The sequence below is a fragment of the Acinetobacter sp. 70_2 genome (genome assembly GCF_056736115.1).
Genome location: NZ_JBWZIP010000012.1, coordinates 114,133 through 229,475 on the forward strand (window position 1 = coordinate 114,133; position 115,343 = coordinate 229,475).

A 115,343-nucleotide genomic window follows, 5' to 3' on the forward strand; every position below is an offset into this window, starting at 1 on the left:
GACCTGAACTTGCCAATACAGATAAAGCTTCATGTCCTGTAAAAGGCAAATGAACCGTATATAAACTTGGCAATATTTCTTTTATTTTTAAGTAATGTTCACGATCGACGGCAAAGTAAGGGTCATAAACAATAATATATTCACGACTTGCATCTATATCTTGCAGCTGAATTTGCATGTCTTTATTTGCGACAGCATCAAAGAATTCAGCATAACGTCGGTCTTCAACTTGTTCAGGGTCAATTGAATATTGAGGTACAAATGCAACGATTCGATTCATATTTAAAAGATTCGAATATTTGATTGCTGCATAGCCACCCATTGAGCCGCCATAACCTACAATATTTTTAAAACGCTGAATAATAGGCAAAATGGCTTTAGCCATTTCAACCATACTGGCTTTTGGGAACCATGATTTTTGTTTTGGCATAATCCCAATAACATTGTATTGGTACTTTATTAGAGACTTTTCAGCATTGATAGATAAGCCACTCGCTCGGGTAATCAAATCGCCAAAAGAGAGAACTAATGTATTAGAATCGCCTTGTAAAAAAATGGCTCTAATGTGTTCGTCTTCAAAAATAATTTGCTTATCCATGCTCACACCGAAAGAAAATTTACTCCCACATACATAGTCAAAAATGAAACAAAATAGGTGTTTTGCCAATTTATGATTGCGGAGTATCTTATTTTATAGATGCCAGTCAGATTAAAAAGCGCAAAATATGACACAATCCTTACATCCTGCCGCTCAAAAAGGCTTCAGCTCAGCTGCTGAGCTTTATCAGCAAGTTAGGCCGAATTATCCCGTAGAAATAGTCAGTTGGCTACAAGAACGTCTCCAAATACATGAAAATTCTACTGTTATTGATCTTGGCTCAGGTACTGGCAAATTCTTACCCTACTTAAAACAAACCCATGCCAATATTCTTGCAGTAGAGCCAATTGGCGAGATGTTACAACAGCTTCAGCAGGCCTATACTGACATTAAAACTTTACAGGCGTTTAGCCACGCTATTCCGGTAAACGATCAACAAATTGATGCGGTCATTTGCGCTCAATCTTTCCATTGGTTTGACAACATGGAAACACTGACTGAAATCCATAGAGTATTAAAACCACAAGGACATTTGGGACTCGTTTGGAACCAACGTGATGAACGTACAGACTGGGTAAAGGCCTTAGCAGATTTTTTATTACCACTTGAAGGTGATACACCACGTTACCATAGTGAAAAATGGAAAAAGGTTTTTGAAAACCAAAATCTATTTACTTTTGATAGCGTAGAAACTTTTTCGCAATCACAGCATGGTACTGTCGAACAAGTGGTGAGTAAAAGATTACTCTCTACAAGTTTTATTGCAGCAATGACCGAAAAAGATCAATTACAGCTCAAAGCTCAGTTTGAAAAAATTGTTTATGATTTTACAGGGCTAGGCCCACAAGATCAGATTGATTTTCCATATGTCACATATGCATATCACTTTCAGAAAAGTACGTCGTCAAATCATAGAGAATAGGTTCAGTTGAAAGCTATGTTTAAAAAAACGCCTCATATCATCTTAATGTCTTTGCTCAGCTCTAGCCTATTATTGACTGCTTGTAAAAAAGCAGATGAGCCAACAAAGACCGAACAACATCAGACAAATTCATCTACCGATCAGGTGATGGAAAAGCTCAATGAAAGGCCTGTTAAAAAGTTCGCGGCCACTGCTGACGATGCGCATGACATTGCTTTATTGGAAGACTATGACCGTCGCTTTACTGAAATGAGTGATGAAATGGAAACTGAGCTAGAAAAAATGCATGAGGCAGGTACGCTCACCACAGAATTTGAACAAAAACGTACGCTTGATAATGTGCGCTCAGCATTGACCATGTTAAAAGACCTCGACTTAAAAACTGAACAAGGTCATTATATTCAAGGCTTGCTTTATCAATATTGGGAAAACCAAGAAAAGCACATCAATGATAAACAAGCCAATAAAGATGAACAGGTCAATCAACTTGCTGACTACTTACAAGCACAAAACCAGTTGAAATACTGGAAAGCCTCACAGCAGCATTAATTTTATAGCGTGCAATAAAAAGCCTTCTGATTGAGAAGGCTTTTTAATTTATATATTTTGTTTTTCAACCCAATGAATCGATTGAACACGGAATAACTCACAAGCACCATCACCTGTATCATTTGAAGTTAAAGATGATCGCCAAACTAAATTTTTGTCTTTAATTTCGACCAATTCACCTTTGAGATAAACCAAGTCACCGCGTTTAACTTGTTTGATTTGCTGAGCAATCTGAGGACTAGCTGGAATGATGTGCATATTAGATACCATCTGCATTGCTTGGTCAGCAGGTACTGGAAGTTTATTCATTTTCCAGTTCAAATAGCGGTCATACTGTTTAACTGAAATGGTACGAGCAATATCTGGTTGAGCAAACAGCCCCCAGCTTACCGCATAATCAATCGGTGAAAACTTAGCTTGTTCATCATTTTTATAAATTTTTGAACCTAAAATTCTAAAATTGCCTTGGAATGGCTGTAATACAGAAATGGATTGATCTTTTTCAATCGGTAACAAACCATTTGCAATATTATATTCACCAGAAGTAGATGCTGTCGAAGCAAAAGCTGAGCTGATACATAAAGAGGCCAATAAGCCTATCATTACATGTTGTTTTTTCATCGCTTTATACCTCAAATATTGCTAGATCAAATGCAGTAGATCTCTAATTTATGGTAGCTCTAAGCGATGAAAAAAATATCGGAATTTAGTAACAATACAGATCAATTTCGTCTATTTTTGTGCCTAATTAAATAGATTGTTAATCTTCAAAATCAATTCGTAAGGTTTCAAAACGAACTTTTCCTTCTTTTATTGCTTGAGCAATTGCCTGCTGCCCTTTGGTCAAACGCGCTCCCCCGCTTTTGACATCCAGCAAAATAATTTGAATATCCTCGGCAGTCCCATCCCCATCTCTAAAATCGGTATAGCCATCAAAAATAACGTAATCAACCGGATCACCCAAGAACTTGGCATCACTCGGCAAGTATTGAAACTCAGGTAAAATCGGCGCGAATTGTTCTGCCATTTTACCTTTTAATACGGCACGGCTTGTATTCACACTCCGTTTTTGTGCCTGCGCTAATGCCTGTTGATGCTCAAGCTCTAACTCCGCAATATATTGCTCGTATTCAGCCTTAATTCGACCATTACGGGTATTTGATAAAATGAGTGTAGTGATAATAATACCAATACCAGCACCTATAAGCATGGCCAGCCATACGGACATAAATTTTCCTTAACAAATACATATCATCGCGATAGATGAGCAATCATATCTAAAATTACTGAGTAGCTTAAACTTTTGTCAAAGGTGGTCATCTACTTCTTATAAAAAGATGCTAAGGTATAAAACATAAACACATGTGCTGCTGAAAATAATTGGATTTATGAAAACGATACTTATTGCAAATCAAAAGGGCGGATGCGGAAAAACCATGACAGCCATTACGTTGGCAACAGCTTTGGCACAAAAAGGATATAAAGTAGCATTAGCAGACTCTGATAACCAAAAATCTTCTTTACAATGGTTAAAACAACGTCCAGAAAGTGTAGCTGCGATTCAAAGCTTGGATTGGCGTCACGAAAAATCGATTGGTGATGCGCCGAAAAATTTAGATTATCTAATTATTGATGCACCAGGTGCTCTTTCGGGCGACCATGCTGAACAATTAGTCAGCGAAGCTCATGCCATTATTACACCACTTCAGCCTTCATTTTTTGATATCGATAGTACACGTCGTTTTCTCAAGCATTTGCAAGACATTAAGCGTATTCGCAAAGGTAAAGTACAAATTTTACTGCTTGCAAATCGGGTTAAACCAAACAGCGCTAGTTCAAAAGATATTCAGCAATTTTTTGAAAAAATCGAACATGAACCGATTGCATGGATTGCAGAGCGTAGTGCTTATGGCAGCCTAGCAATGCAAGGTTTGAGTGTATTTGATAAACCACAAAAAAACTTTATTGCAATTCAAAGCCAGTGGCAGCCGCTTTTAAATAAACTGATTGAAGATAAATCTGAGTGGTTCTAAAAATAACTTTTTATTTTTGTTGAGCAGGAATGTGTGCATTAGCATTTCTGCCTAAAATTTGCCTCAGGTCATTTTTCAGTTAATATGGCCTTACCCTATTTAAAAAATTAGAGAATTTTTGTTCGTGCATCAATACGCTCCTACTTTACAGCGCGTTTTATTGTTTGGGCTGTTTTTTATCCTGATGTTTTTAGGATTTAACATCCTGAAGTACTTTATTGTACCTGTAGTTTGGGCTGCTATTATTGCCTACATGACTTGGCCTATTTATTTAAGAATCCAGCGCTTTTTTGGAGAAAATCGTAATAATTTAAATGCTACAGTCATGATTAGCATAGTCATTTTAGTTGTTGGTGTTCCCCTTATATGCGCTATTTTTATTTTGCAACATGAAGGCCGCAACCTCTATCTTGATTTACAGCGCCAAGTTTTTTCTGGTCATTTAAGTGTTCCTGATTTCATTAGAAATCTTCCTTTTATTGGTAAAGAAATAACTAGAACACTAAACGATATAAACACTGACCCTAACAGCACGATTCAAAGTATTGCAGCTTGGGTACAAAGCCATTTAAGTTATGGGCGAGTGTTACTCAATGAAATTAGTAAAAATATCGTCAAACTGGGTTTTGCAATTTTAACGCTTTTCTTCTTTTATCGTGATGGTCACAACATCTTAACTCAAGTAAGTAAAGCCTTAGAAATGGTGATTGGCCTACGTATTCACCATTATCTAGATACAATTTCAGAAACAACGCGTGCTGTTGTCTATGGTGTGGGTTTAACTGCAATTGCTCAAGCAGTCCTTGCTGGATTAAGTTATTTCGTAGCAGGTGTACCCAATCCGATGGTACTCACGATTGCGACGTTCTTATTAGCACTCATTCCTTTCGGCACCCCTGTCTCCTATTTGGGCGTTGGTCTATGGTTGTTCTCTCAAGGACAAACCATGGAAGCCATTGGCGTAGTTTTATGGGGTGTTCTGATTGTAAGTAGTTCGGACAATGTGATTCGCCCTCTTGTGATCTCTGGTGCAACCCAAATTCCGTTTTTACTCATTATGTTTGGTGTATTGGGCGGTATTGCGAGTTTTGGTTTAGTTGGTTTATTTATTGGCCCTGTTATTTTAGCTGTTTTATTAGCGATTTGGCGTGAATGGCTTCATGAAACAATTGATCCTGAACCAATGCCAAAAACAACCATGATTTATGATTCGGATGATGATTTACCACCATCTAAAAATTAAGCCAATGATTTAAAAATGTTTCAGGATACAAAGTGACTATTTAAATTAACTTGTAGGGTTTACACGCCTTTGCTTGAATAAAAAAATCAGATTTATATCTATAAGGACATCTAATAATGCCAATATTAAATAAAATGAGTGCAGTATGTGCACTCACAGCTTTATTAACAGTCGGTTGTAGCACGGTCAGCAAAACAGTATCGGAAACGACTCATGCATTAACAACGATGCATACCAAAAAAGTAGTCGATGTGAATGAAGTAACAGCCAATGGGATTGGTAAAAAAATCGGGACAATTAGCTTTCAAGACAGTGATAAAGGCCTGATTATTACCCCTGCTTTAGCAGATTTACCAAGCGGTACTCGCGGTTTCCATATTCATGAAAATGCATCGTGCGACCCTGCTGTTAAAGATGGAAAACCAGGTGCTGCTTTAGCTGCAGGTAGTCACTATAACCCTAACCAAGCGCCACATCATGGTACGCCTACTACAGGACACCTAGGCGACTTACCAGCATTGGTTGTTGATAATAATGGTGTAGCTACCACCGCTGTTATTGCGCCACGTTTAAAACTTGCGGACATTCAAGGCCGTGCCATTATGATCCATGCTGGTGGGGACAACTATTCAGATTCTCCTCTACCTTTAGGCGGTGGTGGAGCACGAATTGCCTGTGGCGTAATTCAATAATTTGTCATTTTTTTAAATTGTGGGTATCTAAAAAAATATCCACAATTTTGCTATTTTATTAAGCAGTTTAGATCACTTAATTATTATAAAATCTTAAAAAATTAACTGACTTTTTTAGACAAAACGCATAATATTTTTCAAGTAATAAAAAATTAAATACCCCTTATCACGTATCCTCTCATTTAGAAAAAAAGCCGTGAATTATCTGACTCAACTATTCAATCGTTTTAAAGCGAATTCAATTTTAATTTACTGTCTGCAAATTTTAATTGTACTCACAGGCACAACTTTAGGCTTACTAGAGTTAGGTCATAACGAGCTCATCGTTCCTGTGACATTAGGTGCGATCGCCGCTGCACTTACCGATTTTGATGATCGCTTAAGCCTTCGATTACGTAACCTGCTCTATGTCTGCCTACTCTTTTTTACTGTCAGCACTATTCTTGGTTTTTTAGCACCGTATAAACTTTTATTTATTTTATATCTTTCAATTTCAAGTGCTTGTTTCATTTTATTGGGAGCCTTAGGCCAGCGCTACGCCACCATTTCTTTTGGTACGATTTTACTCTCGATTTACAGCATGTTTGGTTTAGGAGAATATGCTCACTGGTACCAACAGCCTACTTATTTTGTCTATGGCGCACTGTGGTACGGCTTAACATCTATTTTATTTTTTCTTTTAAAACCAACACTTCCTTTACAAGATAAACTTTCGCAAATTTTTGAAGAAATCTCTGCCTTACTTCAAGCTAAAGCACGTTTGTTCGACCCAGACAATAAAGAAAATGTTGAACAGCTTTTATTTGAATTATCACTCCAAAATACGCAAGTCGCGCAAAGCCTTAACCAAATACGCAGCTCTCTGCTGACTCGCCTTAAGGCATCACGAGTGAGTAATAAAAGTATTTACTGGTTAAACCTATACTTTTTTGCCCGCGATATACATGAGCAGGCTACCTCTAACTATCTACACTATGAACATATTCAACAAAACTTTAGCCGTAGTGATCTCATTTTTCGTTTTCAGAAAAATCTGCGTTTACAAGCCCAAGCATGCCATGATTTAGCGCAATGTATTTTACATAACCAGCAATATCAACCTTCTCAAGAAGGGCAAATCGTTTTAAACCATCTGGAAAGTTCTTTAAAAGACTGGATACAACAACATCCACAAAATTTTGAAGTTAAAAATTTAAAGCTGATTTTTAATAATCTAAAAGGCATGCATGAACAGTTTGAACAACTTCAATATGCTCAGCCGTTTAATGAAACACTGAGTCAAAACAAGCAGGATCACCTCAATTTACTTGATGATGATATTCAAGATTTTTCAGATCTTGTTTTAAAAATTCGCCAGCAACTGACACCACAATCGGCCCTGTTTAGACATGCAATACGAATTGCAGTCGTGTTTGCCGCGGGTTACATCATTTCATTATTACCTTTTGCCCAACACGGTTACTGGATTTTGCTCACCAGTTTATTTGTTTGCCAAATTACTTACTTTGCAACGAAAAGCCGTTTAAAACTCAGAACAATTGGAACCTTACTTGGCGTTTTATTTGGTATTCCCATTTTGTATTTTGTTCCAAGCATTGAAGGTCAGCTCATTCTCACCATTATTTGTGGAGTTAGCTTTTTCTACTTACGCCAGAAGAAATATGCACTTGCAACACTGATGGCAACCTTAATGGTATTGCTTATTTTCAACTTAAAAGGTGCAGGTTTCAGTATTATTTTACCTCGCCTAATCGACACCTTATTAGGCTGCTTTATTGCATGGCTTGCTGTTAACTTTATATGGCCAGACTGGAACTTCCGTAATATTCCAAACAATATTAAAAAAAGTAGCCAAGCCACACTGGATTATTTCAATGTAATTGTTGAGCAATACCAGCATGGTAAAAATCAGGACATTGAATATCGTAGAATTCGCCGTGCTGCACATAACGCACAAATTGAACTGTCGAATATGATTTCGAGTTTAAGTGCTGAGCCCAATCCCAAACCAGAGCTGATTCATTACGCCTTTCGTTATTTGGTTTATAGCCACAGCCAGTTGAGTTATGTCGCAGCATTAGGTAGCCAAAGACAAAAAATTGAGGATCAACAAGTATTACAGCTCTTACTGGATTGTCAGCAAATCCTTAACCAAAGTTTATTTGAACAAGCTTCTGTTGATTTTAATTTTCTTGAACAAACTTTGAAGCAAATACAAAGTCTAACAACTCATGAGCACTTTTCAGAAAGCTACACTCTTGTTTTAAAACAAATGAGTTTATTATTAGAAACCTTGCCTGAGTTATTAACCTTAAAAGGTAAACTTTTAGAACAAGAGATTAAGTAATATAAAAAAATACCGGAATATAAATTCCGGTATTTTTTTAATGTAAGTCTTGTGCAGCTCTTTTCTGCATTTCTCGTTTTAAAGCTAAACGTGGTTGAGTAAACCACAGTGCAATAAATGCAAAAGCAGATAACACGAAAGCCCATAAATGAAATTGAGTATAGAGATAACGCACCAACTCAATCATTGCAAAAAAGCTTGTCATCAATAACATTGAAACAGCGGCAGCCACAGTTCCTTTCGACACTTCAGATGACATCAGTGCAAAACGGTACAAGACTGAGAAACTAATGCCTTCACCAAAGCAAATGAGTGTCATACCCGTAAGCAAACAAGGAATTAAATAGGTTTGCCAGACAACACCTAATATTAAAATGAGAGTACCAGTGAGCATAATCGGTAAACCAATTAGGACTGTTTTACCTAAAGCCAAACGGTCAATAATTTTAATTAAAACAATATTACCTACAATCAAACCTAAAAATACTGGGAATTGAGCTAAGCCATATTGCACACTGGTTAGCTTGAGTTCATCGACCAAAATAATGGGCGATAACGCAATCCAAAGCATGAGGGGCATACCTACAAGCGGTAAGGCTAGCGTTAAACCAAGGAATTGCCGATTACTAAATACTTTTTTAAAGTCATCAAAAAGATAGCTAAAAGGCTGTTTGGTTACACTCACCTTCTGACTCGGCATTTGTTTCTTTAAGCCAATCCAACTCAGCAGTGCAAGTAAGGCAATTGCCACAAAGCCCCAGTGCCAAGACACATAATCAATTAAGAAGGCTCCAAGTACAGGTCCGAGCAAGGGTGCAAGCAATGAGATATTTGCCATCAGTGCCATGACTTTAATAGCATCACGCTCGGCAAAATTTTCCTGAATTGCCGCATATCCCACTGCTGAAATTACACTTAACCCAATACCTTGTAAAAAACGTAATGTCAGAAAGTATTCAATTTGCCTCGTTAATAAAATTAAAAAGCAACACAAGGCAAAAAATAAAACACCAGTTAAAAGAACTTTCTTACGACCTAATCGATCTGATAAAGGCCCAAGTAACCATGCAACAGATGCACCACCTAATAAATAAAATGACATTGAAGATGGTGCCCAAGTTGCACTCACACCAAAATCTTCAGTAATTGCCAACATGGCTGGCTGAATCAGGTCATTACCAATATAAACCGCAAATTCAAATAGCACTAAAGCTAAAGGAAACATCAACGTTGTACGGTTCAACGCTGTCGTTTGAATATTATTCATGAGTTGTACACTTCAAAATAGCGGCCAAAATGTCTCAACAACTACATATTGAAATAAATAATGTAGTCATGACGATGACAGTATGGTCAATCAATCTTTAGTTAAGTTGTTATATGCCGTGAGAGTGCATGTTTAGAATGTGAAACACCGTATTCACAAGGTGTCTAAGACAAGAAAAATGTATGACGTGAGATTCGGTAATTTTTACCATTTGGCTTAATTTCCGGATGACACAATATCACTTTTTATATTGATCAGCAATCGGACAGTTTCATCCATTTAAAATTCTATATTTTGCTTAGCATCAACTCATTTTTATATTGTGAATAACCTTGAAGTTATCCACATATTCAATAATGATTCAGGCTTTAAGGGCAAGGATTAATTTGAAAGTCTGTTGTTTCCTGCCCTTTTGTACATTGATAGCTTTGCTTTTTATTTACGATTTTCCAAATGGTCTGATCACGTTTTAATAAATATTCGGTACGTGTTTTTGATATAGCATCTTCACTAGGCACAGTCTGCAAAATCGTTACTTGTGCATTAGAGGCGTCATCCAAAGCATTCATTTGCTGTGAAATACTTAAATTACTCGCATTATTTAAAAGGTTGGGTTGATCGAGCAAAACAGCTTGTATCGGGCTATTGGCTTGGGGTGTAGGTGGCTTTGTATTCGGTGCACATGCACTCAGAATCAATAAATTACACATCATGAGTAAACCAGTTTTTTTCATACTCAACTCCACCACAACTTCACTTTGATGCTAAAGGCTAGAAACTATTTTTTCCGTTCAACTTTGTAAAGTGTTTATGTTTATAGTGAAAAATTTAATAATTGTTTAATGCATAATTCATGATTTTTAATCAATAATCTTTTTCCGATTACTACATTTTTCTCTAAGAGTAAGTTCACTAAAGTATGCATCAATTTAGGAATTTAATTAGAGTAACTCTCATGAGCAATATTTTAGTGATTAATGGCGCCAAACAATTTGCCCATTCAAATGGTGAATTAAATGACACTCTCACGGCATTGGCAACTGACCATCTCACTGAACTAGGCCATGAAGTTCAAGTGACTCGTGCAGATAGTGACTACAATGCAGAAGCCGAAGTAGAAAAATTCTTATGGGCCGATGTCGTGATTTATCAAATGCCAGGTTGGTGGATGGGTGCACCTTGGACTGTGAAAAAATATATTGATGATGTATTCACGACAGGTCACGGTTCACTTTATGCAAACGATGGCCGTAGCCGCTCTGATGCTTCAAAAAAATATGGTTCAGGTGGTTTAATTCATGACAAAAAATATATGCTGTCACTTACATGGAATGCACCGATGGAAGCATTTGATGATGCAGATCAATTCTTCCACGGCGTGGGCGTAGATGGCGTTTATTTACCATTTCACAAAGCTAACCAGTTCTTAGGCATGAGTACGCTTCCAACTTTTATTGTAAACGACGTGATTAAAATGCCTAATGTTGATAGTTATGTTGAAGAATATAAAGCACACTTAAATACTGTATTTGCAGCAGCTTAATCAGGAGAAAAACCATGCTTACCATTATTGCGGAAATTCGTACTCAATCGGGTGGACAGCATCGCCAGAACGTATTGGATGCATTTCAAAAAATCATTCCAACTGTTTTAGCAGAAGATGGTTGCCATGGTTATGAACCTTTAGTTGACCACAAATCAAATGCGAGCTTCCAGTCTCAAGAGCCTGACACGATTGTCATGCTAGAAAAATGGGAAAGTGTGGCTCATCTTGAAGCTCATTTAGCTACACCGCATATGCAAGCGCATCATGCAGCCGTTAAAGATGATGTCGTTGATGTCAAAATTAAAATTTTAGAAAGCGGTGTATAATTTAACGCATTAAAAAAGACGATATATTTATCGTCTTTTTTATTTTTAAGAGCAAAGTTGGGTTTGAAAACCTCTAGAGCCTTTTCCTCTCGCGCATTGATAGCTCTTTTGCTTATTTTGCAATTGCCACTTTTCATCAACCAGCTTAAATGAATATTCTGTTCGGATTGCAGAAACAGAATCATCCATTAAACCTGTTTGGATAACGGTAATACGGGAAACTGTTGGAGATTCTACTCGGTTAAATACTTGCTGAACTGAGGTATTATTGTGCTCTTTTACGATCTCAGGTTGAGCTTTAAGAACTTGTTGCATCGGGGTTTCGGAGCCCACAAAAGGAATTAATTTACTGGTCGTCGCACACCCAGTGAAAAGTCCAGCACAGAGCGCTGAAATTAAAAATAAACGTTGCATTTTTATCACCAAAAACAAAAGGCATAGCTTTATGATGCTATGCCTTTGTTGGTTACTCTGTAGAAACTATGTAGTTCTAAGGATAGCTACTCTTTTACAGATCAAATAATTGTTCTTACTCACTCAACTTTAACGACAATCGTTTGATAAAATTAATTTCTATTACACATAACAAATAGGATCATTATGCAACTGACGTATGCGGGGCAAGTTTTCTTAGTGGTCGTTGCAGTTTTGATGATTTGGTCATTTGTACTCACCAAGTTTTGGGTCAAGCGTTTAGCTAAAAATCGTAAAAGTAGTAAGTTTGAATTTGCTTATTTATTTGCCGTGGTTTTTAGTATTAGTGCTTTATTTTTCCCATTTACTTATTGGGTTTCTCAAGCAGTCTACGGCTTAGTAACCAAACCAACTTACGATGCAACTGTAGTGAGTTATACTTCTGAATGGGTAGATACTGAACGTACCGACTCAAATGGGCGTAAATATAAAACTAAAACACTCATGCATACTGCTCAGGTTCAATTTAAAGATAATCAAAACAGAACTCTAACTTTAGATAATTCAGTTCGCTCTGGTGATGTACCTATAGTTGGTGAACATATTACTGTTGTTTATGAATCAGGTGATCACACCGCACAAGAAAAGAGCTGGCGAACAATTCTATTGTTTGCAGCCGCTTTATTTATGCTGTTTATTTTAGGTTATGTGTTGCTCATGATTATTGCCTATAGTCTAAAGCGCGACATGGAACCCTACAAAACATTTGCTAGCACGTTAATTTTTAAAGTCACGCTTCCACTTGGAACAATGGCGATGTTTTCGATGTTGTCTTATTCTATTTTTGCCTATTTCTTTTTAGGTAATCCAAGGGATTTACCTGTGTGGGCCATTGGACTTTGTTTCTTTTTTGCTCTTAGTCTTTTACCGTTGATTTATCATATTCTGACGGGTTGGAAAGCGTACAAGAAATAGAGCTTTTAATAAAAAAGCGCATCTTTCGATACGCTTTTAACAGAGATTCTTTTATTCAATCAAGCATTAAAGATCAAATAATTTACCCGGATTCATAATGCCATTTGGGTCAAATACTTTTTTCAAAGCTTTCATATATTCAATTTCTTCAGGTGAACGTGAATATTCCAAATATGGCTTTTTAGTCATACCTACGCCATGCTCGGCAGAAATTGAACCATCGTATTTTTTCACGGTATCAAACACATATTTATTCACCACCTGACACTTCGCAAAAAACTCATCTTTGGTTAAGTTTTCAGGTTTTAAAATATTTAAGTGTAAGTTACCGTCACCGATATGACCGAACCAGCAAATTTCAAAGTCAGGATAGTTCTCTTGAACAATCGCATCAATCTCACGAATAAATGCAGGTACATGAGTAATTAATACTGAAATATCATTTTTATATGGAGTGAACGGCGCGATTGATTCAGAGATATCTTCACGTAAACGCCATAAACTTTCTACTTGGTCAAGGCTCTGGCTCATCACGCCATCAAGTACCCAACCTTGTTCCATACAATGCTCGAAGATTTCCATTGCTTTGTCGATAATCGGCTCGTATGGCGCTTCAAACTCAAGCAATACATAGAATGGACATTCAGTTTCAAATGGACGTTGTACATGACCATTGTTTAAGACTTTTTGCATTGCAAGCTCACCAAAGAACTCAAATGCTGTTAAGTCGATATCTTTTTGGAACGCATGTAATACAGGCATTACTGCATCAAAATCAGGAACACCTAAAACTAAAACTTGTAAGTTTTGTGGTTGACGCTCAAGTTTAATTTCTGCTTCAGTTACTAAACCTAAAGTACCTTCACCACCAATAAATAAATGCTGTAGCGCATAACCAGTAGCATTTTTAACCATGCCTTTGTTTAAACGTAAAATATCACCCTTACCAGTAACAACGGTTAAACCAAGTACCCAGTTACGTGTCATGCCGTATTTAATTACTTTAATACCGCCAGCATTGGTACCGATATTCCCGCCAATCTGGCTAGAACCTGCTGACGCAAAGTCCACTGGGTAATACATACCTTGTTCTTCTGCATAATTCTGCAATTGTTCAGTCACAACACCAGCTTGAACACGTACCATACGGTCTGCTGGGAAGAACTCAAGAATCTGGTTCATTTTGTCCATGCTAATGACAATTTCACCATTGGTTGCTACCGCACCTGCAGAGAGACCAGTACGACCGCCAGATGGTGTAATCGCAACATTAAACTGATTCGCAAGCTTCACAACAGCTTGAACTTGTTCAGTGGTCGATGGGAAAACGATGACCGATGGGTTCGGATTAAAATGCTTGGTATGATCTTTACCCCAGTTTTCGAGACTATCAGCATCAGTTTTAATACGGTTTTCACCGACGATTGCTGTTAATTGGGTGAGTAACTCAGGTGTTAAAGCGACTGGAGCATTCATCGTTTGCAGACCTAGCAAGAAGTAAACTATGGTGGGACTATGACTTCATATTTTCAAGGTTTTCACCTGAGCAAAGCCATAATGTTCAAGGAACTCCTATATTCTACATGTATCCGCACAAGCGATAAAGTTCAGAATAGAGATACTGTCAATACAAAACATGTTTAACGCGAATAAATGCGTTTTTATAAGGCTTCCAGATAAAAACATGCTTCTTTAATCTGCCAAGCATATTTTAAAACACTCGACAAGCCATAAACAGAAGTGATTAGACATAGATAAAATTGCCATAAGGCAATGGTATAAACGAAATATCTATAGCACCGCCCAATATGTTATTATACCGCCACCAAATTTGGCCTTTGTAGCGGAGCCGTAATGAGCCAACATCTTTCACTACCTAAAGATAAAATCCGTTTCCTTTTGTTAGAAGGCGTTCACCAAAACGCAGTCGATACTTTAAACGCTGCGGGTTACACCAATATTGACTATCGTAAAACTGCTCTTGAAGGCGAAGCGCTTAAAGAAGCAATTAAAGATGCTCACTTTATTGGTATTCGTTCGCGTACCCAATTGACTGAAGAAGTTTTCGAAGCTGCAAACAAATTGATCGCAGTAGGTTGTTTCTGTATCGGAACAAACCAAGTTGATCTTAAAGCAGCGATGGCACGTGGTATTCCTGTATTCAACGCACCGTATTCAAATACGCGTTCGGTTGCAGAGCTTGTACTTGCTGAAACAATTCTTCTTCTTCGCCGTGTTCCTGAAAAATCGGCGGCTTGTCATCGTGGTGGTTGGGACAAATCTGCTGTGGGTTCTTTCGAAACTCGTGGCAAAACTTTAGGTATTGTGGGTTACGGTTCCATCGGTTCTCAACTTTCAGTTCTTGCTGAAAGCATGGGTATGCATGTTATTTATTATGATGCAGTCACTAAGTTACCAATGGGTAATGCTCGCCAAGTTGGTTCTTTAGATGAACTTTTAGCAACTGCAGATGTTGTAACGTTGCATGTGCCAGATGTTCCGTCTACACGTAACTTCTTCACTAAAGAACAATTTGCGAAAATGAAAGAAGGCGCGATCTTCTTAAATGCTGCACGTGGTACATGTGTAGTGATTGAAGATTTAGCTGATGCAATCAAGTCTGGTCATATTGCTGGTGCAGCGGTTGACGTATTCCCTAAAGAACCAAAAGCAAATGGTGAAGAATTCCAATCTCCACTTCGCGGTTTAGACAACGTGATTTTAACTCCTCACGTTGGTGGTTCAACTATGGAAGCGCAAGCAAACATCGGTTTAGAAGTTGCAGAGAAATTCGTTGCTTACTCTGACAAGGGCATGACGCTTTCTGCGGTAAACTTCCCAGAAATCGCGTTACCATTAACTGCTGGTCAACACCGTTTATTACACATCCACAAAAACGTACCGGGTGTATTGTCTAAAATCAACAACTTGTTTGCTGAACAAGGCATCAACATTTCTGGTCAGTCACTCATGACTAAAGGTGACATCGGTTACCTTGTAATGGACGTTGACGCTTCTGCTTCTCACGAAGCTTTAGATATGTTGCATGAAGTTGAAGGTACAATTCGCGTGCGCGTATTGTTCTAATACGAACTGTAAATTTAAAAGCCACAGCAATGTCTGTGGCTTTTTTATGGGCATTTACATTATCATGTGAAAAGTATACCAATTGATCTAATAATAAAATGTCCACTTTAAGCCAGAAATCTCAACTACATGCTTTGGGTTTTCTTATTCTTGCCATGTTAAGCGTTCAAAGTAGCGCATCTTTAGCTAAAGTTTTGTTTGAGAGCTTTCCCGTTTTGACAGTGTCTGCAATGCGTTTATGTATTGGAGCATGTATTCTGGCTTTAATTTTTAAAATTTGGCGAATTAATTTTAATCAGGTTCGATGGAAAGCGATTTTGGCTTATGGCTTTGCTCTTGCAGGCATGAATGCCCTTTTCTATTTATCTCTTGAACGTTTGCCTATTGGTATTGCAGTCGCCTTTGAATTTATTGGTCCCTTAAGTGTGGCACTGTACCACGCACGCCAAAAATATGATTTTGTCTGGGTCACTTTTGCGATTCTTGGACTCATTTTATTATTTCCTTTTAATCAGGCTCATGGTCTGGACTGGGTTGGGGTTCTATTTGCAATGAGTGCGGGTGCATGTTGGGCGCTTTATATTATTGCCGGACAAAAACCCTCTGGTATTTCAGGCAATCATACTGTCTGTTTAGGTATGACAGTAGGTGCATGCATCTTATTACCTATTACCTTTTTTTCAAGCTCGATTGGTCAAGTGATAGAACTGCCTTATCTATTTTATTTTATTGGCTTAGCCATTTTGGCCAGTGCACTTCCCTTTTCTTTAGAAATGTTAGCACTACGCAGTTTAACCCCTCTAAGTTTTGGAACATTGATGAGCCTAGAACCCGCAGTTGCGGCACTTTCTGGTTTTATTTTCCTAGGGGAATATCTGTTATGGAACCAATGGTTGGCACTTGCAACCATTATTACTGCTTCTATCGGTTGTACCATAACCACCCAAAAAGCCCGCCAACAACGTGAAAAAACAGCTGGTTAACGCTATAAAATCTGCTGGTTGAAACGTAGTATTGGCTATAATTCACTACTATTATTTTTTTAAATATCAAATGAAGCGCTAAGGTATTTCCATGCAAAATCTTCCAATTATTGCTGTGCTGTATATGATTTTGTCGATGGTTTCATATCAAATCAGTGCTTCATTTGCCAAACAGCTTATCGCAGCTTTAGACCCACTTACCGTTACTATTTTAAGATTAAGTTTTGCGACTGTTATTGTTGCGGTCATGTTTCGTTCGTGGAAAATTTGGTCTCGATTACCCTATTTAAAATGGCGCGATTTATTAATGTATTGTGCATCTTTAGGGATAATGAATATTTTGTTTTATACGTCTCTTGGAAAATTACCTCAAGGGATTGCCGTAGGCTTAGAGTTCATTGGTCCATTAGGCCTAGCTCTACTGTCTATCAAACAAAAGAGTGACTATATTTGGGTAGCACTTGCTATGTTAGGTATTGCCCTGATGGTACCTTGGCAAGATTCAGCACAGCACCACTTTTCCTATGTTGGGGCAGCCTGTGCACTAGGTGCAGGACTGTGTTGGGCCTTCTATATTTATTTTGGGCAAAAAGTTGTAACTCAAAATATAGGGATGCACGCCTTAACAATTGGGATCGGTGTATCTGCACTTGCCTTATTGCCAATTGGGATTTGGCATAATGCTCCTGCATTACTTGAAACACAGTATTGGGGTAAAGCCCTACTTATTGCTGTTTTAGCCACAGCTATACCATATGCCCTCGACTTAATGGCACTCAAACAACTCAATAAATTAACTTACGGTACTCTAACGAGTTTGGCACCAGCATTAGCAGCATTAACGGGTTTCTTATTACTTCACGAAGAAATCAGCTTGCTGCAATGGGTGGCTTTGGCTTGCGTAATGCTAGCCTCTATTGGGGTTACTTTAAGAAGTACTAAAAAAGCTGCATAGGTTTACTTTACTGCGGCTTTTTATACTTTTTATATTCCTTTAAATATTTATTGCCGAGTGTCTCTTTTTCGCTGTCTTTAAGAATTTTTCCAGCTTGCTGGAAAAATTTATGTTCTTCTTCTTTTAAATGATGATGGACTTTTTCACTTAACTGTTTAGCAGTTGCTAACCAGCTCGGGCTGCTCATATCTGTTTTTTCAAGTTGTTCAACCAACTCATCCATTTCATGATGTTCAGCTAAGGCATGGCGAGTGATATCCAAACCGACATCATCAAACATCAAAGGAATATATAAATAACGATCTTCGGCAACTGAATGGGCATAAAGTTCATTTTTTAATGCATCAAATAATTCTTTTCGTTCTTCGGTTAAACCATGTGTCTGGATTAGTTGTTTAGAAAGGTTTCGTTGATTTTCATGGCTTTCTCTTAATGCTTCGAAAATATTCATTCTCTTCCTCATTTTTTAGCTAAAAAATCTTTTTTATTTCAAGGTTTATGATACGTTGAAATTTATATTGTTTACGTAGCTTAAAATGAGACTATTTTTTACACAGTTTTCTTTCTAGTAAATTTCTGTAATGATTTTTATATTTCTAATATTAAATGATACATAAAAAGTATGAACTGTCCGCGAGAGTCAGCTCATACTTTTAAACTGAATTTAGCCCGTCACAAAAATTTGATAACCTAAACGGCAAATCAAAATACTTACTAAAATTAAAAAGATAATACGAACAAAACCACTACCGTATTTGAGCGCAGTACGCACGCCAACAATAGAACCTATGACGTTTGCAGCCGCCATCATTAAACCAATATGCAAAATAGCGTGACCAGTCGGAATAAGAAAACTCAACGCTGCAAGGTTGGTCATGAAGTTACCGATTTTTGACAACGCTGAAGCATGTAAAAAGTCGACTTGTAAAAAACGAATAAAGAAAAAGATAAAGAAGCTACCCGTACCCGGTCCAAAAATACCGTCATAGAAACCAATCGCCAAACTACCAATACCTGCTAACACTAGCATTTTCGTAGTAATTTTTTGCTCAGTATGAACTTGTCCAAAGTTCTTTTTCACCAAGGTATAGATGGCTATTACGATCAGCATTACAAACACAAAAGGACGTAATACAGATTGAGGAATAAGCGATAAACATGCTGCACCAGCAAATGAGCTAATCAAAGCACAAATGGCAATGACTGCCAGAAGCTTCCATTGCAACTTCACTCTTTTTGCAAAAGTGTAAGCAGCCGATGCAGTACCAAAAATGGATGAGACCTTATTTGTACCAATCACCGTAGCAGTCTGCATGGTTGGAAAAGTGCTCATGATACCGGGAATCTGGATGAGTCCACCGCCACCAACAGCAGCATCAATTGCTCCCGCAGTAAACGCAAAAAAGATCAAACTAAGGATAACATCCCATTCCATGCCCATGCTCTATACTCTACATCTACTACAAATTTAAGATACGCTTAGGTACCAACCGTTTTTTATCAGTAATCTCAGCCAAACCTAAACAGCGCTCACCCGAAAAAACCAACACTTCTGCTTCTGCAGAATGATCAATATTGCTTTCTAAACCATTGCAAAAATATTTTTCCCGTCCTTCGGGAACCTGTATTTTTAAGAAATGATCAATTGGCGCATACACTGGTAGTAACAAAGCTTCTCTTTGCTCTTCCGTTAAGCTTTCTAAATATTCAATGGTGTAACTTGGGATTAATTCAAAATGCCCAGTTTGAATACGGTGAAGCATTGTCAAATGACCACCACAGCCAAGTGCTTCACCAATATCTTCACCTAACACACGAATATATGTTCCTTTAGAACAGGTTACATCCAGAGTGATACTATTTTCGGTAAACTCAATAAGCTCTAAAGCATAAATCGTAACTGGACGCGCTTCACGTTCAATCTCTATCCCTTTTCTGGCAAGCTCATATAATGGCTTACCCTCTTTTTTTAATGCCGAATACATCGGTGGAACTTGTTGAATATCACCTCTAAATTTTTCTAGAGTTTGCTCAATAAGCTCTTGGCTAAGAACAGGAACAGAACGTTCTTGTAAAATCTCGCCTTCTACATCGCCAGTTGTTGTAGTTTGTCCCAATCGAACAGTCGTTTGATAACGCTTTGTTGAGTCCAGCAAATAATGTGAAAACTTGGTCGCCTCTCCCAAACAGATAGGAAGTAAACCGGTCGCTAATGGATCTAATGCGCCAGTATGACCCGCCTTTTGGGCACGATACAGCCAACGCACTTTTTGCAAAGCGGCGTTTGAACTAAGCCCTAATGGTTTATTTAATAGAAATACACCACTGATATGGCGACGAGAAATTTTTTGATTTTTTGTCGTCATTTTTACTGGAACACAAAGCTAGAGAAAAGTGCCGACATGTTAGCAAATTCGACAAGATATTTTCACAATATTTAGGTGCCTTTTCACTTATTTTATGGCACATTAATGATCGAGTAAAAAAACAACAAATTAAAACTTAAGGAAGATATCTTTATGCAAAGGATGCAGAAAAAGATATGGTGGTGTGTGCTCGGATTTTTTATTTTGAGCCTCATTGCATGTGTATATTGGCTAAGCCCAGACTCAAAAAATACTTCACCTCGGCTCAATCAGGATGAGGCAAAAAGCTTAGCATCTACTCCTCAAACCACTTCAAACTCATCGTTAAGTGGAAATGCTTATTTAAGCCAAAGTCAACAAGATACCCAAGTTAACTGCCAGTTAAAAATTGATAGCTCTCAACATTTAGTTGTAAATAGTCAAACTCGGGACTGCTTTGAATATTTTATTACGCAGTATGGGGAATCCAATTTACAACAGGTTAAAACTCATTTTGATAAATTTATACAAGATCAGTATTTAGAACCAGCCCGTTCACAGATTATTGACTTGTGGACCCGTTATTTAAAATACCGCGAACAACTTGCACAAATTCAACCGCCTCAATCTAAACAGCAAGATCAAAGTTATTTTCAAAAGATCTTCAGTTCAATTCAAGATATCAGAAAACGTTACTTCTCTATCTCTGAAATCGAAGGACTCTTTTCAACAGAAGATATCTATCAGAACTACACGTTAGATCGTATGAAAATTTTAGAAGATTCATCTTTAAGCGAAATTGAAAAAGCTAAAAAATTGAAAGAACGCTTTGAGCAACTACCACAAGACTGGCAACAAAATCTGCAAGAACTATCAAAACTTGATGACTTGCATACGCTGACTAAACAAATTAAAGCGCGTAATGGCTCAGCAGAGGAACTTCGGCAAATGCGTACAGCACTTGTTGGAGCCGAGGCAACGCAAAGATTAGAAACTTTAGATACACAGCGTAATGCTTGGCAACAGCGGGTTACAGGCTACTTAAATCAACGTGATGAAGTGCTGCATAGCAACATGAGCGATAGCGCTAAAAATCAAGCGATTCAACAACTCCGCCAACAACAATTTAACTCATCACAGGAACAACTTCGTCTTCAAACTTTTGAAAAAGTCCATGATCAAGGAGGTGAACTACCATTTAACTACTAGGCTTTTCTATTTTGAAGTTAGCCGAACCTTATCCAGCAGTAAAAGCTGCTGCTCATACAAAATAAAAATAGTGAGTAAAAAATGAAAAGGAACTTAATATTTTTCTGTGCTGCAATGCTCTCAGGACTGAGTGTTTCAGCAACCCATGCCACAAATGCCGAGCAAGTAAAAAGCTCATTTGTCTATTCGAATTATGCCCAAACCAAATATCCATTAGTTTTTAACCATGGTATGGCAGGTTTTAGCAGAGTTGGAACAGATACGCTTGGTCTCGATTATTGGTATCAGATTCTTCCTGACCTTGCTCGTAACGGAGGAAATGTCTGGGCAACAAGGGTTTCACCGTTTAACTCAACCGAAGTTCGCGGAGAACAACTTGCCCAACAAGTAGAAGAAATTATTGCTATTACTGGAAAGCCTAAAGTCAACTTGATCGGACATAGTCACGGGGGACCAACAGTTCGCTATGTCGCTGGTATCATGCCAGAGAAAGTTGCTTCACTTACTACTATCGGAGCACCTCACAAAGGATCTCCAATGGCAGATGTCATCCTGAACGTTGAGGGTACTCCTCTGTCCGGACTGGCAACATTAGTAAACTGGTTTTCAGCAGCGATTACTTGGGCAGAGGGCCTAGATCCAACCAGTTATCCGCATGACTCTTTAGCGGGCGCTCATAGTCTATCAACTCAAGGCTCAGCACAGTTTAATGCACAATTTCCTATGGGTGTTCCGACCACTTCTTGTGGTGAGGGTGCTTATCAAGAGAAAGGTATTTATATGTATTCCTTCTCTGGCAATAAGGCACTGACCAACCCATTAGATCCATTTGATATTGCATTAACAGGCAGCAGTCTGGTTGTCGACCCATTTGGGGATAATGATGGTCTAGTTTCTAGATGTAGCGCTAAATTTGGTAAAACTATTCGCGATGATTACAACTGGAATCATTTAGATGAAGTTAATCAAATCATGGGGATACGTTCTATTTTTGCAGCAGATCCTGTTTCGGTTTACCGTCAACATGCGAATCGTTTAAAACTTCAAGGACTATAATTTTTAAACAAAAAAATGCGCCAAAAGGCGCATTTTTTACTCGGTATAAGCTTACGCTTTACGAGCTGGTAATTTTTCACGAATACGTGCAGCTTTACCAGACAAGTCACGGAGGTAGTAAAGTTTAGCACGACGAACGTCACCACGACGTTTCACTTCGATTTTAGCAACAACTGGTGAGTGAGTTTGGAATACACGCTCAACACCAACACCGCTAGAAATTTTACGTACTGTGAACGCAGAGTTCAAACCACGGTTTTTCTTAGCGATTACAACACCTTCAAATGCCTGAAGACGTTCACGGTCACCTTCTTTTACTTTAACTTGAACAACTACTGTATCACCAGGAGCAAATTCAGGAAGGTCAGTTTTTAACTGTGCATTTTCAACAGCTTGAACTAAAGGATGTTTACCACTCATTGTGGGAATCTCCATATGTGCGGAGTCAGAAGAGGTCTGATTTTCCGCTGGGGATAGAGGCTAAAGCGCATATCAACCCGTTTAACTTTCCCTTTACGACAACCGTAAAGAGCCTTAAGTACACATAAATCTATAAAGTAAAATAGACTTATGCTTCTAACTCGAAGCATTGCTTCTCGTCTTGTTGTAGAACTTTCGTTCCTGAGAATAACGGTTAAGAATTACCATCATTCTCTTATGTATCTTTGAGCCATTTCTTCTGCTGCTTAGTCAACTCTACTTTTTCTACCAACTCTGGTCGGCGTTCTAAAGTCCGTTGATATCGCTGCAAAAAGCGCCATTTTTCAATATTGGCATGGTGCCCTGATTTTAAAATTTCAGGAACATCCAACCCTTCAAACTGGTCTGGCTTAGTATATTGCGGACAATCCAGAAGACCATCTACAAAAGAATCCTGTATCGCTGATTGCTCATCTGACATTACATTCGGCAAACGGCGAATAATACTATCAAGCAACACCATGGCAGGTAGTTCACCGCCAGATAAAACATAATCCCCAATTGACCATTCCTGATCAACATAATGCTGGATTAAACGTTCATCGACACCTTCATAACGCCCACACAATACAATTAAGCCGTCATAATCAACAAACTGCTGTACTGCCTGTTCATTTAAAGTTTTGCCTTGTGGAGACATATACACCACAGGTACATGAACACACCCTGCTTGCGAAGCAAGTTGTTTGGCATGGTTAATTGCTTTTGCCAGCGGCTCAGCCATCATTACCATACCAGGACCACCACCAAATGGACGTTCATCCACTCTTCGGTAACTCCCTTCAGCAAAATCACGTGGATTAATACAAGTCACTTGCACAATGTCACGTTTTGCTGCGCGCCCGCTAATCCCGTAGGCTGTAATCGCTTCAAACATTTCAGGAAAAAGCGTAATGACTGCAAAAAACACCGCAGACTCCTCTATTTTCCTGCTGCGTTAATCCTCTAAAAAGGACTAATAATCTACGCCCCAATTGACGTAAATGCGACCAGCTTCAAGATCAACGCGTTGTACCACATCTTTATGCCAAGGAATCATGCGTTCTTCTGAATCAATGCTGTCTGGTGTAGCGCGTACAACCATCACATCATTAGCTCCAGTTTCAAACAACTCATGAATTTGCCCTAAATTAACTTCCTGTTCATCATCATCAAGTCCTAACACTGTTAAGCCTTTTAAATCTGACCAGTAGTACTCATCTACATCTGCTTTTGGCAGTTGAGATTTAGCAATCCAGATATTAGCGCCAACCAAGCTTTCCGCACCAGTGCGATCACTCACACCTTTTAAAGCGACAACTAGGCCTTTGCCATGTGGTTTCCAACGTTTTACATCTATTGTTTGCCAACCGGCCTTGGTCTCAATGTACCAAGGCAAGTAGTCAAACATGTTGCTCATAGGTTCTGTATTGGAATACACCCAGAGCCACCCATTCAATCCATAAGCTGAACGTAACTGTCCAATCTGAATACGATCTTCGGGAACATTCTGTGTTGGTGTCATGGGCTACCTACTACAAGAAATTATGCAGTAGCTTTTTTAGCTTGAGCAGCTAAAGAAGCAACACGTTCTGAAGGTTGAGCACCTTGAGAAACCCAGTGAGCAAAACGGTCTGCATCTAAACGAAGTTTTTCTGCTTGACCTTGTGCAGTTGGGTTAAAGAAACCGATACGCTCGATGAAACGACCATCACGTGCATTGCGGCTATCAGTCACAACGATTTGATAGAATGGACGTTTTTTTGCGCCGCCACGTGCTAAACGAATAACAACCATGATAAAAGCCTTATAATTCTTACGGATTATCCCTGCGCCGACCATCGGCAACACTTCAAACCCCTTTCATAGAGGGCGACATTCTACGTGATTTTCACCCTGAAAGAAAGATTAAATTTTGAGTTATCCGCAGTTTTGAATTTAAATTTATTTGCCATCCCAATTCGAAGTTGCAGAAGGTACGCAAGCTGTACCACTGTTAATATCGGTTCCCTTTGTCCAACAACGCTCACCCCGATAATTTAAGACGATATGCCCATCTCCAGATTGTGGAGTATTTGCAATCGGTGTTGCAGTCAATATCCATGTTTCTGCATTTAAAGCCCCTGCCGTCACTGGAGTCAAATTTACTGAATAAAGAGCTGTGCCTTGTATAGGATAAGATGATCCGACACCTAAGGCTGAAGCTGTTGCTCCACTAACTCTTAAATTAGCTATTTTATAACGCTGAATCTGCATGGAAAGCTGTTGCAGCGTAGCTTGCATTTCCACACGCTTGGTACGGCGGATATATTCTTGGTAAGAGGGGTAAGCTATAGCTGCTAAAATCGCAATAATTGCTACAGCAATCATTAACTCAATTAAGGTAAAACCCTTTATTTTATTTACCACGTCTCAGCTCCAGTGCCACAAGTTATATAAGTAACATTGCTAGTGGCTTTATTTTTACAACGTAATCCGTTACTACCAAACAAATAAGTAAAATTATTAGGATCGGAAGCCTCTGCTCGAATCACCCAGTTTTGCCCTAAAGCTGTAGGATCTGTTAAGGGTTTCGTTGTATCGTCACCATCGCGTACCGTTATTTTATATTTAATAGCACTACCAGTCGCTCCCATAGGCAAATTTACAGGTGATGTAGCACCCATAGAAAAGCCTTTGTAATTAAAATTTCTAGCTTTTTGACGAGCAAGTTGTACTGCGATCTGTTGCATTTGCTGCTGTGCACGCGAAGCATCAGCACGCAAAACATAGGCCTGATATGAAGGGATTGCTACTGCCGCAAAAATAGCAACAATCACGACCACAACCATTAGCTCAATAAGAGTGAAGCCCAAAGAATACGTGAATTTACGTTTCATCACCTATCCTTTCCTAACGGACATACCAGCGCTGTGGTATTAAACACATTTTGCTACTACTAGAGGCAATAATACCGCCGATAGTGGTGACACCACGGTTACCCATATTTACACAATAGTTCTTATTATTAGTACTTCCATTACCGTCACCGCCGCCACCGCCACCGCCACCGCCGCCGCCGCCGCTACCACCATCATCTACAACAGTAGTATCTTGAATACCCGCCCCTTGTGAACAACTTGTACCAGGCGCACACTGAACACTAACATTTTCAGCTGCTAGAGTAGATTGGCTACATTGTCCAAAAGGCATACAGAACTGATTTAAAAAGCTTTCGCCTTTTACTCCTGCTCCACAATCTCCAGACATACCTGCTTTTCCACCATCAAAAGTAGAAACAAACATACGATGATTTAATACGATTGGTGTTGAAAACACTTTAGCATCTTGAATATTGGTCGACTTAAATTGATAGAACCATCCACGGGTAGCAGAAAGTAAAGCGATTGCACCATTATCATATGTATTCCAATTTGAATTAGTAATTTCCCCCAATTGATTAGTATTTGTGATTGGAGTTTGATATACAAAATCAGCTTTATATAAATTTCTATCTGCTACATCTTTATCGTAAATATTATATACCGCATCATAATTATAACCTTGGCCCGAGGCATACTGAGCTAAGGGTTTACTACGATTACCACTACCAATAGAAACAACGGCAAACGTTGTGCCATTATAGTCATACACTGAAAATGCAGGCATTTCATAAAAACGTGGACTAGCAGCACCATTATTTAAATTCAATAATAATTGTGGAGGCTTAGCAAAGTTTGCATTTGTTGCCGCAGTGTTATCTAAATCTATACGGAATAGTTGACCACCTAAATCACCAAAATAAAGATGATCAATCAAACCATCACCATTTCGATCTTCGGTACGAATTTCACTTACTACGCTATATTTTAAATTATTGGATTGAGTATAAGCTTCGGCACCTTGAGCTGTAGTCGCTTTAGCACTAGCCCACCAAAGGAGCTTACCGTTATCAGCGTCAAACATATATACACCTGCACCTTGGCTAATGCTCGGGTTATAGGTATCACTTTCATAGCCTTCATCATAACCACCGCCAACAAACATTACTCGTTTACGTTCAGTAGTTTTACCATCGCTTTTCTTCCAATTTACCCAGCCAATACTCGGCTTAGACCAACTTTGGCCCATATTACTTAATGCAGCATAAGTAGTAGTTGTACCGTTATAATAGGTTTTCTGTTCATCAGGAGATATTTGGAACAGTAACTTTGGATTACTCATATCTTGCAAATTGAGTGCATAATAACTACGCCCTCCCATTCGCAAACCGCCATACACGATCTGCTTCCCTTCTTGAGAACCATAGCCTTTACCGACAGTGAGTCCTTTTCGACTACCATCTAATACATACTGAGTATAACTAGCCCAAGGTCCATCAATACCATAATATAATTGATCGACCCCTCCATTCATGGCATCGTTTTTCAAAAATGCTTCGGGTTGTTTCTCGATCATTTCATTTGGTACAAAGGTGAATACTTCTTTTCCGCCATTACTATCCACAGAAGTACTATCATTTTTACCAGCCTTAACTATATGTAAAAGCCCCTGTGTTGTGCCAAATAAGACATAGTCTTCACGATTTTGAGTATCAATTACGCCATTTGTATACGTAATTTGACCACTATTGGTAATTAATAGTGGTGAGGAATGCATTAACGCACCAATCTGTCTTAAAGAAGTGGACGGAGTAGCATTAAGAACTAAATGATCAGGATCCTTTGCTTGAGTCACAGTCATTGGATACCCAAGCAACGCCATTAAATAACCGCGTTTCCCATCAGTTTGGTACGTCGCATCTGTTAAATCGGATTTTTTAATTTGTCTTAGAGTTGTTGTGGTTGAACCGTCTGCACTTCGATTCGTCAAAAGATTACGATTCTCTTGTGTTGTTTGATTCATTGTTAGGAGTAACTGTGACCACGCTCCTCCTTTTAGAGTGTAGCTATTACTCCCAGGCGTATTGGAATCAGAATTATCATTTGTACTGTCATTATCGGTATAAGCCCAAAAGTCACGATTTGGCAGTATTTGTCCCTTTGTAGCAGTTGCTGTACTAATTAAAGTACTATTATCACGATCTTTTAAAATACCATTAACTACTGCATATTTTTTGAGATTACCCGCCCAAAGTTGATAGTTTTTATCTGGAGTCGGTTGGAACTGAGGAAAATAAGCCTGTTTTTGTAATACAGCAGGGTTAAGACTATCTTTAGGAATAGTAGGTGAACCTGTAGTTACTGCTGGAATCTCCGAACCTAAATCTCCAAGAAATGCATTTACACTATTTACAACGTCTTGAGAGCTTGAACCAGAATACCAACCACCACTTGCATTAACACCCCATTTCGCAGCTTCTTTTTGATTTGCTGATGCAGTAGAGTTGTTAATATTTGCCAAGTTGTCAGCTAGAGAAAGTGACCTATTAAAAGATGGAATAATATTAAAATCACTTCCAAAGCCAACAACAGCAGTCTTAATCTTTAAACCAACAGGGTTACTGCCATTGTTTAGTAAAAATTGTGAAAACTGTTGAATACAATTCCAGCCTGTATCGCTATCCGTACAAGCAAATGTTTTACCACTTAAAGCTTTCTTCATTAATCCTGATGCTGAAGAGTTTCCATTTGGATCACCATCAGTTAAAACATAAATACCTTGACCACTACACTGTGTAGTACTCCCTGTCATTTGTTTAGTAATACTATCGGGACGTACATAGCTCCCTCCACTGGTTGCACCTGTACCAGCATAGTTAAAACCACTATTACTTAGTCCTTGAGTGGTGGTACCCATTAAAGAAGCCGCTGCCTCTGCATAAGCATTAGCTGTCGGAGTACCACCTCTGGCACCAAGTTTTGCAATTTCTTCTATTAGTATTCTTCTTTGAGTTTTACCATTTACAACTGCATCTAAACGTCGAGCTGGAATACGGACCTGCCCCGTTAAATTGTCTGCAGCAGTCGGCTCACCAGCAGTATTAAATTGCGTTGGACGGGAGAAAGTCGTCAGACCAATTAATTTATCATCAGAAACAGGTAAGATTCCTTTACTAGTATTACCGTTAAGCAGATCAATCATGCCATCTTTTACACGAGTAATACGATCAGGATATTGAGTATTCGGACCAGCCTTATAGTAATAAGTACTATAATTTGAAGACATTGAGGTCAAACCACTAGTAGAAGGTGCACTCTTTAACTTAGTTGTACAATCACTTTGCGAACTCGAATTACCACAACTATACCAAGATGTCCCCGACTTCATATAATAGTAAGTTGGAGCAGTTGCAGTACAATAATAACGCTTATATTCTGCAATTCCATTACTCGACAACACATTGTTATAACCCGTCTGCACAACATTACTGGGGATATCACAGGCACTAGCATCATTTTGAAGCTGCGGATATCCCATAGAACCTGAAATATCCAATACAAACATTAAAGTAATATCACCAGCTTTTGCTTTTTGATAAATATCAATATCACTGGCCTGACTTACGCTACTCGCTACTAACCCAGTACATAAAGCAGCTACCGCACTTGTTAAAAGCTTTGGATGATATGAAAACTTTAAGTCTTTCTTATCCATTATTATTTTCCCCAATTAATTAAAAATCTTGTGCAATAGTGTATTCAGTGACATTGGTGGTAAATGGAACATTTAAGCTTGTTAAACACTCTGATACTGATCTCAAAGGATTATCTAAGTCGGATTTATTAGTGACATCTGGCACTGCCGTTCCATCTGGAAGTGTCACTTCACTCATGTGTTGTTGTAGACACTTGTTAATATCAGCATGACTAACACTACTTAAACTTGGCATTAATGACACAGCAAATACTTTGACTCGTTTAGCTTCTTGGACTTGTCCTTCTTTTTCATCAAGACCACGAGTTCGAGCATAAAATGGGTCATCCTCCCCAACAGTCGAAAATTTAACTGCGACCTGAGTCATAACTGCCCTACGACCACTGGTAAACCAGTTATTGGTTGTATCGACTGCATCGCAATAACCATCTGTACCTAATGCATTATTAGTAGGTGCACTATTTCCGTCTATCCACTGCATTAAGCTGGCACGTCCAATATTAAAAAAGTCACTTTGATCTCCGCGATAACAAAAGACTAATTCCTTATTTTTGTCATTTGCATTGCTGATATAACCGAAAAGACCTGTTGCACTTAAACTCTGAATTAAGTTAGTTGGATTCTCTATTTGAAAGAAAGAAGCGTCTGAATTTTGCAATATCAATTGCTGCACTTGGCTATTCGTCGCTATATTTAAATTAATCAAACCTTTACGAATGGCTATTGTGCCAATAATCATAATTGCAACTAAGAAAATGAGTACAACAATTAACGCTGAGCCACCCTGCTTCAGTTTCATTTCCCACGCTCCCCAATTACATTACGCAAGGTAATGGTTTGTGATATCACTTGACGCACATATTTTTTTGTCGAATTCGTAGGCTTTTTTACTGTAATCGTTTGGTCCAATACTGAAAATTGTTGGTCATCTTGAATTGCGACTTCTGCACCGACTGGTTGCAATGAACGTGTTAATAATCCGATTTGAACTGAAACAATACGTGGACGAGGAGCAGTCAAACTTAAATAATCATGTATTGAAATATAACGTCGCCCAGAATTTCCTTGGACATTCAGTAAAACCCGAAAATAATCCACACGTTTCATTATAATTTCACCTGCATCCCCATAACGAGTTATAGCAGTTGGGCTCCCTGTTAGAGGGTAATAGCCAGCATCACAAGCAAGTGCTAAAGGTTGATTAGGTTCATCACTATTATTTTTATCGTCTTTACGTAAAAAATATCGTTGGACTATGACTTGACGGCCACTAGCAAGAGGAAAATTCAGATTATTTCCTTCACAATCTGTACCGCCTATATATTCATCATCAGCTTGAGTTGCGGTACCTTTAGTATCAATTGTATATTGCGGTATATATTGAATAACGAGTTGGTCACTAGCAATATCACTTCCATTACTTTGGACGTTTGATGCTCCAGTCCAAGCATTACCACTACCAACACTATCCCCCTGACTACGAGAAAGTAGATTAGGATTAGCAGTTACACCAACAATAGTTTTATAAAGATTACTAAGAGGCTCGTTAGCCGCATCTTTAGCTGAATTAATTGCAGAAGTTAAGACAATACCACCATAAGCAGTTTGATCATCAATAACCGCTTTTGGATTATTTAAGTTTGCAAGGCGAATATCTTGAGTTAAATAGTTAAGGCCAAAATTTGCATTATCTTGCACATCAGAAACACCTATCTGCATAGATAAACTTTTTTGACTAGACAAAAATAATAATATTGCAGCAGCAGTAATTATGAGACCTAAGGCTAACGAAATTATTAATTCGATTAATGTAAAACCCTGATGTTTTTTCATTTTAATAGGCCTCCATAATCACACATGTTGAATTATCGTTATATGAAGTATCTTGAGTACAATCTCCTACACCAGTGCCATTCGTTGCACTAGTATCGCCCCATGCAATATAAATACATTGACGATTATTAGTTTGTGGACAAGCAACCATATTCATAGTCATGCCTAAAGAAGACGCACTTTTCACAACCTGAGCAACATCAAAATCTGCTAGCTCCGTATCAGTACAATTGTTTTGAAAGCAATTTTTAGCGAAGTCTGTTTGTTTACTGGCATCTTGAAGTTGCTGGTTATATACAGTTAAAGAATTACGATTAACTCTAATCCGTTCGGCAAGATCACGCGCCAATGTAATTGCTTGAACACGCGAAGTACTTTCTGCACTTGCTTCTAAAGCTCTATACTGCAAAGCAATAAAGCCTAAAATGCCAATTGCCAAAATCAGCAAAGCAACTAAAATTTCAATCATACCCATACCACGCTGGAGTCCAAGGCTCTTCATGAACATGTCCCCATTGTGATTGACTGAATTGATCCCATTCTTGAAACACTAATAATTTTTGATTTATTACCAGATGCCGTATTACAAATTTCAAAAGTTGTATCTCCGGTTGCATCTTTTACCAAACCGGACATTAAAAATACTATAGAAGTATTAGATCCTGTCTTTAATTGAGCTTTTCCACTTGGCATCCAATCGATTTGATTGTCAGTATCTGCAATATAAGTAGAATTTAATTGCACTTTGACTTGTCTACGTTCTACTACAGCTTTCATACGTGCCTGATTTATACTTGAAACTAGATCTTCTGTGCTTCTATTTAAATTTTGGTTATTCAACATATCCCCAAACATTGGAACAGCCATAGTTGCAATAATAGCCATCATTACAATCGTCACTATGAGCTCAATTAAGGTGAACCCTTCTTGCGGAATAATCCCCCTCATCCCCATAACCCCAAATGAACTTAAAAATTTTATTTCTATATAAATTTTACGTTTTACTTTTACAAAACGAATACAAACCAGATAAAGGGTATAAAAAAACAGATAACTGTCATATCACAATTATCTGTTTAACTTTTTAAAATCAGTATGTTAAACAAGTCACACTTTATGCTTGTGTCACATGAATGCGTAATTCTTTAGGAAGACTAAAAGTAATGTTTTCTTCACGTCCTTCTAACTCTTTAGGCGCCTGAGCACCCCAATCTTGCAAACGTTGAATGACTTGCTTAATTAAAATTTCTGGAGCCGAGGCACCAGCTGTTACACCAATTTTGCAACTTTCATTGAACCATGATTGCTCAAGCTGATCGGCATTATCTACAAGATAAGCGGCTTTACCCATACGTTCAGCAAGCTCGCGTAAACGGTTCGAATTTGATGAATTAGGTGAACCAACAACCAGTACGACATCGCATTTTTCAGCTAAGTCACGTACTGCATCTTGTCTGTTTTGAGTCGCGTAACAAATATCATCTTTGCGCGGCCCTTGAATTTTAGGGAACTTCGCACGCAAGGCATCAATAACTTTCGCTGTATCATCAATAGATAAAGTTGTTTGAGTAACAAAAGCCAATTTTTCTGGATGTCTGACTTCAAGTGCTGCCACATCAGCTTCATCTTCAACCAAATAAATGTCACCGCCTTTTAATTTGTCATATTGCCCCATTGTTCCTTCAACTTCTGGATGACCTTCATGACCAATTAAAATCGCTTCTGTTCCTTCACGAGCATATTTAGTTACTTCAATATGTACTTTAGTCACTAAAGGACAAGTCGCATCAAAAACTTTTAGGCCTCGACGCTCTGCTTCTTGCTGTACTGCTTTTGAAACCCCGTGCGCACTAAAAATGACAATCGAATCATCTGGTACTTGATCCAGTTCATCAACGAAAACCGCCCCTCTTTGACGCAAGTCATCTACCACAAATTTATTGTGTACAACTTCATGACGTACATAAATAGGAGGATTAAAACATTCCAAAGCCCGATTGACGATTGCTATGGCTCGATCAACACCGGCACAAAAACCACGCGGATTAGCTAACACAATTTCCATAACAGCCTCAAAATTAATAAAACAGGGGAATTTCTCGTAAATATTTGCAGTTAAAACTATTCAGTTTAAACGCACGGTACACTACAATAGCGAAGATATTTTATCATATCAGGAAAAATATCATGTCGGGTCTATTGTTTGTCGTTTCTGCTGCATCAGGAACGGGCAAAACATCTTTGGTGAAAGCCCTACTTGACCGTGTAAGCAATTTACATGTTTCAGTTTCGCATACTACCCGAGGTCAACGACCAGGTGAATTAGATGGTGTTCACTATCATTTCACAACAAAAGATGACTTTCTAGACCAAGTAGACCAAGGTGGATTTATTGAATACGCTGAAGTATTTGGTAACTACTATGGCACTTCGCAAGCAACCGTAAAACAACAGTTAGCTCAAGGACATGATGTCTTGCTTGAAATTGATTGGCAAGGTGCAGAGCAAGTACGTAAGCTGTTTCCTGAATCTAAACAAATCTTTATTTTACCGCCTACTCAATTCGATTTACGCCAGCGTTTATCTAATCGCGGTACAGATTCTGTTGAGGTGATCGAACATCGTTTAAGCTGTGCTGTTGAAGACATGCAGCATTATACGAACTTTGACTACATCATTATCAATGATGATTTTAATAAAGCCTTACATGAGCTTGAAGCTGTGATTACAGCGAACCGTTTAGTGCTATCTCAGCAAGCAAAAAGACACCAAACCTTAATTCAAGACTTGATTACTCCTCAACCAAAACAGGAATAACTTGAGTCTAGAACGAAAGCCTTTTATACTATTTAGTCTGTTCAAATTTACCATTCCAAAACGAGAACTTTTATGGCACGCGTCACCGTTGAAGATTGTTTAGATCATGTAGACAACCGTTTTGAGCTTGTGCTCGTTGCAAGTAAACGTGCTCGTCAATTGGCACGTCAAGGCATGGAGCCAACTGTAGAATGGGATAACGACAAACCAACAGTTGTTGCTTTACGTGAAATCGCTGTAGGCCACGTAACGAAAGAAATTCTTAAACAACGTGAGCAAGATTACCAAACTTCTAGTCTTGATCTTGCCCTTTCTACAAACAGCTTAAATTTAGAAGGTTTTTCTTTCTAATTACTCCTGTTTCTATAAAAAACCATCGTTTTTTTGCGATGGTTTTTTATTTGGCTTCTTCATATTTAAAACATATTGGCAAAAGCAATTATTTTCATTGAAAAAAAAATACACTTTTTCAAATGAAAAAATTGACAAGTTCCGCAATATGCTTTTCATTAAGAAGTAGATAGATTTAGTTTTTTAAGCAACAGAAAAAGGGTGGTCTATGCCAGGCGAAGAGGTCAGCCAAGCCAAGCAACAGCTCAAATTAATTATCGAACCTTACTTATCAGTAAGCGAAGTCGAGAAAGTGCTTGCTGCCTGTGATTTTGGAGATCTGGCACACACTGGTATTACACGTAAAAGTGGTGAACCCTATATTCTGCATCCAATTGCTGTCAGCTGTATTTTAGCTAATATGCGACTCGACCCTGAAACTTTAATGGCAGCACTTTTACATGATGTCATTGAAGATACTCAATATACCAAAGAAGATATTATTGAGCGTTTTGGACAAACTGTTGCAGAGCTCGTTGATGGTGTAACCAAGTTAAGCCAATCGAGCGACAAAGAATATAATAAAGCTGCGTCTTTCAGAAAAATTCTGCAAGCAACGTTACAAGATCCACGTGTCATTATTATTAAGCTAGCCGATCGCTATCATAATATGACTACCTTGGGTGCTTTACGTCCCGATAAACGTGCTCGTATCGCGCAAGAAACTTTTGATATTTTTGTACCCATGGCAAGATTAGTCGGCATGAATGAAATGGCTGATAATCTTGAAAACTTATGTTATCAAAATCTAGATTTAGATATGTTTGATAACGTCCAGAATGCTTTACTCCAAACCAAACCAGAACGATGTAAATATCAAAGTATCTGGGAGCAAAACCTTGCAGAGCTTCTGCACAATTATCATATCCAAGGCCGTATTAAAAAGAAAAATAATAATATTGAACTATTACGCCACTTCGTTAAAAACGAGATGGATTTGCAAGAGCTTACTCATAGCCATGCCTTTGAAATCGTTTTACAGTCTATTGCTGACTGCGACCGTTTATTTGCAGCATTAAAAGAAAATTTCCAAGTCATCCAATATCAAGATCATATCCGTCGTCCATTGCCTGGTGGCAATCAGTCTTTATTGATCAAGCTCAAAGGCGAAAAAACTACATTATCGCTCACTGTCCAAACTGAGCTCATGCGTAAAGCTGCCCGTTTTGGTGTGGTATTAGGTGAAAATGCACCGCAAACTTGTCGTTCTGCCATTCAGGCATCAATGCAGAACTTAAATACACTCATTGATGGTGAATGCGCTAAAACAACTTTTAATGATTTACTTGATTATTTACATCAAGAAAAAATTTGGGTCTATACCCCACATGGCCAATTACATGAATTACCACAAGGTGCAACAGTAGTTGACTTCGCCTATTCAGCAAGTCTTTTCTTGGGTAACCATGCAGTAGGCGCAAAAGTTGATGGTGAAATTAAACCACTTTCAACACCCTTAGGCAGTGGACAAGTTATTGAAATTATTACTGATGTCTTGGCAACTCCAAATCCAGATTGGTTGAGTTTCATTAACACTCAGAAAGCTCGCCGTGCTTTACAACATGTACTCAAAGATCAAGATATTGAAGAACAACGTTTAGTGGGTGCACAAGCACTTTCACGAGCATTGAAACTCTTTAATCGTTCAATCACTGATCTTTCAGAAGCAGATTGGCTAGACCTCTTACAATGGCGTCATATTGACAATAAAGATGCATTATTTGAGCAAATCGCAGTTGGAGACTTACTTCCTCAACTCGTAGCCAACCATTTGTTTGCAAATGACAAACACCCACAAGTAGAAAATTCAGACCGATTAATTCAGGGTACTGAAGGCATCGATGTTAAATATGCTCACTGCTGTAACCCTGTATTGGGCGATCTAATTCAAGGTCATTTAACACGCCGCGGATTAATTGTGCATCGAATTCGTTGTCATAATTTACTTCATGAACAACATTTGCATCCAGAAAATATTATGCCGCTTCAATGGAAAGCAGATGACGTAGATGATGTACGTTTTACTGCCTACCTTGCGATTTATATGGACATGAATGATGAGCAGGTATCAGACCTCATCTATCAATGTCGTAAAAATAATGCAGGGGTAGAAATGGTGCATTCCAATGAGCAGCGAACTTTTGTGAACATCGTGGTGAACAATCGTAAGCACATAGCAAAAGTCATTCGTGATTTACGCATGCACTATGGGTTCCCCCGTATTGAGCGTTTAGATGCCCCTGCCCCACAAGCGGAAATTTCTAAAGTCAGCTAAAATTTGTTCTACTTTACTAAAATCTAACTTTCCAGAAGCACATAATCAATTAAATCGATGATACTTTTGTCAAAACGTATCATCGATTATGATGGAAAAAGATTTAATCAAGGAGAACCAAATGTCCCGCCAAGTCATTCATACTGAAAATGCCCCTGCTGCTATTGGCACATATTCTCAAGCCATTTTAGTAGGTAACACCTTATACCTATCAGGGCAAATTGGTTTAGACCCTTACAGTATGGAACTTGTTGACGGTATTGAAGCTCAAATCCGCCGTGTATTTGATAATCTAAAAGCAGTATGTGAAGCTGCGGGTGGCTCACTCGCAGATATTGCAAAGCTCAATATTTTCCTTACTGATTTATCTAATTTCCAGCTTGTAAACCAAATTATGGGCGAATATTTTGCTCAGCCATACCCAGCTCGTGCTGCACTTGGGGTAGCAAGTTTACCTAAAGGTGCATTAGTAGAAATGGACGGAATTGTAATTATTAATCAATAAGATAAAGATTTAACTACAGATTAATTCTTAAATATTTTGCTCTAAAATTAGATACCGCCATGCTTAGAAATCTGAATAATTATTAGATTTCCGCTTAGGTGGTATTTTTTTATCCAAAATCCCAATAAAGATAAATGAGATTTTAAATGAATTTCATTGACAAACGATAATAATTATCAATAATATCAATTATCGCATTTATATTTGGGGATCACTCCCATGTACGTTTGCTTGTGTCGTGGCATTACCGATCAGGATATTAAAGACGCTATTGAAAATGGCGCTGAAAGCTATCGTGAAATTCGCGATTTGCTTGATCTCGGTACTTGCTGTGGACGCTGTGCACCAGAAGCACGTGCTATTATTAGTGAAGAATTAGCAGAAATTGCTGCACGCATTTCTGTAGCTGCATAATAAAAATTAGTATTTAACAGTAAATTATTGACTCCTCCACCGCTTTTTGCGGAACGTTAATTGTTCCTCATTCAAGCGGTTTTTTTTGGAAGGAAATTCACCTTTACCAATATTGTGTTGTTTTTGATTGCGATTTTCATTTGCTGTTCTATAAATTACTCGCCATATCCATGATTGTTCACTAAAATGAATTCATAGATTGCCTTAAGTGAATTAAGGCAGAAATTGTTTTGGAGTAGCTACAATGAAAGGCAATCGTGATGTGATTAATCAGCTTAACCAAGTGCTGTATCATCATTTAACTGCAATTAACCAATACTTTTTACACTCTCGCATGTTTAATGACTGGGGAATTGAACAACTCGGTTCCGCTGAATATAAAGAATCAATTCGTCAAATGAAGCATGCAGATAAAATTATTGAACGTATCTTATTTTTAGAAGGACTTCCGAATCTTCAACATCTAGGTAAATTGTATATTGGTCAGCATACAGAAGAAGTTCTGCAATGTGATATTCGCAAAGTGAAAGAAAACATTGAAGCTATTCAAAAAGCAGTTGCATTAGCTGAAACAGAACAAGACTATGTAACACGTGATTTGGTACAAGAAATTTTAGAAAAAGAAGAAGAATATTGGGATTGGTTAGATACTCAAATTGACCTTATCGGTAGCGTTGGTATCGAAAACTATATCCAGAGCCAAATGTAATCTTTCATAAAAAAATCCCCTTGAAAACAAGGGGATTTTTTTATTTATCTTTTAGTAATTGCGTCAGTGTTATTTGCTGTCCATAAAGGTGCTGCGAAATAAATATTTGTTGCTCTGCTTGATCTACTTTTCCATTATAAGCAAGTAACTGAGCATATTTACGCAAATTATAAGGGGTTGCTTTGTTCTTCACAAAATTTCCCCATTGAACTAATTCTGCTTCAGATAAAGTTACATTAGGATTAAGTGCAATCCATTTTAAACGCTGCTCAAATTGGGTTAGTACAAAAATCTGGTCACTTCCCATGAGCTCAGCATTTGGCTGCTTATTTTTAAATAGTAAATTACTATTCATGACATAAACATTGTAGTCGCGCCAAATTGCGATCATAAGTATTAAGCTGACGCCCCATATTAAACGCAGAAGTTGTTTACTTAGTACAAAGCCTTTCAGTATAGGAGTCTGTGCTTGAATTACACCCAATAAAAAGCCACAAGTCAGCAAGAAATAAGCATAACGCTGCGGAAACTCCAACATGGCGTGAATAAGCACAGTACAGACCATCATCACTGCGATAATCGAGATTGTTTCTTTTGCTTGTTGATTTAGCCAAAATAACCAACATGTAAAGTAAGCAATAATCACTGTACCAAGTGGAATACCATTCCAAATAATAAGATCTAGCAACACATTATGAGCGCTGGTCGTCCACTCCGTCGTTGGAAAAAGAGCATAAGCAGACATTTGAGCAACACTGGTTTGATTCCACCCATATCCCAACCAAGGATGTTGCTGTACAGCGATTAACATTTGCGTCCAAATATTAAAACGCAGATAACCCGAGCTTGCCCGTTCAGCCAAGCTACTCGCCTGAGTTATATCTGTATGTGACCATGCCTCAATTAAGCTTGTAAGGAATGGTAAAACTAAGCCCGCCATGAGGAAAAAGCCAGCACACCATAATAAGCCTTGAAACACCCCAAAACGCTTAGGTTTATTAAATTGCTTAATAGCCCAATAAATGAGTAAAAATGGAAAAACAACCCAAGAGGTTCGCGATTGGCTAAGGACAACTGCAAATAAAATAGTTAGCGCTGATGGCAAGAGCAACCAAACCGATGCTTTGTTCTTTTCATATAAATATAAGCATCCTAATAATCCCATTATGAGAAAGGTTGCCATATTATTCGGTTGCCCAAAGTTACCGTACGGACGGTTACCAATTAAATGCAACATATGAGCAAAATGTGTATCAATATTTAACCACTGACAAACTGCAATAAGACTAGTTGCAACCGAGACAATAACAGTAAGTAAACTAAACCCTGTAAAAATTTGGTCTCGCTGCTGTTGATCTAATGACAGGTTATAGCCAGCCACAACCATAAACCAAAAGCCTAACAAGTAAAGTGAACTTAACAAAGCTGTACTAAAATCGAAAATTAGACTAAAAGCCCACTGCACCACTGGAATTAAAATAAATGGCAATAGTAATAATTGTGCCCGTGGAATTTTTATATTTTGATAAAAAAGTGCAGCTAAGACACTTAGACCTGCCGCAAAGGTACTCATTTCGCTAGAAAACATCACCCAAGGGTTATAGTGAAATGGTGATAACCACGCAAAACCTAACAGGATTGCTGCGAGGAACAGAAAGAATACTTGCATAGTGACAGGTTATAGGTCAAAAACTTGAGAAGGATTATACATGGAAGAAAGTGAGAAGAATTAGCTTGTATATGTATCTTCTCACAAGAGATGCTAACTTATTTCCATGGTCTCAAGTCTACAATTTTAACCACTTGAGCTGAGTTTTTATCCATTAAAACAACCATATCTACAGCATTGGCTTTTAAAGGAACCCATGCATTCGCTTCTGGATATTTTCTTAAAATATTTTTTACTTGTTGTTTAGAGTTAAATTTTTCAAGTATTTCTAGACCTTGTAAATGTTGTAAGAGTTGTGGTTTTATTTGACTTAATTTTTTATAGTTTTTGGGATCTTGTGCTAAAGCTATTCCACTGAATAACTCTTGGAACATTTCTTTTTGCTTTAATTGAGGAACATTAGAATATTGGATACCAACAAATTTTGGGCCTAAAAATGAAGATTGATATGATTTAGAAACCACTTCATTATCACGTATTAATTCAAATTGATCGACACTGTATACTACCCATACAGGTCTGCCTTTAAATACATGATAACAGCCAAAAAGAAACGCACTAATTTGAAAAATGCAAATAATAGCCAAATCAAATTTTAGAGTTTTCTTACCTTCTTTATAAATAAACAAACCTAAAAAGGGCCCAACAATAACATCGACTAAAATTAGTAAAAATAATATATGTTCCAATCCAGTTGCTTTATGTAAAGGAGCGGGATACCACATAAGAAAAATACAACAAAGCAATAAACTAATGACTATAAGTGAAAAAGTTATATGTACTATAAAGAACTTAATACGTTTACTCATATGTAATCCAAATAAAAAGCTGGAATAAATCCAGCTTTTTACTTTAAAAAATTAATTAGTTTTTACAAGAACCTGGAAGGTATTTAGCATCAATACTTGTAATATTTGTGGCTGCAGCTAAAGTAACACCATCTGGTTTTGCAGCATTACCACAAACCCAAGTAACGTTTTTAGCTGTATCTGTACCAGGAATAAGAGACAATACTTTAGCTGCTAAAGCACTAGAGTTCGCTTTATTTCCGTAAGTAATATTAACACCACCGTTAGCTACATCAATTTGTGATACATAATTACCTTTATAATCTGTATTTGTTCCACCATCACAGTCTTTAGTCGCATTTTTACCACAAACCGCTGCTTTAATATCAGTAGGCCATGAACCAACATCTGTATAATAGTCATTTACTGCAGTTTTAACACCGCCTGCCATGTTAAGACCTTCAGTCACTTGTGAGCGAACTGTATAATCCTGATAAGCTGGAATCGCGATCGCTGCCAAAATACCAATAATCGCAACCACGATCATAAGTTCAATTAATGTAAAACCTTTTTGTGCATTCATAGCCTTTTCCCCAAAGATTGTATGTATGTTTTTATATAAGCTTTTTCAGCTATCAACTATATTGCAGCAACCATGCCAACTTTTATTTTCATTAAAAAACATAAACTTACAAATATTTTCAACTTATTCGGAAGGCTTAAGCTGTAAATAAGTGACAAAAATTGTCACCATAATTTTATTAGGTTTGAATCACTAATAAAAATCACTTCACAACCTACTTCTTTTTTTTATTCTTTAATGTGATAAAAATCTCTTTAAAAGCAGTAAAATAAATGACATTTTTTGTCAGTCAGCTTGTTGTGCAAATTTTTTTAAAACAGCTAGAGTTTATGTAGATAATTTAATTAATAATGATAGGCGCATTACCCAATTCATTATTTTGATCTGGCATATTCTCGTCATAAAAGCGTGACAACACATCACCAATTTGCTGAACCCCAATCACTACAGCATGTAGATACTGTTTTTGTTTAAGCTGCTGCACAATAGACTCGCAAATCTGTTGCCATACCTGATCAGTCGTCGCGTTTCTAATACCACGGTCAAATATGATTTCTACTGTGCGTTCACATAAATTTAAATAGAGCAGCACACCGCTATTAAGCTCAGTATCCCAAACCCCAAGTTCTGCAAATAATTGCTGAGCTCTTAAACGTGTATTTTGTCTATACGCTTGTGAACAAGGAATATGCCCTTCTATAACGACCTGTATTTCACCAACATGACCAAGTTCTGCTTGTTGAACAGCTTCAGCAATCGCTTGTTTATCATTTTTATTGAAATAACGGCTACTAGCAGGAAAATAACAAAGATGCTTAAACCAACGCTTTAAGCTTGGCTCTACAGATTCCTCAATTTTGGGTTGAGTAATAATTTGTGTTGTTTCTGATATTGTTACCATGAGCCTGAAGCACCTCCACCACCAAAACGACCTCCGCCGCCGCCATAACCGCCGCCTCCACCACCGAAGCCACCTCCGCGTCCACCCCCACCAGAACCATTTAAAATAGCCTGTAAAATAAGTTGGGCAATTGAGGTAATGAGTAAAAAGAAAATACCAAATCCAAGTAGCAAACTAGTAACCACGCCAGCACCGTTTACAAAGCCTGCTACTGCTGCGGCAACACCTGCGGTAGAGGCACTAAGAGGTCGACCAACAATAAATGAGCCTACAATTCCAGCAATAAGAATAAACAATGCCATCGTCAGAGTTGTTTGTTTGGCTTGTTGTTCTTCGGCAGCTTGATGTTGACGTTCTTTTAAATCTTGGGCAGCTTGCTGAGCAACTTCCGGATCTAGATGTAAAATTCTTCCGATTTCATCAACACCAGCGTTTAAGCCTTGTGCATATTGGGCTTGTTTAAAATAAGGTGTAATTTGATTTCGAATAATTCGGCTTGCCACAATATCAGGCAATACGCCTTCTAAACCATATCCAGTTAAAATTTGTATGCGGCGATCATTTACCGCAACTGCAATGAGTAATCCATTATCTCGTTTACTCGAACCAAGTTGCCATTTTTCGCCGACACGTAAAGCGTAATCAAAAATATCTTCTTGGCCCGTAGTCGGTACAATTACAATACCTATTTGTGCCTTACCTTGCTGGTATAAATTTAAAATTTTCTGATTAAGTTGCTGCTTTTCAGCTTCACTTAAAATATTAGCTTGATCAATGACAGGCTGATTTAATGTAGGTAAACCACGAATTGATTCACCATCAGCCATATCATTCGCAACCTGAGCTTGAGGCGCGACACTTGAAGCAGCCTGCTCATTTACTTTAGGCTTCAATGCTTGAGCTTGCTGCTGTTGAATAATTTTACCTGCCACCACCGTGTCAGTTTCATCTGTAGCAGTAGCAATATTATTCTCACTCCAAGCCACACTCTGAAACAGAACACTGCAGCAGAGCAGAATTAAGGTAATAACAAATACCCTAATTTGCTTAGACTGAAGCAATATAGTATTTCTCATGCAGCACTTCCTTGATTTAAATTAATCAAAAGAAACTTTTGGGGCCTGTTGAGCCGATGCTTCCGCAGAGAAATTAGCTTTCGGATGCATGCCAATCACTTTTGCTGTTACGGCTTGCGGGAACTGACGGACATAAGAGTTATAGTCCTGAACAGTTGTAATATAACGATTACGTGCCACAGCAATTCGGTTTTCGGTACCCTCAAGCTGAACCTGTAATTCTTGGAATTGGGTATTGGCTTTTAAGTCTGGGTAATTTTCTGAAACAGCAATAAGTCGAGATAACGCACCTGTTAACTGGCTTTGTGCTTGTTGATATTTTTCAAGTAATGCTGGGTCTTCTAATACTTCTTTATCGACCTTCAAGCCTGCAACATTTGCACGTGCCTGAGTAACTTCTGTTAATACTTGCTCTTCATGCTTAGCATAGCCTTTAACTACGTTTACAAGGTTTGGTACCAAATCTGATCGACGTTGATATTGGTTCTGTACCTCAGACCAAGCCGCTGTTACAGCCTCATCTTTGACCTGTAAAGTATTATAGCCACAGCCAGAAAATAATAAGGTGCTTGCAAGTGTTGTCGCGATTACAAGTTGTTTAAACGTTTTCATCGTCACTTTATCCTCAAGTTTTTCTTTATATTTTTAACCTCTTGTCTCGATTGTATGATGAATTTGGCATTATTGTGTTGCTTTTATTTTATAGATTTAAAAAAAACCGGATCTTTAAATCCGGTTTTTTATTCTAGCTTGGTCTTAACCTTGTTTCCTTTTGGAAACTTGTCATTTGGTATTCATCGGCCAAATAACTCTTCCAGTAATCGACCATCTGGCCATAATTTTTTTGACTCGGATGAAAGTCATTTTTGTAATAAGCAAAATATTCAGGTGTAAGTTGTATAAGCATTTTAACAAGCAAATATACGCCAAAAATATTTCCACCTATTTTAGGCAAGCTTTTCCATTTATCTTGCCAAAATAAACGAGTTGTCCCATAGAAAGCAAGACTTGCAAATCCTGTAGTGACACTACGCATGAGTAAACGGCGAATACGGTCATCACCATAGACATGTTGATATACATCAAATGCAACTGAACGATGTTCAATTTCCTCAATAGCATGCCAAACCCAAAGCTTTAGAGCATCTTGATCTAAAGTTTTTAGTAATTCGGGATGCTGTAAAATATATCCTCCAAGCAAAGCCGTAAAATGCTCAAATGCACAGGTAAGGGCGAGCTGTAGCTTAGGTGGAATTGTCCTTAAGTATTTATCACGTTCATTTAACCAAGCTTGAAAACGATCCAAATTATAGTCATCACGGCGCCAAGCCTCATTAAATTCACTATGAGCTTTGGAATGCATGGCCTCTTGTCCGATAAACGCTGCAATTTGTGCTTGTAGCTGAGGATCTGAGACTTTATCACGCACATTACGGACGCTATTTACAAAAAACTGTTCTCCGACTGGAAATGTTGAAGAGAGTGCAGTTAAAAAATGGGACATTAAAGGCGAGTTCGCAAAATAATAGCGCTTGATTGCTTGAGGATTAAACTCAAGGCGACGCACCGTAATACCCAACGCTTTTCGACGATTTAAATATGATTTTTCTGCCGTCATACCTGCGATGTTCATATTCAACACCTACTGTATTGAAGAAGGAAGTTTCGAGTATGTCGCGAGCTTTAAACGCTAAAAAGGGCAAAAAAGCTTATTATATTTGCCAAAAACACCAAAATGACTAATGGTAGACAATAAAAAAGCCTACTTGATGTAGGCTTTTTTTTTGAGTGTTTTAACAAATTAATTTATTAAACACCAAGGTAGTCCAAAATGCCTTCAGCAGCTTGACGACCTTCCCAAATCGCTGTCACGACTAGATCTGAGCCGCGTACCATATCACCACCAGCAAAGATTTTCGGATTTGATGTCTGGAATTTGAATTCTTGCTTTTCAGCTGCGACAACACGGCCTGAACCATCAAGATTGATATTCACATTACCAAACCAGTCTGCTGGGCTTGGGCGGAAACCGAAAGCAAGTAAAACTGCATCAGCTGGTAATACTTCTTCAGAACCTGGGATTGGCTCAGGGCTACGGCGGCCACGACTATCTGGTTCACCCATTTGTGTCGTTACCACTTTTACGCCTGTCACTTTGCCATTTTCACCAACGATTTCGACCGGTTGACGATTGAATAGGAATTTCACACCCTCTTCATAGGCATTTTTTACTTCACGCGCAGAGCCTGGCATGTTGCTTTCATCACGACGGTATGCACAAGTTACATCGTGAGCACCTTGGCGTAAAGAAGTACGGTTACAGTCCATAGCGGTATCACCACCACCAAGAACAATAACTTTTTTACCATCTAGGCTTATGTATTCACTTGGATCTTTTTCCCAACCTTGGCAACGGTTCACGTTAGAGATTAAAAAATCAAGTGCATCATAAACACCATCAAGATCTTCACCCGGGAAACCACCTTTCATGTAGGTATAAGTTCCCATACCCATGAATACCGCATCATATTCTGCAAGTAATTCATCAATCGTGATGTCTTTACCAATTTCAGTATTTAAACGGAATTCGATGCCCATACCCGTGAAGATTTCACGACGGCGTTTCATTACGTCCTTTTCCATTTTAAATTCTGGAATACCGAATGTAAGTAAGCCACCAATTTCAGGACGCTTATCAAATACAACTGGTTTAACACCACCGCGAGCTAGAATATCCGCACAGCCTAAACCAGCAGGACCAGCACCAATAATTGCAACTTTTTTGTCAGTCCATTTTACGCCTGACATATCGGGACGCCAGCCTAAAGCAAAAGCTGTGTCATTGATATATTTCTCAGCATTACCAATGGTTACTGCACCAAAACCATCATTTAAGGTACAAGCACCTTCACACAAACGGTCTTGTGGGCATACGCGACCACATACCTCAGGTAGTGTGTTGGTTTGATGACAAAGCTCAGCAGCTTGGAAAATTTGGCCTTCAGCGATCAGTTTTAACCAGTTTGGAATGTAGTTATGTACTGGACATTTCCATTCGCAATAAGGGTTACCACAACCTAAACAACGGTGAGTCTGATTAGTGACTGTTTCCGAAGTAAAAGGCTTATAAATTTCCACAAATTCTGCTTTGCGGACAGTAATATCTTTTTTCTCTGGATCTTGACGTGGTACATCCAGAAATTGAAAGTCATTATTTAGGCGTTCTGCCATGTCTCTCTCCGTGGGTAGGCGCGGATTTCACTGTTTCCCGCACCTGCCTATGTCTTTGCAGTCGTGGAATTATTGTGGGTCAGCTTGTGTAGTTTTCAAAAGCGATTGCAAGTTAGCAGCTTTTGGTTTTACAAGCCAGAATTTACGGCTGTAGAAATCGAACTCATTGCGGATTTTATAAGCCCAAGCACTACCTGTTTCTTTGATATGCTCGTCAATAATACGCAACAAGAACTCTTTATGATCTTCCATAGATTCTGTTGAAATACGAGTCAAGTCAATTAACTCGTGGTTGTAGTAATCTACAAAGTCATTATCAAGGTCAAGTACATAAGCAAAACCGCCTGTCATACCTGCACCGAAGTTATGACCCACTTTTCCAAGTACAGTTACAACACCACCAGTCATATATTCACAGCAGTGGTCGCCTGCACCCTCAATAACAGCGAATGCGCCAGAGTTACGAACTGCGAAACGCTCACCTGCCGTACCAGCTGCAAATAATTTACCGCCAGTTGCACCGTATAAACAGGTATTACCAATAATTGCTGTATTTTGAGTTTGGAAAGGTGAACCTTTTGGTGGGAAGATCGAGATACGACCACCAGCCATACCTTTACCTACATAGTCATTGGCATCACCTTCAAGACGGATATGCAAACCACCAGCATTCCATACACCAAGTGACTGACCAGCTGTACCAGTTAAGTTCATTACAACTGGATGTGCTTCCATACCCAAGTTGCCATAACGACGAGCAATTTCACCCGATACACGTGCGCCAATTGAACGGTCACAGTTCACGACGTTAAAGTTGAATTGACCACCTGCACTTGACTCAATTGCAGGAAGCATTTCTGCGACCATTTTCTCAGCCAATACACCTTTATCAAATGGTGCATTACCTTGAACTTCACAGTACTGCGCTTTACCTTCAGCAGAAGGATGAGAAGTTAATAACGCGCTTAAATCAAGGTGAGCATGTTTTTCAGTTTCACCCGGTAATACTTCAAGCAAGTCCACACGACCAATTAAGTCTTTCAATGAAGAAACGCCTAATGCTGCCAACCATTCACGAGTTTCTTCCGCAATAAAGTGGAAGAAATTAATGAGCATTTCTGGCTCGCCAATATAGTGTTCTTGACGTAAATGATCTTGTTGAGTTGCAACACCAGTTGCACAGTTGTTTAAGTGACAAATACGGAGGTATTTACAACCTAAAGCGATCATCGGTGTTGAACCAAAACCAAAACTTTCAGCACCTAAAATTGCAGCCTTGATCACATCAAGACCAGTTTTTAAACCACCGTCAGTTTGTACACGTACTTTGCCACGTAAGTCATTTACACGAAGTGCCTGATGCGCTTCACTTAGACCAAGCTCCCATGGAGAACCTGCATGGTGAATTGATGAAAGCGGAGATGCAGCAGTACCACCGTCATAACCTGAAATAGTAATAAAGTCTGCATATGCTTTAGCAACACCCGCAGCAATCGTACCTACACCCGGTTCAGATACCAACTTCACAGATACCATGGCTTTCGGGTTAACTTGTTTCAAGTCAAAGATAAGTTGTGACAAATCTTCAATTGAGTAAATGTCATGGTGTGGCGGAGGTGAAATAAGTGTCACACCCGGTACTGAGTAACGTAAACGTGCAATCAAGCCATTCACTTTACCACCTGGTAACTGACCACCTTCACCCGGTTTTGCACCTTGAGCAACTTTAATTTGCAAGACTTCAGCAGAAGTTAAATATGCAGGTGTTACCCCGAAACGACCAGATGCGATCTGTTTGATTTTCGAGTTACGAATTGTACCGTAACGCGCAGGGTCTTCACCACCCTCACCAGAGTTTGAACGACCACCAATAGTGTTCATCGCAATTGCAATCGCTTCATGAGCTTCTGGAGAAAGCGCACCTAAAGACATCCCTGCCGAGTCAAAACGAGGCAAGATCTCTTCAACCGATTCAACTTGTTCAACCGGGATCGGATTAGTTGTTTTTAACTTAAATAAGTCACGAATAGTCGCTACTGGACGGTTATTTACCAATTCAGCATATTCTTTAAAGTCTTCGTATTTACCAGAGCGAACCGCTTTATGTAGTGAGTTAATCACATCTGGGTTAAACGCATGGTACTCTTTACCAAATACGAATTTCAGTAAACCACCCTGATCAATTGGTTTACGACTTGACCAAGCTGTTGCTGCTAATTTTTTCTGATCATTTTCAAGATCAACAAAAGTTGCACCTTGGATACGACTTGGAACGCCCAAGAAACACTGATCCACAACTTCAGAAGATAAGCCTACTGCTTCAAAAAGCTGACCACCACGGTAAGAAGCAACTGTAGAGATACCCATTTTTGAAAGAACTTTTAATAAGCCTTTCTCAATACCTTTACGGAAGTTTGCTTGTGCATGAATCGGATCACCTAAAAGCTCACCTTTCGCAATCAAGTCATTGATTACATCGTATGCAAGGTATGGGTAAACAGCAGTCGCACCAAAACCAAGTAACACCGCAAATTGGTGCGGATCACGTGCAAAACCAGTTTCAACCATAATGTTTGCATCAGTACGCAAACCAGTTTTAATGAGGTAATGGTGTACAGCGCCCGTTGCAAGTGCAGCGTTTGCAGGTAAGAAACCTTCACGAATGTTTTTATCAGTTAAAACAATTAGGGTTTTACCATCACGAACAGCTTGTGCAGATTCTTCACAAATACGCGTAATTGCCGCTTGTAAACCTTCTGTTTCAGCATAGTTCAAATCAATATCAACTGCTTCATAACCCGGACGCTCAATGCTACGGATTTGCTGCATTTTTGAATTTGACAGTACAGGGCTAGAAATGATGATACGATCAGCATGTTCAGGGCCTTGCTCAAATACATTTTGCTCACGACCTAAACAGGTTTCGAGCGACATGACAATTGATTCACGCAGTGGATCAATTGGTGGGTTTGTCACTTGGGCAAACTGTTGACGGAAATAATCTGTCACATGGCGAACTTGACGAGACAATACAGCCATCGGTGTATCGTCACCCATAGAGCCAACTGCTTCCTGACCGCTTTCAGCGATTGGACGTAATAACTGGTCACGCTCTTCAAATGTCACCATAAACATTTTTTGAGCTGCTTTTAATGTTTCACCAGTTAAACCTTTATCAACAAGTTGTTCTTCAAGTTCTGGGTTTGCATTTAAGCGAATCGCATGATCACGTAACCATTCACGGTATGGACGCATGTTCTTCAAATGTGTACTAACATCTTTAGTATCAAGTACTTTACCTGTTAGGGTGTCAACTACCAAAATCTGACCTGGGCCTACACGACCTTTAGAAACTACGTCTTCAGGTTCATAGCCCCAAACACCGATTTCAGATGCCAAGGTAATGTAATCATTTTTGGTAATGACCCAACGTGCAGGACGTAAACCATTACGGTCAAGCATACAGATCGCATGACGACCATCTTGAATAACAAGACCAGCTGGGCCATCCCAAGCTTCCATGTGTTTAGAGTTGAACTCATAGAATGCGCGTAAGTCTGCATCTAAAGTTTCTACGTTTTGCCAAGCTGGTGGTACGAGCATACGTAAGGCACGGAATAAATCCATACCACCACCTACTAAGATCTCAAGCATATTATCTAAGCTTGAAGAGTCCGAACCCGTACGGTTAACGATTGGGTTAAGCTCAGTAAGACCTGGTAATAATGGATTTTCAAATTTAGGAGTACGCGCTAATGCCCAGTTACGGTTTGCTGTAATAGTGTTGATTTCACCATTATGCGCAAGGTAACGGAATGGCTGAGCCAAAGGCCAACGCGGTAATGTATTTGTAGAGAAACGTTGGTGGAATACCACAATATGTGATTTTAAGCGCTCATCTGCTAAGTCTGTATAGAACTCAGCAATTGCCGCAGGCATCATCAAGCCTTTATAGCTAATGACTGTTGAACAAAGCGTAGTCACATAAAATAACGGATCTTTTTGGAGTTGTTGTTCCGCACGGCGACGCGCCAAGAATAACTTACGGTTAAATTCAACCTCAGTTACACCCATTGGACAGTTCACAATGACTTGTTCAAAAGCTGGTAAAGATTGAAGTGCAATTTCACCTAATGCATCGTTGTTTGTAGGAACGATACGCCAAGCGAGAACACGCAAACCTTCTGACTCGATTTCTTTCGTTAAAATATTTTTAGAGTGCTGTGCTAATGCTGGATCAATATTTAAAAATACCGTACCCACAGCAAAAATTTCACTTAGTGTAATATCACTTAGTTTTTTTGCTTCATCACGGAAAAATTGCTTTGGCATCGCCAATAATAAGCCGCAACCATCTCCCGTCTTGCCATCTGCGGCAATACCACCACGGTGCGTCATGCAACTTAAACTGTGAATCGCGGTTTCTACTAGATGATGACTTGATTCACCCTTCATATGGGCAATCAGTCCAAAACCACAGTTATCCTTAAACTCATCAGGCTGATATAAACCTTGAGCGGGAGCTACAGTATTAGGCGATGGCATGTGCATAGCGTACCCTTCTTTCAATAAGGCTCTTTCGAGCGTCAAACAAACAACTTCTTTTTGCGATAGTGCCTACGGATGATAGTTAGCTCAATGTTTCGCAAACAAAAAATTTTGGGCTGATAAGCCAATATACGCTTTTCCATTTTTACGTACACTGGTTTTTGCTAGAAAAATGTTTTGACTTATTTCGCACTCTTTTAAAGCAATTCGACCCCACGACTCTGCATAGAATTCACTTCTTAGAGGGCTAAAATAGTTTGCAGCACATTAATAAGCACAACAATAAAGCAAAAAGTGTGCCATATTGAAAAATTAAGACTAAACACTTATATTTATTATAAATATAGTTATTTTATTCACGTTATCATGTAAGAAAATGACTAAATACGCACCACATCTGGTCAAAAAATATTATTATCTAACTAATTTGCACCATTTTTGCGCACATTACGAGGTGGATTAATTCCCTTTTGTGCCCTCATTTGTGGCATTTTTCTGTTGTCCATCATTTATTCGTGTTTGCGCAGTTCTATTAGGTTGATCAATATTGGAATTTGATTGCTGTACATCAACCACATTTCCTTCTGCATCACGACGAACTATCGTCGTTTTTGTAGCTGAGTTTGTACTAGCCGCTTTCGGCTGAGCATTTGTAGCATTACTGGTAGCACCTGCCATCAATAAAGATTCATCAATTGTAGGCAAAGCTGCTGGACGCAATCGAACTTCATAAAGCTGATTATTACCACCTTTCATCTCATCTGCCCCCAAGTCATTTACCAGTGAGGCATAACTTGAGAACTGTTGTGGCTGAGGTTTAACTGACTCAGGTAATTGCAGATTAATTTGTGTTAATTGCTGAATTGCATCTTCTGAACGTTTGAATGTGCCATAAACCAACACATACTGCTCTGCTTGTTGTTCCCCACTTAAGCGGAAATAAATAAATTTATTACGGTCGGTACGGTTTTTTAAAAAGTTTTTAATAATGTCTTCATCTGAGGCACGGAATAGCTCAAGCGTCCATTGCTTTTTATTTTCATTAATAAACTTTGTACCACGGAACTCAGGTTCATGCTCACCTGAAGCTACAGTACGTGTAGTTAAATCGAGTGGACGGACTTCATCCGCTAAAGCACCTAGGTTGGGTGTTGTAGCAACTTTCTCTGGTTGAATTTGTACAGGCGCCTCAGAATCAGCCGACTTTTCAACTTCAACCAGTTTTTTGCTATCGGTAATTACCCAAAAAATAAAAGCAAGGAATAAGCAGGCAATACCACCAACCAACCAGATATATTGTTGAACATTCTGCCAAAGTGTACGTGATACAGTCATGCTTTACCTTATTTGTTATCCGTGTTGATTTGCCAAAATAGCCTGTTTCATCAATTCGACATCAAAGTCTTTGGTAATTACTGCTTGCCCAAGTTGCTTTAACAACACCAAACGTAATTGCCCATTGAGAACTTTTTTGTCATGAGCCATATATCCAAGGAAATCATCCAATGGAATTTTTGGACATGATATCGGCAAATTCGCACGTTGAATGATTTTTTTTGTACGAGCTACATCTTCATTTGAGATCCAGCCCAGACGTTGTGATAAATCTGCCGCCATGACCATACCCGTTGCAACAGCTTCACCATGTAACCAAGTACCATAACCAAGATATGACTCAATCGCATGACCGAAAGTATGGCCTAAATTAAGTAAAGCGCGCTCACCTTGCTCTTTCTCATCATTCGCAACAATACGCGCTTTATGAGCACACGAACGATAGACAGCTTCTGCAAGTAAATTAGCATCTCTTGCAACAAGGCCATCCATATTTTCTTCAAGCCAAACCAAGAAATCTACATCACCTAAAAGTGCATATTTAATCACTTCAGCTAAACCAGCTGAAAGCTCACGTTCTGGTAATGTATTCAACTGTGCCATATCAGCCAAAACGACTTGTGGTTGCTGAAAAGCCCCTAACATATTCTTGCCAAGCGGATGGTTGATTCCTGTTTTTCCACCAACACTTGAATCTACTTGTGAAAGTAATGTGGTAGGAACCTGAACAAAATAAACGCCACGTTGGAAACAAGCAGAGGCAAAACCTGCCATATCTCCAATCACGCCCCCACCTAAAGCTAAAACTGTACAATCACGGTTAAAACCAGCTTCAAGCAACGCATCAAAAATTAAATTTAAATGTTGAATATCTTTATATTTTTCACCATCGGGCAAAATACAGGTCGCAACCGTTTTACCTAGGCTCTTTAAGGCTTCCTGATAGTGGCTTAAATATAAAGGCGCAACCGTAACATTACTTACAATCATGACCTGTTGACCATGAATATATGGTTCTAGTAATTGTTTCGGGTCAAGTTGACTACCAATAAAAATAGGATAACGGCGTTCGCCTAATTCAACATGTAAAGTTTGCATGAATTTATAAAACCACTAGTCAGTTCGTCTATTTTAACTTGTTCGATAGAATAAGTTGCAAAATCTTTTGTGCAAGATCACGTGCAGCACCTTGATTTGTTTCAATCGTATAGTGTGCAACTTCGCGATACAAAGGATCTCTAATCTTTAATAAATCCCGCAGTTTTTGTTCAGGATTTTCAACTTGTAGTAAAGGTCTGTTTTTATCGCGATAGGTTCTTTGTAGTTGTAATTCGACAGGAGTATAGAGATAAACAACAATTCCACGTTGCTTTAAAAATTCTCGATTAGGTGCTTGGGTAATGGCCCCGCCGCCTGTTGCTAGCACTAATGCTTTACGTGAAGTGAGTTCATTTAAGACCACAGTTTCACGGGTGCGAAATCCAACTTCTCCTTCTTTTTCAAAAATCCAGGGAATAGTTGCCCCTGTCTTGCGCTCAATTTCATGATCACTATCTAAAAATTCACGCCCTAATAGTTCTGCTAAATGACGTCCAACGGTTGTTTTTCCTGCCCCCATGGGCCCTACCAAATAAATATTTGGTAGGGTTTCAAACGCTTTGCTTGGCAAGGCGCCACCTATTTCAATTGCTTTCATTAAAAAATATATTAATGATTTCTCGCTAAAGTGTCATTAACAATTCGTGGTGTAACGAAAATCAGCAACTCTTGTTTATCATCAGACTTTACGTCTTTTCTAAATAAACGCCCAACTACAGGAATATCACCAAAGAAAGGAACTTTGGTTTGAGAATTCTTTGTCGTCTGCTCAAATACACCGCCTAAAATGACAGTTTCTCCATTATCCACCAATACATTGGTATTGATATTATTCTTATTCAGAATTAATTCACCATTCGGTGCCTCACCAGCTATAGAATCCTTAGAAATATCTAATTTCATTTGAATCTTGCCATCAGGTGTAATGCTCGGAGTAACATCCAGACTTAAGAGAGCATCTTTAAATGATGTTGTCGCTGTAGAACCAGCACCAGAAGTGGTCGTCATTAAATAAGGAACTTGTTGACCTGTTGCAACTTTCGCAGTTTGTTTATCAGCAGTCATGACTTTAGGTGTTGAAATCACTTCACCATAGCCATCAGCTTGTAAAGCAGATAACTCAAGATCCAACATGAAGTCAGACATACTGATGAGACCAAAGGCAATACTTCCCGCTGGATTAGAAACTCCCAAGTCAACGTTTAAGTTATCAGGGCGCTCAATAGTATATTTATAGCCTCCCGTAGTCTCATCTTTTTTAGGCTCACGCAAATTCCACAGGGTTGTTTCACTACCACCAACCAATAAGTTTTTATTATTGGTAATACCTTGCGAAAGAATACCCCACTTCACCCCAAGTTCTTTGGTAAATGATGTAGAGGCTCTTACAATACGTGCTTCAACCATGACTTGCTTAACTTGCACATCAAGCAACTCAATCATTTTACGAACTTTATCAATATTTTGTGCTGTGTCATTTACAATCAAGGTGTTAGTGCGTGAATCAGCTACAGCACTACCACGGGAGCTCAATAAACTCTCTAAAGCAAGAGCATCTGAATTAGCAGTACGGTTTGCAGCTGCCCCTTTTGCATCACGAGTATCTTCAATTAGCTTAAGTACATCAACTGCTTTTGCATAACTCATACGAATATAATCTGTTTGGATCGGAGCTAACTTAATTGTTTGCGCTAAGGCTTTTGCTTCATCATCTTCTGCTTTAATTAACTCAGCGACTGGTGCAATCCAGATCACGTTCCCGTTACGTCGTTTATCAAGGTTTTTCGTCTTTAAAATAATATCGAGTGCTTGGTCCCAAGGCACATCTTTCAAGCGTAGCGTGATATTACCTTGTACACTATCCGCAGCCACCATGTTGATACCTGTAAAATCAGCAAGTAATTGCAAAACACGGCGTACTTCAATGTCTTGGAAATCTAACGAAAGCTTATTACCAGAATAAGTCGGTGTCTTAGATGAAGAAGGTATACTTTTATCTTGTGGACGTTTTAAGCTAATCGTAAGTTTATTCTCAGCCTGATACGCCATATATTCATAGCTGCCAGATGACTGAATAGTAATTACACCAGCATCTTTTTCATTATAAGCATCAATACTTGAAACTGGCGTTGCAAAATCATTTACATTTAAACGGCGCGCTAAATGGGCCGGAATTTTTGTACCTAAAGTTCTTATAACAACTTTACTGCCTTGTTGTTGAACATCTACAGGTGTATTACTCCCTAAAAGGTCGACAACAACTAAGCCTTCTCCCTGATTACCACGTTGAAAACCAATATTTGAAACGCCTTGTTGTTGTACAGCGGCTACAGGTATAGGCTTATTACTGGTTTGGGCCGAATTAATTTTTAAAATGAAAGTATTACCTTCCACACGTGTTGTAAAAGCGCCAGCATCTTTTAGGTTTACGGTTAAACGTGAACGCTGGTCATCTGAAGTCACATCAACAGAACTTGCTTCATTGGTTGCAACTGCAATTTTAGACTGTTTTAAACTTTGCTGTGCCTTATCAAAATCTAGTATTAAACGTGAAGGATTTTCAAGTTGATAAGCTTGTGGCTGTGGTGGTAAGCCATTAAACATGACTCTAATTTCTGTGCCCTGACCTGCTATTTGCGTTGGTACAATATTGGTCATGCTGACCTGTGCAGATGCAGCCTGCATAATTGCAACAGCTACAACCCCCAAAGAAAACTGACGGAATACCTGATTCATTGTCTGACCATCCCCAATTAAATAATCTTTAAAAATACTTTTTCGTTGTTATTCCCTAAGTTTTAGGGTGCTGGCCCAATCAAGACCAATGTTCTCGGTCTCTCGACATAGCCTTCTCGACCATCTGGTACGATCTCAACCAAATCAATCTGGGTCGGGCTAATATGAGTAATACGGCCCTGATTCATACCCATATAATTACCCACTTGTACCCGTTCAATTTGATGATCTGGTGTTTGGATTAAAGCCAATATTTGACCACGATTATTACGCATGCTTCCTTTCATATTTAAAGCTTCAAGTGCATAACTTTCTAATGGCTGTGGCGTACGTGAGAAATTTGGATAAACCCGTTTTCCAGCCATAATCTTGAGTTCAGCAGCCAGCGAGCTTGGCATAAATGGGCTTTTCAATTGATGAGCAGCATAATTAAATTGTGGTACAGGGGTAAAAATCGGTGCTGGTTCAATAGGTAACGGTGGCTGGTTACGGATACTTGCCATTTGCTGGTTCACAGCATCGATTCTTGAATCACATCCCACAAGGGCAGCACAAGCCAAAACATAAAGAGTAATTTGCTTAATTTTCATCATCACTCTCCTATTTCGGCTGAGCAGAAGTGCTAGTAGATGCAGAGGCTGCTGGAGCCTGGGCCGATTGTGTCGGTGTATCTGTTGCTTCTACATATCGATAGGTTTTCGCTTTAATAGAATAATTCAGTACAGGAATATCCGACTTACTATCTTTGGCTGGGGATGCATCAACAGTAAAATCGTGCATGGTTACAATACGCGGTAAAGCAGCAATACTACTTACGAAAGCTCCAAATGCGTGATAGTCCCCTGTAGCCTCAATTGCGATAGGTTGTTCGATAAAAATTTCTTGCTTCACTTCATTTTCTAAGCGGATATTTTTAAATTTCAATCCAGAGTTCACACCAGTTAAGTTAATATCTTCAACTAAACTTGGAATCTCTGTTTCTTTCGGCAACTGTTCTAATTGCTGGTTGAAATTTGCCTGCATCTCTTGAAGCTGCACTTGATACTGTTGAAGGTTACGTAATTTCGAGTCTTTTTCTCGAAATTCATTTAATAAATTACTTTCCTGAGCTTGAGCATTGTCAATTGCTTGTAGCTTTGGCTGAATAGCAACAAAATATCCCAAAGCTAACACAGCAAAGAAAATAAAAATCCAGCAAGTAATTTTTACAGATATTGGCCAACTACCATAGTTGTTCATATCCAGCGTATTAAATTGCTGAAGGAATTTATCTAAATTGAATTTCTTTTTCTTTGAAGCTGATTGCTCTAATGATAATTCTTGAAGTTCATCTTGACTCATTTGGCTGCCCCCGTGTCTTTAGCTACGGCTGGCTTATCAGCATCCTTATTCGTTGTGGTCACGCCCATTTCCCCCAAATCGACAGTCACAACAAAACTGCCATAATGATCTTCTACTCTAGGAAGAAGAGAGCTCGCAGTCTTATCTTTTTTATCTTCAGTCGCCAAGAAAGAGCTCATAAAAGCATTACGATACCAAGGAGATGCTTCAAGATTACGGAGTAATTCAGCTACCGTATTTGGACTTTCAGCCTTACCCTCTATTGTAAATTTATCTCCAGTTCGGCTAAATTTAGTGAGATACATTGCTGGTGGTGTGACTCGAACAAGTTCATCAACTAGTCGCACCACTACTGGACGTTGACCCTGCAAATCTTGAATCAACTTCATGCGCTCAATAATGGCATCACGCTGTTCTTGTAAACCATTTAATGCTTTTAATTGCTGATCAAGGTTTTGATTTGTACTTGTAATAAGTTGGTTTGCCTGCGTTTGATCATCTAGTTTATGATCAAAATAGAACCATCCCCCAAATACGGTTGTAATCCCCAAAACAACCACCCCAAAGCATAAAGTTATAAATTGTTTTTTTCGTTGCTCCCTCAGCTCTTCACGCCAAGGTAGTAAGTTAATTGTTGCCATTAATCAAAACTCCTTAAAGCCAAGCCACACGCCACCATTAAAGATGAAGCATCATTTTCAATTTTTTGAACGTCGACTTGAGGAGAAAAGCCCATTTGTAAAAATGGATTGGCAATAGTGACACGGTAACCTAATTTTTGCTGCAAAAGTTTAGCAAGGCCTGGAATGTTAGCATTCCCCCCTGCAAGCAAAATATGGTCAATTTCATTGAATTGGGATGAAGAAAAGAAAAACTGTAATGAGCGAGCTGCCTGCTGAACTACAGCATCTAGAAACGGATCTAGCACTTCAATTTCATAGTCATCTGGTAAAGTGCGGTCTTTTTTCGCTCGGCTTGCTTCTTCTAAAGACAAACCATAACGACTTTGAATTTCAAGCGTAAGTTGTTTGCCACCAAAGACTTGCTCACGGGTATAAACAATCTTGCCGTTTTGCATGACAGATAATGTCGTCATGGTATGGCCAATATCTAAAATCCCTATCGTATTTGCACCCATCGGTAAGCTATCAGCAAACACACTAAAAGCACGTTCGACCGCATAACTCTCGACATCTGCCAATTTAGGATTCAAATCTGCCAACTCAAGGACTTCAACGCGTGTTTCAACGTTTTCAGTTCTTGTTGCGACCAAAAGAACATTTACACGATTTGGATTTGAAAGACGATCAGGCAAAACCTCAAAATCAAGGCTCACCTCATCCAACGGGAACGGTATGTACTGCTCCGCATCCACACGAATCTGAACTTCACGTTCGTCATCGCTCATATCTGCATCCATTTCGATGGTTTTATGAATAACCGTCGATGTCGGAACAGCAATTGCAGCATTTTTGGTCTGGGGATTTGCTAAATTCATCGCCCGTTCCAAAGCCTCTGCCACTGCTTCTGGATTTAAGATATTTTTTTCAACTACACTGTTTTCAGGTAAAGGCATCAAAGCATAGCTTTCCACCCAATATTTACCGTTCTTGACAGAGAGCTCTAACAACTTAACAGAAGTCGAACTAATATCGACGCCCATTAACCCCTTATTAGGTTTACGATATAACCTGAGCACACTATTGTCCTATTATTTTTTTATCCCCAAAAAAAATTACAAACCAATAATCTCGGTCTTTATTTTTACACGGATACAATATCTCATCTAACAATCCGCATGTCTAAAGGCTATACTGACCACAATTAGTTTGTATTCGATCTTATTAAAGCTTACTTATCATGAAAAAGCTATCCAGTTTGGGCTTCGTGCGTCCAATTTTTTTGATCATTATTATTATCTTAGTCTCACTTCCGATGGGATTTTATGGCATGTATCTCTATATTGCCCCAACCCTCCCGGAAATGAGTTCACTAAAAAAAGCACCGCTTTTAAAGCCATTGCAAGTCTATACAGCCGACAACCAACTTATTGCTGAGTACGGTGGTAAGCTTTCTATTCCGGTTGAATACAAACAAATTCCTCCTACTTTTATTCATGCCTTCCTAGCAGCAGAAGATTCTTCTTTCTTTGAACACAGTGGCATTAGCTTTAAAGGTTTAGGTCGTGCTTTGAGTGAAAGTGTGACTGGTTCTGATGTGCAAACAGGTGGTTCAACCATCACCATGCAGGTTGCAAAGAACTATTATTTAAGTCCAGAAAGAACATTAAAACGCAAACTAACAGAAATCTTTTTGGCTCGAAAAATTGAGCAAAACTTATCTAAAGAAGACATCTTAAGTCTTTATGTCAATAAGATTTTCTTGGGTAAAAATGCTTACGGTATCGCAGCTGCTGCAAAAATTTACTATAACAAGAGTATTAATGAGCTTAGCATTGCTCAAATGGCTATGATTTCTGGCTTACCGAAAGCACCGTCTAAATACAACCCAGTTGTTAACCCAGAGCGCGCACTTGAACGCCGTAACTGGATTTTAGGCCGCATGTTGCAGCTCGGTTATATTTCTCAAGCAGAATATCAAAAGGCGGTTGCAGAGCCGATTAACTTGAACATGCCTAACCGCGACCTAAATAATATTCACCCATATGCAGGTGAAATGGTTCGTTCAGAGCTTGTAAAACACTTTGGTGAACAAGCAATTGACTCAGGCTATAAAGTTTATACAACTATTAATGCCCAACGTCAGGCTATTGCAGAGAAATCTGTACAAGATGGCTTAGAAGCTTATGACCGTCGTCATGGCTGGCGTGGAGCTGAAGCACATGACAAACCATTAAGCCAATTTAGAGCTTATGCCAACACCTATCCAGCAGAAGTGACTAAAGTAAATAGCAACTCTTTTGAAGCTTTAATGCAAGATGGCTCAACAGTTACTGTGCAATGGTCTGGCATGTCATGGGCACGCCCCTATCGCAATGCGAATAGTGTAGGTGGAGCACCTTCACGTGCATCTCAAATTGTTAAAGTGAAAGATATTGTTCGTTTACGACCAAATGATACCAAAACTGCATGGTCGTTAGTTCAAGTACCAAAAGTTCAAGGCCAGCTTATTGCAATTAACCCAAATGATGGCTCAATTGAAGCCATTGTTGGTGGTTATAATTTCTATCAATCAAAATTTAACCGTGCTCTACAAGGCTGGCGTCAGCCTGGTTCTACCATCAAGCCATTCCTCTATGCTTTAGCGTTAGAGCGTGGTATGACTCCTTACAGCATGGTCAACGATAGTCCAATTACCATTGGTAAATGGACACCGAAGAACTCTGATGGCCGTTATCTAGGTATGATCCCTTTACGTCGTGCTTTGTATTTGTCGCGTAATACCGTATCAGTAAGACTTTTACAAACAGTAGGGATTGAACGTACTCGCCAGTTATTCATGGATTTTGGTTTACAAGAAGATCAAATTCCGCGTAACTACACGATTGCTCTAGGTACACCTCAAGTGTTACCAATTCAAATGGCAACAGGTTATGCAGCGTTTGCAAACGGTGGTTACCGTGTTCAACCACATTTCATCCAACGTATTGAGGATGCATACGGCAAAGTTATTTACGAAGCTAAACCAGAATATGCATGTATTCCATGTATTAATGCCTCTGAAACCAAAGGTGATGCGCAGACAACTACACCAGATGATCAAGTTGTTGAAGTTACCAATAAAGAATTAGAGCAGAAAGAAAAGGCAGCTAAACAGCTTAACCTTAAACAAACTGATAAAAATAACAGCCAATATCGTCAAGCTCAGCGTATTTTAAAATCAAGCTCAGCTTATGATATGGCAAATATCTTACGTGATGTAATTGAGCATGGTACAGGTCGTGCTGCGCTTAAAATTGGTCGTAGTGACTTAGGTGGTAAAACAGGTACAACGAACGATGCAAAAGATGCATGGTTTGCGGGCTTTAATGGCAAGTTAGTTGCGATTACATGGGTCGGCTTTGACCAACCGACGACTCTTGGTCGTCGCGAGTATGGCGGTATTGCGGCATTGCCAATCTGGATTAACTTTATGGACCAATCCCTAAAAGGTACTCCAGCAGCTTGGGTGAGTTTAGATAAAGATGCTCAGGCGCCGATTTCTCGTGACAAACAAGCTGTCGTTACTGAAGTAACAGATAAGAAAACATATCGTGCTGCACCGCCATTAGCACGTCCACTCTATCGTCCTGCACCGCCACAACCGAAAGCGAACACCAATAATGACTTTGATGATTTACCTGGTGAGGAAATTGTAATTCCATCTAAAGCAGCACCTCCAGCAATGAAGCCTTCACAAGGAGCAGCGCCGAAGCGTGACAAAGATGAATTAGAAAACTTGATTAACCAAATTGAGTAAAAATAAAAAAGCCATCGTTAGATGGCTTTTTTATTACGTTTTTGAAAAAGATATATTTGAAATGATGCTGTTACTTGTAGATGTGATTGCTGTTCTAATTGCATACGGCGCTCTGGAGAAGCCTTATATGCATACGGGGTCATAGCAATCAGATTCTTTAAAGCTTCTTGGTCAAGTAATAAAGGAGCATCTATAACTTGCTGTTCTTTCAACTCAAATAAATCTTGCAGTTGTTCAACAAATTTTTGCGGTGTGTGCGGATTGACCTGCTCAAACAGTGCTTCACGCATCGCATATAAATGTTCAGTTGCAGGTGTGACAACAATTAGATATCCATCATCTTTTAGCACACGTAAAATTTCTGCTTGCGGAATCGGACTAAAAAGGCTGGTACACACATCCATACTTTGATCGATTACAGGTAAAGTTGCTCCTGTACCCACAACCCAAGTCACTTTGTCATTTAACTTTGCTGCACGTTGTACTGCATTTTTTGCAATATCTACGCCTATACACTGCTCAACAACATGCTGCATTGCACTGGTGTAATAGCCCTCGCCACAACCAATATCAAGTACAGCTTTGGCTTTAAGCTGTTTCAGTAAATCAACTACAGCTTGCTGTAAAGGTTGATAATAGCCACCTTGTAAAAAGGCACGGCGCGCATCTACAGACTCGGGAGTATCCCCCGGATTTTTACTGTGTTTATGCTGTACAACGTGTAAGTTCACATAACCTTGTTTTGCAATGTCATAGCTATGGCCCTGATCACATCGCCAAGTTTTACTTACTAATTCGAGTCTCTGTCGACACACGGGACACATTAAATTTTGCATAGTCACTTCTAATTATTCTCTTGTTCTTTTTGTTGTAAATAAGCCTTTGCTTGCGTACCAACAAAAGTACGGCCCGCATTTGTTCCATTAATCCATTCATCTACTTCAAACAAATCAAATAAACCAATTTTAATTAAAGTCGGAATCGCAATTTTTAATTCCTCTTCAATTTGGCCTCTTTGCCCCGCATTATACAAATCAATGTTATGCAGCATCGTCGCTACTGTTCCAGTTTGTACCTGACTGCCATCTTTAAGTACAACTTGAGGTAACACTTCCCCATCACTAACCACTTTTTGGTTAATTACAGATAATTGGTCTAGCCCAACAACCTTTGTCATTTACCTCTCCAATAAAAAAAGCCAGTAGAAACTGGCTTTATATTGACACCAAAATAAGTTCTAGCGCAATTTTAAGGTCATTAGGCCTAAAACAACTAGCATAATCGTAATAATCCAGAACCGGATAACCACTTGGGTTTCTTTCCAGCCTTGTTTTTCATAGTGATGATGCAATGGTGCCATCAAAAATACGCGCTTATTCCGCATTCGCAACGACCCGATTTGCAAGAAGACCGATACAGCCTCCATCACAAAAACACCACCCATAATCGCAAATACGATTTCTTGGCGTACCATAACGGCAATTGTTCCAAGCATTGCGCCTAGAGCTAAAGCACCCACATCCCCCATAAAGACTTGAGCTGGATGCGCGTTATACCAAAGAAATGCCAAACCCGCACCAATCATGGCAGAACAGATTACAACCAGTTCTGAAGTATATTTAACATATGGAATATGCAAATAATTAGCAAAACGGATATCGCCAGATAAGTAAGCAAATACGCCTAAACCAGAAGCAACCATAACGACTGGCATAATGGCTAAACCATCTAAACCGTCAGTTAAGTTAACTGCATTAGACGCACCGTTAATCACTAAATAAGTAAATACAATAAATGCCAAACCTAAAGGAACAATAGAAAGTGGAATAGAAAGATTCTTAAAGAAAGGAATCAATAAATCCAGCATATTTGCAGTGTGTTCTGCATTAGATTGTTCAGTTGCAATTAAATATAAGGCAATACCAGCACCGAGTGACGCAATAGAAGTCCAGAAGAACTTCTTACGAGCAGGTAAACCAGCATTGTCTTTATAGCGAATTTTAATCCAGTCATCTGCCCAGCCAACTGCGCCGAATACAACCATTACACCAAGCACAATCCAAACATAAGGGTTAGATAAATCAGCCCATAACAAAGTACTAATACCGATTGAAAGTAGGATTAAGATCCCACCCATCGTCGGTGTACCCATTTTTTTAGCATGATTTTCAGGAGCAAATGAACTTACTGCCTGACCGTATTTTAACGCCTGTAATTTACGAATCATGATCGGCCCGAGAACCAAACCAATGGTCAGTGAGGTTAATACACTGAGTAAAGAACGTAATGTTAAATAACGAACGACCTGAAACGAACTGTGATAGCCCGCAAGGTGTTCAAACAACCATAACAGCATTTAAAGTTTCTCCATCAAATCAGCCATCAACGTTTCCATATGAGTAAAGCGAGAACCTTTAAACAGGAAACTCATGGACTGTGGTTGATGTGTTTGGATTAGATTGATTAAAAATGGAAGCGCCTCAGCTTGAGTCTGAAATGCTTTCAATTTATTAGAATGAAGGCCTGCACCTTCGAGAGCTGCTGAGGCAAACTGCCCCACTGCAATAATATGGTCTAAAGGAAGCTCGGCGAGGTCGCGACCTAAATCGTGATGTTCTTGCCAACTGCTATCGCCTAACTCGCCAATATCCCCCATCACCATGACTTTAATGCCATTTTGTTGAAGTAATACTTGTGCCGCAGCACGCATGGACGTTGGATTAGCGTTATAAGTGTCATCAATAAACAAGTAAGGCGCTTTTTGAATAAAGTTCAAACGACCTTTCGCACCTTGCGCTTGCTCTAAACCTTTTACAATATCTTCTAAGCTAATCCCTAGCGCTAGAGCAAACGCTACGGCTGCCGTTGCATTTTGTACATTATGCTCACCAGCAAATGGCAATCTTACAAAGCTAGAACCTTGAGGCGTATGTAACTGAAAATTGACAGACTGTGGCAATAATTCAATATCTGTAGCAAAGACGTCACCACCTGTACCAAAGGTAGAGATTTGATGATCTTTCGCTGCTTCACGAATCTCGGTAGTGAAGTCATCTTGTTGCGGAACAATAGCAACGCCCTGAGGCAAAATATGACGATAAATTTCCGATTTAGCACGACAAATGCCATCACGCCCGCCGAACTCACCCAAATGAGCAGTTCCAATATTTAAAATGCCAGCGACGTGTGGCTGAACAAGTTTTGATGTGTAATCAATTTCACCTTGATGACTTGCGCCAAGTTCCATCACTGCATACTGATGTTCCTTACGAAGCTCGAGCAGCATCATCGGCACGCCTAGGTCATTATTTAAGTTGCCTCGGGTAATGAGTGTGGGTGCTAAACGAGACAGTATGCTTCCTAGCATTTCTTTGGTGGTGGTTTTGCCACTACTGCCTGTTAAAGCAATCACTTTCAATTGAGCATTTTGTTCGCGGCGATAAGCACCTAATTGCCCCAAAGCCAAACGAGTATCAGCAACCACAAGCTGAGCAATATCAACATCTAATGGACGTTCAACAATAGCGATTTGACAACCATTTGCTGCAACTTGTGCAACGAAATCATGTGCATCGAAACGCTCACCTTTTAGTGCTAAAAAGGCGTCCCCACTTTCTGCATGACGTGAGTCAGTCAAAATACGTTTAATTTCAGTTTGAGGGATCTGGTCTTTATGCCAGTAACCCTGCGTTGCCTGTTGTAATTGTTGAGCTGTCCACGGTTCCAAAGGCACGGTACTGGTGGTTGAAGTATGCATAATTTTTCCTATTGTGCAGGGTAAGCAGCATCTACCGTATGATGTTGTGCATCAATCGCAGAACGCACTTCAACCACATCATCAAACCAGTGACGCACACCATTAATTTCTTGATAATTTTCATGTCCTTTACCGGCAATCACCACAATGTCACCAGCTTGAGCTTGCTCTGCAACAAATTTAATGGCTTCACGTCGGTCATGAATTTCATGCATACGATGCCCTGAAAAATCGATTCCTTGCTTCATGTCAGCAAAAATCTGTTCAGGGTCTTCTGTTCTTGGGTTATCTGAAGTCAAAATAACCGGATTTGCGCCATCTAAAGCAGCTTGGGTCATGAGTGGACGCTTACCACGATCACGATCACCACCACATCCAAATACTGCCCAAAGCTCATTAGAAACATGACGCTTTAATGTTTTAAGCACTTGAATCAATGCATCTGGCGTATGAGCATAATCGACTACAAATAGTCGCTCATCATCACGAATGACTTGCATTCGGCCTGGGGCACCAACTAGTTTAGGAACAAAATCAACTAATGCTTGTAAATCGAAACCAGCTTGCTCAGCAGCTATGAGTGCAGCAATCAAATTTTCAACATTGAAATGACCTAATAGCGGACTTTCTACCGCAAATGAACCTTGCAGCCCCATCAAATTAAAGGTTGCACCTGCCAAGCTATAACTTAAATCGGTAATGTAATAATCAGCTGTATTTTGAGTAAGCGAATAAGTCAAAATTTTAGGTTGTGCTGGATTATTCTGTGCAGACTTAATCATTAAATCTGCATGAGCATCATCTAGATTAATCACAGCAACTTTTAACGAATTAAACTGGAACAAACGAGCCTTTGCTTCTGCATAAGCTTCTAGGGTGCCATGATAATCGAGGTGGTCACGACTTAAATTACTATAAACAGCAATTTCAATATCACAACCATTTAGTCGGCCCTGCTCAAGACCATGTGAACTCGCTTCTAAAGAAGCAAAAGTTGCACCCTGCTTAGCATAAGCATGTAATTCATTTTGTAATTGTAGAGCATCAAGAGTGGTATGCGTAGAAGGTGTCAAGTTCGGTAAAATACCATTACCAGTCGTCCCCATCACTGCACAGCGCTGCTGTTGTGAACTAATTAACTCAGCAATTAAGCGAGAAATAGTCGTTTTACCATTCGTTCCTGTTACAGCAATAATCCGTAATGGTTTAACTGTATCAGTCTGTTGTAAATAACGTTTTTGCCACTCACCCATGCGCTGGCGCACATCAGGACATACCCACTCATTTGCCACACCTAATTCGGTTTCACTAATAACAGCGAGCGCTCCATTTGCTAAAGCTGCTTCAGCAAATGTACGTGTTTTTTCAGGTTGGCTATAACTGGTCAAAGCAATAAAAATTTGGCCTGTTTCGATTTTACGACTATCTAAACCAAAGCCATGAAATGGCTGGTGAGGCCATTGAGCATCAATCCCGATTGGATTAATTTCTTGAAAAGAAACAGTCATAGCTTACCTGCGAGTAGGATTCTGTGGAGTATTAAGTGGCTTATCAAGCGGCACGTTCATTAAACGTAGCGACTCTTGCATAATACGAGCAAAAACTGGGGCAGCAACCAAACCACCGTAATAACGACCTTGTGGATTTTCCACAACCACAATAACAGCTAGACGCGGATCACTGATTGGTGCAACGCCGGCAAATAAAGCACGATATTCACTATTTGAGTAACCCTTACCATCAGCACGCAATTTATGAGCGGTACCTGTTTTACCACCTACTCGATAGCCTGGAATATTGGCTTGTGTCGCTGTACCACCCGGCATAGTCACTTGCTCAAGCATTAACAAGACTTGATCAGCAATTTTCGGATTAAGAACCTGCTCACCCTTAGGTGCCTGATCTAATTTATGCAAGCTTAATGGCATTTTTACGCCATGATTTGCAAGCATGGCATAGCCTTGAGCCAATTGAAGGATAGTTGCGTTTAGACCATAACCATAAGCCATAGTACCAATTTGAGAAGAGTTTAATTTACTTACAGGAAGTACTAAACCAGAACTTTCCCCTGGGAACTTCACAGCAGAACGCTTACCAAAACCAACACGATTAAAGAAGGTCGGCAATGTCTCTTTTGGAAGTGATAATGCAATTTTTGCAGAACCCACGTTTGAAGACTTAATAATGACGCCTGTTACGGTCAAAGTCCCGTAGTTATGGGTATCACGAATGGTATGCCAACCTAAACGCATTGAACCAGGTGAGGTATTTACAATGGTATTTGGTGTGTATTGACCCGTTTCTAAAGCAGCAGAAATTGTGAATGGCTTCATGGTTGAACCCGGCTCGAACATATCGATCGCACCACGGTTACGCATAGCATCCTTATTAGACAAGCCATTCTTATCATTCGGGTTATAAGATGGCCAACTGGTCATAGCCAAAATCTCACCCGTTTTAACATCAACCGCAATAGCCGTTGCTGAACGTGCATTATTTGCGACACCAGCTGCCGTCAATTCACGGTACATAATGTACTGTAAGCGAGAGTCGATACTTAAAGTGATATTTTCACCTGGTTCACCCTCACGGATTACTTCAGAAACTTTTAAACGGTTTCCGCGCTTATCACGAATAATTTTTTGTTCGCCATCTACTCCGGAAAGCTGCTTATTCAGCTGCATTTCCAAGCCTTCAACCCCCTGACCTTCACTGTTGGTCAAGCCAATAATTTGAGCATTTGGCTGTGGTTGCGGATAATAACGTTTATAAGTTTTTTCTGCGTAAACCCCTTGGAAGTTACCTTTCATAATGAGGTCGGCTTGTTGCGGTGGTACTTCTTTTTTCAAAACCAAATAGCGAGAACGCGGACGTGCATTCATCTGTTTTTTAAGATCAGCACGGTCAACACCGACCACATCGGCAAGCTCATCTAGGTTTAAATTTTTATCTGGTAACTGGCGTTTTAATTTACGATTTTTCGGATCTTGTTTTAGTTCAGCGGTAATTTGATCGTATAAATGTTTGGTTTCAAAATAATCACGTGGGTCCATCACAATTTTCATGATTGGACTACTAATCGCTAAAGGTACACCGTGACGATCACTAATCACACCACGCATGGCTTCTACACGTTCAGTACGCAAAATATTGGCATTGGCCTTATTTTGTAAAAAGTCCTTATTAATAATTTGAACGTAAAATGCACGTGCAATTAATACCACAAAACACAGGAGCACCACTGCCCAGAGCAGATAAAACCGCCACATATCAAAGGCAAGACTTGGTTTTTCCGAAATAGACTGCTGTTTTTTTCGTGTTTGCTTTGTTCGCTTATCTACCATACAGCAAGGCCTTACTTATTTTGCTCTGAGGTCATCGGTAAAGAAATTACCACCGTTTCTGCAGCCGGTGGCGAAAACATTCGTAATTGTGTCACAGCACGCGTACCAATTTGAGCAGTCGCACCAAATGTTTGTTGCTCAATCAATAAACGTCCCCATTCAGCATTGAGGTCGTCACGTTCACGCATATAAGAGCTTAACTCTCTATAATCATGACGGTATTCAAATACCTGTAATACCACCATCATGGCACTGATAAAAACCAATGCCACCATGACTGTATATATCACAACTTTTTTGACCACTTTATTTTCTGTGGTTTCGATTTCATCACTGCTTTTCATTACGCGCCTTTTTGTTCCAAGCGTTCAGCAACCCGAAGCCATGCACTACGTGAACGTGGGTTCGCTTTTACTTCTTCTTCACTCGCACGAACCCGTGAAATTTTCTTTAATCTTCTGGTATCAACTTGTTGTTGAGGCATACCCCAACCAGAGTCCTCTGCAAGCGTTGATTCTTTTTGAATAAACTGTTTGATCAACCGGTCTTCAAGCGAATGGAAGCTGATCACAGACAAACGTCCTTTTGGTTTAAGCAAGTCTACAGCTTGCGGCAAAAACACTTCAATATCATCTAGTTCTTTGTTAATAGCAATACGAATTGCCTGAAAAGTACGCGTAGCCGGATGCTTATGTTTTTCCCATTTTGGATGGGCTGTTTTTACAAGTTCAGCCAATTGTGCTGTCGTATCTAATTTTCCAGCCTGTTTAATTGCTTTAGCAATACGTCGACTATATCGTTCTTCACCATATTGATAAATGATATTCGCCAACTGCTCCTCTTCAATTTCAAGCAACCACTCGGCAGCCGTCAATCCTTTAGAGTTATCCATACGCATGTCCAAAGGACCATCTTGCATAAAACTAAAGCCGCGTTCAGCTTGATCTAATTGAGGAGAAGACACACCTAAGTCTGCCATAATTCCATCGACACTTTGCACCCCAATTTCCTGCATTTTTTCTTTAATTTCAGCAAAACTTGCATGAATAATGGTAAATCTTGGGTCTTCTTGTGCTAAAGCAGCCGCAACTTCCAGAGCTTGAGGGTCTTTATCAAAGGCATATACTCGAGCATTTTCATCGAGTTTAGACAATAATAAGCGCGTATGCCCGCCTCGTCCAAAGGTTGCATCGATATACACCCCAGTTGTGCGATCTGCCAATAAGCTTTCAACGGTCTCAAAAAGTAAGACAGAAATATGCGACATAGGAGTTAAATCATAGCGTAAAAATGTAACTGCACATTATCACCTTGTTTATGATGAACACCAAACGGCTTTTTGTAGGAAAATATTAATTTTTCATAGAGAAAACCGTTTTCTTTGCATTTTTTAAGCAAAATAAAAAAGCAAGCTCACCTTTTCAGGTTCACTTGCTTCAATATTAAAAGTTTAAGTAATCTTTAAACGGCTACTCTAGCTATATTTATCTTTACTATTTCCCTTCATAAATCTGATCGAAGATGGCTCCATTGGCAAAGTGAGTTTGCTGAGCTTTTGCCCACCCACCAAAAACATCATTAATCGTAAATAATTTAATTTTTGGAAATTGTGCTGCATATTTTGCAGCGACCTGAGGATTACGTGGTCGGAAGTAATGTTTAGCGGCCAACTCTTGTCCTAAAGGTGAATATAAAAAGTTAAGATAGCCTTTTGCCAAGGTACGGTTACCGTCCTTGTCGACTGTTTTATCTACAATCGCAACAGAAGGCTCTGCCAAAATTGAAATGGATGGATAAACAATTTCATATTTATCTTTATCAAGCCCTTTAGTTGCCAATAATGCTTCATTCTCCCAAGAGAGTAGAACGTCTCCAATTCCACGCTCAGCAAATGTAGTCAGCGAACCACGTGCCCCAGAATCTAGCACTTTGACATTGTGATAAAGTTTTTTAACCAGCTCTTTTGCTTTGGCATCATTTCCACCCGGCTGTTTTAAAGCATATCCCCATGCAGAAAGATAAATCCAGCGCGGTGCTCCCCCCGTTTTCGGATTAGGCGTAATAATTTCAACACCAGGTTTAGTTAAGTCATTCCAATCACGAATATTTTTTGGATTACCTTTCCTAACCAGAAAAACAACTGTGGAGGTATAGGGCGCAGAGTTATTAGGAAACTCTTTTTGCCAGTTCGGCTGGATATATCCGGCTTTAACAATTTCATCAATATCATTCGCTAAAGCCAAAGTCACCACATCTGCTTGAAGGCCTGTCGCTACAGCTCGAGCCTGTTTCCCAGAGCCACCATGGGATTGTTTAAAATCAACGTCCTGACCTGTACGTTGCTTCCAGAACTTTCCAAAAGCCTGATTATATTCTTGATAAAATTCGCGAGTTGGATCATAAGAAACATTTAAAAATGTAGTCGCAGCCTGTACTGCACTTATGGCTAACCCCATATATGTAGCGACCGCAATTATTGCTATTCTTTTCATTTATAAAAACCAATTTCATTTTTAAACTATACTATATTTTTATGTTTTCATTTTTCCATCAAATACTTATAACAATTCAAGGTTTACTAATCACTTTAAACGATATAAATTTTGCTTAGTTTTTACTCATAATTTCGAAAAGTTTTGTAATTATTCTTATAGTTTATTTATAGTCTTCACTTTATCTACACATTAATTTGTTAAATAATGAGACGTAATGGATACAGATAGGATACATTTGAAAGATACCAAGGTGAAATAAAGGTGTTTTTTGTAAAAAGTGTGACATAGTTCTACTTTTTTATTAAAATTTATGTTTGAATCGTAGCGTTACCGTAATTTACATTTGGTTAAACTCAAAAAATAGACGAAATGTACGTACTGAGGGGATGAGTAAAAATGAAAACTAAGTATGGAAAAGCTTTGAGTTTGGGTTTGGTGCTCAGTTTTGCATCACAATTATCTGTTGCCGCAGCACTCAAAGATACACCGAGCAAAGGCGTTTCCGACCGTCAGTCTTCGCTTATTGAAAAAGCGCTAGACCAACAAAAACGCAATACTATAGCCTTACCATCTACAGATGATGAGCTAAAAGTACTTAACACTATTCGTGTGACACCTACTCAAAATTTTCTTGCTGCACAGCATGAACGTTTTTCACGTTTTGTTCAGGCAATTTTCCAGCCACATACTTCTTAATATTTGAAACGGCCCCTCATCGTTTCAAATTAAGCCCAGTCTGCCGTTAAATAAAAACGTCAGAATACTGGGCTTTTTCGTTATAATAGTTTCAATTTTTATTTTGACCCATTATCTATGAAAGTTCGTACTCGTATTGCACCTTCTCCTACTGGTTTCCCTCATGTTGGTACTGCCTACATTGCCTTATTCAACATGTGTTTTGCGAAACAACATGGCGGGGAATTTATTTTAAGAATTGAAGATACAGACCAACTTCGCTCTACACCAGAATCTGAAAAAATGATTTTAGATTCTTTACGCTGGTTAGGTTTAAACTGGTCTGAAGGTCCAGATGTGGGTGGTCCTCACGCACCTTATCGCCAATCAGAGCGCATGGGAATTTATAAGCAATACGCGTTAGAACTTGTTGAAAAAGGTCATGCTTTTTACTGTTTCGCGACAGCAGAAGAACTAGATCAGATGCGTGCTGAACAGCAAGCACGTGGTGAAACACCAAAATATGATGGCCGTGGCTTAAAGCTTTCTCAAGAAGAAGTTACTCGCCGCCTTGAAGCGGGTGAACCTCATGTCATTCGTATGAAAGTACCAGAAGAAGGTGTATGTAAATTTAATGACTTATTACGCGGGGAAGTAGAAATTCCTTGGGCACAAGTCGACATGCAAGTGCTTCTTAAAACAGATGGTTTGCCAACTTACCATTTAGCAAACGTAGTTGATGACCATTTAATGGAAATCACTCATGTATTACGTGGTGAAGAATGGCTTCCATCTGCACCGAAGCATCAGTTGCTTTACCAATACTTTGGTTGGGAAATGCCAACGCTTTGCCATATGCCATTGTTACGCAACCCAGATAAATCAAAATTATCTAAACGTAAAAACCCAACATCAATTAACTACTACCGCGATATCGGTGTTCTACCAGAAGCCTTACTCAACTATTTAGGCCGTATGGGCTGGTCAATGCCAGATGAGCGTGAAGTATTTACCCTTCAAGACATGATGGATCACTTTGATATCCAACGTGTATCTTTGGGTGGCCCAATTTTTGATGTCGAAAAACTCAATTGGTTAAATGGCCAATGGATTAAAGGCTTAACACCAGGCCAACTATTAGACCGTTTGCTTACTTGGAAAAGTGATCGCAGCACTTTAGAAGACATTGCTGCCGCTATTCAACCACGTATTAATTTACTTTCTGAAGCCGTGAATTGGGCTGGTTTTTACTTTAACCATATGCCACAAATTACAGCCGAAATGTTTGAAAGTAAAAAATTGACTCAAGAACAAGTTCGTCAAAGCCTACAATTTGCAATTTGGCGTCTTGAAGGTCAATTTACTTGGAATAATGACACGGTTAGCCAAACCTTAATGGACTTGGCAAATCAGATGGGTATTAAATTACGTGACTTTATGCCAGCGTTCTTTATTGCAATTGCCGGCTCAACCAGCTCAACACCAGTGATGCAATCAATGGTTACGCTTGGCCCTGATTTAACCTTTGCTCGTTTACGACATGCATTAGAAATTGTGGGTGCACCGAGCAAAAAAGAAGTAAAAATCTGGGAAAAACTCAATGAAAGCTTAAAATTGCCGAAAAATGAAGCAACTAGCGAAGCTTAATTCATTTTTTTATTGACGTGTGGGCGCATTCACCCTAATATTGCGCTCACACAAACTGGGGCCATAGCTCAGTTGGTAGAGCGCTACAATGGCATTGTAGAGGTCAGCGGTTCGATCCCGCTTGGCTCCACCAAGATCCTTTGTGTTTGCCTCATCAAGTCCCTATCGTCTAGAGGCCTAGGACATCGCCCTTTCACGGCGGTAACCGGGGTTCGAATCCCCGTAGGGACGCCATTTTCTTTTTGAAAAATTCATTTTAAAGACTCTTTCGTCACCTTCCTGTCTATTCTTTGACACCTTCTTGATTGCACATTTGTCTATTTTATCTAAAATAGCGTCTTTCTCAAATTCTCTCAATGTGTAATATGCAGCCATCTGACAATCAACTAGATGCTCAGCATCAGAACAGTACTGCACCTTTAAAAAGAGCCATGAGTACTCGCCACCTTGTGATGTTATCGCTAGGGGGAGCAATCGGTACTGGTTTATTTTTAGGTTCAGGGGAAGTCATTTCACAAACTGGACCTATTGGCGCAATTATTGCCTACATTCTTGGGGGTGCGATTGCTTACATGGTTATGCTCTGTTTGGGCGAGCTGGCTGTCCACATGCCTGTTTCTGGCTCTTTTGGTGCATATGCGCAAAAGTACATTAGCCCAAGTACAGGTTACATGATTTCATGGATGTACTGGCTAACTTGGACAGCAACGCTAGGAACCGAGTTTACCGCTGCTGCTCTACTGATGCAGGAATGGTTTCCACAAATTTCAATGTGGATCTGGACACTTATTTTTGCAGTGACTATTTTTGGACTAAATATTAGTTCAACTCGAGTATTCGCCGAGTCAGAGTTCTGGCTAGCACTGGTTAAGGTGGTTACTGTAATTGCGTTTATTGTGCTTGGGTTATTAGCTATTTTTGGTTTAATTCCTTTTCATGGCGCTCAAACTGCTCCTCTGTTTAGTAATTTAACTGCCCAAGGCTGGTTCCCACACGGTTTCCTCCCTATCTTTACGACCATGCTGATTGTGAATTTTGCGTTCTCTGGAACAGAACTGATTGGTGTGGCTGCTGGTGAAACGAAAGATCCTGCACAAAACGTCCCTAAAGCGATTAATGCTGCAATCTGGCGTCTTCTTATCTTCTTTGTAGGCACCATTATTGTGATTAGCGCATTACTTCCTTTCCAGCTTGCAGGCTTAAGCAGTGAAAGTGTAAGTAGCAGTCCTTTCGTTACTGTATTTAATTACATCGGGATTCCATATGCTGATGACATCATTCGTTTTGTAATTATTACGGCACTGCTCTCAGCTGCAAATTCAGGTTTGTATGCAGCTTCACGAATGATGTGGTCTTTATCAGAACAAAAACTACTTCCAAGTGTATTTGCCACACTTTCAAAAAGTGGAACACCTATTGTTGCTTTGGTTGTTACCATGTTTGGCGCAATTCCAGGTTTGTTATCGGAACAGTTTGCACCTGAAACCATCTTTAAAAACTTACTCGGTGTTGCAGCTTTTACCATGGTTATTGTCTGGATGAGTATTTGTTTAAGTCAGTTCAATTTCCGCCGCCAATGGTATAGATCAGGTCATACAGTTAAAGATTTAAAATATGCGGCACCACTATTCCCTATCGTTCCAATTTTAGGTTTTCTTTTCTGCTTTATTACCTGTTTAAGTATGGCAGCTGACCCTCAAATGCGAGCAGGTTTTGTAGGTTGCTTAATTTTTACTGCTTTATGCTATGTAAGTTACTTTATTTTTTATCGCGACAAAGCTTAAGTGCTTGTAATTAAAAAGTGTAGCAAAAAGCTACACTTTTTTTTGCCTAGATACTGGCTTTATAGAATCTACCGTTGTAGATTAAAATTTATATTAAAAACAATTCTTTGCCTACAATGAAAATTATATTTATCCATGGGATGAATCAGCAGAATTACACAGCACATAGCTTAAAGGAGCATTGGCTAAAAGTATTTAAACTGGGCTTAAAACAATTACATTGTAGAGTTAATTTAAGAGATCTACATATACATATGCCATTTTATGGCGATTTAATGACGAAATATCAATTATCCAATCAATTAGACCTAAACACCTTACTTCCAAAATCTTTTAACTTTCACTTGCCTATCCACTTAAACCAACAACCCCCTACACTTAAGGAACATACTCCTTTTGTTCCTCAGCTTCCGCTTTCCCCAGATCAACCAGCAGAAAGCTTATCAGAACGCCTATATCTAACCTCTCAGTTAGTAAAAGACCGTGTTCTTAAGGAAATGGTAGTCCTTTTAAATAGTTTTCCAAAACTACACGAGAGCTTAATTCAACAATTCTTAATTGAAACGTATATGTATTTATCAAATCCTGATTTTATGCATGAAGTTCACCAAAGAATTTTAAAACAAATGCACGATGATGAAGACTGCATTGTAGTTGCACACTCTTTGGGTTCTGTGATTGCATTTCACTTATTATCAGATCCGGCTTATCATTTTTCAATACAACGCTTTGTTACCTTGGCTTCACCACTTTCTTTTCGGGTGATCCAAAGTAAACTTCCCATTCCGATTGAACGACCAAAATGCCTCAATGGTGATTGGTATAATTTCTACTCAAAAGATGATTTTTTAACCGCTTTCCCGTTAAGTGAAGCACCTTTTGATTTTACCCCACCCATCATTAATCAAGAGATTTTTACTTTTGCTAACCAGCCCCATGAAATTGTTGGTTACTTACAGCATCATGAAGTTATCAAAGCCATTATTGAACCTTTTCAATAAAAATAAGCCATAAATGCCTATATTTTCTACAATTTGAGTTATTTTTAAGCGCTTGACCGTTTTTTTTAATATTTCTTCATAAAACTATTTGACACTTTTATTAAATCGACCTAATATACGCCCACCTCTGAAACGTCCCTATCGTCTAGAGGCCTAGGACATCGCCCTTTCACGGCGGTAACCGGGGTTCGAATCCCCGTAGGGACGCCACTAAATTCGAGGAAAAGCAAAGATTAATTATCTTTGTCGAGAATTTAGGTAAGCAGTTTACTGTATACAGGTAACTAGCCTCATATAAGTCCCTATCGTCTAGAGGCCTAGGACATCGCCCTTTCACGGCGGTAACCGGGGTTCGAATCCCCGTAGGGACGCCAAATTCTAAAAAGCCACTGCATAACGACAGTGGCTTTTTTCTTATCTAGACAATAAAAAAAGCTGATCATCAATCAGCTTCTCATGAAGATAATTTAATTCGCAATTCCAACTTGAACTTCAAGACGACCTGATTGAACTCGCAAACCTTTTATTTCAAACTGATCTACCAATTGCTGTACAAGCTCACGGCTTTCTCTCAAAATATTAAGCCCCGGTAAAATACTAAAGTCGGTTAAGTTTAAAAGCTTCTCGACCATCCAGGAACGGTTATTAATGAAGTCAATAAATCCTGCCTGTTCAAGGTCAATAAACCACATCCGATGACCATCACGCTGAATGCCTGGAATATCACGAATCAAATGATTAATCAGCGATGGTATAGGCAACATATTAATGACTTCAAAACCAACTCGTCCAATTCGACGCACAGCCCAATTGGAAAAAGTTCCCCCATGACGAATTTGCACATCTAAACTTTCATCCATTTGGCGTAAGCGTAAAAATTTTTCTTGCCCAATTCGACATTCCAACACACGGAAATCTAAACTAAGTCGATATATAAAACGGTGATAGTGTCCATCTATTTCAACCTGAAATCGATCGTTCCCACACTGAACTTTAATATCATCAATTTCTGAACGATCTATTCGTTTACGAATTTGACTGTTTAACAGCATTTCAGGCAAATATAAATTCAGCGTACTTTTCCCTAGAAAAGTACGGGCCATAATTAACGCAACTTGCCGCGCAGTTTCGCTCGTTTCAGACACCATGTCTCTAACAGTTCCAGCTGCCAGATTGGTCATGCCAACAACCCCTCGCTTTGTATGAGTTGTTACATGGTCTAAAGCATCTAAAGCTGCATCTGCAACCTCTGCAAGATTACGTGTCGTATCACTAGCAAAGCCAACTGCATCATGAGCATGTTGCAAGGTCTTATGCAGCAATCGGCGTGAGAATGACAGTTTTATAGGGTCAGGGGCCCCTGAAACTGTTGATGTCGTTATAGGCTCCGACTTATTGTCATCTTCTTGACCCAAGTCCTTCTCCTTTTTATATTTCTTTCGCATCCTACTAATAAGCTTTTCAGCTCATTTCCAGTGTTGAATACACTTGGTTTTTATCTAGATTAGCATGCTCTACAGTATTATTTTAACTTTTATGTGTACGCATAAATCATCATTTTTTTATATATCCTTGTTTCAAAAAAGTATTTTATATCTCATTTTCACGCCACTTTTTAAAAACCCTACAATTTTTTTCCTTTCTTTGCATTTCCGTTAGAATAGATTCAAATTTAATGTGGAGCTGTCATGCAATATCGTTGCCCTCAATGTCAAAGTGTTAAAATTATGCCTGTAAGCCAAGGTGTTAACAGTGCCAAGCCTGTTGTGCCTAAAAGCTTAGTGATTTTAGTTCCTGCCATTTTTGTACTATTACTCTTGGTGGTGATTAGTATTTTTATGTGGATTTTTGGCAATGGTGCAGGCACTTCTCTACAAATTGCAACGGTCGTTGTTTTTGTTGTGACTTTAGGGGCAGGTTTTATGTTCTGGCGTGATCTGCCGGACTTTAAATTGTCTATGCAAGCATTTATGCAGTCACAAAAACACTGGAAATGTCGTGACTGCAATCACGAATGGGAAATTTAAAAAAGTATTCACATCAGCTTAGTGCTGATGTGAATGTTCTTTGTCAGTCTCATCATGTTCATGTGAAGCATGTTGAGCAATATGCTGGCAATTGATCTCGGCATCATCTTCAATTTGCAATGTCACTTCGCCAATACCATGCTCATGGGAAAGCATTTCAACAGCATCTTGATAAAGCTTGGTGCGATCAGCGTCAGGTGCAAATAAATGCACAGTTAAATGGATGTTTTTAGAAGTAATCGCCCATACCTTGAGTTGGTGAATACTTTCAACACCATTTAAAGACAGTAAATCTGCACGTAACTTTTCAATATCGACTTCTTCGGGTACACCTTCGAGCAAAATATTGATACTTTGTTTAAGTAAAACCCATGTTCTTGGTAATACCCAAAAACCAATCAGTACCGCAATAATCGTATCGACCCAGTACCAGTTGGTGAAATAAATCACAACTGCACCAATGATAACGCCAACCGAGCCTAGCGCATCACTCAATACCTCTAAATAAGCACCTTTCACATTTAGGCTGTTATTGGCACTCGACATGAGGATTTTCATTGAGATGAGGTTAATCACCAAACCAATGGTTGCTACAATGAGCATGCCCACACTTTGAATTTCAGGCGGCTTAGAGAAGCGGATATAAGCTTCATATAAAATATAAATCGCTACCACGAACAGCATGAGCGCATTAAACAATGCAGCCAGAATTTCAAAGCGCTGATAACCAAAAGTACGTTTATTATCAGCTGGACGCTTTGCGATCTGAATTGCAACCAAAGCAATTGCCAGAGCAGCAGCATCAGTAAACATATGCGCAGCATCGGAGAGTAATGCCAAACTTTGCGTGATTAAACCAGCTACGACCTCAACAATTAAAAATGTTGAAGTCAGTGCTAAAGCAATCATTAATTTCTTAGCATTACCTTCAGTCACTACAGCATGACTATGATCATGACCATGTTGTCCACCCATTTTGCGGACTCCTTATTATTTATCTTTATGGAGAGGTAAAAGTAACGATAGATACATTTTTTACTTTTACCTCTTTCAAACACTTTTTTGAATTGACGCTTTCATCAAAAAAGATATCTCAAAACGATGACATTATGAATGCTCAGCGTTTTTTGCTTTGCTTTCATTCATCCATCGGTAAATCACTGGTAATAAAACCAAAGTTAATATCGTAGATGAAATAATGCCACCAATTACAACCGTTGCCAAAGGTCGTTGTACTTCTGCTCCGGTTCCTGTCGCCAAGGCCATCGGAATGAAACCAAGTGAAGCTACGAATGCTGTCATTAATACTGGACGTAATCGTAATACCGCTCCTTTCCAAGTTGCCGCATGAACATCTAAAGTTGTTCTCAGCTCTTTAATAAACGTGAGCATGACCAGACCATTCAATACAGCAACACCCGATAAAGCGATGAACCCAACCCCAGCAGACATGGAAAGTGGAATATCCCTCAACCATAAAGCGACTAATCCACCAGATAAAGCGAAAGGAACACCACTAAATACCAGTAAGCTATCTTTAAAATTGCTAAATACAGCCATCAGCAACACAAAGATCATGATGAGTGCCATAGGTACGACGATTTGCATTCTTGCAGTAGCAGAAGCAAGATTCTCAAACTGTCCGCCATAGCCTAACCAATAACCGCTAGGTAACTTTTGCTGTGATAGCTTGCTTTGCATTTCTTGTACAAAAGACCCAAGGTCCCGATCACGCACATTTGCTGTCACAACAACACGGCGTTTACCATTTTCACGACTTACTTGAGCAAGGCCTAAAATATTCTCAACCTTTGCGACGTCTTGTAACTGAATCAGACCTCCATTTGGTAAGCGAATCGGTAACTGAGCTAACTGCTGAGGTGTACGCATGTTTTCCTGTAGGCGGATCACAAAATCGAAACGTCTATCGCCCTGTAAAATTTGCCCTACACTCTGTCCACCAATGCTAGCAGCGACAATATTCTGAATCGATTTAACTGATAATCCGTATTGGGCAGCCAATGCATGATCAACATCTACATTCAGTAATGGTAAACCGTCAGTCTGTTCAACTTTGACTTCACTAGCACCTTGAATACTACGTAATTGTTGAGCTATTTTCTCTGCTTCCTGATTGAGGACCTGCATATCATCCCCAAAAACTTTCACGCCAATATCACTTCGTACACCTGAAATAAGCTCATTAAAACGTAGTTCAATTGGTTGTGAGAATTCACTGTTATTACCAGGAATCTGGTTCACGAATTGCAGCATTCTGGCACGCAATTCATCTATTGTTTCTTTAGGGTTTGGCCACTGATCGTGTGGTTTTAATAGCACAATACCATCAGAAATATTAGGAGGCATCACATCCGTAGCAACCTCGGCCGTTCCTGTTCTTGCAAAAATGGCTTTAATTTCGGGAAAAGCTTTCAATAACTGCTTTTCCACATTCTCCTGAATCTTAAGCGACTCTTCTATGCCAGTGCTCGGTGCACGCATGAGTTGCAACGCAAAATCACCTTCACTTAACTGAGGTGCGAACTCACTTCCTACTCTTGTTGCAATTGCACTTGTTAAAATCAAGATGCTGACCGCTGCTGTAACAACAACATATCGAAAGGCATAAGCTTTATCGAGTAAGCCTGCATAACCTTTTTTTAAGGTCATCATCCAACGACTTTCTTTTTCCTTCACTTCACCCGTAACAAACAAAGCGACAGCAGCCGGCACAAAGGTCACAGATAGAATAATTGCTCCCAATAGCGCTAGGACAACCGTCATTGCCATAGGATGGAACATTTTTGCTTCTACGCCTGCCAGAGCAAAAATTGGTAGGTATACGACCATAATAATGATCTGACCAAATATTAATGGCCGTCGTGCCTGTTTAGCTGCGAGGAAGACCTCTGTAAAACGTTCTGAACGTGTTAATAAACGACCTTTTAAATGCTGTGCTTCAGCTAAACGCCGAATACAGTTTTCAACAATAACAACTGCCCCATCTACAATGATCCCGAAGTCCAAAGCTCCCAAGCTCATGAGGTTAGCACTGATTTTTTGTTCTGCCATACCCGTTAAGGTAAAAAGCATTGCCAAGGGAATAATACAAGCGGTGATTAAAGCAGCGCGAAAGTTTCCTAAAAAAATGAAAAGGATAACAATGACTAAAATCGCCCCTTCAATCAAATTTTTGGCTACCGTTTTAATCGCTTTATCTACGAGACTACTACGATCATAGACTGTCTCAATCACGACACCCTGAGGGAGTGATTTTTGAATTTCTTGAACTTTCTGATCAATCGCTTTGGCAATAGTTTTACTGTTTTCACCCATCATCATCATGGCGATACCTAAAACAGTTTCCTGCCCATTATAGGTAGCACCACCAGTACGCAAGTCATGACCAATCGATACTGAAGCCACATCAGCAACCCGTATAGGTAAACCGTTTTTAGTTGTGACCGTAACGTTCTGAATGTCTTGTATCGACGTCAGCATACCCGGAACACGAACTGTGAGTTGCTGACCATTCTCTTCAATAAATCCAGCACCGCGGTTTTCGTTATTATTTTGAAGCGCATCCTGTAAGTCGGTGAGTGGAATCTGCAACTGCTGTAACCGCGTCAGATCTGGTGAAACCACATAGGTTTTGTTATATCCACCAATACTATTAACCTCGGCTACCCCTTGTACGCGTTGTAACTGAGGACGAATAATCCAGTCTTGAATTTCACGTAGATCCATCGCGCTATAGGCTGAACCATCTGCTTTTTTGGCATTTGGCTCTGCTTTTACCACCCACTGATAAATCTCACCGAGTCCAGTTGAAATTGGAGACATTTGCGGATCAATGCTATCGGGTAAAGCACTCTTGGCTTCTTGTAAACGCTGGTTAATCAGCTGTCTTGCCCAGTAAATGTCAGTACCATCTTTAAAGATAATCGTGACCTGAGAAAGACCATATCTGGAAATTGAACGCGTCTGTTCCAGATTTGGAATACCAGACATGGCATTTTCAATCGGATAAGTGATCCTTTGCTCAACTTCTGGTGCCGTAAAACCATTGGCCTGACTATTGATTTGTACCTGCACATTGGTGATATCTGGCACGGCATCAATTGAAAGTTTCTGGTAGCTATAAATTCCAACACCAATCCAAGCAATAACAAACATCATGACCCAGATGGCATTTTTAATTGAAAACTGAATGATCCGATCAAACAAACCTTCAGCCTCTGGCAAATCAGGTTTATTAATGTCCATGCTCAGCCTCCCCTTTTTCAAGTTCGGACTTAAGCAAGAAGCTACCTTGAGTCACATATTGCTGCTTTTCAGTAATTCCTGATTTAACCTCTACCCATTGCGCATCTGAAGAATAGTTGCCTAACACTACCGCAACAGGAGCGAAATGAATTTTGTCCTTCTCCTGTTTTGCAACAAAGACCACATTCTTTCCATCAATCTGTTGTACCGCTGCCTTGTTAACCCGTAATACAGTCGCTGCATTATTTTGTTTCAGTAACACGTTGACCATTAAGTTAGGACGTAATTCTTTTGAAGGTGTCAGCACCTTGGCACGAACCTGTAAACGACCAGTTTGAGTATCCGCTTCTGAAGTTAGGCTTTGCACCTGCGCTTTGAAAATATTATTCGTTTGCAGCGATTTAAATTCAATTTCCTGATTAGGCTGAATATTGGTATTTGCACTTGGTAGCACAAACTCAACCCATAACTGATCTAGGCGATCAATAACAAATAACTGTTTATCAGGACCAATTTGCTCACCAATCACAATATCTTTATTACTGATTACACCGCTTAAAGGTGCAGTTAAAACATATCGACCTTTACTTGAGCGAGTCGCTCCTAAGGCACTTAAACGGCTATTTGCTGCCTGTACCTGAATTTGTGCCTGACGATAAGCATTATAAGCACGCTGATAATCTTGACGTGCTGAAACACCTTGTTCCCACAATTGTTTTTCACGCTGATAATCTTGCTGCGTTAATGTCAGTGCTTCTTGCGCCATGCTTAAGTTAGCTTGTTGATCAACTAAATCTGGTACAAATAAAGTCGCCAGGGCCTGACCCTTTTCAACTTGTTGTCCCAGTGCAACATTTACGCTGTCTACTCGTGCAGAAAAAGTTGAAGAGACATGTGCTTGCTGGTCTGTGTTTACGACAAGTTTGGCAGGATAAGAAAGGCTCTGCTCAACTTCTCCACGCCCTACTTGCTCTAACTTCACGCCATATTCAACCAGTTGCTTAGAAGTCAGATTTAAACTTCCTTCCTCTTTTTCAGACTCACCATGGCCAGCTTCACCTTCTGCATGCCCTTCTTCACTTTTCTCGGTATTGGACTGTTTTTTTCCAGAGAAAAATAGCCAAGCACTTAAAGCAAGACAGATAATCAACAACAAAAGAGCAATAAGCCATTGGTTTTTCATTTTTTTAACTGACATTACTCTGCCCCTCCAACTGTCGGCAACTTATAGGTGTCTTGCCATAAATTTTGATTAATTTGATTTAATGCATCTCCAGACATCACCATATTTGGATCGATCCCGAGGGCTAAACTTTCTGCTTCAATTGCTTTTTGCCAAGCAGATTTAAGGAGTTGAACTTTTTTCAAACGTTGTTCTTGTAATTGAAGGGTAGATTGCTGGACGTCAGTAATTGCAAATTTACCAACTTTAAAGCCAAGCAACATTTTCTCCTGTACCGTCTCTGATAAAGGAATCTGTTGCTCATTCATCAAGTTATATTGCTGCTTCAAACCAGCCAACTCGTACTGTAGGGTACGAATAGAATTCAGACTTTGCTTTTTATAAAAGCTTTGCTGCTGGTCAATTAAATCAAGTTTGCTTCGGGCAGCTTTCAACGCATATTGCTGGCGATTAAAAATATTTAAAGGAACCGCAATACCTACTCGTATCTGATTTTCGGTACTGCTCGTTTCTGCAGTTTTACTACGAACCACGCCCATATTTACGGTAGGCGTAGGGCGATTTTTTGCCTTTAAATAATTAATTTCAGAATTTTGTTGGATTGCTTGAAGCCGCATGGACTGTTCTAACAAATTCTGTTTTAAGTATTGATCGATATCACCTTCATTTTTTAAAGGCCACGCACTTTTTATATCTGGACGTAACGTGAAGTTATCTGCCGTCTCACCCCATAAGTTCGCCAATTTTCTTTTGGCACTACTCAGAGATAATTCAACTTCCTGATACAAACGCTGGTTTTCAACATGCGTCATTAAAGTCCGATCTAAATCAACCTGAGCAATACTGCCCGCCTGAAAACGTAAACGGGTCGCATCTAAAAGGTTTTTACTCGTTCTTAACTGTGCTTTGGCAACTTCATGTTCAAGCTCTAAAATCGATACTTGTGACCATAAATATTTGACTGCCAGCTTTAGCTGAGCCTCATATAAAACCTGATTCAACTCAACTTGGTTTTGCTGAACACTTGCCAGTTTTTTTGCTGCGGAGCGTACACCAAAAATATCTAGTTTTTGCGAGATACCAAGTTCTAGTTCCTGATCTTTTCCAGATTTAAAACCCGTTTGCTGTACAGAAACCGTCGGATTTTCCCATAGCTGGCTCTGTTTGATATTGCTCTCTGCAATGTCTTGTTGAGTTTGCCAAATTCCTGTTTGAGTCTGAAATTGCTTAACCTGATCAAGTACTTGCTCAAACGTTAAAACATTCTGTACACGCTGTGGTTGTGTATTTTCAGTAAGGTTCTGATTTGAACTGGCTGCGTTTGTTACGACACCAGTTGAAAGTGCAACAGCAACAACTAATGATTTAAGTACCCAAGATGTGCTCAGACTAACGAAACGTTTTTCGTATAAAAAAATAGACATACATTAACCCTATGAAATAAATAATATTTCTGGTGGGTTATTTTTCGGCTACCCCACCTATAGCAGGGTTAAAACAGGAGGAGGATCTTGTTTAGAGATATGAGGGGACTTATAAGAATTGGACCAATAATATTGTTGTTTTGGCTCAGATGACTGTATTAACGGTGAAACAATTTTTTCTTGTGCTTCTACAATCACAACATGAAAACACGAAGGTAAATGGTCATGATGATCGGACAAGCTTAAGGGAGCTTTATGCATAGTCCCTTCAACTTCTGTCTTTTCAGTATGACTATGCTGTGAAGCTTCATAACTCAACGCTGCATGATGCCCAAAATGATGTAATGCTTTTTCCTGATTTTCATGGGCGCAAAATGCCGCTGCCACATTCCATAGACTTTGGAATATAAGCAAACAGAATAAGACGGACATGAAAAGTGCAGAACGTGGCAACAGCACACCATTAAACTAAAAAGTTGAACAAAGCCACTATAGCAGGCACCTAGCATGTAATAAAATTACAAAACATTGATTTATTGGTTTCGTTCTTTTCACTTAAAGCTAAGCCATTTTTTATCTTCACAAAAATAATTTTTTAAGAGTAATGTTTATGTATAAAACGTTGACCACTTGCATATTAGCCACTTGTCTTGGCTTAACCGGATGCGCAACATCTATGTTATCGACAGCCCTTCCAAGTGAGACAACTGAGATCAAAACAACCATTTTAAAAACAGATCAAATTATTTCGCTGGGACAAGCAGTGAAAAACCAGCAAGAGCAAGGTCTTGTATTTGTAGGCAAAGACTATAGTTATTTAATGACCGAAGGTAGCTCAGAGTTTTTAAGTATTCTTAAAAATATTCCAGTAAATCAAAGAACTTTAATTATTTCCTCTCCTCTTATGCTTGAAATGGATGATCCCACTCATTTTCATGGTGAACTCAAATTTCAATACAACATTCCTGATTCAAAGTTGAGCGAACAAGAAAAAGAAAATTTAAAAAACTTAGGATTTAAAAATCACTTCATGGTTATGGAGCAACAAACACAACTTTTATATCCTTATGCCATTATTCGTTTTAAAGGCCAAATTTACCAAACCACTGGAACCCTAAAAGCTCAACAAACACTACCTACCCCTTATCCAATTGCCTTACAGCAAAAAGATGAAATAACAAAGAAGCATCCGTTTAAACGTGTAACACGTATGGCGCTTTATCCTTTGGCCCTGGCGTTTGATGTGGTCACGGTAGCTCCATCACTGATTTGGGCAGATTTGCATGGTGACTTTACTAAATAAAAAACTTTTTTCTTAAAATAATCAGCCAGCTCATAAGCTGGCTTTGTTTAAAGAAATTTCTTTTGTTTGATATTTATAAATTTTCTCAAGAGCTTTTTGCTCAAAATAAAAGCTATTTTCTAAGTTTAAAAGCTCTCATTTCAGTCAAGAATGCCACTATTCTTATAGTAATTTCGCTAAGCGTAAAAACACGTGTAACTTTTATGTAAGCTAAAACCTCAGCATTTTTCATCCAAATGCGCTATATCACATTTACAAAATAAAACATAAGATTTCCATATAAGGGACTAGCTTAAAAGTGTGAGTCAATTCAATCAAATTGAGGAACAAGGGGAGACTATCATGGATATGAAAACAATCAAGCATGGGCTTAATCACTTGTTTGCCTTTGAAAACTTGCCAGCCGATATGCATTCACAAGCTGAGGATGAAATTGAACAAGGCTTACGCTTTGAAGAGTTAGCCGTACAAGATCATGAACGTATGCAAAATTGGCTAGATATTACCCCAAACGATCGCAATGCAATGTGGTGCTACCTCCGAGCAGCTTTAAGAGGTAACGCTGACGCTTCCTTTAAACTTGGTATTGGCTATTTAAATGGTCAATTTGGTTTAGATAAAAACTATACAGAAGCTGAAAAGTGGTTAAACAAAGCAGCAAGCCAAGGTCATCCCTATGCTGAACACTGCTTACAAGAAGCTTTTAGTAAACTTGCCTTCTAATCTAATAAAAAAACCAGCCCTTAGGCTGGTTTTTCAATCTAGCAGTAATTAACCGCTAATTTTTTTGTATTTAGTACGCTTTTGAACAGCGTCTTCACCTAAACGTGACTGACGATATGCTTCATATTCTGCATAGTTACCCGTGTAGAATTCTGGCTGTTCATTTTCAAATGACAAGATGTGTGTCGCGATACGGTCAAGGAACCAACGGTCATGCGATACCACCATTACCGTACCTGGGAATACAAGAATTGCATCCTCAAGCGCACGTAAAGTTTCAATATCCAAATCGTTTGATGGCTCATCCAGTAAGATAACGTTTGCACCTTGCTGTAAAATTTTCGCAAGTTGTAAACGGTTACGCTCACCACCAGACAATTCGCCTACACGTTTTTGCTGATCTTGGCCTTTGAAGTTAAAGCGACCGATATAAGCACGTGAAGCAATTTCATAATCGCCCACTTTCAAAATATCTAAACCGCCAGAAACTTCTTCCCAAACAGTTTTGTTATTGTCTAGAGTGTCACGGATCTGACCTACGTAAGCGACTTTAACAGACTCACCTAAAGTCACAGTACCTGTATCAGGTTGCTGTTCGCCAGTCATCATACGGAATAATGTGGTTTTACCCGCACCGTTTGGACCAACAATACCCACAATAGCTGTTGGAGGTACAGTAAACGTTAAGTTTTCGTACAACAAGCGACCGTCGAATGATTTGCTGATACCTTCCACCTCCACAACTTTATTACCCAAACGTGGGCCAGGTGGAATGTAGATTTCAGACGTTTCATTACGTTGTTGGAATTCTTTAGAGTTAAGCTCTTCAAAACGTTCCATACGCGCTTTGTTTTTCTTTTGCTGACCTTTCGCATTTGAACGAACCCATTCAAGTTCTTTTTTCAATGCTTTAGCAAAAGATTCTTCTTGTTTCTGCTCTTGTTCTAAACGAGCATTTTTTTGCTCTAACCAAGAAGAATAGTTACCTTGGTAAGGAATACCATGCCCACGGTCAAGCTCCAAGATCCACTCGGCAACGTTATCTAAGAAATAACGGTCATGCGTAATCGCAACGATTGTGCCAGGGAAATCTTTCAGGAAGCGCTCTAACCAAGATACAGACTCTGCATCCAAATGGTTCGTCGGTTCGTCAAGAAGCAACATGTCCGGTTTAGAAAGCAATAAACGGCAAAGTGCTACACGGCGGCGTTCACCACCTGAAAGCTTAGTTACGTCTGCATCCCAAGCTGGAAGGTTCAAGGCATCTGCCGCAATTTCAAGCTGGTTGTTTAGGTTGTGCGCATCCCAAGCATGGATAATTGATTCTAATTTTTCCTGCTCTTTCGCAAGCGCATCAAAATCTGCATCTGGGTCTGCATATTCTGCAAATACCTGATCAAGACGTTCTAAAGCATCTAAAGCTTCACGTACGCCATCTTCAACGTTACCACGAACGTCTTTCGTTGGATCAAGTGGCGGCTCTTGCTCTAAATAGCCGATTTTAATTCCAGGTTGTGCACGAGCTTCGCCAGAGAAATCTTTATCTACGCCAGCCATAATACGAAGCAAGGTAGATTTACCCGCACCGTTCAAACCGAGAACACCAATTTTGGCACCCGGGAAAAATGATAAAGAGATGTCTTTTAAGATTTCGCGCTTTGGCGGAACCATTTTAGACACTCGGTTCATCGTATAAATATATTGGGCCACGCAGGACTCCTCAATTGAAAAACCAATACATCGCAAGAAGCGATAAAATAATCGCGCGTATTATACGATGAAAACACTAACGACTTGAAGTTATGATTTCCATCGTACGGATTTATCAAACAATTTTCTTTTTCAATAAGTTGCAAAATGTTTATGTATAAGATTTATACAACGTTTCAGCGTATATTTTTCTATCTTTATTCCTAAAATTGGAAAACAAACCAGAATTTCTGCAATTTTCTATATAAATTTTAGGCTAGACTCGCTCAATATTTAACTCACGAAGATGAAGTAATCATGACTTATAAAGATGAAACCTTAGCCATTCACGCAGGCTACACTCCAGAAGCAACCACTAAAGCTGTTGCAGTCCCTATCTATCAAACAACTTCGTATGCATTTGATAACACACAACACGGTGCCGACCTTTTCGACTTAAAAGTTCAAGGCAATATTTATACCCGTATTATGAACCCGACCACTGCTGTGCTTGAGCAACGCCTTGCTGCACTTGAAGGTGGTATTGGTGCATTAGCTTTGGCATCGGGAATGGCAGCCATTACTTATGCCATTCAGACCATTACCGAAGCTGGAGACAATATTGCTTCAGTCTCAACTTTATATGGTGGTACATATAACTTATTTGCCCATACTTTGCCAAAGCAAGGGATTGAAGTTCGCTTTTTTGATTATCAAAAGCCTGAAAGCTTGCGTAATTTAATTGATGATAAAACTAAACTTGTTTTTGTTGAGTCAATTGGTAACCCGCTCGGCAATATCATCGATTTAGAAGAAATTTCAAAAATCGCTCATGAATATGGCGTGCCTGTCGTTGTCGATAACACGGTTGCCACTCCTGCTTTATTAAAACCATTTCAATATGGCGCCGATATCGTTATCCATTCGCTTACTAAATATATTGGTGGTCATGGTAATAGTATTGGCGGTGCGATTGTAGATAGCGGTAAATTTCCTTGGGGTAAATATCCAGAGCGTTTTAAAGTTTTGAACACACCAGACCCAAGCTATCATGGTGTGAACTATGTCGAAGCATTAGGTGAGGCTGCCTATATAGCACGCGCACGTGTGGTGCCATTACGTAATACAGGCGCAGCTATTAGCCCGCTTAGTGTTTTCTTAATTTTACAGGGTCTCGAAACGCTTAATTTACGTATCGAACGTCATACTGAAAATGCTCAGAAAGTCGCGGAATATTTGCAAAATCATCCGAAAGTAAAATGGGTCAATTACGCAGGCTTAAAAGATCACCCACAGCATCAACTTGCGCAAAAATATGTAAAAGGTAAACCTTCTGCAATTTTATCTTTTGGTGTTCAAGATGGTCGTGAAGGCGGTACCCGCTTCATTGATGCCCTACAGTTATTTACCCGTCTTGTAAACATCGGTGATGCGAAAAGTCTGGCTTGCCACCCTGCAACCACAACTCACCGCCAGCTCAATGAACAAGAACTTAAAGCTGCTGGCGTAAGTGAAGATATGGTTCGTCTTTCTATTGGTATTGAGCATGTTGATGACCTAATTGCCGATTTAGAACAAGCACTTTCATCTGTATAAATTTTAAACTCATACAACAAGCCTCTGGAATATAGAGGCTTTTTTATTTTCAAGTGATTTAACCCTCACTAATAATTAATGGATTAGGGCAATAATTTAGAGTTTTTACTCTAAATAAATTGTTAAATTTCATATATTTACATACTAGACAATTTTTAAACATCTATTAAGATAGGGCAATATTTAGGAGTTCATCAGGATGAACCAACGGTTGTAAAAATAAAAATTACATACCGGAATAAATAGCCCCTGCCCCTACTTAGGTAAAATGCTGTGAATAAAAAATTAGAAGCTCTGTTCCAGGAAAAGGTACAAGGTAAAGTCATTTTAGTGACAGGCGCCTCAAGTGGAATCGGTTTAACGATTTCAAACAAACTTGCAGACGCTGGTGCGCATGTTTTACTAGTTGCCCGTACTCAAGAAACATTAGAAGAAGTTAAAGCAGATATTGAAAGCCGTGGCGGTCAGGCATCGATTTTCCCATGTGATCTTAACGACATGGAAATGATTGATCAGGTTTCTAAAGAGATTTTAGCTTCTGTTGATCATATTGATATTTTAATTAATAACGCTGGCCGCTCTATTCGTCGTGCTGTTCATGAGTCTTATGATCGTTTCCACGATTTTGAACGTACCATGCAATTAAACTATTTCGGCGCTGTACGTTTGGTTCTTAATATTTTGCCACATATGATCCAGCGTAAAGATGGGCAGATTATTAATATTAGCTCGATTGGTGTATTAGCAAATGCAACACGCTTCTCGGCTTATGTTGCCTCTAAAGCTGCACTTGATGCATTTAGCCGCTGTCTTTCTGCCGAAGTTCATGCACATAAAATTGCGATTACATCAATTTATATGCCTTTAGTGCGTACCCCGATGATCGCACCAACCAAAATTTATAAATACGTACCGACTCTTTCACCAGAGCAAGCAGCAGATTTAATTGCTTATGCAATTGTGAAGCGTCCGAAACGTATTGCAACTAACTTAGGCCGTTTGGCATCTATGACGTATTCAGTCGCGCCAGGCATCAACAATATGTTTATGTCGATTGGTTTCCGCCTGTTCCCAAGTTCTGATGCAGCAAAAGGCCAAAAAGCTGAGAAATTGAACTGGGCACAAAAAGCTTATGCACGCATTTTCCCAGGTGAGCATTGGTAATTCGACATATTAAGTTGAGTTAACAAGAAAAAAGCGCTTCTGATGAAGCGCTTTTTTTATCTGAGGCTATTTAAGTATCTAAAAATTCAACATGTCCTGTTTTTACATCGTAAATCGCACCAATAATTGCAATCTCACCACGGTCTAGCAGGTCTTTAAGTACTGTACTGTTATTAATAATATATTGGATGTTGTAGTGAACATTCATTGCTGTCACCTGATTAATAAAAGCTTTGTTTAACTCACGCGGTTGCATAATGTCATATACGCTTTCTACCGAACGCATGAGTGGCCCAAGCACATATTGAATATGTGGCATTTCTTTGACATCAGAAACTTGTTTTTGCTGTAGTCGTAGCTGACATGCACTGGTCACTGCACCACAGTCAGTATGACCTAAAACTAAAATGACTTTTGAACCTTTAGCCTGACAGGCAAACTCAAGCGAACCTAGTACTTTTTGACCTGCAATATTACCTGCAATTCTTAAACTAAATAGATCACCAATCCCTACATCAAAAATCATTTCAGTGGGTGCACGAGAATCCATACATCCCAAAACAGCCGCAATCGGGTGCTGACCTTCATCTGCAGTGACACGAATTTGACGGTAAATATCACGTTGTAAACGTTCATTTTTTACGAAACGTTCATTACCTTCTTTAAGTAAAGTAACCACCTGCTGCGGACTTAATTTACGCTGTAAATCTCTAGTACTAATGTAGATATCAAGAACTGCATCATCTACTTCTTCATAGTGCTGCTTAAACCCAATGAGTTTGAGATCGACCTGACGCTTAACTGCAGTCTCATTCTGATAATCTTGAATGACCTGATAAATATCGGGATCAATCGAGTCGCATTGAGTCGCATCAATAATCAACTGCTGATCTTTATGAACATGTTCCAATGCAGAAATGAGCGCTGAACGATTAAGAAAAGTCACTTGTGATGGAAGCTCAATACGAGTCACAATTCCATGTAAATGCTTTTCTTTATATACGCGAACACCTTTATTGAAGTTGCCATATAAAATAAACGCACTACTGGTAAATAAACCCACCAAAATTCCGGTTAACAAGTCTGTCAGTAAGATTGCAACAAGGGTAATAATGAAAGGTAAAAACTGTTTCCAGCCTTTTTGATACAGCTGTTTAAATAACTTTGGATGAGTCAGTTTAAAACCAGTCACAATTAAAATCGCTGCGAGTGCAGACAATGGAATCATGTTCATAAGTTGAACAAAGAATAAAACTGCTAGCAGCAATAATATGCCATGAATGATCGTTGAATATTTACTACGTGCGCCTGTATTTGCATTTACAGAACTACGGACAATGACTGAGGTGACTGGCATGCCGCCAATTAAGCCTGAAACAATATTCCCCGCACCTTGCGCCCACAGTTCACGATTAGGTGGAGATGAACGCTTTTGAGGGTCAAGTTTGTCTGCAGCTTCTAAGTTTAATAATGTCTCTAAAGATGCCACAATCGCGAGTGTAATTGCTCCGGTATAAATTAATGGTTCAGCCAGATAGCTAAAGTCAGGAAAAACCAATACCTCTTGCGGCGCTTGTAATATGTTTGGTAGTTGAATTAAATTATTGCTTTGCACAGCCCAAGGCGAGCCAATATTCATCAAAACAAAATTTAAAACTGCTGCAATGACCACAGCAATTAAAGCCGAAGGTATTGCTAACTTTTTAAGTGGGCTGCTATCCCAAGCTAAAATTAAAAATAAACTCAGTAGCCCAATAAACGCCGCGCCCGCATCAAAATGCTGAAGAAAAGTGTCAGGCGTGGCAGTCCAAACTTTTTCCCATGAAAAGTCAGTCAACCCAAATAAATACGGCAGCTGCGTCACAATAAGAATGGCCCCAATAGCAGCCAACAACCCTAAAATGACGTTGTTTGGAATGAAGTTGGCAAAGAAACCTAACTTAAATATTCCAAATAAAATTTGTAAAATTCCTGCAAATACAATACACAATAAAAAGGCGGCATAATTGCCGCCTAATTGATCTAACTGTACAAGGATGACCGCAGTCAATCCTGCTGCTGGGCCAGAGACACTGATGTGAGAACCACTCAGCAGGCCAACAATAATTCCACCAACAATTCCGGCAATAATACCAGAAATGATTGGAGCGCCTGAGGCTAAGGCGATACCCAAACATAAGGGTAAGGCCACGAGAAATACGACCACTCCCGAAAGGAGATCGTTTAAATGAAATCTATTTTTCAGTTCTAAAGCCGGCATAAAAACAACCATTTATAATATAAAAAAACAATCAATTTTTAATGTAACTGCCTGAAAGTGAGGAACTTACTTCAAGGCTTTATCGATATTGTCTGACATCGGGAAAGGGTTAAAGTTGAGTTATGCTATAACGTTGTATAGTTGATTGTAGATTTCACACCGTTTTTGTTGATCTTAAGATTCACCTCATCTTTACCACTGCGATTTCTGAAAAAACCGAGTTTCACGCTCACTGAAACACACTTCGAAAACAATAAAAAAACCTCCCGTTTGGGAGGTTTTTTTAGGTCTTCTAAAGGCTCTTATTTAGAACCTTTAATTCCCGCTTGTAATAACAATGCACCAAAACCACCAATTTTTTGTTCTTGAGGTTTTTCTTGCTTGCTACGTTGTGGACGCTCAACCTGATCTTTACGCGGCTGTTGAGGGCGCTTACCTTGTGGCTTACGCTCAGAACGCTGATCGTTATTTTGCTCACGACGCGGTGGACGCTGTGCCTTAACAGGAGCTGCGCCTTCTGCGCGCATACTCAAGTTCACACGGTTACGCTCAGCATCAACTTGCATCACACGTACTTGTACAATCTGACCTGGTTTAACTACTTTATGCGGATCAGAAACAAACTCATTTGCTAATTCAGAGATATGAACTAAACCGTCTTGATGTACACCAATATCAACAAAGGCACCAAAGTTTGTGACATTGGTAATTACACCTTCAAGCTGCATGCCTTCAGTCAATTGTCCCACTTCAGTGATATCTTCGCGGAATTTAGCAGTACGGAACTCTGGACGCGGGTCACGGCCTGGTTTTTCAAGTTCAGCTAATACGTCTTGAACTGTTGGCAAACCAAATTTGTCATCAACAAATTCATCAGCTTTTACTTGGCGAATGATTTCGGTATTACCAATAATGTCTTTAACTGTCGTCGCTTTCGCCGCAACAATTTTCTCAACAAGACCATAACTTTCAGGGTGAACAGCAGAAGCATCTAAAGGTTCAGAGCCATTTTGAATACGTAAGAAGCCAGCCGCTTGTTCAAAAGTGCGCTCGCCTAAACGAGGTACGCTTTTCAACGCTTGACGGTTATCAAAACGACCATGTTCTTTACGGTATTCAACGATTTGCTGAGCAATTGCTTTGTTTAAACCTGCAATGTAAGCCAAGATTGCTGGTGAAGCAGTATTTACATCAACACCAACAGCATTCACACAGTCTTCAACTACCGCATCAAGTGTTTTTGCCAAACCAGTTTGATTTACATCGTGTTGATATTGACCTACACCAATCGATTTCGGGTCGATCTTCACAAGCTCAGCAAGTGGGTCTTGTAAACGGCGAGCAATAGAAACTGCTCCACGAATTGAAACATCAAGCTCTGGAAGTTCTGCCGAAGCAAGTTCACTTGCAGAGTAAACAGATGCACCTGCTTCGCTTACAGTCACACGTGTTAATTTAAGGTCTGTGTTTGCAGCCATCATTTCAGCAACTACAGCTTCTGTTTCACGGCTCGCAGTACCGTTACCAATCGCAATAAGCTCTACGTTATATTCACGACACAAACGAGCTAATTCAGCAATTGAACCTTCTTTGTCTTCTTTAGGCGCAAATGGATAAATCGTGCTATGAGCAAGTACATCACCTGCATCGCTTACGACAGCCAGTTTCACACCCGTACGAATACCAGGGTCAACACCTAAAGTTGTACGGCTACCTGCTGGGGCAGATAACAATAAATGACGAAGGTTTTCAGCAAATACCTGCATTGCTTCTGCTTCAGCAGCAAGACGTTTTTCTGTTAGCAATGAATGCTCGATTTGAGGACGAACTTTACCTAACCAGAATAATTTTGCAGTTTGCTTTAAGAAATCTTGGCGAGTTTGTGGCTGAACTTGATCAAGGTTGTATTCAGTTTCAATACGCGCCAAAGGTGCATCATCTTCACCATCTACTTTTAAACCAAGTACGTTTTCTTGACGGCCACGTAACATTGCCAATAAACGATGAGAAGGTAGTTTGTTTAAGCCTTCAGAGAATTCAAAGTAATCGCGGAACTTTTTACCGACTTCTTTCTTTTCTTCAGAAGCAACTGTACTTTTTAATACTGCTGTTTTTGCAAAAGTTGCTTTTAATTCTGTAGTCAGCGCAATGTTTTGTGCCCAGTCATCAATCAGAATATGCTGAATTGCATCTAACTGACTTTCAACATCTGGATATTCTTCATGACTAAAACCAGCCAATGCTTCTGTTGGGTCAATTTGTTCTGCAATAATTTTTTCAGCGATTGGTCCTAGACCCGCTTCTTTCGCCTTGAAAGACTTACTCGTACGCTTAGGACGGTACGGTGCATAAATTTCTTCTAAAGCATTTTTTGTTTCGGCTGCATTCACCCGCGCCAATAAGTCATCATTCAATTTATTCTGTTCTTGCAATGACTGAATGACCTTTTCACGGCGCTCATATAAATCACGTAAATACGCTAAACGAGTATCTAATTGGCGTAACTGCGTATCATCTAAACCTTGTGTTACTTCTTTACGGTAACGGGCAATAAATGGAACACTGGCACCTTCGTCAATTAAGCGGATGGCAGCTTCTACTTGGTTTGGACGTACGGCAAGCTCACTTGCCAACTGCTGAACTAAGTCAGTCATCGTGTTTGATCCCACAAGGATAAAGTTTAAAAGCAATGATTATAAAGACCAAGCCCATAAAATCCACACTTGTTTGCGTATTCAAAACGTTTTTTTGTATTGACTATGAATTTTTCACATTCTTATCTTAAAAAAACTCTTTTAAAACTTGATCTATTTGTCATTCTACTTTTCAAGTCGAACTTTATTTAAAAATATGAGTTGTAGCAACTCTTCTAGTATCCAATTAAATTTTTTAATACAAATTACGAGAAAATGAACATATTGATACAGTACTAGAATGCGCAAAAATATAGTTTTTCTTATGTGTCTAAATAAATTATTAAGCTTTAATATCTAAATGGCTTATCGACCTTTTAGAAAATAAGCTTTGAAAAGTAGCACTAATTTTTAAAATAATTTATTTGAAACAATTATTTATTAAAATTTAATCGAATAGAATTTGACGAATGAATGAATGCTTGGTTTTTTCTTTAAGGCTTTGCTAAATTATGGGCATAAGATGTTGTTTTTTGGTTTCAAGCCCCTACGAAAATTGTAATTTTGAGCAAATTGATACATAGTCTTAACAAGAACATCGGCATTATACTGAGGGCTTGTTGGCAATAAGCCTAACCGATCCAATAATATATAAATTATGACTTTAAAAGGGAGTACATCATGAGTTTAGTTGTACCTGCTGAACATCCTGAAACCGTACATAACGAAACGGATCGTGTCGAGCGCATTTTAGTGGTCGATGACGATGTGCGTTTACGTACCCTCTTGCAACGTTTTTTGGAAGATAAAGGCTTTGTTGTAAAAACTGCCCACGATGCCTCACAAATGGATCGTTTATTACAACGTGAGTTATTTTCACTTATCGTGCTCGACTTTATGTTGCCCGTTGAAGATGGTTTAAGTATTTGTCGTCGTTTACGTCAATCAAACATTGATACACCAATTATTATGCTAACTGCACGTGGTAGTGACTCAGACCGTATTGCTGGTCTTGAAGCCGGTGCAGATGACTATCTACCAAAACCATTCAACCCAAATGAGCTGTTAGCACGTATTCGTGCAGTGTTACGTCGTCAGGTTCGTGAAGTTCCGGGCGCTCCAAGCCAACAAGTTGAAGTGGTTAGCTTCGGTCCATGGTCTTTAGACTTATCTACACGTACGTTAACTCGTGAAGGTCAGATTGTTACCTTAACGACGGGTGAATTTGCCGTATTAAAAGCATTGGTACAGCATCCACGTGAACCTTTAACACGCGATAAACTTATGAACTTGGCTCGTGGTCGTGAATGGGGTGCAATGGAGCGCTCAATTGACGTTCAAGTGTCTCGTCTACGTCGTTTAATTGAAGATAACCCAGCGCGCGCACGCTATATTCAAACTGTGTGGGGCGTAGGTTATGTATTTGTTCCAGATGGTGCTGAATAAGCTTGAGATAAAATAGAGTGAGTTTAGAGCCAATATCACCGCAAAGCTTTACCGACTACGTTGCGTATTCAGAGCGTAAACGGACGAGATGGGAACGTTTTCTCGACAAAATTAAGCCACGTTCTGCTGCCATGCGTACCACAATTTTGGTACTGCTGGTGGTGTTCTTTAGCCTCTTTATGTCTTTGTGGTTTTTTTGGCGAACTCTCTATTTACCTGAGATTCAACAACATGCCCGTTATCTTGCAGTTGAACTCGAACTGGTCAATAACCCTAATATTCGTATTTTTCATCGTGATAGCGAAGTTGATGTCGATACTTGGTTACGTAATCGGGTTGGTATTGAATACATAACCGACCCTAAAGAGTATCCAAGCGTTCGCGATAAAGTAATTGCCGAGATTTTTACCAACCAAGTTGAGCAAAAACTAGCCAACGAAATTGGTGCAAAAGACGTTACCGTTTACTTCCAGTTTAAACCTAGCCCACGTATCTGGATTCAAACTCCTGAAATGCATGGCAACTGGGTTCGTGAGCCTTTAAAAACCTATGCAAACTATAGCCCTGAGCTATTAATTGGTTGGGTTGTGGGTGTTCCTTTAGTGTCAGCCATCATTATTTTAATTTTGGTTAGACAAATGAATCGCCCCTTGCGTCGTTTGCAAAATGCTGCCAATGAATATAGTAAGTCTGGAACTGCACCTTATTTAGATACCAACCATGGCCCTCTAGAAATTCGCCAAGTTAACCAAGCCTTTAACCGCATGGTGTATACGCTTGAACAAGCTGAGCGTGAAAGACGAATCATGCTAGCGGGTATTTCACATGATCTAAGAACTCCCCTTACACGTATTCGTTTAACCGCAGAAATGCTACCTGATGAATTTCTGCGTGAAGGCTTGGTCTATGACGTAGATGATATGGATGCAATTTTGAATCAGTTCATCTCATATATGCGGGATGGTTCTGATGAAGAATTAAAAGACACCAATATCAATATATTATTGCAAGAATTAATTATTCAGTTTAAACCGCTCGATATTCGTTTTGAGGTGCAAGATGTTCCGATTATTCCTGCGCGTAGCCTCTCTTTAAAACGATTGATTGCCAACCTTATTAATAACGCAAAACGTTATGGTGCGGAGCCAATCGAACTCAGTGCAAAAGTTGAAAATGAACATATTTTGATTACCGTTGCCGACCACGGTGAAGGTATTCCAGAAGATCAAATTGAAGAATTAATGCAACCATTTGTGAGAGGCGACTCTGCTAGAACCATCCAGGGAAGTGGTTTAGGTCTTGCAATTGTTAAGCGTATTGTCGACATTCACCAAGGTGAAATCCAAATTCATAACCGTGAACAAGGTGGTTTAGAGGTTGTTATTTCACTACCTATTCCAAAACCAGCGGCTGAAGAAAATACAACGCCAAATCCTTTGGAAAAAATTAAACAAACTTTAAGTGAGCGCTTCTAATTTGATCAACCGATCATTTAAAGCGCTATTTTAAAATTTATTAAATACCAAATAAATCAACATATTAAAAATCATAAAATAAATTTATACCCACATTTATTTAAAAAATTAGACCTTAGCCTAACACCTATGCACTTTTCATTTTTTCATAGCTAAAATCCCGTATGTTTTGACAATATTGAGGATGTCCAATGTCTTTAAGTCGTATTCGCCTAGCTTCTCTTCATGACAAGGTCATCAGTGCTGAACAAGCTGCGCAATTCATCGAAAATGGAATGACCGTTGGTATGAGTGGTTTTACTCGTGCTGGTGAAGCTAAAGCTGTTCCACAAGCACTTGTAGAGCACGCAAAGAAAAATCCGTTAAAAATCACGTTAATTACGGGTGCTAGCTTAGGTAATGACTTAGACAAACAACTCACGGAAGCAGGTGTTTTATCTCGTCGTATGCCATTTCAGGTAGACAACACTTTACGTCGTGCGATTAACAACGGCGAAGTTATGTTTATTGACCAACACTTGTCAGAAACTGTTGAGCAAATGCGTAACCAGCAACTTAAACGTCCAGACGTTGCAGTGATTGAAGCAATTGCAATTACTGAAGATGGTGGCATCATTCCAACAACTTCTGTAGGTAACTCTGCAAGCTTTGCTATTTTTGCCGAAAAAGTTATTGTTGAAATCAACACCTCTTTAAGCGAAAGCTTTGAAGGTTTGCACGACATCTATATTCCGACTTATCGCCCAACACGTACGCCAATTCCATTAACAAAAGTGGATGAGCGTATTGGTACAACGGCAATCCAAATTGATCCTGCAAAAATTGTAGGTATTGTCTTTAACGACACACATGACTCACCATCAACAGTCACTCCTCCAGATGATGAGACTCAAGGCATTGCAAACCACCTCATTGCTTTCTTTAATAAAGAAGTTGCTGAAGGCCGTTTACCAAAGAACCTTGGTCCATTACAAGCAGGGATTGGTTCAATTGCTAACGCTGTATTAACAGGTTTAAAAGATTCTGATTTTGAAGACCTCATCATGTACTCAGAAGTTCTACAAGACTGTACTTTTGAACTCATTGATGCAGGCAAAATGAAGTTTGCTTCTGGTAGCTCAATTACCCTTTCAGCTAAATGTGGCGAAAAAGTTTTTGGCAATATCGAAGCTTACAAAGACAAATTAGTGCTTCGCCCACAAGAGATTTCTAACCATCCTGAACTGGTTCGTCGTTTAGGGATTATCGGCATTAACACTGCGCTTGAGTTTGATATTTACGGTAACGTGAACTCAACTCACGTATGTGGTACTAAAATGATGAACGGTATTGGTGGTTCAGGTGACTTCGCTCGTAATGCACACTTGGCAATCTTTGTAACCAAATCAATTGCTAAAGGCGGCGATATTTCTTCTATCGTGCCAATGGTAAGCCACGTTGACCACAGCGAACACGACGTTGATATTTTAGTAACAGAGCAAGGTTTAGCAGACTTACGTGGTTTAGCGCCTCGTGAACGTGCTCGCGCTATTATTGATAACTGTGTACATCCGCTTTACCGTGATGCATTGAACGACTACTTTGATCGTGCATGTGCTAAAGGTGGTCATACCCCTCATTTACTTCGTGAAGCATTGTCTTGGCATGCAAACTTCGAAGAAACAGGTCAAATGCTCCAAGCGGCACCTATTGCAAAATCAGCGTAAGCAATATTTTTAATTTAAGCACTCCTTTGGGGGTGCTTTTTTATTTGTTTAAATTATTCAAAACTACTGCTCAATTGCGCATTTTTATTTTATCTTTTCAATACATCAAAACAAAAAGTAGAAATCCATATGTTCATTATTCGCCAATTTACAAATGCAGATCTGGATGATGTGGTCAATTTATGGGAAAGCTGCGACCTAACCCGTCCTTGGAATAATCCTGAAACGGATATTTTTAGAAAAGTTTCACAACAGGATGATTTATTTCTGGTTGCGATTAAAGATGAACAACTGATTGGCACGCTCATGGGCGGCTATGACGGCCATAGAGGCTGGATTAACTATTTGGCTGTTCATCCCCATCAACAACGCTTAGGAATCGCTACAGCGCTTGTACAACAGCTTGAGAAGCGCCTCGTCGCTCGCGGCTGCCCAAAACTTCAATTATTGGTGCGTAAAGACAATCTAAATGTGCTGAACTTTTACGAACAGCTCGGTTACGACGAGGTAGAAGCTGTGTGTTTAGGCAAACGACTCATTAATGATAGTCCTCATGACTAAACACAAATTTTCAGTTGAGCCATTTTTAGAAAGTGAAAGCAATATTGGGGATAACCCTGTCTGCTTGTGGATAAAATGAGATTTATACACAAGTGAAGTCTTCATATTTTTTATTAAATAAATAGGCATGAAAAAAGCCCCATACTTTAAAGTATGGGGCTTTTTCGAATATGGTGGCGAGACCCAGGATCGAACTGGGGACACACGGATTTTCAATCCGTTGCTCTACCTACTGAGCTATCACGCCGATGGCCTGTATTAAGCCGTATCTCAGAACAATAGTCAACAATTATCCTGAGTTTCTGATTTAAATGGGTATTTTTTATACTTAAAAAAAATCCCTGATGGGATCAGGGATTGAAAACACAAATAATGGTGGCGAGACCCAGGATCGAACTGGGGACACACGGATTTTCAATCCGTTGCTCTACCTACTGAGCTATCACGCCGAAGTGGGCGTATTAAACAATGTTTATATGATCACGTCAAGCAACTTCCGTGTTTTTTGTAACAAGTGTTTAATTTTAAATCACAAATACAGTAAAAATAGGATTTTAGCTATGCAATTTACCAATATGCGCTAAGCAGCGATGAATGGCACCACAGCCTGGCTCAAAAATTTTAACGCCTTTTGATTCTTCTATACGACAAGCTTCTTCTACCAAGCGCTCAGCTACCCCACGACCACGGTTCGCAGGGTGCACCACAATATATTCAAGTACCTTGCTTTCACCTTGTCCTGAACACCAGATTGCACCTATAATTTTGGTGTTAAATTCGGCAGTGTATAGCGTGGTATACTGCTGTAAATCTTGTTCAAGTTGTTCAATCGCATCGTGCCCGTCACCAAACTCCGGACTTGTATCATACAATCGCTCAAGCTGATCGCGGATCTCTGAATTATCTAGAGAACTATAAGCATGTACGGTAATAGGCATTGATTAACCCTCCTGAGCAAACTATGATGCTGTCACGAATTCGTCACAGCGAAATTGTCGTTAACATCCAATCATTTTTGACGTTTTTTGAGGAACGTGTCCATGACGCAACGTATCAGTGAAGTGGTTAGAAATACCAATGAAACCAAAATTCGAGTTCGTTTAAATCTCGATGGTACTGGTCAAGGCACACTAAACACCGGAGTTCCATTTTTAGACCATATGATTGATCAAATCAAGCGACATGGCTTATTTGATATCGATATTCATTGTGATGGAGACCTCGAGATTGACGATCATCATACCGTAGAGGACTGCGGTATCACGCTTGGACAGGCTTTTGCGCAAGCTTTAGGTGATAAAAAAGGTTTACGTCGTTATGGTCATTTTTATGCGCCATTAGACGAAGCTTTATCTCGCGTTGTTGTAGATTTATCTGGTCGTCCGGGTTTATTTATGGATATTCCATTTACTCGCGCACGTATCGGCACATTTGATGTGGATTTATTTTCCGAGTTTTTCCAAGGTTTCGTAAACCATGCGCTTATGACCTTACATATTGATAACTTGAAGGGTAAAAATAGCCACCATCAAATCGAGAGTGTATTTAAAGCACTAGCACGTGCTTTACGTATGGCATGTGAAATTGATCCACGTGCTGAAAACACGATTGCATCGACAAAAGGTAGCCTCTAATGACACGTATCGCGTTACTTGATTATGGCATGGGCAATCTACACTCAGCTGCTAAAGCACTTGAGCATGTAGGCGCTACAGTCGATGTAACTAACGACCCAAAATTAATTGCACAAGCCGATAAAATTGTTTTCCCAGGTGTGGGGGCAATGCGTGACTGTATGCAAGGCATGCGTGAAGCAGGTATTGATGAAGTCGTACGCAACGCTGCTTTTAATAAGCCAGTTCTTGCGATTTGTGTAGGCATGCAAGCATTACTGCAAAGTTCTGAAGAAAATGGCGGTGTAGACGCACTAGGCATTTTTGAAGGGGTGGTCAAACACTTCCCTCAAATGGAAGGTTTAAAAGTCCCACATATGGGCTGGAACCAAGTTCACCAAATGGACCCAAGCCATCCAATGTGGAACAACATTGAACAAGATGCTCGCTTCTACTTTGTACACAGCTACTATGTTGAACCTAAAGATGAAAACCTTGTGGCTGCAACATGCGAATATGGCGTGAACTTCTGTACGGCAATTCACAAAGATAATTTATTTGCGACTCAATTCCACCCAGAGAAAAGTCACACTGCAGGCTTACAGTTACTTAAAAACTTTGTGGAATGGAATATTTAATTTCACAAAAGCTTTAAACAGATCAGGTCTAGATGGCCTGATCTTTTTTTTTATTTATAATAACTACTAATCATTTATAGAATGATATTTTATTCAACAAAATATTGAATATTCATACTTTTAAATAAAACCAAATGATCAGGATAAACACAATGAATTCACCTTTTGAAAATCAGCCACTTCAGCAGGATTCGCCCTTTAAGGCAAATGGCCGTTTCGGACGACTCTCTTACGCTGCTTGGACCTTCCTATTTACCTTAACCCTCGCTGCTGTTGTTCTACTTATTATTTTTACTTTCGGACTTACACAAAATGAGGGCGCTCCAGGCTTTACTGCGCCGGGCTTAGTCTCTATTGCTATTCTCTATATCGTCGGTATTTATATTAGCTTCGTATTTACTATTCGCCGTTTGCATGACCGTAATAATACAGGTTGGTTATCTTTACTCATGCTCGTACCCATCGTGAATATTGGCCTTGCCATTTATTTATTCTGTGCAAAAGGAACTGAAGGTCCTAATGATTATGGACCGAAGCGTCCAACGCCAAGCTGGGAACGTGTTTTAGGCTGGATTTATATTGCACTTATTCCACTTGCAGTCATTTTTGCTATTGTTGCCACAATCATGGCTCCTACCTATGAAGGCTATGTTGAAAAAAGCGAAAGCGTTATCATTGGGTCGCCATCTCAGTCTCAATAATTTTTAAAGTCGCGTATAAAGCCTAGTTCTCTAGGCTTTATTCATATATAAAGCTAATAGCTCAATTTATTTGTACGCTGTTAAATATGTCCGAAGCCCCTTCCCTCCTTGATAAAGCCTCTATTCAGCAGCTTCCACCTTTTAAAAATCTTAACCACCAAAATATTGTGGTGATTGAAAATACTGAGCAATGCAAAACTATTGAAGAAGAATTAAAAGCAGCGATCTTTTTAGGATTTGATTCGGAATCTAAACCGACATTTCGGGTGGGTGAAGTTTCGACAGGTCCACATCTGATTCAGCTTGCCGCTGAACATAAAGTCTATTTATTTCATGTCAATTCATCGACTTTAAAATTTTTGCAGCCTATTTTATCGAACCAAAAACAACTTAAATTCGGCTTTGGTCTTAAGAATGATAAGCACATTTTTCATAAAAAAGGCATAGAGCTTGAAAGCTGCGTTGACCTTGCTAAAGGTTTTAGTCACTTTGGTTTTACTCAGCAAATGGGTGTACAAAAAGCCGTAGCACTGTTGTTTGGACAGTATCTTTCAAAGTCAAAGAAAGTCGGAACATCAAATTGGGCGCAAAAGCCACTTACACCACAGCAAATCAGTTATGCAGCCGCTGATGCTTATGCAGCTCTACTGGTATTTTTAGAGCTTCGTAAACAAAACTTATTACCGGCTCACATTTCACAAACGATTCAAACCGCACTTCACGCGTAAAGTTATAAAAGTCTTTTCTAAGGCTTAGCGATTGATCAATACTTTGCTAAGATGTGCACAATTTCATAAACATGATGAAGCAAGGAGCGAAAGCATGCTAATCATTCCAGCAATTGACCTGAAAGATGGTAAATGTGTGCGTTTAAAACAAGGGCGTATGGAAGACGATACCGTTTTCTCTGACGATCCAGTTGCAACTGCCCAGCATTGGGTAAATGAAGGCGCACGTCGTTTACATTTGGTTGATTTGAATGGCGCTTTCGCAGGTACTCCAATTCATAAACCTGTTGTTGAAGCAATTGCTAAAGCTCAGCCAGAATTACCAATTCAAATTGGTGGTGGTATTCGCTCATTAGAAACGATTGAACACTATTTAGAAGCTGGTGTGACTTTTGTCATTATTGGTACTAAAGCAGTTCAAGAGCCTGAATTTGTAGAAGAAGCTTGTAAGCGCTTTGCTGGCCACATCATTGTTGGTATTGATGCCATGAATGGTATGGTTGCAACTGACGGCTGGGCAAACGTTACTGATGTTAAAGCAACTGATTTAGCAAAACGTTTTGCAGATGCAGGCGTGTCTAGCATTGTTTATACAGACATTGCGCGTGACGGCATGATGCAAGGGGTAAACGTTGAGCAGACTGTCAACTTGGCTCAATACTCAGGCTTACCAGTGATTGCTTCAGGTGGCGTAACTAACCTTGATGACGTTCGTAACTTAAAAGGCAAACCGGGCATTTTAGGCGCAATCACAGGTCGTGCAATTTATGAAGGTACTTTAAACCTTCGTGAAGCTCAGCTTCTGTTAGATGAAAACCGTCTTTAATTTTTAAGATGTAAAAAAAGAGCCTGTTTAGGCTCTTTTTTATTACTTAATAATCTTTAATTTAATAACTTTTCTAAATCAATCACCTCATCTGCAATCTCCATTGCATAAGGTGAATGCGTAATCATAATCACGGACGGAACAACTTGCTGAATATATGCAAGTATATCTTTTGCAGTATCTACATCTAAAGCTGCGGTCGGTTCATCTAATATGATGAGTTGTGGGCGTGCTAAAAGACCTCGAAGGATACAAATTCTTTGCTTTTCTCCCCCTGAAAAATTCTTATAAATTTCAGTTAGATCATCATCGAGCGTTAAATGATGTTTTTTCAAAATATGCAATAAATTAAACTGCTCAAGCATTTGAAATAAGTAAGAATCTTCATATATATACTGAGAGTTATAAACCAAATTATCTCTTAAAGAATAAGGAAAAATTACAGGTTGCTGGGCAACATAGACCACTTCATCAAAAATATGGTTAGAAAAATTATGACTAATATCGATATTTTTATAAAAAAGCTGCCCTGACTGAATCTGATATATCCCCATTAAATAATTCATCAGAGAAGTTTTACCTAGCCCTGTTTGACCAATCACGACATACGTTTTATTAGCCAAGATTGTTAAATTAAAATGATCTACTGCCCTTTTTCCTAACAAAAATTTAGCATTTATAAATTGGAATAAGACTTCAGAATGTTGAATGGTAGATGATGTATATTGTTCTTTCTTGAGATTAAAATACTGTCGATATTTTGCTAAGGCCACAAAGTTGCCATTTAACCGCATCAAGCTTTGGGAAACAGCTAAAAATGGATTGGTGAGTTGAATAATATAAGTGCTTATCAATACGAAAGCCCCAGCTGTCAATTGTTTGTCAGTTGAAAGAAATACGGTAAATAACATAAAAATAAGTAAGAATAAAAAGATCATAAACAACTGAGAAATCATCAATAATCCTATTTTCTTATTCCTATCTTTTGCCGTTGTGATATATAAATTTAGAGTGTCATTAAATTTTGATAACTGAAACGGCACTGCATTTTTTACTTTAATTTCATAGGAGTTAGATATTTGATGTATTAAATGACTATTCACTAAATTGTCTTTTTCATACATGGCATCGAATAATGAACTACTTCTTTTATTTATATGAAAGGAAACGATGAAAATAATAATAGCGACCAATAAAAAGCTAATACTGAAAAGTAGACTAATGGTCGTAAACAAAACCGCAAAAATCATCACCAATTGAAAAATAATTGGTCCTAAATAAAAAATCAACGTTAAATTAATCTCACCAAAAGCAGTACTTCCTCTTTCAAGATCACTCATTACTGTTCCAGCCTCGATTTGATCTTGTGCATCTTTTTTTAGATTTAAATAATTTTTTAAGCCTGCAGAAATTAATGATCCTTTGAAATCGACCATCAAATAAGCTCCAAAAATATTTTGCGTCCAATGGCATAGCTCATTGGCTAACCATGCGGTCGCGTAGGCAAGTACAAGTAGATATAAAAAATTAAATGGGAGTTGAATATTGAATAAAAAATTATATTCGTGTGCAGAATAATCAATAATAATTTTTAGCAAGTATGGCAATAAAGTCGTAAAAAAAGCTGCAAATACCACTAATAAAAACATAAGAAACATACTACTTCTTTGTTTCTTATAATTTTCTTTAGAAATATTCCATATAAATTTATAGTTCTGAATATCTTGCGAACTTAATAAAAACTTCATTTATCTATCTTTTTTCTATTAAAACGAGTTAAAAATAATTTCATTACCTAAGAAATATCATAACTTGTCTTATTTATTGTTCTTCATGTTTTTTGTTTAAAATTAGACTTTCAAATTTTTAAATAAGATAAATTCACTATATAAAACCAAATACTTCATATAATTTTGAAAAGACTTTAAAGTTAATACACCACATTGCGAATAAATTTAAGTACTTGATTACCACTATTGATATAAGTATAAGTCACTGAACTAGCATATATAAATGAAGAACCAGCAAAGATAGTTTTTGAGCTATCTGCAAATTGTATCGTTAGCTCACCTTCTAATACATAAATCAGTTCTTGCCACCCTTCTGGGTCTGCTTCAGCAATATAAGACTCCCCTACTGCCAATGACCACGTCCAAAGCTCAACTTGGCTATGAGACGGAACTGAAGCCAGTAATGTTGCTTTGCTTTGCTCTTTTTCACCCTGCCAAGCAAGTACATTAACCAAGGCTTGTTCTTTATGCTCGGGTGCGCTCACAATCGTTCTAAAGTCTACCCCCAACACTATCGCAATCGCGTCGAGTTTAGCTAGGCTGATATTGACTTGTCCTGTTTCTAAAGCAGCAATCGTTCGTCTACTTACACCTGCCTGATCTGCCAAGTCCTGTTGGCTTAAACCACGCTCATCTCTTAATGAACGGATATTTGTGCCTACGTGCTGTAAAACGGTACTCGACTGGCTCATAGAATAGGTTAGTAAAGAAAATTTGAGCAATATATTGCACAAAATGGAAGAATAGCGCAACATGTGCAGTATATTGCACAATTTAATTTAACTTGAGTATGTCACCAATTTCTTTGAGTTCAAGCAAAGCCCCCCAGTTAGCACTCGTTTTGATTACTATGATTTGGGGCGGAACATTTCTTACAGTGCAATATGCACTGAATTTTACATCGCCTATGTTTTTTGTAGGCTGCCGCTTTGCTGTAGCAGCACTAACGTTATTACTTATTTCATTCAAGAGTATGAAAGGCGTTACGTTAAAAGACTTAGGTGCTGGCACTGCAATTGGTGTAGTGATTGTAGGCGGTTATGGAACTCAAACGATTGGCCTGCAAACTATTCCGAGTAGTGAGTCGGCTTTTTTAACAGCGCTTTATGTTCCGCTTGTTCCTATTTTAATGTGGCTCATCTTTAGAAAGACACCACATGTCATGACTTGGGTAGGAGCAGCTTTGGCTTTTGCTGGTCTCGTTTTATTGACAGGTAATGGTTTTGAGCAAATTTCATTAAGTTTTGGGCAGCTTTTAACAGTACTTGGCTCAGTTGCGATTGCTTTGGAAATTATTTTTATTAGTTACTTTGCTGGAAAGGTAAATTTGCGCCGGGTGACCATTATTCAACTTGCTGTCGCGTCTCTACTTTCGTTTGCCGTTATGCCTGTGGTGGGCGAGCATACGATTCCAGCATTTTCATGGCCGCTTGTACTCCTTGCTGTTACATTAGGTTTAGCAAGTGCACTGATTCAATTTGTGATGAATTGGGCTCAGCGTATGGTTGATCCTTCACGTGCTGCGATTATTTATGCAGGAGAGCCTGTTTGGGCAGGAGTTATTGGCCGAATCGCAGGTGAGCGATTACCAATTATTGCTCTTTTCGGAGGAGCTTTAGTGGTCTTAGGTGTATTAGTCAGTGAGTTAAAACTTAAGTTACCCATTAAAAAAACTAAAAGAATTCGAGAATAAAAAAGAGAGCTTAAGCTCTCTTTTTTATTGATTAAGGCTGATACATCGGGCGGTTATCATTTAACGCAATCAATCCGCGAATGGCACGATATACAATCCAGATCCATGCCGCTGTAATCACGCCTACACAGAATACGGTCGATGAGATCGCAACGCCTGCAAATAAATCGGTATTTTCACCTGTAAAGAACAAGAAAATAAACGGTAAAAAGGCAATAATATTCCAAGCGAGATACCACCAGAATGTTCTGATTTGCCAAGTAAAGTGACTCGCAAAAATTGAACCTTGTACATCGGAACGTTTTACGTAGTTAATAATTAAAGCAATAATCGCAAGTAAGCCGCCTGTAAAAATGGCAACAATATAAAGTACATACAAAATAAGTGTTAAAGTACGATTCGGATCTTGGTCGATAGAACTATTCATTTTTATACCTCTCAAGTTTAATAAAACAATTTACTTTTATGATCCCCGCAAAACGTTTAAAGGAGAAATTAGCCACAAAATCAAAAGTAAATGAAAGAATATGGTACAAAAATAAATCTTACGAAATGGTTGTTTTTGTGTTTTATGTCTCAGTTTTTGTTGTGCCCACCACGCAGCTGGCCAACCACCTAAAAAGCTCACAATATGTAAAGTCTGTTCAGGAACACGGCGATTGCCTAATTGTGCAGCCTCTTTATCTTGTGAATATAGCCAATAACTTAAGACATTCATCATTAAGATAAACAATAAAGTATAAGCTGGCAGAACATGCATAAAGCTCATAATGCCCATTAAAACAAAATAAAATACGATCCCCATTTGTATAGCAGACCATGGTTTTGCTTGAAATGAAGATTCTGTTTTTGTTGATTTTAAAGCTTTACGAGTTTGAGATGCCTTTAAATAAGTGACCTGCTGAGCACGAAAACGGCCTCGTTCATCAAGGATTACCAGATATTCCAGTGCACAGCCAATAATTGGCCGAGGACCGGGGCGTGCAAAATCTTTGATATGCAAAAAGACTCGCTCTTTTTCAGCATCGTCCGGCTGAATAAAGCCATAACCTTTTTCGTCGAACCATTCGACTAAACGCCCCTGATCTCGCATCTTTATTCCTTTTATGCTTTTACATGACTTAAACGGTCTTGCATCATTGCTCGCATTTCTTGCGGGTCTTTTTGCAAAATGTCGTCGCCAGTACGTCCTTCTTCTTTATTTTTTTGAGCAACTTGCAAGCGCATTGACCAAAAACGGCATGCGGCCATTGCTAAAAATACATCTAAACATTCAACTTCATCGGAAGTAAGCACACGAACTTTTTGGTATGCCGCTAAGTAAGCTGCCACTTTGTCTAAGTTTAAATGTGCTGCTGGATATTCGGTACAAAAATCATTGATGGTAATCGCAATATCAAATAGTAATTCGTCTTGATTTAACTCGTAAAAGTCTAAAATACCTTGTAATTGGTCACCTTCAAACAACGTATTGTCGCGGAACAAATCAGAGTGAATAAAACCTGTTGGTCGATTTGAGTACTGCGCTGTTTTAGCATTAAAAGCTTGATAGACCTGCTCAAGTAAAGCTTGATCATCTTTAGACATATTTGGCTTAAGCTGTTCTGCAACACCTGTCCAGTATTGATGATCGCGTCGATATTCACGTTCAAGCGGAAAGTCTTGTAAAGCCACATGCAGTTTCGCCTGTGCATCTGCAATTGCGGCAACTTGAGCTACTGTGGTTTGCATGGGATGATCACCCATGAGACGTGGTGCAATCTGTGCAGGCTTGTCTGCAATCACGTGAACCGCTTGTCCACTGTGTTTTAACGGCACAGCAACAGGTACATCATGAGTGCCCAATTGTTCGAGTACAGGAATAAGTTCGCCTGCCCCTTTGGCATCTAACTCTTCAAACACGGTAAGTACATATTGTTTACGGTTTACATCTACCAAAAAATAATTGGTGTTTTGAATACCTCCCTGAATTGGGTTCAGCTCCAACACCTCTAATCCATAAGGTGCAGCAAAGGTGCGAACTTCATCTAAACTCAAAGGGGTATAAACCGACATGGAAAACCTGCAAAAAACATCTGTGAAGTTTGATAGAATACCTCTTCCCTCCATGAAGGTGTAGCGCCTGTGTAGGAACTTTCACCAACGGCGATTATTTTTGGAAAAAGCTATGCTTGCTAAACGTATTATTCCTTGCCTAGACGTTGATAACGGACGCGTAGTTAAAGGCGTTCAATTCCTCGATATTCGTGATGCGGGCGACCCTGTTGAAGTGGCACGTCGCTATAACGAACAAGGTGCAGACGAAATTACTTTCTTAGACATTACCGCTACACATCATGGACGCGACACTACTTACCGTACTGTTGAACGTATGGCCGAGACTGTATTTGTGCCATTAACTGTTGGTGGTGGTGTCCGTAAGGTTGAAGATATTCGTGCGTTATTAAATGCAGGTGCAGACAAAGTGAGTATTAACTCGGCTGCCGTATTTAACCCTGAATTTGTTCAAGAAGCTTCTCAACACTTTGGCGCACAATGTATTGTGGTTGCGATTGATGCCAAGAAAACTGGTGACAACAAATGGGAAATCTTTACTCACGGTGGTCGTAAACCAACGGGTATTGATGCCATTGAATGGGCTGTGAAAATGGCTGACTACGGTGCGGGTGAGTTACTTATTACGAGTATGGACGCTGACGGTACTAAAGCAGGTTACGATATTGCGTTAATGCGTGCTATTAATGACCGCGTGACCATTCCAACAATTGCTTCAGGCGGTGTAGGTAACTTACAACACCTTGCAGACGGTATTTTACAAGGTGGTGCAGATGCCGTATTGGCTGCAAGTATTTTCCACTTTGGTCAATATACGATTCCAGAGGCTAAACAATATTTAGCTGAACAAGGCATCGAAATGCGCTTGTAAGCTTATTGATATTTAAAGGGGCAATATGCCCCTTTAATTTTTTATGCAGCGCCATCGACCGAATTTAAGTCGTTAACCAGTTGAGGTTTTTCTTTTTTCTCGACCCATTTTGCAGGAAAGATTTTTTCTAGTGCTTGAGACAGTGGTCTAGCAAGCGCAGTAGGTAACCGTATACCCAAAGGGTTTTGTTCTTTTAAATCTGCCGAAGATACCACACGTGTTCCCATCACATAATCAAACCAAGGCTTAGTCACACACCAATTGGCATCTTGATTAGAGTTCATATGGTGATCGTAGTGCCACGGGATTTTACGCTTTGCCCAGTCAGGCTCTAAATGTGCACGGCGATGAATATAATAATAATTACCAGCACTGTACCAAGCTGCAAGTGCCATACCTTTTGAAAATGGATAGAAAATTGCGCTTGAAACAGTTGCCACCACAGCAAGCGAAATTAACTCATTTTTAGTTCGCCAGTTGCCAACGCCCTCCACATAGCAATCATCATGAAATTGCTGTTTACGGACTTCACGATGGTGTGCCCAATGTGACTCCATGCTTTTTGGCACGGGGCTATAGCGCGGTTGTCCAGCACGGTGTACACCATGCAATATATATTTATGCGCCACCCATTCAAATGCATTTGCAACCGCAATTCCGGCAATAAAACCTTTTAACATCACCTAACTCCTTTTTCTTTTTATTGAGCATATAAAATTCGTTATGCTAGGTATTGACCAGAATTTATGGTTTCATTGACAAATCACGACAAGAAAGAGGTGGTCACGGATGCCACAACTAAAAAATTATACAGGCTCGGTGTATGGAGGGCTGGGGCATCTATTAAAAGCTTATTGCGAAGCAAATGAGTTAGCTATTCCTAAACAATTAGAACACATTCAAAATCTGGAACGCTTTGACTACGTCGTTTGGCGCGACTTGTTAGAAGTCATTTATAAACTGGACCCAAAGCCGGGATTAGGTCTAGAAATTGCCAAATATGTGCAACCCAAACACTTAGGGATTATTGCCTACCTTGCTCTCTCTTGCGATAACTTAGGTGAAGCTTTAATTCGTTATCATGACTTTCACCGTCTGATTTATGACGGTAGCCCATTAGTGGTTGAGCTATATGAAGAATATGCTTCTATTCGCTGGGAGGCGACTGAGTTACACCCTACTCAGCTTACTGATGAAATCGCGATTGCGCTGGTCATTCAGTTCTTACGTCTTTTTATGTCTCATGAAGATGTACATGTACATGAGGTACGTTTCTTAAATACTGCCCCTAAAAATATCAGGGTGTACGAGCAGTACTTTCAATGTCCCGTTCGTTTTAGCCAGCCACGTACCGAGTTACTTATTCCAATTACCGAAATTCATAAACCGCTTAGCAGCGCTGACCACACTCTACAACAGTTATTGGTTCAGCAAGCCCAAGCACTGTTAGAACAATTACCAAATTCGACTCAACTTGATCAACGTTTACAGCATTCAATTTTGACTGGCTTACAAAAAAATCAGTACCAAATTGAATATATTGCTACTCAATTAGGCTTGTCTGTTCGGCAACTGCAAAGACACTTACAGCAGCAAAACACCACCTTTCAGGAACGCGTACAGCAAGTGCGCTTTATGCTGGCAACCGAATATTTAAAAGATCCGCATTTAAGCTTGCAAGAGATTGCGCTTTTACTGTGTTACTCAGAACAAAGTGCTTTTCAAAGAGCATTTAAACATTGGACCAATCAAACACCACAACAATGGAGAGTTCAATTTTTAGACAAAGAATAACCAACCAAAACTTACAAATCTTTTCTTGATTAAAACAACACTGAAAACAAAAATTTCATATAGTCACATGCTTAATTTTTTGTGACATATTTCACATTAATTAAAAAATAGATCAATAGATGAGTAATCACAATGAATAAATATTTTGCTGAATTCTTAGGTACGTTTTGGCTAGTCTTTGGTGGTTGTGGTAGCGCAGTGTTAGCCGCAGCTTTCCCTGAACTT

General features: G+C 39.2%; 108 protein-coding genes, 6 tRNA genes and 2 pseudogenes (2 of these 116 only partly in view). 50 read left to right on the forward strand and 66 right to left on the reverse strand.

The features are described from left to right. Positions 1–598, reverse strand: partial view of a hypothetical protein gene (locus AC1PJ9_RS04335; protein ID WP_311086503.1) — the 5' portion only. 680 nt of this gene lie to the left of the window's left edge; only the first 598 of its 1,278 coding nucleotides appear in the window; the start codon lies at positions 596–598; its stop codon lies beyond the left edge, outside the window. A 127-nt stretch (positions 599–725) separates the two neighbouring features. Here AC1PJ9_RS04335 and AC1PJ9_RS04340 point away from each other — a divergent pair, with 127 nt between their 5' ends. Both AC1PJ9_RS04340 and AC1PJ9_RS04345 read left to right on the forward strand, forming a co-directional pair. Further along, on the forward strand, positions 726–1,520 hold the full coding sequence (locus tag AC1PJ9_RS04340) for a class I SAM-dependent methyltransferase (protein ID WP_263614694.1): 795 nt from the start codon (positions 726–728) through the stop codon (positions 1,518–1,520). A gap of 15 nt (positions 1,521–1,535) precedes the next feature. Then, positions 1,536–2,069, forward strand: a complete 534-nt coding sequence (locus AC1PJ9_RS04345) for a hypothetical protein (protein ID WP_311086504.1) — start codon at positions 1,536–1,538, stop codon at positions 2,067–2,069. A gap of 48 nt (positions 2,070–2,117) precedes the next feature. Here AC1PJ9_RS04345 and AC1PJ9_RS04350 read toward each other — a convergent pair whose 3' ends face one another. Next, positions 2,118–2,690 carry a hypothetical protein gene (locus AC1PJ9_RS04350; RefSeq protein ID WP_199999870.1) on the reverse strand — a complete coding sequence of 191 codons (573 nt, stop codon included), beginning with the start codon at positions 2,688–2,690 and terminating at the stop codon, positions 2,118–2,120. A gap of 139 nt (positions 2,691–2,829) precedes the next feature. Then, positions 2,830–3,297 carry a Holliday junction resolvase-like protein gene (locus tag AC1PJ9_RS04355; protein ID WP_311086505.1) on the reverse strand — a complete coding sequence of 156 codons (468 nt, stop codon included), beginning with the start codon at positions 3,295–3,297 and terminating at the stop codon, positions 2,830–2,832. Positions 3,298–3,457: 160 nt separating this feature from the next. Here AC1PJ9_RS04355 and AC1PJ9_RS04360 point away from each other — a divergent pair, with 160 nt between their 5' ends. The 4 genes from AC1PJ9_RS04360 (at position 3,458) to yccS (ending at position 8,384) form a co-directional block, all read left to right on the forward strand. Next, entirely contained in the window at positions 3,458–4,102 is a 645-nt protein-coding gene (locus AC1PJ9_RS04360; RefSeq protein ID WP_174724423.1) for a ParA family protein, read from the forward strand. A gap of 124 nt (positions 4,103–4,226) precedes the next feature. Continuing rightward, positions 4,227–5,345 (forward strand): AI-2E family transporter, encoded by a 1,119-nt coding sequence (locus AC1PJ9_RS04365; protein ID WP_311086506.1) that lies wholly within the window; start codon positions 4,227–4,229, stop codon positions 5,343–5,345. A 122-nt stretch (positions 5,346–5,467) separates the two neighbouring features. Further along, positions 5,468–6,037: a superoxide dismutase [Cu-Zn] SodC gene (gene sodC / locus AC1PJ9_RS04370; RefSeq protein WP_311086545.1), complete on the forward strand. Its 570-nt coding sequence runs from the start codon at positions 5,468–5,470 to the stop codon at positions 6,035–6,037. A gap of 196 nt (positions 6,038–6,233) precedes the next feature. Next, complete coding sequence (yccS, locus tag AC1PJ9_RS04375) at positions 6,234–8,384, forward strand: YccS family putative transporter (RefSeq protein ID WP_311086507.1); 2,151 nt, start codon at positions 6,234–6,236, stop codon at positions 8,382–8,384. Between the two features lie 37 nt (positions 8,385–8,421). Here yccS and craA read toward each other — a convergent pair whose 3' ends face one another. Both craA and AC1PJ9_RS04385 read right to left on the reverse strand, forming a co-directional pair. Further along, positions 8,422–9,651 (reverse strand): chloramphenicol efflux MFS transporter CraA, encoded by a 1,230-nt coding sequence (craA, locus tag AC1PJ9_RS04380; protein WP_311086508.1) that lies wholly within the window; start codon positions 9,649–9,651, stop codon positions 8,422–8,424. A 368-nt stretch (positions 9,652–10,019) separates the two neighbouring features. After that, positions 10,020–10,385, reverse strand: a complete 366-nt coding sequence (locus tag AC1PJ9_RS04385) for a hypothetical protein (protein ID WP_311086509.1) — start codon at positions 10,383–10,385, stop codon at positions 10,020–10,022. Between the two features lie 221 nt (positions 10,386–10,606). Between AC1PJ9_RS04385 and AC1PJ9_RS04390 the strand changes: the two genes are divergently transcribed. Further along, positions 10,607–11,194 (forward strand): NAD(P)H-dependent oxidoreductase, encoded by a 588-nt coding sequence (locus tag AC1PJ9_RS04390; RefSeq protein WP_263614700.1) that lies wholly within the window; start codon positions 10,607–10,609, stop codon positions 11,192–11,194. Positions 11,195–11,208: 14 nt separating this feature from the next. Then, positions 11,209–11,523: a putative quinol monooxygenase gene (locus AC1PJ9_RS04395; protein WP_311086510.1), complete on the forward strand. Its 315-nt coding sequence runs from the start codon at positions 11,209–11,211 to the stop codon at positions 11,521–11,523. Between the two features lie 45 nt (positions 11,524–11,568). Here the strand turns inward: AC1PJ9_RS04395 and AC1PJ9_RS04400 are convergent, their stop codons facing one another. Further along, entirely contained in the window at positions 11,569–11,937 is a 369-nt protein-coding gene (locus AC1PJ9_RS04400) for a hypothetical protein (RefSeq protein WP_017400479.1), read from the reverse strand. A 186-nt stretch (positions 11,938–12,123) separates the two neighbouring features. Between AC1PJ9_RS04400 and AC1PJ9_RS04405 the strand changes: the two genes are divergently transcribed. Continuing rightward, positions 12,124–12,912: a xanthine permease gene (locus AC1PJ9_RS04405; protein ID WP_311086511.1), complete on the forward strand. Its 789-nt coding sequence runs from the start codon at positions 12,124–12,126 to the stop codon at positions 12,910–12,912. 66 nt (positions 12,913–12,978) lie between these two features. On the opposite strand, the gene AC1PJ9_RS04410 is transcribed toward AC1PJ9_RS04405, so the two are convergent. After that, positions 12,979–14,388, reverse strand: coding sequence for an FAD-binding oxidoreductase (locus tag AC1PJ9_RS04410; protein ID WP_311086512.1), 1,410 nt, complete (start codon positions 14,386–14,388; stop codon positions 12,979–12,981). A gap of 378 nt (positions 14,389–14,766) precedes the next feature. Here AC1PJ9_RS04410 and serA point away from each other — a divergent pair, with 378 nt between their 5' ends. From serA to AC1PJ9_RS04425, 3 genes are all read left to right on the forward strand, one after another. Continuing rightward, positions 14,767–15,999: a phosphoglycerate dehydrogenase gene (serA, locus tag AC1PJ9_RS04415; RefSeq protein ID WP_004705258.1), complete on the forward strand. Its 1,233-nt coding sequence runs from the start codon at positions 14,767–14,769 to the stop codon at positions 15,997–15,999. Positions 16,000–16,097: 98 nt separating this feature from the next. Next, positions 16,098–16,982, forward strand: coding sequence for an EamA family transporter (locus tag AC1PJ9_RS04420; RefSeq protein ID WP_311086513.1), 885 nt, complete (start codon positions 16,098–16,100; stop codon positions 16,980–16,982). A 91-nt stretch (positions 16,983–17,073) separates the two neighbouring features. Next, entirely contained in the window at positions 17,074–17,937 is an 864-nt protein-coding gene (locus tag AC1PJ9_RS04425) for an EamA family transporter (RefSeq protein WP_263614705.1), read from the forward strand. A gap of 7 nt (positions 17,938–17,944) precedes the next feature. Here the strand turns inward: AC1PJ9_RS04425 and AC1PJ9_RS04430 are convergent, their stop codons facing one another. The 3 genes from AC1PJ9_RS04430 to truB form a co-directional block, all read right to left on the reverse strand. Then, complete coding sequence (locus tag AC1PJ9_RS04430) at positions 17,945–18,388, reverse strand: hemerythrin domain-containing protein (RefSeq protein ID WP_311086514.1); 444 nt, start codon at positions 18,386–18,388, stop codon at positions 17,945–17,947. 213 nt (positions 18,389–18,601) lie between these two features. After that, entirely contained in the window at positions 18,602–19,378 is a 777-nt protein-coding gene (locus tag AC1PJ9_RS04435; RefSeq protein WP_263614707.1) for a sulfite exporter TauE/SafE family protein, read from the reverse strand. A 19-nt stretch (positions 19,379–19,397) separates the two neighbouring features. Continuing rightward, a complete protein-coding gene (truB, locus tag AC1PJ9_RS04440) occupies positions 19,398–20,303 on the reverse strand; it encodes a tRNA pseudouridine(55) synthase TruB (protein WP_311086515.1) in 906 nt (301 codons plus the stop codon). A 153-nt stretch (positions 20,304–20,456) separates the two neighbouring features. Between truB and AC1PJ9_RS04445 the strand changes: the two genes are divergently transcribed. Both AC1PJ9_RS04445 and AC1PJ9_RS04450 read left to right on the forward strand, forming a co-directional pair. Further along, positions 20,457–21,491 (forward strand): lipase secretion chaperone, encoded by a 1,035-nt coding sequence (locus AC1PJ9_RS04445; RefSeq protein WP_311086516.1) that lies wholly within the window; start codon positions 20,457–20,459, stop codon positions 21,489–21,491. 114 nt (positions 21,492–21,605) lie between these two features. Then, positions 21,606–22,547 carry a lipase family alpha/beta hydrolase gene (locus tag AC1PJ9_RS04450; RefSeq protein WP_263614929.1) on the forward strand — a complete coding sequence of 314 codons (942 nt, stop codon included), beginning with the start codon at positions 21,606–21,608 and terminating at the stop codon, positions 22,545–22,547. Between the two features lie 51 nt (positions 22,548–22,598). On the opposite strand, the gene rplS is transcribed toward AC1PJ9_RS04450, so the two are convergent. The 11 genes from rplS to AC1PJ9_RS04505 all read right to left on the reverse strand — a co-directional run bounded on the left by rplS (position 22,599) and on the right by AC1PJ9_RS04505 (position 32,363). Then, the gene (rplS, locus tag AC1PJ9_RS04455) at positions 22,599–22,967 is read right to left on the reverse strand and encodes a 50S ribosomal protein L19 (protein ID WP_002051668.1); all 369 of its coding nucleotides are present in this window, start codon (positions 22,965–22,967) and stop codon (positions 22,599–22,601) included. A gap of 235 nt (positions 22,968–23,202) precedes the next feature. Beyond that, entirely contained in the window at positions 23,203–23,937 is a 735-nt protein-coding gene (gene trmD / locus AC1PJ9_RS04460) for a tRNA (guanosine(37)-N1)-methyltransferase TrmD (protein WP_311086517.1), read from the reverse strand. Between the two features lie 45 nt (positions 23,938–23,982). Further along, positions 23,983–24,531, reverse strand: coding sequence for a ribosome maturation factor RimM (rimM, locus tag AC1PJ9_RS04465; protein WP_311069787.1), 549 nt, complete (start codon positions 24,529–24,531; stop codon positions 23,983–23,985). A 20-nt stretch (positions 24,532–24,551) separates the two neighbouring features. Beyond that, positions 24,552–24,803, reverse strand: coding sequence for a 30S ribosomal protein S16 (gene rpsP / locus AC1PJ9_RS04470; RefSeq protein WP_000260334.1), 252 nt, complete (start codon positions 24,801–24,803; stop codon positions 24,552–24,554). A 147-nt stretch (positions 24,804–24,950) separates the two neighbouring features. Beyond that, positions 24,951–25,415, reverse strand: coding sequence for a type IV pilin protein (locus tag AC1PJ9_RS04475; protein ID WP_311086518.1), 465 nt, complete (start codon positions 25,413–25,415; stop codon positions 24,951–24,953). Beyond that, positions 25,409–25,885: a type IV pilin protein gene (locus AC1PJ9_RS04480; protein ID WP_311086519.1), complete on the reverse strand. Its 477-nt coding sequence runs from the start codon at positions 25,883–25,885 to the stop codon at positions 25,409–25,411. Before AC1PJ9_RS04480 ends, AC1PJ9_RS04475 begins: the two co-directional genes overlap by 7 nt. A 13-nt stretch (positions 25,886–25,898) precedes the next feature. Then, positions 25,899–29,582 carry a pilus assembly protein gene (locus AC1PJ9_RS04485; protein WP_311086520.1) on the reverse strand — a complete coding sequence of 1,228 codons (3,684 nt, stop codon included), beginning with the start codon at positions 29,580–29,582 and terminating at the stop codon, positions 25,899–25,901. A gap of 19 nt (positions 29,583–29,601) precedes the next feature. Beyond that, entirely contained in the window at positions 29,602–30,381 is a 780-nt protein-coding gene (locus tag AC1PJ9_RS04490; protein ID WP_311069791.1) for a pilus assembly PilX family protein, read from the reverse strand. Beyond that, the gene (locus tag AC1PJ9_RS04495) at positions 30,378–31,415 is read right to left on the reverse strand and encodes a PilW family protein (protein WP_311086521.1); all 1,038 of its coding nucleotides are present in this window, start codon (positions 31,413–31,415) and stop codon (positions 30,378–30,380) included. Before AC1PJ9_RS04495 ends, AC1PJ9_RS04490 begins: the two co-directional genes overlap by 4 nt. Before the next feature lies 1 nt (position 31,416). After that, a complete protein-coding gene (pilV, locus tag AC1PJ9_RS04500) occupies positions 31,417–31,917 on the reverse strand; it encodes a type IV pilus modification protein PilV (RefSeq protein ID WP_311086522.1) in 501 nt (166 codons plus the stop codon). Next, positions 31,914–32,363, reverse strand: a complete 450-nt coding sequence (locus AC1PJ9_RS04505) for a GspH/FimT family pseudopilin (protein ID WP_304591404.1) — start codon at positions 32,361–32,363, stop codon at positions 31,914–31,916. The genes pilV and AC1PJ9_RS04505 overlap by 4 nt, the downstream gene beginning before the upstream one ends. Here AC1PJ9_RS04505 and AC1PJ9_RS04510 point away from each other — a divergent pair. Further along, positions 32,272–32,517, forward strand: a pseudogene (locus AC1PJ9_RS04510) (hypothetical protein); the annotation flags it as partial. The gene AC1PJ9_RS04505 and the pseudogene AC1PJ9_RS04510 sit on opposite strands and share 92 nt — an antisense overlap. Before the next feature lie 12 nt (positions 32,518–32,529). Here AC1PJ9_RS04510 and ispH read toward each other — a convergent pair. Continuing rightward, positions 32,530–33,480, reverse strand: coding sequence for a 4-hydroxy-3-methylbut-2-enyl diphosphate reductase (gene ispH / locus AC1PJ9_RS04515; protein WP_304591403.1), 951 nt, complete (start codon positions 33,478–33,480; stop codon positions 32,530–32,532). A gap of 122 nt (positions 33,481–33,602) precedes the next feature. On the opposite strand from ispH, the gene gmk reads away from it, so the two are divergent. The 7 genes and pseudogenes from gmk (at position 33,603) to bfr (ending at position 38,525) form a co-directional block, all read left to right on the forward strand. Continuing rightward, a complete protein-coding gene (gene gmk / locus AC1PJ9_RS04520) occupies positions 33,603–34,232 on the forward strand; it encodes a guanylate kinase (protein ID WP_263614720.1) in 630 nt (209 codons plus the stop codon). Positions 34,233–34,304: 72 nt separating this feature from the next. Further along, complete coding sequence (gene rpoZ / locus AC1PJ9_RS04525; RefSeq protein ID WP_000135049.1) at positions 34,305–34,583, forward strand: DNA-directed RNA polymerase subunit omega; 279 nt, start codon at positions 34,305–34,307, stop codon at positions 34,581–34,583. A 38-nt stretch (positions 34,584–34,621) separates the two neighbouring features. Then, positions 34,622–34,752, forward strand: a pseudogene (locus tag AC1PJ9_RS04530) (hypothetical protein). A 39-nt stretch (positions 34,753–34,791) separates the two neighbouring features. Next, complete coding sequence (locus AC1PJ9_RS04535) at positions 34,792–36,897, forward strand: RelA/SpoT family protein (RefSeq protein WP_311086523.1); 2,106 nt, start codon at positions 34,792–34,794, stop codon at positions 36,895–36,897. 121 nt (positions 36,898–37,018) lie between these two features. Then, the gene (locus AC1PJ9_RS04540) at positions 37,019–37,402 is read left to right on the forward strand and encodes a RidA family protein (RefSeq protein ID WP_002051728.1); all 384 of its coding nucleotides are present in this window, start codon (positions 37,019–37,021) and stop codon (positions 37,400–37,402) included. Positions 37,403–37,621: 219 nt separating this feature from the next. Further along, complete coding sequence (locus AC1PJ9_RS04545; RefSeq protein WP_000289091.1) at positions 37,622–37,816, forward strand: bacterioferritin-associated ferredoxin; 195 nt, start codon at positions 37,622–37,624, stop codon at positions 37,814–37,816. 244 nt (positions 37,817–38,060) lie between these two features. Next, entirely contained in the window at positions 38,061–38,525 is a 465-nt protein-coding gene (gene bfr / locus AC1PJ9_RS04550) for a heteropolymeric bacterioferritin subunit Bfr (protein ID WP_000678123.1), read from the forward strand. A 40-nt stretch (positions 38,526–38,565) separates the two neighbouring features. Here bfr and AC1PJ9_RS04555 read toward each other — a convergent pair whose 3' ends face one another. From AC1PJ9_RS04555 to AC1PJ9_RS04635, 17 genes are all read right to left on the reverse strand, one after another. Continuing rightward, positions 38,566–40,194 carry a PglL family O-oligosaccharyltransferase gene (locus AC1PJ9_RS04555; protein WP_263614722.1) on the reverse strand — a complete coding sequence of 543 codons (1,629 nt, stop codon included), beginning with the start codon at positions 40,192–40,194 and terminating at the stop codon, positions 38,566–38,568. Between the two features lie 98 nt (positions 40,195–40,292). Continuing rightward, positions 40,293–41,003 (reverse strand): TfpX/TfpZ family type IV pilin accessory protein, encoded by a 711-nt coding sequence (tfpZ, locus tag AC1PJ9_RS04560; protein ID WP_263614723.1) that lies wholly within the window; start codon positions 41,001–41,003, stop codon positions 40,293–40,295. Between the two features lie 55 nt (positions 41,004–41,058). After that, positions 41,059–41,565: a pilin gene (locus AC1PJ9_RS04565; RefSeq protein ID WP_263614724.1), complete on the reverse strand. Its 507-nt coding sequence runs from the start codon at positions 41,563–41,565 to the stop codon at positions 41,059–41,061. 340 nt (positions 41,566–41,905) lie between these two features. Next, positions 41,906–42,466: a TPM domain-containing protein gene (locus AC1PJ9_RS04570; RefSeq protein WP_311086524.1), complete on the reverse strand. Its 561-nt coding sequence runs from the start codon at positions 42,464–42,466 to the stop codon at positions 41,906–41,908. Then, positions 42,460–43,542, reverse strand: coding sequence for a TPM domain-containing protein (locus AC1PJ9_RS04575; RefSeq protein WP_311086525.1), 1,083 nt, complete (start codon positions 43,540–43,542; stop codon positions 42,460–42,462). The genes AC1PJ9_RS04570 and AC1PJ9_RS04575 overlap by 7 nt, the downstream gene beginning before the upstream one ends. A 21-nt stretch (positions 43,543–43,563) precedes the next feature. Continuing rightward, positions 43,564–44,154, reverse strand: coding sequence for a LemA family protein (locus AC1PJ9_RS04580; protein ID WP_002051712.1), 591 nt, complete (start codon positions 44,152–44,154; stop codon positions 43,564–43,566). Between the two features lie 133 nt (positions 44,155–44,287). Continuing rightward, positions 44,288–45,175 carry a metal-dependent hydrolase gene (locus tag AC1PJ9_RS04585; RefSeq protein ID WP_311086526.1) on the reverse strand — a complete coding sequence of 296 codons (888 nt, stop codon included), beginning with the start codon at positions 45,173–45,175 and terminating at the stop codon, positions 44,288–44,290. Between the two features lie 176 nt (positions 45,176–45,351). Continuing rightward, a complete protein-coding gene (locus AC1PJ9_RS04590) occupies positions 45,352–46,773 on the reverse strand; it encodes a glutamate synthase subunit beta (RefSeq protein WP_002117101.1) in 1,422 nt (473 codons plus the stop codon). 69 nt (positions 46,774–46,842) lie between these two features. Then, positions 46,843–51,318, reverse strand: a complete 4,476-nt coding sequence (gltB, locus tag AC1PJ9_RS04595; RefSeq protein ID WP_311086527.1) for a glutamate synthase large subunit — start codon at positions 51,316–51,318, stop codon at positions 46,843–46,845. Positions 51,319–51,780: 462 nt separating this feature from the next. After that, on the reverse strand, positions 51,781–52,656 hold the full coding sequence (locus AC1PJ9_RS04600; RefSeq protein WP_311086528.1) for a hypothetical protein: 876 nt from the start codon (positions 52,654–52,656) through the stop codon (positions 51,781–51,783). A gap of 15 nt (positions 52,657–52,671) precedes the next feature. Beyond that, a complete protein-coding gene (aroB, locus tag AC1PJ9_RS04605; RefSeq protein WP_311086529.1) occupies positions 52,672–53,754 on the reverse strand; it encodes a 3-dehydroquinate synthase in 1,083 nt (360 codons plus the stop codon). Positions 53,755–53,782: 28 nt separating this feature from the next. Next, the gene (gene aroK, locus AC1PJ9_RS04610; protein WP_000643712.1) at positions 53,783–54,352 is read right to left on the reverse strand and encodes a shikimate kinase AroK; all 570 of its coding nucleotides are present in this window, start codon (positions 54,350–54,352) and stop codon (positions 53,783–53,785) included. A gap of 11 nt (positions 54,353–54,363) precedes the next feature. Beyond that, complete coding sequence (locus AC1PJ9_RS04615; RefSeq protein ID WP_031956423.1) at positions 54,364–56,490, reverse strand: type IV pilus secretin PilQ; 2,127 nt, start codon at positions 56,488–56,490, stop codon at positions 54,364–54,366. A gap of 62 nt (positions 56,491–56,552) precedes the next feature. Next, positions 56,553–57,080 (reverse strand): pilus assembly protein PilP, encoded by a 528-nt coding sequence (locus tag AC1PJ9_RS04620; protein ID WP_031956424.1) that lies wholly within the window; start codon positions 57,078–57,080, stop codon positions 56,553–56,555. A 10-nt stretch (positions 57,081–57,090) separates the two neighbouring features. Then, complete coding sequence (locus AC1PJ9_RS04625) at positions 57,091–57,831, reverse strand: type IV pilus inner membrane component PilO (protein ID WP_263614733.1); 741 nt, start codon at positions 57,829–57,831, stop codon at positions 57,091–57,093. Next, entirely contained in the window at positions 57,828–58,472 is a 645-nt protein-coding gene (locus AC1PJ9_RS04630) for a PilN domain-containing protein (RefSeq protein WP_031956429.1), read from the reverse strand. Before AC1PJ9_RS04630 ends, AC1PJ9_RS04625 begins: the two co-directional genes overlap by 4 nt. Then, positions 58,472–59,530, reverse strand: a complete 1,059-nt coding sequence (locus tag AC1PJ9_RS04635; protein ID WP_311086530.1) for a pilus assembly protein PilM — start codon at positions 59,528–59,530, stop codon at positions 58,472–58,474. The genes AC1PJ9_RS04630 and AC1PJ9_RS04635 overlap by 1 nt, the downstream gene beginning before the upstream one ends. 161 nt (positions 59,531–59,691) lie before the next feature. On the opposite strand from AC1PJ9_RS04635, the gene ponA reads away from it, so the two are divergent. Then, positions 59,692–62,250: a penicillin-binding protein PBP1a gene (gene ponA / locus AC1PJ9_RS04640; protein ID WP_311086531.1), complete on the forward strand. Its 2,559-nt coding sequence runs from the start codon at positions 59,692–59,694 to the stop codon at positions 62,248–62,250. Positions 62,251–62,267: 17 nt separating this feature from the next. Here the strand turns inward: ponA and AC1PJ9_RS04645 are convergent, their stop codons facing one another. From AC1PJ9_RS04645 to AC1PJ9_RS04685, 9 genes are all read right to left on the reverse strand, one after another. After that, on the reverse strand, positions 62,268–63,092 hold the full coding sequence (locus AC1PJ9_RS04645; RefSeq protein ID WP_263614737.1) for a putative RNA methyltransferase: 825 nt from the start codon (positions 63,090–63,092) through the stop codon (positions 62,268–62,270). A 2-nt stretch (positions 63,093–63,094) separates the two neighbouring features. Beyond that, positions 63,095–63,427, reverse strand: coding sequence for a DUF7709 family protein (locus tag AC1PJ9_RS04650; RefSeq protein WP_263614738.1), 333 nt, complete (start codon positions 63,425–63,427; stop codon positions 63,095–63,097). A 60-nt stretch (positions 63,428–63,487) separates the two neighbouring features. Next, the gene (gene mraY, locus AC1PJ9_RS04655) at positions 63,488–64,606 is read right to left on the reverse strand and encodes a phospho-N-acetylmuramoyl-pentapeptide-transferase (RefSeq protein WP_263614739.1); all 1,119 of its coding nucleotides are present in this window, start codon (positions 64,604–64,606) and stop codon (positions 63,488–63,490) included. After that, positions 64,607–66,007 (reverse strand): UDP-N-acetylmuramoyl-tripeptide--D-alanyl-D-alanine ligase, encoded by a 1,401-nt coding sequence (locus tag AC1PJ9_RS04660; protein WP_311069810.1) that lies wholly within the window; start codon positions 66,005–66,007, stop codon positions 64,607–64,609. An 8-nt stretch (positions 66,008–66,015) separates the two neighbouring features. Next, positions 66,016–67,515 carry a UDP-N-acetylmuramoyl-L-alanyl-D-glutamate--2,6-diaminopimelate ligase gene (locus AC1PJ9_RS04665; RefSeq protein ID WP_311086532.1) on the reverse strand — a complete coding sequence of 500 codons (1,500 nt, stop codon included), beginning with the start codon at positions 67,513–67,515 and terminating at the stop codon, positions 66,016–66,018. Positions 67,516–67,518: 3 nt separating this feature from the next. Then, on the reverse strand, positions 67,519–69,351 hold the full coding sequence (ftsI, locus tag AC1PJ9_RS04670) for a penicillin-binding protein PBP3 (RefSeq protein ID WP_263614742.1): 1,833 nt from the start codon (positions 69,349–69,351) through the stop codon (positions 67,519–67,521). Between the two features lie 11 nt (positions 69,352–69,362). After that, entirely contained in the window at positions 69,363–69,695 is a 333-nt protein-coding gene (gene ftsL / locus AC1PJ9_RS04675; protein ID WP_002051754.1) for a cell division protein FtsL, read from the reverse strand. Then, the gene (rsmH, locus tag AC1PJ9_RS04680; RefSeq protein ID WP_032027507.1) at positions 69,695–70,618 is read right to left on the reverse strand and encodes a 16S rRNA (cytosine(1402)-N(4))-methyltransferase RsmH; all 924 of its coding nucleotides are present in this window, start codon (positions 70,616–70,618) and stop codon (positions 69,695–69,697) included. The genes ftsL and rsmH overlap by 1 nt, the downstream gene beginning before the upstream one ends. 226 nt (positions 70,619–70,844) lie before the next feature. Further along, positions 70,845–71,843: a sulfate ABC transporter substrate-binding protein gene (locus AC1PJ9_RS04685; protein ID WP_311086533.1), complete on the reverse strand. Its 999-nt coding sequence runs from the start codon at positions 71,841–71,843 to the stop codon at positions 70,845–70,847. A 399-nt stretch (positions 71,844–72,242) separates the two neighbouring features. On the opposite strand from AC1PJ9_RS04685, the gene AC1PJ9_RS04690 reads away from it, so the two are divergent. From AC1PJ9_RS04690 to AC1PJ9_RS04725, 8 genes are all read left to right on the forward strand, one after another. After that, positions 72,243–72,542, forward strand: a complete 300-nt coding sequence (locus tag AC1PJ9_RS04690) for a DUF4179 domain-containing protein (protein ID WP_311086534.1) — start codon at positions 72,243–72,245, stop codon at positions 72,540–72,542. Positions 72,543–72,659: 117 nt separating this feature from the next. Continuing rightward, positions 72,660–74,168: a glutamate--tRNA ligase gene (gltX, locus tag AC1PJ9_RS04695; protein ID WP_311086535.1), complete on the forward strand. Its 1,509-nt coding sequence runs from the start codon at positions 72,660–72,662 to the stop codon at positions 74,166–74,168. 57 nt (positions 74,169–74,225) lie between these two features. Then, positions 74,226–74,301: transfer RNA gene (locus AC1PJ9_RS04700), tRNA-Ala, on the forward strand. 25 nt (positions 74,302–74,326) lie between these two features. Then, positions 74,327–74,402, forward strand: a tRNA-Glu gene (locus tag AC1PJ9_RS04705). Positions 74,403–74,533: 131 nt separating this feature from the next. Further along, positions 74,534–75,952: an amino acid permease gene (locus tag AC1PJ9_RS04710; protein WP_311086536.1), complete on the forward strand. Its 1,419-nt coding sequence runs from the start codon at positions 74,534–74,536 to the stop codon at positions 75,950–75,952. 116 nt (positions 75,953–76,068) lie between these two features. After that, positions 76,069–76,953, forward strand: coding sequence for a hypothetical protein (locus AC1PJ9_RS04715; protein WP_311086537.1), 885 nt, complete (start codon positions 76,069–76,071; stop codon positions 76,951–76,953). A gap of 134 nt (positions 76,954–77,087) precedes the next feature. Then, a tRNA-Glu gene (locus AC1PJ9_RS04720) sits at positions 77,088–77,163 on the forward strand. Between the two features lie 88 nt (positions 77,164–77,251). Then, a tRNA-Glu gene (locus AC1PJ9_RS04725) sits at positions 77,252–77,327 on the forward strand. Between the two features lie 93 nt (positions 77,328–77,420). On the opposite strand, the gene AC1PJ9_RS04730 is transcribed toward AC1PJ9_RS04725, so the two are convergent. Beyond that, the gene (locus AC1PJ9_RS04730; protein ID WP_311086538.1) at positions 77,421–78,368 is read right to left on the reverse strand and encodes a hypothetical protein; all 948 of its coding nucleotides are present in this window, start codon (positions 78,366–78,368) and stop codon (positions 77,421–77,423) included. Between the two features lie 273 nt (positions 78,369–78,641). Here AC1PJ9_RS04730 and AC1PJ9_RS04735 point away from each other — a divergent pair, with 273 nt between their 5' ends. After that, positions 78,642–78,980: a zinc-ribbon domain-containing protein gene (locus tag AC1PJ9_RS04735; protein ID WP_002051673.1), complete on the forward strand. Its 339-nt coding sequence runs from the start codon at positions 78,642–78,644 to the stop codon at positions 78,978–78,980. A gap of 18 nt (positions 78,981–78,998) precedes the next feature. On the opposite strand, the gene AC1PJ9_RS04740 is transcribed toward AC1PJ9_RS04735, so the two are convergent. The 5 genes from AC1PJ9_RS04740 to AC1PJ9_RS04760 form a co-directional block, all read right to left on the reverse strand. Next, on the reverse strand, positions 78,999–79,955 hold the full coding sequence (locus AC1PJ9_RS04740) for a cation diffusion facilitator family transporter (RefSeq protein ID WP_004705149.1): 957 nt from the start codon (positions 79,953–79,955) through the stop codon (positions 78,999–79,001). A 132-nt stretch (positions 79,956–80,087) separates the two neighbouring features. Further along, a complete protein-coding gene (locus AC1PJ9_RS04745; RefSeq protein WP_311086539.1) occupies positions 80,088–83,246 on the reverse strand; it encodes an efflux RND transporter permease subunit in 3,159 nt (1,052 codons plus the stop codon). Next, positions 83,236–84,444, reverse strand: a complete 1,209-nt coding sequence (locus AC1PJ9_RS04750; RefSeq protein ID WP_311086540.1) for an efflux RND transporter periplasmic adaptor subunit — start codon at positions 84,442–84,444, stop codon at positions 83,236–83,238. The genes AC1PJ9_RS04745 and AC1PJ9_RS04750 overlap by 11 nt, the downstream gene beginning before the upstream one ends. Continuing rightward, on the reverse strand, positions 84,444–85,853 hold the full coding sequence (locus tag AC1PJ9_RS04755; RefSeq protein WP_311086541.1) for a TolC family protein: 1,410 nt from the start codon (positions 85,851–85,853) through the stop codon (positions 84,444–84,446). The genes AC1PJ9_RS04750 and AC1PJ9_RS04755 overlap by 1 nt, the downstream gene beginning before the upstream one ends. Positions 85,854–85,910: 57 nt before the next feature. Beyond that, on the reverse strand, positions 85,911–86,306 hold the full coding sequence (locus AC1PJ9_RS04760; RefSeq protein ID WP_343568854.1) for a cation efflux protein, CzcI-like: 396 nt from the start codon (positions 86,304–86,306) through the stop codon (positions 85,911–85,913). A 157-nt stretch (positions 86,307–86,463) separates the two neighbouring features. Between AC1PJ9_RS04760 and AC1PJ9_RS04765 the strand changes: the two genes are divergently transcribed. Together AC1PJ9_RS04765 and AC1PJ9_RS04770 are read left to right on the forward strand one after the other, a co-directional pair. After that, a complete protein-coding gene (locus AC1PJ9_RS04765) occupies positions 86,464–87,156 on the forward strand; it encodes a YidX family protein (RefSeq protein WP_311086542.1) in 693 nt (230 codons plus the stop codon). Between the two features lie 342 nt (positions 87,157–87,498). Further along, positions 87,499–87,879 carry a tetratricopeptide repeat protein gene (locus AC1PJ9_RS04770; protein WP_263614751.1) on the forward strand — a complete coding sequence of 127 codons (381 nt, stop codon included), beginning with the start codon at positions 87,499–87,501 and terminating at the stop codon, positions 87,877–87,879. Between the two features lie 48 nt (positions 87,880–87,927). On the opposite strand, the gene ettA is transcribed toward AC1PJ9_RS04770, so the two are convergent. Continuing rightward, complete coding sequence (gene ettA / locus AC1PJ9_RS04775; protein ID WP_086264776.1) at positions 87,928–89,589, reverse strand: energy-dependent translational throttle protein EttA; 1,662 nt, start codon at positions 89,587–89,589, stop codon at positions 87,928–87,930. A gap of 297 nt (positions 89,590–89,886) precedes the next feature. Here ettA and AC1PJ9_RS04780 point away from each other — a divergent pair, with 297 nt between their 5' ends. Beyond that, complete coding sequence (locus AC1PJ9_RS04780) at positions 89,887–91,164, forward strand: O-acetylhomoserine aminocarboxypropyltransferase/cysteine synthase family protein (protein WP_311086543.1); 1,278 nt, start codon at positions 89,887–89,889, stop codon at positions 91,162–91,164. A gap of 273 nt (positions 91,165–91,437) precedes the next feature. After that, on the forward strand, positions 91,438–92,328 hold the full coding sequence (locus AC1PJ9_RS04785) for an SDR family NAD(P)-dependent oxidoreductase (protein WP_262094070.1): 891 nt from the start codon (positions 91,438–91,440) through the stop codon (positions 92,326–92,328). 70 nt (positions 92,329–92,398) lie between these two features. On the opposite strand, the gene AC1PJ9_RS04790 is transcribed toward AC1PJ9_RS04785, so the two are convergent. Continuing rightward, a complete protein-coding gene (locus tag AC1PJ9_RS04790; RefSeq protein WP_311086544.1) occupies positions 92,399–94,588 on the reverse strand; it encodes a bifunctional SulP family inorganic anion transporter/carbonic anhydrase in 2,190 nt (729 codons plus the stop codon). A 302-nt stretch (positions 94,589–94,890) separates the two neighbouring features. Further along, the gene (locus tag AC1PJ9_RS04795) at positions 94,891–97,242 is read right to left on the reverse strand and encodes a Tex family protein (RefSeq protein WP_019458447.1); all 2,352 of its coding nucleotides are present in this window, start codon (positions 97,240–97,242) and stop codon (positions 94,891–94,893) included. 660 nt (positions 97,243–97,902) lie between these two features. On the opposite strand from AC1PJ9_RS04795, the gene ompR reads away from it, so the two are divergent. The 5 genes from ompR (at position 97,903) to AC1PJ9_RS04820 (ending at position 102,409) form a co-directional block, all read left to right on the forward strand. Further along, entirely contained in the window at positions 97,903–98,667 is a 765-nt protein-coding gene (gene ompR, locus AC1PJ9_RS04800; protein ID WP_000060753.1) for an osmolarity response regulator transcription factor OmpR, read from the forward strand. Positions 98,668–98,684: 17 nt separating this feature from the next. Continuing rightward, positions 98,685–100,142 carry an ATP-binding protein gene (locus AC1PJ9_RS04805; protein ID WP_263614755.1) on the forward strand — a complete coding sequence of 486 codons (1,458 nt, stop codon included), beginning with the start codon at positions 98,685–98,687 and terminating at the stop codon, positions 100,140–100,142. Positions 100,143–100,181: 39 nt separating this feature from the next. Next, positions 100,182–100,298, forward strand: a complete 117-nt coding sequence (locus tag AC1PJ9_RS04810) for a hypothetical protein (RefSeq protein ID WP_263614930.1) — start codon at positions 100,182–100,184, stop codon at positions 100,296–100,298. Positions 100,299–100,333: 35 nt separating this feature from the next. Beyond that, the gene (locus AC1PJ9_RS04815; protein WP_263614756.1) at positions 100,334–101,848 is read left to right on the forward strand and encodes an acetyl-CoA hydrolase/transferase family protein; all 1,515 of its coding nucleotides are present in this window, start codon (positions 100,334–100,336) and stop codon (positions 101,846–101,848) included. 129 nt (positions 101,849–101,977) lie between these two features. Beyond that, complete coding sequence (locus AC1PJ9_RS04820) at positions 101,978–102,409, forward strand: GNAT family acetyltransferase (RefSeq protein WP_263614757.1); 432 nt, start codon at positions 101,978–101,980, stop codon at positions 102,407–102,409. Between the two features lie 171 nt (positions 102,410–102,580). Here the strand turns inward: AC1PJ9_RS04820 and AC1PJ9_RS04825 are convergent. The 3 genes from AC1PJ9_RS04825 to AC1PJ9_RS04835 all read right to left on the reverse strand — a co-directional run bounded on the left by AC1PJ9_RS04825 (position 102,581) and on the right by AC1PJ9_RS04835 (position 103,347). Continuing rightward, a tRNA-Phe gene (locus AC1PJ9_RS04825) sits at positions 102,581–102,656 on the reverse strand. Between the two features lie 126 nt (positions 102,657–102,782). Continuing rightward, positions 102,783–102,858, reverse strand: a tRNA-Phe gene (locus AC1PJ9_RS04830). 105 nt (positions 102,859–102,963) lie between these two features. Continuing rightward, complete coding sequence (locus tag AC1PJ9_RS04835) at positions 102,964–103,347, reverse strand: GNAT family N-acetyltransferase (protein ID WP_002052206.1); 384 nt, start codon at positions 103,345–103,347, stop codon at positions 102,964–102,966. Between the two features lie 102 nt (positions 103,348–103,449). Between AC1PJ9_RS04835 and hisB the strand changes: the two genes are divergently transcribed. The 5 genes from hisB to hisA all read left to right on the forward strand — a co-directional run bounded on the left by hisB (position 103,450) and on the right by hisA (position 106,915). Further along, on the forward strand, positions 103,450–104,043 hold the full coding sequence (hisB, locus tag AC1PJ9_RS04840; RefSeq protein ID WP_000194096.1) for an imidazoleglycerol-phosphate dehydratase HisB: 594 nt from the start codon (positions 103,450–103,452) through the stop codon (positions 104,041–104,043). Then, positions 104,043–104,660, forward strand: a complete 618-nt coding sequence (gene hisH, locus AC1PJ9_RS04845; RefSeq protein WP_006581041.1) for an imidazole glycerol phosphate synthase subunit HisH — start codon at positions 104,043–104,045, stop codon at positions 104,658–104,660. The genes hisB and hisH overlap by 1 nt, the downstream gene beginning before the upstream one ends. Before the next feature lie 152 nt (positions 104,661–104,812). Continuing rightward, positions 104,813–105,361 carry a DUF805 domain-containing protein gene (locus tag AC1PJ9_RS04850; RefSeq protein ID WP_311087202.1) on the forward strand — a complete coding sequence of 183 codons (549 nt, stop codon included), beginning with the start codon at positions 104,813–104,815 and terminating at the stop codon, positions 105,359–105,361. Between the two features lie 86 nt (positions 105,362–105,447). After that, positions 105,448–106,089: a 3'-5' exonuclease gene (locus AC1PJ9_RS04855; protein WP_311087203.1), complete on the forward strand. Its 642-nt coding sequence runs from the start codon at positions 105,448–105,450 to the stop codon at positions 106,087–106,089. A gap of 94 nt (positions 106,090–106,183) precedes the next feature. Then, the gene (gene hisA / locus AC1PJ9_RS04860) at positions 106,184–106,915 is read left to right on the forward strand and encodes a 1-(5-phosphoribosyl)-5-[(5-phosphoribosylamino)methylideneamino]imidazole-4-carboxamide isomerase (protein WP_002052186.1); all 732 of its coding nucleotides are present in this window, start codon (positions 106,184–106,186) and stop codon (positions 106,913–106,915) included. Positions 106,916–106,971: 56 nt separating this feature from the next. On the opposite strand, the gene AC1PJ9_RS04865 is transcribed toward hisA, so the two are convergent. Next, entirely contained in the window at positions 106,972–108,663 is a 1,692-nt protein-coding gene (locus AC1PJ9_RS04865) for an ATP-binding cassette domain-containing protein (protein ID WP_263614760.1), read from the reverse strand. 182 nt (positions 108,664–108,845) lie between these two features. Beyond that, complete coding sequence (locus AC1PJ9_RS04870) at positions 108,846–109,397, reverse strand: helix-turn-helix domain-containing protein (RefSeq protein ID WP_263614761.1); 552 nt, start codon at positions 109,395–109,397, stop codon at positions 108,846–108,848. A gap of 98 nt (positions 109,398–109,495) precedes the next feature. On the opposite strand from AC1PJ9_RS04870, the gene AC1PJ9_RS04875 reads away from it, so the two are divergent. Further along, the gene (locus tag AC1PJ9_RS04875) at positions 109,496–110,398 is read left to right on the forward strand and encodes a DMT family transporter (protein WP_311087204.1); all 903 of its coding nucleotides are present in this window, start codon (positions 109,496–109,498) and stop codon (positions 110,396–110,398) included. 31 nt (positions 110,399–110,429) lie between these two features. Here AC1PJ9_RS04875 and AC1PJ9_RS04880 read toward each other — a convergent pair whose 3' ends face one another. From AC1PJ9_RS04880 to AC1PJ9_RS04890, 3 genes are read right to left on the reverse strand one after another with little or no spacing between them, the layout of a single operon-like run. Continuing rightward, positions 110,430–110,825 carry a DUF4870 family protein gene (locus tag AC1PJ9_RS04880; RefSeq protein WP_004705102.1) on the reverse strand — a complete coding sequence of 132 codons (396 nt, stop codon included), beginning with the start codon at positions 110,823–110,825 and terminating at the stop codon, positions 110,430–110,432. Positions 110,826–110,861: 36 nt separating this feature from the next. Beyond that, complete coding sequence (locus tag AC1PJ9_RS04885) at positions 110,862–111,491, reverse strand: DUF1294 domain-containing protein (RefSeq protein WP_263614763.1); 630 nt, start codon at positions 111,489–111,491, stop codon at positions 110,862–110,864. An 11-nt stretch (positions 111,492–111,502) separates the two neighbouring features. Next, positions 111,503–112,453 (reverse strand): homoserine kinase, encoded by a 951-nt coding sequence (locus tag AC1PJ9_RS04890; protein WP_311087205.1) that lies wholly within the window; start codon positions 112,451–112,453, stop codon positions 111,503–111,505. 112 nt (positions 112,454–112,565) lie between these two features. On the opposite strand from AC1PJ9_RS04890, the gene hisF reads away from it, so the two are divergent. Further along, the gene (hisF, locus tag AC1PJ9_RS04895) at positions 112,566–113,324 is read left to right on the forward strand and encodes an imidazole glycerol phosphate synthase subunit HisF (RefSeq protein WP_000880078.1); all 759 of its coding nucleotides are present in this window, start codon (positions 112,566–112,568) and stop codon (positions 113,322–113,324) included. Between the two features lie 41 nt (positions 113,325–113,365). Here the strand turns inward: hisF and AC1PJ9_RS04900 are convergent, their stop codons facing one another. Continuing rightward, positions 113,366–114,004 (reverse strand): hypothetical protein, encoded by a 639-nt coding sequence (locus AC1PJ9_RS04900; RefSeq protein WP_263614765.1) that lies wholly within the window; start codon positions 114,002–114,004, stop codon positions 113,366–113,368. Between the two features lie 109 nt (positions 114,005–114,113). Between AC1PJ9_RS04900 and AC1PJ9_RS04905 the strand changes: the two genes are divergently transcribed. Next, the gene (locus tag AC1PJ9_RS04905; RefSeq protein ID WP_263614766.1) at positions 114,114–115,118 is read left to right on the forward strand and encodes an AraC family transcriptional regulator; all 1,005 of its coding nucleotides are present in this window, start codon (positions 114,114–114,116) and stop codon (positions 115,116–115,118) included. A 132-nt stretch (positions 115,119–115,250) separates the two neighbouring features. After that, positions 115,251–115,343: the 5' end (the start) of an aquaporin Z gene (gene aqpZ, locus AC1PJ9_RS04910; RefSeq protein WP_263614767.1), read on the forward strand. The gene runs 597 nt beyond the window's last position; only the first 93 of its 690 coding nucleotides appear in the window; the start codon lies at positions 115,251–115,253; its stop codon lies off the right edge, out of view.

Excerpts from the sequence above, each read along its gene's own strand:
- AC1PJ9_RS04340 (WP_263614694.1), top strand. The coding sequence starts at position 726 with ATGACACAATCCTTACATCCTGCCGCTCAAAAAGGCTTCAGCTCAGCT.
- AC1PJ9_RS04345 (WP_311086504.1), top strand. The coding sequence starts at position 1,536 with ATGTTTAAAAAAACGCCTCATATCATCTTAATGTCTTTGCTCAGCTCT.
- AC1PJ9_RS04350 (WP_199999870.1), bottom strand. The coding sequence starts at position 2,690 with ATGAAAAAACAACATGTAATGATAGGCTTATTGGCCTCTTTATGTATC.
- AC1PJ9_RS04355 (WP_311086505.1), bottom strand. The coding sequence starts at position 3,297 with ATGTCCGTATGGCTGGCCATGCTTATAGGTGCTGGTATTGGTATTATT.
- AC1PJ9_RS04360 (WP_174724423.1), top strand. The coding sequence starts at position 3,458 with ATGAAAACGATACTTATTGCAAATCAAAAGGGCGGATGCGGAAAAACC.
- craA (WP_311086508.1), bottom strand. The coding sequence starts at position 9,651 with ATGAATAATATTCAAACGACAGCGTTGAACCGTACAACGTTGATGTTT.
- AC1PJ9_RS04385 (WP_311086509.1), bottom strand. The coding sequence starts at position 10,385 with ATGAAAAAAACTGGTTTACTCATGATGTGTAATTTATTGATTCTGAGT.
- AC1PJ9_RS04390 (WP_263614700.1), top strand. The coding sequence starts at position 10,607 with ATGAGCAATATTTTAGTGATTAATGGCGCCAAACAATTTGCCCATTCA.
- AC1PJ9_RS04395 (WP_311086510.1), top strand. The coding sequence starts at position 11,209 with ATGCTTACCATTATTGCGGAAATTCGTACTCAATCGGGTGGACAGCAT.
- AC1PJ9_RS04400 (WP_017400479.1), bottom strand. The coding sequence starts at position 11,937 with ATGCAACGTTTATTTTTAATTTCAGCGCTCTGTGCTGGACTTTTCACT.
- AC1PJ9_RS04405 (WP_311086511.1), top strand. The coding sequence starts at position 12,124 with ATGCAACTGACGTATGCGGGGCAAGTTTTCTTAGTGGTCGTTGCAGTT.
- AC1PJ9_RS04410 (WP_311086512.1), bottom strand. The coding sequence starts at position 14,388 with ATGAATGCTCCAGTCGCTTTAACACCTGAGTTACTCACCCAATTAACA.
- serA (WP_004705258.1), top strand. The coding sequence starts at position 14,767 with ATGAGCCAACATCTTTCACTACCTAAAGATAAAATCCGTTTCCTTTTG.
- AC1PJ9_RS04420 (WP_311086513.1), top strand. The coding sequence starts at position 16,098 with ATGTCCACTTTAAGCCAGAAATCTCAACTACATGCTTTGGGTTTTCTT.
- AC1PJ9_RS04425 (WP_263614705.1), top strand. The coding sequence starts at position 17,074 with ATGCAAAATCTTCCAATTATTGCTGTGCTGTATATGATTTTGTCGATG.
- AC1PJ9_RS04430 (WP_311086514.1), bottom strand. The coding sequence starts at position 18,388 with ATGAATATTTTCGAAGCATTAAGAGAAAGCCATGAAAATCAACGAAAC.
- AC1PJ9_RS04435 (WP_263614707.1), bottom strand. The coding sequence starts at position 19,378 with ATGGGCATGGAATGGGATGTTATCCTTAGTTTGATCTTTTTTGCGTTT.
- truB (WP_311086515.1), bottom strand. The coding sequence starts at position 20,303 with ATGACGACAAAAAATCAAAAAATTTCTCGTCGCCATATCAGTGGTGTA.
- AC1PJ9_RS04445 (WP_311086516.1), top strand. The coding sequence starts at position 20,457 with ATGCAAAGGATGCAGAAAAAGATATGGTGGTGTGTGCTCGGATTTTTT.
- AC1PJ9_RS04450 (WP_263614929.1), top strand. The coding sequence starts at position 21,606 with ATGCTCTCAGGACTGAGTGTTTCAGCAACCCATGCCACAAATGCCGAG.
- rplS (WP_002051668.1), bottom strand. The coding sequence starts at position 22,967 with ATGAGTGGTAAACATCCTTTAGTTCAAGCTGTTGAAAATGCACAGTTA.
- rimM (WP_311069787.1), bottom strand. The coding sequence starts at position 24,531 with ATGACACCAACACAGAATGTTCCCGAAGATCGTATTCAGATTGGACAG.
- rpsP (WP_000260334.1), bottom strand. The coding sequence starts at position 24,803 with ATGGTTGTTATTCGTTTAGCACGTGGCGGCGCAAAAAAACGTCCATTC.
- AC1PJ9_RS04480 (WP_311086519.1), bottom strand. The coding sequence starts at position 25,885 with ATGAAACGTAAATTCACGTATTCTTTGGGCTTCACTCTTATTGAGCTA.
- AC1PJ9_RS04485 (WP_311086520.1), bottom strand. The coding sequence starts at position 29,582 with ATGGATAAGAAAGACTTAAAGTTTTCATATCATCCAAAGCTTTTAACA.
- AC1PJ9_RS04490 (WP_311069791.1), bottom strand. The coding sequence starts at position 30,381 with ATGAAACTGAAGCAGGGTGGCTCAGCGTTAATTGTTGTACTCATTTTC.
- AC1PJ9_RS04495 (WP_311086521.1), bottom strand. The coding sequence starts at position 31,415 with ATGAAAAAACATCAGGGTTTTACATTAATCGAATTAATAATTTCGTTA.
- pilV (WP_311086522.1), bottom strand. The coding sequence starts at position 31,917 with ATGAAGAGCCTTGGACTCCAGCGTGGTATGGGTATGATTGAAATTTTA.
- AC1PJ9_RS04505 (WP_304591404.1), bottom strand. The coding sequence starts at position 32,363 with ATGAGGGGGATTATTCCGCAAGAAGGGTTCACCTTAATTGAGCTCATA.
- ispH (WP_304591403.1), bottom strand. The coding sequence starts at position 33,480 with ATGGAAATTGTGTTAGCTAATCCGCGTGGTTTTTGTGCCGGTGTTGAT.
- gmk (WP_263614720.1), top strand. The coding sequence starts at position 33,603 with ATGTCGGGTCTATTGTTTGTCGTTTCTGCTGCATCAGGAACGGGCAAA.
- rpoZ (WP_000135049.1), top strand. The coding sequence starts at position 34,305 with ATGGCACGCGTCACCGTTGAAGATTGTTTAGATCATGTAGACAACCGT.
- AC1PJ9_RS04535 (WP_311086523.1), top strand. The coding sequence starts at position 34,792 with ATGCCAGGCGAAGAGGTCAGCCAAGCCAAGCAACAGCTCAAATTAATT.
- AC1PJ9_RS04540 (WP_002051728.1), top strand. The coding sequence starts at position 37,019 with ATGTCCCGCCAAGTCATTCATACTGAAAATGCCCCTGCTGCTATTGGC.
- AC1PJ9_RS04545 (WP_000289091.1), top strand. The coding sequence starts at position 37,622 with ATGTACGTTTGCTTGTGTCGTGGCATTACCGATCAGGATATTAAAGAC.
- bfr (WP_000678123.1), top strand. The coding sequence starts at position 38,061 with ATGAAAGGCAATCGTGATGTGATTAATCAGCTTAACCAAGTGCTGTAT.
- AC1PJ9_RS04555 (WP_263614722.1), bottom strand. The coding sequence starts at position 40,194 with ATGCAAGTATTCTTTCTGTTCCTCGCAGCAATCCTGTTAGGTTTTGCG.
- tfpZ (WP_263614723.1), bottom strand. The coding sequence starts at position 41,003 with ATGAGTAAACGTATTAAGTTCTTTATAGTACATATAACTTTTTCACTT.
- AC1PJ9_RS04565 (WP_263614724.1), bottom strand. The coding sequence starts at position 41,565 with ATGAATGCACAAAAAGGTTTTACATTAATTGAACTTATGATCGTGGTT.
- AC1PJ9_RS04570 (WP_311086524.1), bottom strand. The coding sequence starts at position 42,466 with ATGGTAACAATATCAGAAACAACACAAATTATTACTCAACCCAAAATT.
- AC1PJ9_RS04575 (WP_311086525.1), bottom strand. The coding sequence starts at position 43,542 with ATGAGAAATACTATATTGCTTCAGTCTAAGCAAATTAGGGTATTTGTT.
- AC1PJ9_RS04580 (WP_002051712.1), bottom strand. The coding sequence starts at position 44,154 with ATGAAAACGTTTAAACAACTTGTAATCGCGACAACACTTGCAAGCACC.
- AC1PJ9_RS04585 (WP_311086526.1), bottom strand. The coding sequence starts at position 45,175 with ATGAACATCGCAGGTATGACGGCAGAAAAATCATATTTAAATCGTCGA.
- AC1PJ9_RS04590 (WP_002117101.1), bottom strand. The coding sequence starts at position 46,773 with ATGGCAGAACGCCTAAATAATGACTTTCAATTTCTGGATGTACCACGT.
- gltB (WP_311086527.1), bottom strand. The coding sequence starts at position 51,318 with ATGCCATCGCCTAATACTGTAGCTCCCGCTCAAGGTTTATATCAGCCT.
- AC1PJ9_RS04600 (WP_311086528.1), bottom strand. The coding sequence starts at position 52,656 with ATGACTGTATCACGTACACTTTGGCAGAATGTTCAACAATATATCTGG.
- aroB (WP_311086529.1), bottom strand. The coding sequence starts at position 53,754 with ATGCAAACTTTACATGTTGAATTAGGCGAACGCCGTTATCCTATTTTT.
- aroK (WP_000643712.1), bottom strand. The coding sequence starts at position 54,352 with ATGAAAGCAATTGAAATAGGTGGCGCCTTGCCAAGCAAAGCGTTTGAA.
- AC1PJ9_RS04615 (WP_031956423.1), bottom strand. The coding sequence starts at position 56,490 with ATGAATCAGGTATTCCGTCAGTTTTCTTTGGGGGTTGTAGCTGTTGCA.
- AC1PJ9_RS04620 (WP_031956424.1), bottom strand. The coding sequence starts at position 57,080 with ATGAAAATTAAGCAAATTACTCTTTATGTTTTGGCTTGTGCTGCCCTT.
- AC1PJ9_RS04625 (WP_263614733.1), bottom strand. The coding sequence starts at position 57,831 with ATGAGTCAAGATGAACTTCAAGAATTATCATTAGAGCAATCAGCTTCA.
- AC1PJ9_RS04630 (WP_031956429.1), bottom strand. The coding sequence starts at position 58,472 with ATGGCAACAATTAACTTACTACCTTGGCGTGAAGAGCTGAGGGAGCAA.
- ponA (WP_311086531.1), top strand. The coding sequence starts at position 59,692 with ATGAAAAAGCTATCCAGTTTGGGCTTCGTGCGTCCAATTTTTTTGATC.
- AC1PJ9_RS04650 (WP_263614738.1), bottom strand. The coding sequence starts at position 63,427 with ATGACAAAGGTTGTTGGGCTAGACCAATTATCTGTAATTAACCAAAAA.
- mraY (WP_263614739.1), bottom strand. The coding sequence starts at position 64,606 with ATGCTGTTATGGTTGTTTGAACACCTTGCGGGCTATCACAGTTCGTTT.
- AC1PJ9_RS04660 (WP_311069810.1), bottom strand. The coding sequence starts at position 66,007 with ATGCATACTTCAACCACCAGTACCGTGCCTTTGGAACCGTGGACAGCT.
- AC1PJ9_RS04665 (WP_311086532.1), bottom strand. The coding sequence starts at position 67,515 with ATGACTGTTTCTTTTCAAGAAATTAATCCAATCGGGATTGATGCTCAA.
- ftsI (WP_263614742.1), bottom strand. The coding sequence starts at position 69,351 with ATGGTAGATAAGCGAACAAAGCAAACACGAAAAAAACAGCAGTCTATT.
- ftsL (WP_002051754.1), bottom strand. The coding sequence starts at position 69,695 with ATGAAAAGCAGTGATGAAATCGAAACCACAGAAAATAAAGTGGTCAAA.
- rsmH (WP_032027507.1), bottom strand. The coding sequence starts at position 70,618 with ATGTCGCATATTTCTGTCTTACTTTTTGAGACCGTTGAAAGCTTATTG.
- AC1PJ9_RS04685 (WP_311086533.1), bottom strand. The coding sequence starts at position 71,843 with ATGAAAAGAATAGCAATAATTGCGGTCGCTACATATATGGGGTTAGCC.
- AC1PJ9_RS04690 (WP_311086534.1), top strand. The coding sequence starts at position 72,243 with ATGAAAACTAAGTATGGAAAAGCTTTGAGTTTGGGTTTGGTGCTCAGT.
- gltX (WP_311086535.1), top strand. The coding sequence starts at position 72,660 with ATGAAAGTTCGTACTCGTATTGCACCTTCTCCTACTGGTTTCCCTCAT.
- AC1PJ9_RS04710 (WP_311086536.1), top strand. The coding sequence starts at position 74,534 with ATGCAGCCATCTGACAATCAACTAGATGCTCAGCATCAGAACAGTACT.
- AC1PJ9_RS04715 (WP_311086537.1), top strand. The coding sequence starts at position 76,069 with ATGAAAATTATATTTATCCATGGGATGAATCAGCAGAATTACACAGCA.
- AC1PJ9_RS04735 (WP_002051673.1), top strand. The coding sequence starts at position 78,642 with ATGCAATATCGTTGCCCTCAATGTCAAAGTGTTAAAATTATGCCTGTA.
- AC1PJ9_RS04740 (WP_004705149.1), bottom strand. The coding sequence starts at position 79,955 with ATGGGTGGACAACATGGTCATGATCATAGTCATGCTGTAGTGACTGAA.
- AC1PJ9_RS04745 (WP_311086539.1), bottom strand. The coding sequence starts at position 83,246 with ATGGACATTAATAAACCTGATTTGCCAGAGGCTGAAGGTTTGTTTGAT.
- AC1PJ9_RS04750 (WP_311086540.1), bottom strand. The coding sequence starts at position 84,444 with ATGTCAGTTAAAAAAATGAAAAACCAATGGCTTATTGCTCTTTTGTTG.
- AC1PJ9_RS04755 (WP_311086541.1), bottom strand. The coding sequence starts at position 85,853 with ATGTCTATTTTTTTATACGAAAAACGTTTCGTTAGTCTGAGCACATCT.
- AC1PJ9_RS04765 (WP_311086542.1), top strand. The coding sequence starts at position 86,464 with ATGTATAAAACGTTGACCACTTGCATATTAGCCACTTGTCTTGGCTTA.
- AC1PJ9_RS04770 (WP_263614751.1), top strand. The coding sequence starts at position 87,499 with ATGGATATGAAAACAATCAAGCATGGGCTTAATCACTTGTTTGCCTTT.
- AC1PJ9_RS04780 (WP_311086543.1), top strand. The coding sequence starts at position 89,887 with ATGACTTATAAAGATGAAACCTTAGCCATTCACGCAGGCTACACTCCA.
- AC1PJ9_RS04790 (WP_311086544.1), bottom strand. The coding sequence starts at position 94,588 with ATGCCGGCTTTAGAACTGAAAAATAGATTTCATTTAAACGATCTCCTT.
- AC1PJ9_RS04795 (WP_019458447.1), bottom strand. The coding sequence starts at position 97,242 with ATGACTGACTTAGTTCAGCAGTTGGCAAGTGAGCTTGCCGTACGTCCA.
- ompR (WP_000060753.1), top strand. The coding sequence starts at position 97,903 with ATGAGTTTAGTTGTACCTGCTGAACATCCTGAAACCGTACATAACGAA.
- AC1PJ9_RS04815 (WP_263614756.1), top strand. The coding sequence starts at position 100,334 with ATGTCTTTAAGTCGTATTCGCCTAGCTTCTCTTCATGACAAGGTCATC.
- AC1PJ9_RS04820 (WP_263614757.1), top strand. The coding sequence starts at position 101,978 with ATGTTCATTATTCGCCAATTTACAAATGCAGATCTGGATGATGTGGTC.
- AC1PJ9_RS04835 (WP_002052206.1), bottom strand. The coding sequence starts at position 103,347 with ATGCCTATTACCGTACATGCTTATAGTTCTCTAGATAATTCAGAGATC.
- hisB (WP_000194096.1), top strand. The coding sequence starts at position 103,450 with ATGACGCAACGTATCAGTGAAGTGGTTAGAAATACCAATGAAACCAAA.
- hisH (WP_006581041.1), top strand. The coding sequence starts at position 104,043 with ATGACACGTATCGCGTTACTTGATTATGGCATGGGCAATCTACACTCA.
- AC1PJ9_RS04850 (WP_311087202.1), top strand. The coding sequence starts at position 104,813 with ATGAATTCACCTTTTGAAAATCAGCCACTTCAGCAGGATTCGCCCTTT.
- AC1PJ9_RS04855 (WP_311087203.1), top strand. The coding sequence starts at position 105,448 with ATGTCCGAAGCCCCTTCCCTCCTTGATAAAGCCTCTATTCAGCAGCTT.
- hisA (WP_002052186.1), top strand. The coding sequence starts at position 106,184 with ATGCTAATCATTCCAGCAATTGACCTGAAAGATGGTAAATGTGTGCGT.
- AC1PJ9_RS04865 (WP_263614760.1), bottom strand. The coding sequence starts at position 108,663 with ATGAAGTTTTTATTAAGTTCGCAAGATATTCAGAACTATAAATTTATA.
- AC1PJ9_RS04870 (WP_263614761.1), bottom strand. The coding sequence starts at position 109,397 with ATGAGCCAGTCGAGTACCGTTTTACAGCACGTAGGCACAAATATCCGT.
- AC1PJ9_RS04875 (WP_311087204.1), top strand. The coding sequence starts at position 109,496 with ATGTCACCAATTTCTTTGAGTTCAAGCAAAGCCCCCCAGTTAGCACTC.
- AC1PJ9_RS04880 (WP_004705102.1), bottom strand. The coding sequence starts at position 110,825 with ATGAATAGTTCTATCGACCAAGATCCGAATCGTACTTTAACACTTATT.
- AC1PJ9_RS04885 (WP_263614763.1), bottom strand. The coding sequence starts at position 111,491 with ATGCGAGATCAGGGGCGTTTAGTCGAATGGTTCGACGAAAAAGGTTAT.
- AC1PJ9_RS04890 (WP_311087205.1), bottom strand. The coding sequence starts at position 112,453 with ATGTCGGTTTATACCCCTTTGAGTTTAGATGAAGTTCGCACCTTTGCT.
- hisF (WP_000880078.1), top strand. The coding sequence starts at position 112,566 with ATGCTTGCTAAACGTATTATTCCTTGCCTAGACGTTGATAACGGACGC.
- AC1PJ9_RS04900 (WP_263614765.1), bottom strand. The coding sequence starts at position 114,004 with ATGTTAAAAGGTTTTATTGCCGGAATTGCGGTTGCAAATGCATTTGAA.
- AC1PJ9_RS04905 (WP_263614766.1), top strand. The coding sequence starts at position 114,114 with ATGCCACAACTAAAAAATTATACAGGCTCGGTGTATGGAGGGCTGGGG.